The sequence below is a fragment of the Marinomonas sp. THO17 genome (assembly GCF_040436405.1).
Lineage (GTDB): Bacteria > Pseudomonadota > Gammaproteobacteria > Pseudomonadales > Marinomonadaceae > Marinomonas.
On the sequence record NZ_AP031575.1, the window covers coordinates 2,153,466 to 2,268,808 of the forward strand.

The 115,343-nt window shown below is 44.2% G+C and carries 107 protein-coding genes and 1 pseudogene (1 of these 108 only partly in view); 54 read left to right on the forward strand and 54 right to left on the reverse strand.

All coding sequences use genetic code 11. The features are described from left to right. Together purL and tadA are read right to left on the reverse strand one after the other, a co-directional pair. On the reverse strand, positions 1-292 hold the start of the coding sequence (gene purL, locus ABXS85_RS10255) for a phosphoribosylformylglycinamidine synthase (protein WP_353666432.1). The gene continues 3,608 nt to the left of window position 1, outside the view; 292 of the gene's 3,900 nt are visible here — the first part of the coding sequence; it begins with the start codon at positions 290-292; its stop codon lies beyond the left edge, outside the window. Between the two features lie 115 nt (positions 293-407). Then, complete coding sequence (tadA, locus tag ABXS85_RS10260) at positions 408-899, reverse strand: tRNA adenosine(34) deaminase TadA (protein ID WP_353666433.1); 492 nt, start codon at positions 897-899, stop codon at positions 408-410. Between the two features lie 94 nt (positions 900-993). Between tadA and ABXS85_RS10265 the strand changes: the two genes are divergently transcribed. After that, positions 994-1,410, forward strand: a complete 417-nt coding sequence (locus tag ABXS85_RS10265) for a CBS domain-containing protein (RefSeq protein WP_353666434.1) — start codon at positions 994-996, stop codon at positions 1,408-1,410. 52 nt (positions 1,411-1,462) lie between these two features. On the opposite strand, the gene ABXS85_RS10270 is transcribed toward ABXS85_RS10265, so the two are convergent. The 4 genes from ABXS85_RS10270 to ABXS85_RS10285 all read right to left on the reverse strand — a co-directional run bounded on the left by ABXS85_RS10270 (position 1,463) and on the right by ABXS85_RS10285 (position 6,808). Next, positions 1,463-1,717, reverse strand: a complete 255-nt coding sequence (locus ABXS85_RS10270; protein WP_353666435.1) for a cold shock domain-containing protein — start codon at positions 1,715-1,717, stop codon at positions 1,463-1,465. Between the two features lie 119 nt (positions 1,718-1,836). After that, the gene (locus ABXS85_RS10275; RefSeq protein ID WP_353666436.1) at positions 1,837-4,620 is read right to left on the reverse strand and encodes a valine--tRNA ligase; all 2,784 of its coding nucleotides are present in this window, start codon (positions 4,618-4,620) and stop codon (positions 1,837-1,839) included. 120 nt (positions 4,621-4,740) lie between these two features. Beyond that, on the reverse strand, positions 4,741-5,097 hold the full coding sequence (locus ABXS85_RS10280) for a hypothetical protein (RefSeq protein ID WP_353666437.1): 357 nt from the start codon (positions 5,095-5,097) through the stop codon (positions 4,741-4,743). Positions 5,098-5,347: 250 nt separating this feature from the next. Next, positions 5,348-6,808 (reverse strand): leucyl aminopeptidase, encoded by a 1,461-nt coding sequence (locus ABXS85_RS10285; RefSeq protein ID WP_353666438.1) that lies wholly within the window; start codon positions 6,806-6,808, stop codon positions 5,348-5,350. A 119-nt stretch (positions 6,809-6,927) separates the two neighbouring features. On the opposite strand from ABXS85_RS10285, the gene lptF reads away from it, so the two are divergent. Together lptF and lptG are read left to right on the forward strand one after the other, a co-directional pair. Next, entirely contained in the window at positions 6,928-8,052 is a 1,125-nt protein-coding gene (gene lptF, locus ABXS85_RS10290) for an LPS export ABC transporter permease LptF (RefSeq protein ID WP_353666439.1), read from the forward strand. Then, positions 8,049-9,110, forward strand: a complete 1,062-nt coding sequence (lptG, locus tag ABXS85_RS10295) for an LPS export ABC transporter permease LptG (protein ID WP_353666440.1) — start codon at positions 8,049-8,051, stop codon at positions 9,108-9,110. The genes lptF and lptG overlap by 4 nt, the downstream gene beginning before the upstream one ends. A 66-nt stretch (positions 9,111-9,176) precedes the next feature. On the opposite strand, the gene ABXS85_RS10300 is transcribed toward lptG, so the two are convergent. Beyond that, the gene (locus ABXS85_RS10300) at positions 9,177-10,352 is read right to left on the reverse strand and encodes an aminotransferase class I/II-fold pyridoxal phosphate-dependent enzyme (RefSeq protein WP_353666441.1); all 1,176 of its coding nucleotides are present in this window, start codon (positions 10,350-10,352) and stop codon (positions 9,177-9,179) included. A gap of 155 nt (positions 10,353-10,507) precedes the next feature. Here ABXS85_RS10300 and dksA point away from each other — a divergent pair, with 155 nt between their 5' ends. The 9 genes from dksA to ABXS85_RS10345 all read left to right on the forward strand — a co-directional run bounded on the left by dksA (position 10,508) and on the right by ABXS85_RS10345 (position 20,520). Next, positions 10,508-10,948, forward strand: coding sequence for an RNA polymerase-binding protein DksA (dksA, locus tag ABXS85_RS10305; protein WP_353666442.1), 441 nt, complete (start codon positions 10,508-10,510; stop codon positions 10,946-10,948). Positions 10,949-10,951: 3 nt separating this feature from the next. Then, positions 10,952-11,830, forward strand: a complete 879-nt coding sequence (gene gluQRS / locus ABXS85_RS10310) for a tRNA glutamyl-Q(34) synthetase GluQRS (RefSeq protein WP_353666443.1) — start codon at positions 10,952-10,954, stop codon at positions 11,828-11,830. Between the two features lie 108 nt (positions 11,831-11,938). Further along, positions 11,939-13,360 (forward strand): sigma-54 dependent transcriptional regulator, encoded by a 1,422-nt coding sequence (locus ABXS85_RS10315; RefSeq protein WP_353666444.1) that lies wholly within the window; start codon positions 11,939-11,941, stop codon positions 13,358-13,360. Positions 13,361-13,894: 534 nt separating this feature from the next. Continuing rightward, a complete protein-coding gene (gene pcnB, locus ABXS85_RS10320; protein ID WP_353666445.1) occupies positions 13,895-15,325 on the forward strand; it encodes a polynucleotide adenylyltransferase PcnB in 1,431 nt (476 codons plus the stop codon). Positions 15,326-15,340: 15 nt separating this feature from the next. Next, entirely contained in the window at positions 15,341-15,826 is a 486-nt protein-coding gene (gene folK / locus ABXS85_RS10325) for a 2-amino-4-hydroxy-6-hydroxymethyldihydropteridine diphosphokinase (protein WP_353666446.1), read from the forward strand. Between the two features lie 3 nt (positions 15,827-15,829). Further along, complete coding sequence (gene panB, locus ABXS85_RS10330) at positions 15,830-16,657, forward strand: 3-methyl-2-oxobutanoate hydroxymethyltransferase (protein ID WP_353666447.1); 828 nt, start codon at positions 15,830-15,832, stop codon at positions 16,655-16,657. Continuing rightward, positions 16,657-17,508: a pantoate--beta-alanine ligase gene (gene panC / locus ABXS85_RS10335; RefSeq protein ID WP_353666448.1), complete on the forward strand. Its 852-nt coding sequence runs from the start codon at positions 16,657-16,659 to the stop codon at positions 17,506-17,508. The genes panB and panC overlap by 1 nt, the downstream gene beginning before the upstream one ends. A gap of 64 nt (positions 17,509-17,572) precedes the next feature. After that, positions 17,573-19,219, forward strand: coding sequence for a glucose-6-phosphate isomerase (gene pgi / locus ABXS85_RS10340; protein WP_353666449.1), 1,647 nt, complete (start codon positions 17,573-17,575; stop codon positions 19,217-19,219). 230 nt (positions 19,220-19,449) lie between these two features. Next, the gene (locus ABXS85_RS10345; RefSeq protein WP_353666450.1) at positions 19,450-20,520 is read left to right on the forward strand and encodes an FUSC family protein; all 1,071 of its coding nucleotides are present in this window, start codon (positions 19,450-19,452) and stop codon (positions 20,518-20,520) included. A 73-nt stretch (positions 20,521-20,593) separates the two neighbouring features. Here the strand turns inward: ABXS85_RS10345 and ABXS85_RS10350 are convergent, their stop codons facing one another. Beyond that, on the reverse strand, positions 20,594-22,006 hold the full coding sequence (locus ABXS85_RS10350; RefSeq protein WP_353666451.1) for an aldehyde dehydrogenase family protein: 1,413 nt from the start codon (positions 22,004-22,006) through the stop codon (positions 20,594-20,596). Positions 22,007-22,812: 806 nt separating this feature from the next. On the opposite strand from ABXS85_RS10350, the gene ABXS85_RS10355 reads away from it, so the two are divergent. From ABXS85_RS10355 to ABXS85_RS10370, 4 genes are all read left to right on the forward strand, one after another. Then, positions 22,813-23,826, forward strand: a complete 1,014-nt coding sequence (locus ABXS85_RS10355) for a TRAP transporter substrate-binding protein (protein WP_353666452.1) — start codon at positions 22,813-22,815, stop codon at positions 23,824-23,826. A 15-nt stretch (positions 23,827-23,841) separates the two neighbouring features. After that, entirely contained in the window at positions 23,842-24,360 is a 519-nt protein-coding gene (locus ABXS85_RS10360) for a TRAP transporter small permease (protein WP_353666453.1), read from the forward strand. Beyond that, positions 24,357-25,673, forward strand: coding sequence for a TRAP transporter large permease (locus tag ABXS85_RS10365; protein ID WP_353666454.1), 1,317 nt, complete (start codon positions 24,357-24,359; stop codon positions 25,671-25,673). The genes ABXS85_RS10360 and ABXS85_RS10365 overlap by 4 nt, the downstream gene beginning before the upstream one ends. A gap of 91 nt (positions 25,674-25,764) precedes the next feature. Continuing rightward, positions 25,765-26,328, forward strand: a complete 564-nt coding sequence (locus ABXS85_RS10370; RefSeq protein ID WP_353666455.1) for a nuclear transport factor 2 family protein — start codon at positions 25,765-25,767, stop codon at positions 26,326-26,328. Positions 26,329-26,584: 256 nt separating this feature from the next. On the opposite strand, the gene ABXS85_RS10375 is transcribed toward ABXS85_RS10370, so the two are convergent. From ABXS85_RS10375 to ABXS85_RS10410, 8 genes are all read right to left on the reverse strand, one after another. Next, entirely contained in the window at positions 26,585-27,874 is a 1,290-nt protein-coding gene (locus ABXS85_RS10375; RefSeq protein WP_353666456.1) for an amidase, read from the reverse strand. Between the two features lie 55 nt (positions 27,875-27,929). Further along, on the reverse strand, positions 27,930-28,427 hold the full coding sequence (locus ABXS85_RS10380; protein ID WP_353666457.1) for a flavin reductase: 498 nt from the start codon (positions 28,425-28,427) through the stop codon (positions 27,930-27,932). Between the two features lie 41 nt (positions 28,428-28,468). Further along, positions 28,469-29,428: a PDR/VanB family oxidoreductase gene (locus tag ABXS85_RS10385; protein WP_353666458.1), complete on the reverse strand. Its 960-nt coding sequence runs from the start codon at positions 29,426-29,428 to the stop codon at positions 28,469-28,471. A 119-nt stretch (positions 29,429-29,547) separates the two neighbouring features. Further along, positions 29,548-30,303: an SDR family oxidoreductase gene (locus ABXS85_RS10390; protein ID WP_353666459.1), complete on the reverse strand. Its 756-nt coding sequence runs from the start codon at positions 30,301-30,303 to the stop codon at positions 29,548-29,550. Positions 30,304-30,327: 24 nt separating this feature from the next. Beyond that, positions 30,328-30,810 carry an aromatic-ring-hydroxylating dioxygenase subunit beta gene (locus ABXS85_RS10395; RefSeq protein ID WP_353666460.1) on the reverse strand — a complete coding sequence of 161 codons (483 nt, stop codon included), beginning with the start codon at positions 30,808-30,810 and terminating at the stop codon, positions 30,328-30,330. Positions 30,811-30,812: 2 nt separating this feature from the next. After that, positions 30,813-32,102 carry an aromatic ring-hydroxylating dioxygenase subunit alpha gene (locus ABXS85_RS10400; protein ID WP_353666461.1) on the reverse strand — a complete coding sequence of 430 codons (1,290 nt, stop codon included), beginning with the start codon at positions 32,100-32,102 and terminating at the stop codon, positions 30,813-30,815. A gap of 198 nt (positions 32,103-32,300) precedes the next feature. Next, complete coding sequence (locus tag ABXS85_RS10405; protein ID WP_353666462.1) at positions 32,301-32,663, reverse strand: IacB protein; 363 nt, start codon at positions 32,661-32,663, stop codon at positions 32,301-32,303. Between the two features lie 27 nt (positions 32,664-32,690). Further along, positions 32,691-33,866 carry an acyl-CoA dehydrogenase family protein gene (locus ABXS85_RS10410; protein WP_353666463.1) on the reverse strand — a complete coding sequence of 392 codons (1,176 nt, stop codon included), beginning with the start codon at positions 33,864-33,866 and terminating at the stop codon, positions 32,691-32,693. 1,674 nt (positions 33,867-35,540) lie between these two features. Here ABXS85_RS10410 and ABXS85_RS10415 point away from each other — a divergent pair. After that, positions 35,541-36,026, forward strand: a complete 486-nt coding sequence (locus ABXS85_RS10415; protein WP_353666464.1) for a MarR family winged helix-turn-helix transcriptional regulator — start codon at positions 35,541-35,543, stop codon at positions 36,024-36,026. Between the two features lie 71 nt (positions 36,027-36,097). On the opposite strand, the gene catA is transcribed toward ABXS85_RS10415, so the two are convergent. From catA to ABXS85_RS10430, 3 genes are all read right to left on the reverse strand, one after another. Further along, positions 36,098-37,030, reverse strand: coding sequence for a catechol 1,2-dioxygenase (gene catA, locus ABXS85_RS10420; protein WP_353666465.1), 933 nt, complete (start codon positions 37,028-37,030; stop codon positions 36,098-36,100). Positions 37,031-37,114: 84 nt separating this feature from the next. Beyond that, positions 37,115-37,393, reverse strand: a complete 279-nt coding sequence (catC, locus tag ABXS85_RS10425; protein ID WP_353666466.1) for a muconolactone Delta-isomerase — start codon at positions 37,391-37,393, stop codon at positions 37,115-37,117. A gap of 9 nt (positions 37,394-37,402) precedes the next feature. Beyond that, positions 37,403-38,527 carry a muconate/chloromuconate family cycloisomerase gene (locus ABXS85_RS10430; protein ID WP_353666467.1) on the reverse strand — a complete coding sequence of 375 codons (1,125 nt, stop codon included), beginning with the start codon at positions 38,525-38,527 and terminating at the stop codon, positions 37,403-37,405. 97 nt (positions 38,528-38,624) lie between these two features. Between ABXS85_RS10430 and ABXS85_RS10435 the strand changes: the two genes are divergently transcribed. Continuing rightward, positions 38,625-39,530, forward strand: coding sequence for a LysR family transcriptional regulator (locus ABXS85_RS10435; protein WP_353666468.1), 906 nt, complete (start codon positions 38,625-38,627; stop codon positions 39,528-39,530). A gap of 14 nt (positions 39,531-39,544) precedes the next feature. Here the strand turns inward: ABXS85_RS10435 and ABXS85_RS10440 are convergent, their stop codons facing one another. Continuing rightward, positions 39,545-40,324, reverse strand: coding sequence for an IclR family transcriptional regulator C-terminal domain-containing protein (locus ABXS85_RS10440; protein ID WP_353666469.1), 780 nt, complete (start codon positions 40,322-40,324; stop codon positions 39,545-39,547). Between the two features lie 241 nt (positions 40,325-40,565). Here ABXS85_RS10440 and ABXS85_RS10445 point away from each other — a divergent pair, with 241 nt between their 5' ends. From ABXS85_RS10445 to ABXS85_RS10470, 6 genes are all read left to right on the forward strand, one after another. After that, on the forward strand, positions 40,566-41,381 hold the full coding sequence (locus tag ABXS85_RS10445; RefSeq protein WP_353666470.1) for a CoA transferase subunit A: 816 nt from the start codon (positions 40,566-40,568) through the stop codon (positions 41,379-41,381). Position 41,382: 1 nt separating this feature from the next. Further along, the gene (locus ABXS85_RS10450) at positions 41,383-42,201 is read left to right on the forward strand and encodes a CoA-transferase subunit beta (protein ID WP_353666471.1); all 819 of its coding nucleotides are present in this window, start codon (positions 41,383-41,385) and stop codon (positions 42,199-42,201) included. Between the two features lie 18 nt (positions 42,202-42,219). Then, positions 42,220-43,431 (forward strand): 3-oxoadipyl-CoA thiolase, encoded by a 1,212-nt coding sequence (gene pcaF / locus ABXS85_RS10455; RefSeq protein ID WP_353666472.1) that lies wholly within the window; start codon positions 42,220-42,222, stop codon positions 43,429-43,431. Beyond that, the gene (locus ABXS85_RS10460) at positions 43,431-44,219 is read left to right on the forward strand and encodes an alpha/beta fold hydrolase (RefSeq protein WP_353666473.1); all 789 of its coding nucleotides are present in this window, start codon (positions 43,431-43,433) and stop codon (positions 44,217-44,219) included. Before pcaF ends, ABXS85_RS10460 begins: the two co-directional genes overlap by 1 nt. A gap of 141 nt (positions 44,220-44,360) precedes the next feature. Then, positions 44,361-45,194 carry a helix-turn-helix domain-containing protein gene (locus ABXS85_RS10465; RefSeq protein WP_353666474.1) on the forward strand — a complete coding sequence of 278 codons (834 nt, stop codon included), beginning with the start codon at positions 44,361-44,363 and terminating at the stop codon, positions 45,192-45,194. Positions 45,195-45,653: 459 nt separating this feature from the next. Further along, entirely contained in the window at positions 45,654-47,951 is a 2,298-nt protein-coding gene (locus tag ABXS85_RS10470) for an EAL domain-containing protein (protein ID WP_353666475.1), read from the forward strand. Between the two features lie 120 nt (positions 47,952-48,071). On the opposite strand, the gene greA is transcribed toward ABXS85_RS10470, so the two are convergent. The 6 genes from greA to ABXS85_RS10500 all read right to left on the reverse strand — a co-directional run bounded on the left by greA (position 48,072) and on the right by ABXS85_RS10500 (position 55,063). Beyond that, the gene (greA, locus tag ABXS85_RS10475) at positions 48,072-48,548 is read right to left on the reverse strand and encodes a transcription elongation factor GreA (protein ID WP_353666476.1); all 477 of its coding nucleotides are present in this window, start codon (positions 48,546-48,548) and stop codon (positions 48,072-48,074) included. After that, positions 48,548-51,763: a carbamoyl-phosphate synthase large subunit gene (carB, locus tag ABXS85_RS10480; RefSeq protein ID WP_353666477.1), complete on the reverse strand. Its 3,216-nt coding sequence runs from the start codon at positions 51,761-51,763 to the stop codon at positions 48,548-48,550. The genes greA and carB overlap by 1 nt, the downstream gene beginning before the upstream one ends. A gap of 20 nt (positions 51,764-51,783) precedes the next feature. Continuing rightward, the gene (gene carA, locus ABXS85_RS10485) at positions 51,784-52,914 is read right to left on the reverse strand and encodes a glutamine-hydrolyzing carbamoyl-phosphate synthase small subunit (RefSeq protein WP_353666478.1); all 1,131 of its coding nucleotides are present in this window, start codon (positions 52,912-52,914) and stop codon (positions 51,784-51,786) included. Positions 52,915-53,162: 248 nt separating this feature from the next. Then, entirely contained in the window at positions 53,163-53,714 is a 552-nt protein-coding gene (locus tag ABXS85_RS10490; protein ID WP_353666479.1) for a DJ-1 family glyoxalase III, read from the reverse strand. A gap of 16 nt (positions 53,715-53,730) precedes the next feature. Next, positions 53,731-54,192: a GNAT family N-acetyltransferase gene (locus tag ABXS85_RS10495; RefSeq protein WP_353666480.1), complete on the reverse strand. Its 462-nt coding sequence runs from the start codon at positions 54,190-54,192 to the stop codon at positions 53,731-53,733. A 28-nt stretch (positions 54,193-54,220) separates the two neighbouring features. Continuing rightward, positions 54,221-55,063: a hypothetical protein gene (locus ABXS85_RS10500; protein WP_353666481.1), complete on the reverse strand. Its 843-nt coding sequence runs from the start codon at positions 55,061-55,063 to the stop codon at positions 54,221-54,223. A gap of 285 nt (positions 55,064-55,348) precedes the next feature. On the opposite strand from ABXS85_RS10500, the gene ABXS85_RS10505 reads away from it, so the two are divergent. From ABXS85_RS10505 to ABXS85_RS10520, 4 genes are all read left to right on the forward strand, one after another. Then, complete coding sequence (locus ABXS85_RS10505) at positions 55,349-56,137, forward strand: transporter substrate-binding domain-containing protein (RefSeq protein ID WP_353666482.1); 789 nt, start codon at positions 55,349-55,351, stop codon at positions 56,135-56,137. 172 nt (positions 56,138-56,309) lie between these two features. After that, complete coding sequence (locus ABXS85_RS10510) at positions 56,310-57,044, forward strand: amino acid ABC transporter permease (protein ID WP_353666483.1); 735 nt, start codon at positions 56,310-56,312, stop codon at positions 57,042-57,044. 408 nt (positions 57,045-57,452) lie between these two features. Beyond that, positions 57,453-58,772: a Zn-dependent hydrolase gene (locus ABXS85_RS10515; protein ID WP_353666484.1), complete on the forward strand. Its 1,320-nt coding sequence runs from the start codon at positions 57,453-57,455 to the stop codon at positions 58,770-58,772. A 38-nt stretch (positions 58,773-58,810) separates the two neighbouring features. Next, positions 58,811-60,295, forward strand: a complete 1,485-nt coding sequence (locus ABXS85_RS10520) for an NCS1 family nucleobase:cation symporter-1 (RefSeq protein WP_353666485.1) — start codon at positions 58,811-58,813, stop codon at positions 60,293-60,295. A 136-nt stretch (positions 60,296-60,431) separates the two neighbouring features. Here the strand turns inward: ABXS85_RS10520 and ABXS85_RS10525 are convergent, their stop codons facing one another. The 5 genes from ABXS85_RS10525 to nrdR all read right to left on the reverse strand — a co-directional run bounded on the left by ABXS85_RS10525 (position 60,432) and on the right by nrdR (position 64,670). Continuing rightward, positions 60,432-60,923: a phosphatidylglycerophosphatase A gene (locus ABXS85_RS10525; RefSeq protein WP_353666486.1), complete on the reverse strand. Its 492-nt coding sequence runs from the start codon at positions 60,921-60,923 to the stop codon at positions 60,432-60,434. A gap of 47 nt (positions 60,924-60,970) precedes the next feature. Beyond that, positions 60,971-61,921 (reverse strand): thiamine-phosphate kinase, encoded by a 951-nt coding sequence (thiL, locus tag ABXS85_RS10530; protein WP_353666487.1) that lies wholly within the window; start codon positions 61,919-61,921, stop codon positions 60,971-60,973. Positions 61,922-62,269: 348 nt separating this feature from the next. After that, entirely contained in the window at positions 62,270-62,770 is a 501-nt protein-coding gene (gene nusB / locus ABXS85_RS10535; protein ID WP_353666488.1) for a transcription antitermination factor NusB, read from the reverse strand. 258 nt (positions 62,771-63,028) lie between these two features. Continuing rightward, complete coding sequence (gene ribD / locus ABXS85_RS10540) at positions 63,029-64,180, reverse strand: bifunctional diaminohydroxyphosphoribosylaminopyrimidine deaminase/5-amino-6-(5-phosphoribosylamino)uracil reductase RibD (protein WP_353666489.1); 1,152 nt, start codon at positions 64,178-64,180, stop codon at positions 63,029-63,031. Beyond that, a complete protein-coding gene (nrdR, locus tag ABXS85_RS10545) occupies positions 64,173-64,670 on the reverse strand; it encodes a transcriptional regulator NrdR (RefSeq protein WP_353666490.1) in 498 nt (165 codons plus the stop codon). Before nrdR ends, ribD begins: the two co-directional genes overlap by 8 nt. 134 nt (positions 64,671-64,804) lie before the next feature. Between nrdR and ABXS85_RS10550 the strand changes: the two genes are divergently transcribed. Then, positions 64,805-65,710 carry a DMT family transporter gene (locus ABXS85_RS10550; protein WP_353666491.1) on the forward strand — a complete coding sequence of 302 codons (906 nt, stop codon included), beginning with the start codon at positions 64,805-64,807 and terminating at the stop codon, positions 65,708-65,710. Between the two features lie 182 nt (positions 65,711-65,892). Next, a complete protein-coding gene (ettA, locus tag ABXS85_RS10555) occupies positions 65,893-67,554 on the forward strand; it encodes an energy-dependent translational throttle protein EttA (protein ID WP_353666492.1) in 1,662 nt (553 codons plus the stop codon). 325 nt (positions 67,555-67,879) lie between these two features. Here ettA and ABXS85_RS10560 read toward each other — a convergent pair whose 3' ends face one another. The 3 genes from ABXS85_RS10560 to ABXS85_RS10570 form a co-directional block, all read right to left on the reverse strand. Next, the gene (locus tag ABXS85_RS10560; protein ID WP_353666493.1) at positions 67,880-68,284 is read right to left on the reverse strand and encodes a type II toxin-antitoxin system HicB family antitoxin; all 405 of its coding nucleotides are present in this window, start codon (positions 68,282-68,284) and stop codon (positions 67,880-67,882) included. Positions 68,285-68,293: 9 nt separating this feature from the next. Next, entirely contained in the window at positions 68,294-68,482 is a 189-nt protein-coding gene (locus ABXS85_RS10565; RefSeq protein WP_353666494.1) for a type II toxin-antitoxin system HicA family toxin, read from the reverse strand. Between the two features lie 146 nt (positions 68,483-68,628). Next, complete coding sequence (locus ABXS85_RS10570) at positions 68,629-69,585, reverse strand: DMT family transporter (RefSeq protein WP_353666495.1); 957 nt, start codon at positions 69,583-69,585, stop codon at positions 68,629-68,631. Between the two features lie 122 nt (positions 69,586-69,707). Here ABXS85_RS10570 and ABXS85_RS10575 point away from each other — a divergent pair, with 122 nt between their 5' ends. Further along, complete coding sequence (locus ABXS85_RS10575; protein WP_353666496.1) at positions 69,708-70,184, forward strand: Lrp/AsnC family transcriptional regulator; 477 nt, start codon at positions 69,708-69,710, stop codon at positions 70,182-70,184. Positions 70,185-70,252: 68 nt separating this feature from the next. Here ABXS85_RS10575 and ABXS85_RS10580 read toward each other — a convergent pair whose 3' ends face one another. Further along, the gene (locus ABXS85_RS10580) at positions 70,253-71,866 is read right to left on the reverse strand and encodes a methyl-accepting chemotaxis protein (protein WP_353666497.1); all 1,614 of its coding nucleotides are present in this window, start codon (positions 71,864-71,866) and stop codon (positions 70,253-70,255) included. 396 nt (positions 71,867-72,262) lie between these two features. Between ABXS85_RS10580 and ABXS85_RS10585 the strand changes: the two genes are divergently transcribed. Then, a complete protein-coding gene (locus ABXS85_RS10585) occupies positions 72,263-73,597 on the forward strand; it encodes a DUF2868 domain-containing protein (protein WP_353666498.1) in 1,335 nt (444 codons plus the stop codon). Between the two features lie 3 nt (positions 73,598-73,600). Further along, complete coding sequence (locus ABXS85_RS10590; RefSeq protein WP_353666499.1) at positions 73,601-74,953, forward strand: DUF3482 domain-containing protein; 1,353 nt, start codon at positions 73,601-73,603, stop codon at positions 74,951-74,953. Here the strand turns inward: ABXS85_RS10590 and ABXS85_RS10595 are convergent. Together ABXS85_RS10595 and ABXS85_RS10600 are read right to left on the reverse strand one after the other, a co-directional pair. Further along, positions 74,943-75,665, reverse strand: a complete 723-nt coding sequence (locus ABXS85_RS10595; RefSeq protein WP_353666500.1) for a 1-acylglycerol-3-phosphate O-acyltransferase — start codon at positions 75,663-75,665, stop codon at positions 74,943-74,945. The genes ABXS85_RS10590 and ABXS85_RS10595 overlap by 11 nt on opposite strands. Positions 75,666-75,685: 20 nt before the next feature. After that, on the reverse strand, positions 75,686-78,010 hold the full coding sequence (locus ABXS85_RS10600) for an EAL domain-containing protein (protein ID WP_353666501.1): 2,325 nt from the start codon (positions 78,008-78,010) through the stop codon (positions 75,686-75,688). A gap of 171 nt (positions 78,011-78,181) precedes the next feature. Here ABXS85_RS10600 and ABXS85_RS10605 point away from each other — a divergent pair, with 171 nt between their 5' ends. Continuing rightward, a complete protein-coding gene (locus ABXS85_RS10605; RefSeq protein WP_353666502.1) occupies positions 78,182-79,258 on the forward strand; it encodes a PfkB family carbohydrate kinase in 1,077 nt (358 codons plus the stop codon). Then, positions 79,255-80,160 (forward strand): pseudouridine-5'-phosphate glycosidase, encoded by a 906-nt coding sequence (locus tag ABXS85_RS10610; RefSeq protein WP_353666503.1) that lies wholly within the window; start codon positions 79,255-79,257, stop codon positions 80,158-80,160. The genes ABXS85_RS10605 and ABXS85_RS10610 overlap by 4 nt, the downstream gene beginning before the upstream one ends. Positions 80,161-80,249: 89 nt before the next feature. Here the strand turns inward: ABXS85_RS10610 and rlmF are convergent, their stop codons facing one another. Together rlmF and ABXS85_RS10620 are read right to left on the reverse strand one after the other, a co-directional pair. Further along, positions 80,250-81,242, reverse strand: a complete 993-nt coding sequence (rlmF, locus tag ABXS85_RS10615) for a 23S rRNA (adenine(1618)-N(6))-methyltransferase RlmF (protein ID WP_353666504.1) — start codon at positions 81,240-81,242, stop codon at positions 80,250-80,252. A 72-nt stretch (positions 81,243-81,314) separates the two neighbouring features. After that, positions 81,315-82,244 (reverse strand): LysR family transcriptional regulator, encoded by a 930-nt coding sequence (locus tag ABXS85_RS10620; RefSeq protein WP_353666505.1) that lies wholly within the window; start codon positions 82,242-82,244, stop codon positions 81,315-81,317. A 37-nt stretch (positions 82,245-82,281) separates the two neighbouring features. Here ABXS85_RS10620 and ABXS85_RS10625 point away from each other — a divergent pair, with 37 nt between their 5' ends. Continuing rightward, positions 82,282-83,319 (forward strand): DMT family transporter, encoded by a 1,038-nt coding sequence (locus ABXS85_RS10625; protein WP_353666506.1) that lies wholly within the window; start codon positions 82,282-82,284, stop codon positions 83,317-83,319. Here ABXS85_RS10625 and ABXS85_RS10630 read toward each other — a convergent pair. The 4 genes from ABXS85_RS10630 to ABXS85_RS10645 all read right to left on the reverse strand — a co-directional run bounded on the left by ABXS85_RS10630 (position 83,309) and on the right by ABXS85_RS10645 (position 88,042). Beyond that, positions 83,309-83,653 carry a DUF6164 family protein gene (locus ABXS85_RS10630; RefSeq protein ID WP_353666507.1) on the reverse strand — a complete coding sequence of 115 codons (345 nt, stop codon included), beginning with the start codon at positions 83,651-83,653 and terminating at the stop codon, positions 83,309-83,311. The two genes, ABXS85_RS10625 and ABXS85_RS10630, sit on opposite strands and share 11 nt — an antisense overlap. Positions 83,654-83,716: 63 nt before the next feature. Further along, positions 83,717-85,273 (reverse strand): EAL domain-containing protein, encoded by a 1,557-nt coding sequence (locus ABXS85_RS10635; RefSeq protein WP_353666508.1) that lies wholly within the window; start codon positions 85,271-85,273, stop codon positions 83,717-83,719. A 204-nt stretch (positions 85,274-85,477) separates the two neighbouring features. Further along, positions 85,478-85,990 carry a hypothetical protein gene (locus ABXS85_RS10640; RefSeq protein ID WP_353666509.1) on the reverse strand — a complete coding sequence of 171 codons (513 nt, stop codon included), beginning with the start codon at positions 85,988-85,990 and terminating at the stop codon, positions 85,478-85,480. 75 nt (positions 85,991-86,065) lie between these two features. After that, positions 86,066-88,042 (reverse strand): sigma-54-dependent Fis family transcriptional regulator, encoded by a 1,977-nt coding sequence (locus ABXS85_RS10645; RefSeq protein ID WP_353666510.1) that lies wholly within the window; start codon positions 88,040-88,042, stop codon positions 86,066-86,068. Between the two features lie 365 nt (positions 88,043-88,407). On the opposite strand from ABXS85_RS10645, the gene ABXS85_RS10650 reads away from it, so the two are divergent. From ABXS85_RS10650 to ABXS85_RS10675, 6 genes are all read left to right on the forward strand, one after another. After that, complete coding sequence (locus tag ABXS85_RS10650; RefSeq protein ID WP_353666511.1) at positions 88,408-89,496, forward strand: ABC transporter ATP-binding protein; 1,089 nt, start codon at positions 88,408-88,410, stop codon at positions 89,494-89,496. A gap of 2 nt (positions 89,497-89,498) precedes the next feature. Continuing rightward, the gene (locus ABXS85_RS10655) at positions 89,499-90,632 is read left to right on the forward strand and encodes an ABC transporter ATP-binding protein (RefSeq protein ID WP_353666512.1); all 1,134 of its coding nucleotides are present in this window, start codon (positions 89,499-89,501) and stop codon (positions 90,630-90,632) included. Then, a complete protein-coding gene (locus ABXS85_RS10660; RefSeq protein ID WP_353666513.1) occupies positions 90,622-91,491 on the forward strand; it encodes a sugar ABC transporter permease in 870 nt (289 codons plus the stop codon). The genes ABXS85_RS10655 and ABXS85_RS10660 overlap by 11 nt, the downstream gene beginning before the upstream one ends. A gap of 9 nt (positions 91,492-91,500) precedes the next feature. After that, on the forward strand, positions 91,501-92,361 hold the full coding sequence (locus ABXS85_RS10665; protein WP_353666514.1) for a carbohydrate ABC transporter permease: 861 nt from the start codon (positions 91,501-91,503) through the stop codon (positions 92,359-92,361). 11 nt (positions 92,362-92,372) lie between these two features. After that, entirely contained in the window at positions 92,373-92,645 is a 273-nt protein-coding gene (locus ABXS85_RS10670; RefSeq protein WP_353666515.1) for a DUF2160 domain-containing protein, read from the forward strand. Between the two features lie 61 nt (positions 92,646-92,706). Beyond that, entirely contained in the window at positions 92,707-94,428 is a 1,722-nt protein-coding gene (locus ABXS85_RS10675; protein WP_353666516.1) for an ABC transporter substrate-binding protein, read from the forward strand. A 105-nt stretch (positions 94,429-94,533) separates the two neighbouring features. Here the strand turns inward: ABXS85_RS10675 and ABXS85_RS10680 are convergent, their stop codons facing one another. From ABXS85_RS10680 to ABXS85_RS10700, 5 genes are all read right to left on the reverse strand, one after another. Further along, positions 94,534-94,716: a hypothetical protein gene (locus ABXS85_RS10680; protein ID WP_353666517.1), complete on the reverse strand. Its 183-nt coding sequence runs from the start codon at positions 94,714-94,716 to the stop codon at positions 94,534-94,536. Between the two features lie 102 nt (positions 94,717-94,818). Beyond that, a complete protein-coding gene (locus ABXS85_RS10685) occupies positions 94,819-95,643 on the reverse strand; it encodes an alpha/beta hydrolase (RefSeq protein ID WP_353666518.1) in 825 nt (274 codons plus the stop codon). 201 nt (positions 95,644-95,844) lie between these two features. Continuing rightward, a complete protein-coding gene (locus ABXS85_RS10690) occupies positions 95,845-96,636 on the reverse strand; it encodes a class III extradiol ring-cleavage dioxygenase (protein ID WP_353666519.1) in 792 nt (263 codons plus the stop codon). A gap of 205 nt (positions 96,637-96,841) precedes the next feature. Continuing rightward, a complete protein-coding gene (locus tag ABXS85_RS10695) occupies positions 96,842-97,213 on the reverse strand; it encodes a VOC family protein (protein WP_353666520.1) in 372 nt (123 codons plus the stop codon). A gap of 180 nt (positions 97,214-97,393) precedes the next feature. Then, positions 97,394-97,840, reverse strand: a complete 447-nt coding sequence (locus ABXS85_RS10700; RefSeq protein ID WP_353666521.1) for an Rrf2 family transcriptional regulator — start codon at positions 97,838-97,840, stop codon at positions 97,394-97,396. 139 nt (positions 97,841-97,979) lie between these two features. Here ABXS85_RS10700 and ABXS85_RS10705 point away from each other — a divergent pair, with 139 nt between their 5' ends. From ABXS85_RS10705 to ABXS85_RS10715, 3 genes are all read left to right on the forward strand, one after another. Beyond that, positions 97,980-98,876, forward strand: coding sequence for an NAD(P)/FAD-dependent oxidoreductase (locus tag ABXS85_RS10705; RefSeq protein WP_353666522.1), 897 nt, complete (start codon positions 97,980-97,982; stop codon positions 98,874-98,876). A gap of 301 nt (positions 98,877-99,177) precedes the next feature. Further along, positions 99,178-100,347: an OmpA family protein gene (locus tag ABXS85_RS10710; RefSeq protein WP_353666523.1), complete on the forward strand. Its 1,170-nt coding sequence runs from the start codon at positions 99,178-99,180 to the stop codon at positions 100,345-100,347. A gap of 392 nt (positions 100,348-100,739) precedes the next feature. Continuing rightward, complete coding sequence (locus tag ABXS85_RS10715) at positions 100,740-101,279, forward strand: porin family protein (protein WP_353666524.1); 540 nt, start codon at positions 100,740-100,742, stop codon at positions 101,277-101,279. A gap of 117 nt (positions 101,280-101,396) precedes the next feature. On the opposite strand, the gene ABXS85_RS10720 is transcribed toward ABXS85_RS10715, so the two are convergent. Beyond that, entirely contained in the window at positions 101,397-102,623 is a 1,227-nt protein-coding gene (locus tag ABXS85_RS10720; RefSeq protein WP_353666525.1) for a TIGR03862 family flavoprotein, read from the reverse strand. A 67-nt stretch (positions 102,624-102,690) separates the two neighbouring features. After that, entirely contained in the window at positions 102,691-103,299 is a 609-nt protein-coding gene (locus ABXS85_RS10725) for a DUF502 domain-containing protein (protein ID WP_353666526.1), read from the reverse strand. A 325-nt stretch (positions 103,300-103,624) separates the two neighbouring features. On the opposite strand from ABXS85_RS10725, the gene ABXS85_RS10730 reads away from it, so the two are divergent. The 9 genes from ABXS85_RS10730 to ABXS85_RS10770 all read left to right on the forward strand — a co-directional run bounded on the left by ABXS85_RS10730 (position 103,625) and on the right by ABXS85_RS10770 (position 113,043). After that, entirely contained in the window at positions 103,625-104,539 is a 915-nt protein-coding gene (locus tag ABXS85_RS10730; RefSeq protein ID WP_353666527.1) for a LysR family transcriptional regulator, read from the forward strand. A 92-nt stretch (positions 104,540-104,631) separates the two neighbouring features. After that, complete coding sequence (locus ABXS85_RS10735; protein WP_353666528.1) at positions 104,632-105,432, forward strand: putative hydro-lyase; 801 nt, start codon at positions 104,632-104,634, stop codon at positions 105,430-105,432. A 96-nt stretch (positions 105,433-105,528) separates the two neighbouring features. Beyond that, positions 105,529-106,491: a TRAP transporter substrate-binding protein gene (locus ABXS85_RS10740; RefSeq protein ID WP_353666529.1), complete on the forward strand. Its 963-nt coding sequence runs from the start codon at positions 105,529-105,531 to the stop codon at positions 106,489-106,491. Positions 106,492-106,585: 94 nt separating this feature from the next. Further along, complete coding sequence (locus tag ABXS85_RS10745; protein WP_353666530.1) at positions 106,586-107,104, forward strand: TRAP transporter small permease; 519 nt, start codon at positions 106,586-106,588, stop codon at positions 107,102-107,104. Then, positions 107,104-108,411: a TRAP transporter large permease subunit gene (locus tag ABXS85_RS10750; protein ID WP_353666531.1), complete on the forward strand. Its 1,308-nt coding sequence runs from the start codon at positions 107,104-107,106 to the stop codon at positions 108,409-108,411. Before ABXS85_RS10745 ends, ABXS85_RS10750 begins: the two co-directional genes overlap by 1 nt. A 36-nt stretch (positions 108,412-108,447) precedes the next feature. Then, positions 108,448-109,206, forward strand: coding sequence for a 5-oxoprolinase subunit PxpA (locus tag ABXS85_RS10755; RefSeq protein ID WP_353666532.1), 759 nt, complete (start codon positions 108,448-108,450; stop codon positions 109,204-109,206). Further along, positions 109,203-109,916, forward strand: a complete 714-nt coding sequence (gene pxpB / locus ABXS85_RS10760; RefSeq protein ID WP_353666533.1) for a 5-oxoprolinase subunit PxpB — start codon at positions 109,203-109,205, stop codon at positions 109,914-109,916. The genes ABXS85_RS10755 and pxpB overlap by 4 nt, the downstream gene beginning before the upstream one ends. Then, a complete protein-coding gene (locus ABXS85_RS10765) occupies positions 109,906-110,829 on the forward strand; it encodes a biotin-dependent carboxyltransferase family protein (protein ID WP_353666534.1) in 924 nt (307 codons plus the stop codon). Before pxpB ends, ABXS85_RS10765 begins: the two co-directional genes overlap by 11 nt. A gap of 552 nt (positions 110,830-111,381) precedes the next feature. After that, entirely contained in the window at positions 111,382-113,043 is a 1,662-nt protein-coding gene (locus ABXS85_RS10770; RefSeq protein ID WP_353666535.1) for a hypothetical protein, read from the forward strand. Between the two features lie 354 nt (positions 113,044-113,397). Here ABXS85_RS10770 and ABXS85_RS10775 read toward each other — a convergent pair. The 4 genes and pseudogenes from ABXS85_RS10775 to ABXS85_RS10790 all read right to left on the reverse strand — a co-directional run. After that, positions 113,398-113,511 (reverse strand): annotated as a pseudogene (locus tag ABXS85_RS10775) (Type I secretion system protein TolC); the annotation flags it as partial. 85 nt (positions 113,512-113,596) lie between these two features. Beyond that, entirely contained in the window at positions 113,597-114,172 is a 576-nt protein-coding gene (locus ABXS85_RS10780) for a hypothetical protein (protein ID WP_353666536.1), read from the reverse strand. Positions 114,173-114,373: 201 nt separating this feature from the next. Then, positions 114,374-114,778: an Imm48 family immunity protein gene (imm48, locus tag ABXS85_RS10785; protein ID WP_353666537.1), complete on the reverse strand. Its 405-nt coding sequence runs from the start codon at positions 114,776-114,778 to the stop codon at positions 114,374-114,376. A 316-nt stretch (positions 114,779-115,094) separates the two neighbouring features. Then, positions 115,095-115,265, reverse strand: coding sequence for a hypothetical protein (locus ABXS85_RS10790; RefSeq protein WP_353666538.1), 171 nt, complete (start codon positions 115,263-115,265; stop codon positions 115,095-115,097). Positions 115,266-115,343: the final 78 nt, after the last annotated feature.

Consider the following 115,343-nt stretch of genomic DNA (forward strand, 5'->3'; position numbering starts at 1 on the left):
TATGAAGAATATCGGTGGCTTTAGATGACCAAGGTGAAATGGTACCCAAACGTGGCACCACCAACACACTTTGCTCAGAAGATTGAATTGCTGCGGATTTAGGCCCGTATTCCAACGCTCTTTCAAGAACCACTTGTTGTTCGCCTGTCAATGACTGGTGATCGGCCAGTTCAACAAAATGGATAAACTGTGCGTCAACATCAGTAACGGAAGGGACAGATGCAGTCATATTCGCTAATAGCTTTGCCTTACGAAACGCGGATAGCGCTGCAGAACCATGCAGGGTTAGCATGTCGGTTTTTGCCTCATTTGTAGTTGTGGGGGAAATGGTGCGGGTATTTTAAATCATTGAGGCAAATAGAGGCCAGCAGAGTCTCACTTTTATCTGCGTAATTAGAGTAAATAATTTAACAATCTGGAGATTTTGTTTGCTGTTTTAGCTTTTTCTTTTGCTCACGCCGATATTGAAAAAACTGCGTTAACTGCTCAGACGCCACTTCGGCCAGTACACCACCAGACGCCATGACTTTATGATTCAAGTATTCTGCCTGAAAAAAATCCCCCTGACTTTCCACTATGCCGCTTTTCGGCTCCGTCGCCGCATACACAACTCGTGCAATACGCGCATGAACAATCGCACCAGCACACATAGAGCAAGGTTCTAGCGTGACGTATAAAGTCGCGCCAGGTAAACGATAATTACCCATTTTCTGACAGGCATCACGAATTGCTTGAATTTCTGCATGGGCGGTAGGATCGCAATTGGAAATAGGGGAGTTGTAACCTTGGCCAATAATTTCATTCTCGAGTACAAGAATGGCACCAACTGGGATTTCATTCTCGCTGGCGGCTTGTTCAGCTTGTTTGATGGCCAACGCCATCCACTCTTCATCAGTCATCTTGATCTAGCTCAATGGCCTTTCATTGCGTTTTGCCTATTCTTAGACCAGACTCAATGAAATATTAAATTTATATAACAAGGAGATAGCTAGAATGAAAACAGTCGCAGATTTAATGGTTACTCAGCTCATCACGCTCAGCGAAAATGACTCTCTGGCTACCGCAAAAGCCATCATGCAAGACAAGAACATTCGTAACATACCCATTGTTAACGAAGAAAATGAATGTGTCGGCATGCTAACTCAACGAGAATACCTACGCCATGCATTCTATCTTGTAAGTCAGTTTGGCACCCAGCAAATTTCCAAGAAAGAGCAACAAACACCTATCGCCAATGCCATGAACAAAGACATCTTGACCATTAGCCCTGATATGGCGCTGGATACTGCAGCTGAATTTTTCATTGAAAACAAATACGGCTGCTTGCCAGTCATAGACAACAATAAATTGATCGGCATTCTCACACCAATAGATTTCGTTAAACTGGCCCATCAAATGCTTAATGAATAAAGAAAAGCTGACCACTATAACGGTATCATATCTCAATCAAATATTGATCTTATTAACTGGTAACCGCTTGTTCAGTCTTAGCGGACTGATCAGGCTGAACCTTCTCAACCAACACATCCATTGCTTGCAGGCCAAAATCGGTTTCTGTGAGTACAAAACTTACGTTCTGTCCCTTCTTCAGAGTCTTATGGCCATTACAATTAATGGATTTATAATGCACAAACACGTCGGTATCGGCTTCACGCCTAATAAAACCAATACCTTTCGCGTCGTTAAACCACTTAACTTTTCCAGTCAGTCGTTCCATATTTCGCCTCTTTTGTTATTTTTATTAAAGTAAGCGTTATGATAGCCAACAGCGGCTTATTGCATCAATAAGCCACCATCATGCTTGCAACATCAGCGATATCATCCGATGTGCACTTATTACAGTGATTCAATGCTGGCTTTTTGGTCTTCAAGTTTGCTGACCGCTAACTTAAGCTCATCACACTTCGCTCTTTCTTTTGCAACCACCGCCTCAGGCGCCTTCGCAACAAAGCTTTCGTTCGACAACTTGCCTTCAATACGCTGTAAGTCCTTGGCAGCTTTATCAATTTCTTTTTGCAAACGCGCTAACTCTGCATTTTTATCGATCAAACCAGCCATAGGTACTAGGACTTCCATATCACCCACTAAAGCCGTTGCCGACATGGGTGCTTCATCACCTTCTGACAACCAAGTAATGGATTCCAATTTAGCCAACTTTTGCAAGAAAGTCAGATTTGCTTCTAGTCGCGTTTTATCTAGCTCTGATCCATTACGGAATAACACAGACAAAGGTTTAGAAGGCGCAATGTCCATTTCACCGCGAATATTACGCACACCAATAATAACGCCTTTCAACCACTCTACATCCGCTTCTGCTTGCGTATCTTTTTTGCCTTCTTCTGCTTCTGGGTAGTGAGCCAACATAATAGTGTCACCCTCAACACCAGCTAGCGGCGCAACACGCTGCCAGATTTCTTCTGTTAGAAATGGCATCATAGGGTGCGCTAAACGCAAGAAAGTTTCCAATACTCGCACCAAAGTACGACGTGTACCCGTCAGCTGAGCCGTTGTCGCGTTTTCGTCCCATAGCACTGGCTTAGATAACTCTAAGTACCAGTCACAGTACTCATGCCACATAAACTCATATAAAGCTTGTGCAGCAAGATCATAACGGTGCGTTTCGAAGGCGCGGTTAACGGCGTCTTCCGCATGCTGTAAACGCGAAATAATCCACTTGTCTGCCAAAGACAATTCCACCTCAGTTGCTTGCTGTCCACAGTCTTGCTCTTCTGTGTTCATCAACACATAGCGAGTGGCGTTCCAAATTTTGTTACAAAAGTTGCGATAGCCTTCCAGACGATTCAAGTCAAACTTGATGTCACGACCGCCTGACGCCAAAGAACACAAAGTAAATCGTAATGCATCCGTACCGTAAGCCTGAATGCCTTCAGGGTATGTCTCGCGGGTATTCTTCTCTACCTTCTCCGCCAAACGTGGCTGCATCATGCCGTAAGTACGTTTTGCAACCAAAGATTCGATATCGATACCATTAATCAAATCCAATGGATCAATCACGTTACCTTTGGATTTCGACATTTTATCGCCACGCTCATCACGAATTAGGCCAGTAATGTAAACCGTTTTGAATGGCACTTTGTTGGTGAACTTCAAGGTCATCATAATCATGCGAGCGACCCAGAAGAAAATAATATCAAAGCCAGTTACCAATACATCAGATTCACTGAACTCCATGAAGTCTTGCGTTTCTTCTGGCCAACCTTGTGTCGCAAAAGTCCACAAGGCTGAGGAGAACCAAGTATCTAAAACGTCTTCGTCTTGCGTTAACTCAAGGTCGGCTGGCAAGCCGTATTTAGTGCGCACAGTGGTTTCATCTTTACCAACATACACCTTACCATCAGCATCATACCAAGCAGGAATTTGATGTCCCCACCATAGCTGACGAGAAATACACCAATCTTGTAAATCACGCATCCAAGCAAAGTAAGTGTTTTCCCATTGCTTAGGCACAAATTGGATATCGCCATTTTCAACCGCTTCAATCGCTGGTTTAGCAAGGGTTTCTACGGCCACATACCACTGCTGAGTTAAGTAAGGCTCGATTACTGTGTTACCACGTTCGCCGCGAGGTACTTTTAATTTGTGGTCGGCCACCTTTTCCAACAAGCTTAACGCATCAAAGTCAGCAACTACGGCTTTACGCGCTTCAAAACGATCCATACCACGATATTTCTCTGGCGCATTGTCATTAATCGCCGCATCGTCATTAAAAATATTGATCAGTGGCATATCATGACGCTGACCCACTTCGTAGTCATTAAAGTCATGAGCAGGGGTGATCTTCACACACCCAGTTCCAAATTCTTTATCCACGTATTCGTCAGCGACGATAGGAATACGACGCCCAACTAATGGCAGCTCAATCTCTTTGCCAACCAAAGAGGCAAAACGCTCATCATCAGGTGCCACCGCCACCGCCGCATCACCAAACATGGTTTCTGGACGGGTCGTTGCTACAACAATGTAATCTTTACCTTCTGGCGTTTTAATACCGTCCGCCAATGGGTAGCGGAAATACCACATAAAGCCATTTTCTTCTTCCGATATCACTTCTAGATCAGAGATCGCCGTATGCAACACTGGATCCCAGTTAACCAATCGCTGACCTCGGTAAATAATGCCTTCATCAAACAATCGAACAAACACTTCCTGAACCGCAGCCGACATACCTGGATCCATAGTGAAACGCTCTTTATCCCAAGCAACAGAATCACCTAGCACACGCATTTGATCGGAAATGGTACCGCCCGATTGTGCTTTCCACTCCCACACTTTTTCTAGGAATTTTTCGCGACCTAGATCATGACGAGTAATGTTCTGCGCTGCCAATTGGCGCTCAACAACCATCTGAGTAGCAATCCCCGCATGATCGGAACCTGGCTGCCACAAAGTACGACTGCCCTTCATACGCTCACGACGAATCATGGCATCCATTAAACTATGCTGAAACGCGTGCCCCATATGCAAACTGCCCGTCACGTTTGGCGGTGGAATCATGATAGAAAACGGTGTGCCTTCACCTTGTGGGGAGAAGTAACCTCTCTCTTCCCAACGTTTGTAAATAGGTTGTTCGATACTTTGAGGTTGGTAAGTCTTTTCCATTATGGTGTCTTAAAGCTCTTTATTATGTCGCGGTCAATTTTAATGAGGTGGAAGTATACCCTGTCATGAAGAGATAAAGAATAACAGGGAGAGTATTCAATGGTTTTCGAATAAAAATCGCTAGTCGGACTGTTTTTCGCCAAGTTCAGAAGTTTGCATCACCTGCATCACTTCAGCAATCAAATCCGGTAACCGCTTCGCCAACACAGTCGCAATGGCATGCTCTAACTCGGTTTGGTTTACTTCTGTGTGTTCAGGCACTTCCTCATCCACTAATGGAGACACACCTTGCTCAACTGCGTCTTCAACAGAATGAGTAAGATGCTCTTCTTGACTCACACCATCATCAAATGAATCTGGATCAGTCACAACATCCATCAAAATAGGAATGTCATCTTGATTACGCAGTGCCGAGATTAGCGTTTCTTCATCTGGCTCAAAAAAGTCTTCATTTTGATTCGCAGCAAGGTCTGACATAAAAAACCAATTTTTGAAATGATTAACAAAGCAAATATATTATCGAATTAGTATCACCAATTCATCTGCCCACTTTCGCACTGTCATAACAAAATGTCTAGCCTACTCATCAGGCTAGCCATACCCCAGCAAGCCAAAAAAACAAACTAATACTTTGATTCGCTTTTGGTTTTTAACGATTTTATAGAGAGAATTTTTTTCCATAAAAAAAACGGCAACACATGTCGCCGTTTTTCATCATCACCAAAGTTTAGACTTTGCTAAGCAGATAGCGTGTCAACAAGCCCACTGGGCGACCACTGGCACCTTTGTTAGCGCCACCAGTCCATGCCGTACCCGCAATATCCAGATGCGCCCATGGATAGGATTCGGTAAAACGAGACAAGAAACACGCTGCTGTTACTGAACCCGCTTCGGGCCCACCAATGTTGGCAATGTCAGCAAAGTTGCTATCTAGCTGCTGCTGATATTCTTCATCAAGTGGCATTTGCCATAATTTATCAGCAGCCATTTTACTCGCCCCCTTCAACTCTTCAGCAAGGGCATCATTGTTAGCGTACATACCAGAATTGACACTACCAAGCGCCACTATACAAGCCCCTGTCAAGGTCGCAATATCAACTACTGATTTAGGCTCAAAGCGTTCAATGTAAGTCAAGGCATCACACAACACCAAACGACCTTCCGCATCCGTGTTTAGGATCTCAACCGTCTTACCAGACATGGTTTTCACTATGTCACCCGGCTTAGTGGCATGACCACTCGGCATGTTTTCAGCCGCCGCCACAACGGCAGTGAAATTCAATTTCGGTTGCAACTCACAAATGGCTTTCATGGTGCCAAACACACTGGCGGCGCCACACATATCGTATTTCATCTCGTCCATTTTTGGACCAGGTTTCAAGGAAATACCACCGGTATCAAAGGTAATACCCTTACCCAATAATACGTGAGGCGCCTCACCTTCGTCTCCACCACGATAATGCATGACGATGAGGTAGCTAGCCTGATCACTGCCGCGCCCAACGGACAACAAACAATGCATGCCCAACTCGTCCATTTTGGTTTCATCCAGCAACTCAACGTCAATTGAGAAGTCTTCCGCTAATTGTTGTGCTTTTGACGCAAGATAGCTTGGAGTACAAACGTTGCCAGGTAAATTTCCTAACTGACGAGCAAAAGCCGAACCGCTGGCAGTGGCCGTACCTATGGCAAGAGCAGATTCATCACTGCCTTGCAATAAGAGGGTATCAACCTTAGTCGCTTTCTCGGCATCGTCTTGTTTAAAACCAATGAAGTTATAAAAACCTTCATTTAACCATTGCGCCAGCAAAGCGATCACTTCAGACTCTGAGTGCGCTTTCATTTTCAGCGCCTGACTCGCTACCGCAACTTTGGCAAATGGCAAACCTTTAATTTGCGCTGCAATAGCCGCCACCACTTTGCGCGATTGCATATCACTTAAATTTTCACCCTTACCCACACCAACCAATAGGACGGCTTGAGCAAAGTCCTGACTTAAAGCAGGTAATAACAAAGTTTGTGCTAGTGAAGCTTTAAAAACACCTGTTTCACGTAACTGATAAATCTGCCCAGCAGCATTTTCATCTACCCAAGCAGTTGACTCAGGCAAATCACCTTCACTTGGTACAAAAACGACCAACAGGTCTGCCTCTACGTTAGGCAGGCGATCAAATAACGCCATATTCATGAAAGAACCCTCAACAAAATAACTTTAAAAAAATACTGGATAATGTCCTTCTTACCACGAGATAATGGGGGCTTTAGATGTGTAATCAACTCTTGGCTTAAAAGCATTATTCATCAGAGGTGACTTTGAGACTATTCAGATACTTAGCGAAAGAAGTGCTGGTGTCAACTGCTGGCGTAACGCTAATTCTATTACTGGTAATTTTAAGTGGTCGCTTTACTAGCTATTTAGGCCGTGTGGCAGAAGGCAAGATGACCTTCGAATTTCTCTTTATTATTTTGGGCTATCACATACCCAGCTTCGTCCAAATGATCATGCCTTTGGCTTTCTTTTTGTCTTTATTGCTTGCCTTTGGTCGACTGTATATTGAAAACGAAATGTCGGTACTTTTCTCCAGCGGCATCAGCAAAGTCAAACTCGCTGGTTACACTTTAGGCATCGCATTATTGATTAGCCTATTTAGCGGCACCATAAACCTATGGCTTGCACCCGCCAGTGAATACAAGGCAGCAGAGGCATCTGAACAACAAAATCAGCTCTCCACTTTTGATTTCCTGATTCCAGGTCGCTTCGAAGGTAATGGCCAACGCACCACTTATATTGAAAGCTTTACCCCAGATGAAGGCTGGATGAATCAGATATTCATCTCTGATTTTATTCGCCAAAACGGACAAAGTATTCCGGTGCAAACCTTTGCTGCCAACGCCGAGCAGTTGCGCATCAGTTCGAAAGGAGACCAAAACTATTTAGTATTCAAAGATGGTACTCGCTACGAAGGCCAACCCGGCACAGCTGAATATCGTATTACGCAATTTGATACCTATGCTGTGCGCATGGAGAATCAAGCCAGCCCACCAATTGACGAACCCTATACGCAAAGTACACTTGCGCTTATTAAGAGCGACCGCAAGATAGATAAAATTGAGCTGCAATGGCGTATTTCTTTGATCATCATCATTCCGATTCTGGCCATTATTGGCCTCTCTTTGAGTCAGGTAAACCCACGCCAAGGGCGATTCTTTAAAATGCTGCCCGCCATTCTCATTATGATTCTTTATCTTGCCTTACTTATTTGGGGCAGAACCGGATTGGAAAAAGGCAAATTACCAATGCAATTCGGCTTGTGGTGGATTCATGGCCTATTTATGCTTTTGGCTGCCTTTTTATTTGCCCAGTACAATCAAGTCTTTCAACGCCGTAAGGCAAAATTACCAAACACTCTTGAGACTGACGACGCATTATGAAAAAAATAGATCAATACATTGCCAGTAGTGTGTTATGGGCATTTTTGATTGTTGCTCTGGTCTTACTGGGACTGGACTTTGCTCTTACTTTTATCGAACAAATAAAGAAGGTAAATGACAACTATACCGTAGCCTCTTTGCTGCAAGTGATTCTGTATCGCTTACCTGGAAAATTCGCTGAATATGTGCCCATTGCCTCTTTAATTGGCACTTTAATGGGACTGGGCACTTTGGCCGCCACGTCTGAATTAACGGTAATGCGCGCCGCTGGCATGCCTATTTGGCGCATTGGCTTTGCTGCTTGCCAACCTATCTTATTAGTATCTTTGATAGGGCTTGGCGTATCTGAGTTTGTTTCTCCCATTACTGAACAGAAAGCCAATTTGATCGAAAAATTTCAAGGGCAAAAGAGCGGTGAATTTTCACTTACTGGTGGCGTTTGGTTAAAAGCCGACAATCGATTTATCTACATAGACGCCGCAGACAACGACGGAAAACTTTATGGCGTAGAAATATTTACACCACAGGCGCAGAAGCTAGTCAGCGTTAAGAAAGCAAAAACGGCTGAACACATTTCCGATTCCTTATGGCGGCTAAACCATGTCTCGGAAACACTTTTCTTAGACAATCGCATTCAGGTTAATAATGCCGCCACTCAAGACTGGCATATCAGCATCAAACCTGAACACTTGTATCTGGCCTCTCAGGATCCAGAGACTTTGTCCCTTAGTCAGTCATTGAGTTATCAAATTTATCTACATCGTCAAAATCTAGATGCGGCTCAGTATGAATTGGAATTTTGGATCATTGCACTTAGACCCATTGCCGCCATGGCCTTGGTATTGGTTGCCCTTTCCAGTGTCTTTGGTCCATTAAGATCCTCAACCATGGGCGGCAGAATTTTCTCCGGTGTACTGATTGGTTTGGCCTTTCAAAATGCACTTAACTTATTTGGTCGCATGAGTGTTGCTGTGGACTTCCCGCCTGCTATTGGCGTCAGCATCCCAATTGCCATTTGCTTATTATCTGGCATCATCTTGATGAGAAGACGCGGTTAAGGCATCTTCTTTCTTCAGTCAGTTGATCAAGCCGTATTTGCTTATAATAAGCTGCGTTAACTTATACTAAGCTGCGTTAACTTTCATAAAGCGTCCGATGCGCGACAAGGCTTGTCGGATCTTATCTTCATCATTGGCATAAGCAAATCGTACATAATGATGCGCCTTTGCCACGCCAAAATCGGCGCCTGGTGTTAACGCCACGTGCTCTTGCTCAAGCAGCTCTAGACACCACTCCATCGCATTATCCGTAATCTCAGACACATCTACGTAAACATAAAAAGCCCCTTGGGCGGGCGCAATGACAGGCAAACCCAAGGACTTTAACCCTGCTAACAACACATTGCGTCGCTTACTAAAAATCTGCCGCCGCTGCTCACATTCTGCCAACGCATCAGTCTGAAAGGCTCGTATTGCCGCATGTTGCGACACACTTGGCGCTGAAATGAAGAAGTTTTGCGCTAATTTAGTGGCTCCTTCCACCGCCCATTCAGGCACCACCAACCAACCCAGTCGCCATCCCGTCATCGCAAAGTATTTAGAAAAACTGTTGATCACAAACAGATCATCAGACAGGGACAATGCGGTGAAGTCTTCTCCCTCATACACCAGCCCTTGATAGATTTCGTCCACCAGAAGGTGGCCACCAAGGGAAGCCACAGTTCGCCACATGGATGCCAGATATTCTTTACTCAAGACCGCCCCTGTCGGATTCGCAGGAGATGCCAGCCAAACACCTGCAGTATGATCTTGCCAAGCGTCTTTAACTTGTTGCTCAGTAAGTGAAAAATCTTGCTCTGGCATGGTTGGCAACATAGTTGGATGACCTCCCACCTGCATGACAAAATGACGATTACAAGGATAACAAGGATCTGGCATCAAGACTTCAGCGCCAGCATTTACCATCAAAGATGACATCAGCAACAAAGCCCCTGACGCACCGGGAGTAATAATAATTCGTTGCGGCGCAACCTTGACATGATAGCGAGAAGCGTAATAATCGCTAATTGCCTGTTTTAATTCAGGTAAACCGGTTGCGGCGGTGTAACCTGTTTGGTGTTGCAAAATGGCTTGCACACCTGCCGCTTCTACTGGGTTTACTGCTGAGAAATCAGGCTCTCCGACTTCTAGGTGAATAACGGGGTGGCCTTGCGCTTCTAGCGCTTTGGCTCTTGCCAGTACCGCCATAACTTGAAACGGGGAAATCTGCTCAACACGAGCGGCTAGGGTGTGCTTTTTCATCCGAGGATCTCTACCTAATTTAAAGTTTTCGTCACATTTTGTGCAAAAAAAGTGGTGAACAGCCAAATTATCTGGTAAGTTCTCGGCCGAAAAATAAACCACCTAATTTTTTATTGGTTACAGGTTACCACAACGGATACCTGCGAAGTGAGGCAATGCGTATGCCAGATATGAAGCCAGATTCATTAATGAAAGACTTCACTCCTTATGTTGCTAAGGAAGGCGAAGAATACATGAACGAGAACCAGTTGGCGCATTTTAAAAGCATCTTACTCAACTGGAAGCAAAACCTGATGGAAGAGGTTGATCGCACGGTTCACCACCTTAAAGAAGAGGCGGTTAACTATGCCGATCCGAATGACCGAGCCAGCCAAGAGGAAGAATTCAGCTTGGAACTACGTGCTCGTGATCGCGAGCGCAAACTGGTGAAAAAAATCTCTCAGACCATCGAAGCCATCGACAATGACGATTATGGTTACTGTGAAGAATGTGGCATAGAAATCGGCATTCGCCGTTTGGAAGCTCGCCCAACAGCAACCATGTGTATTGATTGCAAAACGCTTGCTGAGATCAAAGAGAAACAAATCGGCGGTTAATTCGTGGCTTCGCGCTACATAGGTCGCTTTGCCCCCTCACCAACTGGCCCACTTCATTTTGGCTCGCTAGTCAGCGCGTTAGCGAGCTATCTTGATGCCAAGCAACACTCAGGTTCATGGCTGGTTCGTATTGAAGATGTCGACGGAACACGATGTAAAAGCCAATACATAGAGCAGATACTTACCACACTGAACAGTTACCAACTCTTATCTGATGAAAGCCCCATAAAACAAAGTGATTTTACTCAAGAGTATCAAGATCACCTCAATCTATTAAAACAACAAGATCAGATTTTTCCTTGCAACTGCACTCGCCAATCATTACAAGCTTATCAAGGTCGACACCCTCACATTTGCCAAAGCAATGAGCTTAGCCCTCACTCTTGGCGACTAAAGAGCAGCAATGTTATTTATCGCTATCATGATGCCATCCAGGGCGAGTTGATATTTCAGGATGATCTAAAAGACAATTGTCCAGTCCTAAAACGTAAAGACGGTTACTTCTCCTATCAACTGGCCGTGGTGGTAGATGATCATAGACAAGAAATCAGCCATCTTGTCAGAGGGGCAGATTTAATAGAGACCACAGCGCAACAGCTGCACCTTTATGCCTTGCTCGACTGGGAAGCCCCTAAGATCAGCCACATCCCCCTAGTGGTAAATCAAGCTGGCAATAAAATAAGCAAACAAAATCATGCTAAAGCGATTCAGGATGGCGACCTTAGCACCTTACTTATTGCTTTGAGCTACCTTGGCATTGAGATTAATGCGAGCAACATAACAGAAGCACTCAATAAAGCCATTCCCCTATGGAATAAAGAAATATTGCGCGGACGAAGCACCATTACACTTGCCGACCAACATTTACACCTCATCCAATAATACCAAGTTACCAGCTTGCCATTTCCTTTAACTGGCCATAGACGACTATTCCCTCTCAACAAGTAGCATGTGTATAATCGTTACACTGGTTACAAGAGGTGACACTCAATGCACAGCATCATGATCATTTGCCCTGATAATTCATTACTTAAAGAATCAGAAAGGTGGCTTTCAAAATACGGCTTTCAAATCAACACCAGCCAATCATTTGAACAAGCCAACAAATATTACGATCTTTCTGCTTTCGATTTGATGCTGGTCGATCAACTGGCTATTGAGCAACTTAGTGACCCTGCCAACGAGATCCCCAGCACTCCAAAACACATTGTACTTGACGCAAAACCCAGCCTTAGCACAGGCGTTAATTGTATGGCTGAGGGCGCGGTTTATTATTTACCCTTGCCAACCGACACAGAGACCTTACTCAAGCATGTGGTAAACACCTTAGAGCAAAAAGATCAAGAACAAAGCTCACAACAGCTCTTCGATAATACCCCTTCAGGACCTCGTTTATTCGCTCAGCCAGACAGAGAAGAAACCCTTCCTCTAGGCACACCAGGAAGCGGCATCATAGGTCAATGTCCACCTATGCTGGAACTCTTTAGCGATATGCGCAAAGTGGCTGGAACGGATGTCACTGTATTAATACGAGGCGAGTCTGGGACAGGTAAAGAATTGGTTGCCAAAGCCCTGCACAACCTCAGCCAAAGACAAAAGCATGCCATCATCAGTGTCAACTGCGCCGCAATACCAGAAAACCTAATAGAATCAGAGCTCTTCGGCCATGAAAAAGGGGCATTTACGGGTGCCACAGCAGCCCATGACGGTCTTATTTTTGCCGCTGACAAAGGAACCTTGTTCCTCGACGAAATTGGCGAATTACCCCTTGAAGCTCAAGCTCGACTGCTTAGGGTATTACAAGAAGGTGAGATACGTAGAGTAGGGGCGACACAATCCACAAAAGTGGACATTCGCCTCATTACCGCAACCCACAGAAACCTCTTTGAAATGGTCAAAAACGGACAATTCCGTGAAGATCTATATTATCGACTTTATGTAATGGAACTGCTTTTACCACCTCTACGTGAAAGAGATAATGACATCTCTATTCTGGCCGAAGCCTTGTTGGAAAAAACCTGTCAAAAACACAACCGGCCTCCATTAGCTTATAGTCGTAGTTTTGATAAAGCCATTCGCGCGCACCATTGGCCTGGCAATGTTAGAGAGCTAGAAAATGCCATTGAACGAGCTGTCATTTTAAGCCCATTAGACAGGCTAGAAGCGGCCAATTTGAAACTGGCAAGTCAACAAAGCACCACTGACCTTTACAATAATAAAACACAAGAGGAAAAATCCGCTGCCTTACCACAAGGCACAACACTAGACGATTACTTCAAACATTTTGTTTTAACGCACCAGCACAAAATGACAGAGACACAGCTCGCACATTCTTTGGGCATCTCGCGAAAAAGCCTTTGGGAAAGAAGACAAAAACTGGCAATACCCAAAAAAGTAACAGCCGAAAGGTAACACTTGTTACTTAAATACTCAAAAAGATAGATAAAATTTGTAAAAAAAGTGTACAGAAATTTACCAAAAACTATTAAAATCAGCGCTTTAGCATTTTTGGCATAACTAATGCCTTATATATGGCACAACGATAATAAGATTGACCAAAAATAAAAATAAGTTAATCGTCGTATGTAACGTTCTTATACAATAAAAATAATAACTAAGAACACCATGGCCTCTTAAAATAAAAATAAAATCTGAGGCCATGGATGGAAAATCGCTTTGGATAATTGATCTTTTTAGATATACAAGCCTTAGGGCGATGAAAACATTGCAAAAATAAAAATAAGACCAAGTAGAACTGCAAAAGCAGCGCGGACATTGTTTTCGGAACTAGTATCTTCATGTATCCAAAGCGATTATTTTATTTCTAATTGCCTTTCCTTTTCTTAAAAACACCAACAAAATCATCTAATCAGCATTATAAATCGTGTAACTTTTCACCATCGCGTGTAAAATACCACAGTCGTTAACTTTTAAAATTGTCGTCTAATGCTCACAGGACTTAAATCTCTGGTACGTAAAGCTACTTCTGCACTTCTCTCATCACAAGAGCAGACTTATCCAATTATCATACCTCGCGATAAACACAATCTCTCTCGACAAGACTTAAGCACAAATGCATTAAAAGTATTGTACCGTCTTAACAAAGCAGGCTATGAAGCCTATCTGGTTGGCGGCTGTATACGCGATCATTTAATTGGCATTGAACCAAAAGACTTTGACGTGGTAACCAAGGCCACTCCTGAGGAAGTACAGGCTCTATTTTCTAATTCACGCCTAATTGGTCGCCGCTTCCGCTTGGTACATGTCACTTTTGGTCGAGAAATCATTGAAGTATCCACCTTCCGAGCTAACACGACACAAGAAGAAGCCCCCGAAATAGAGCAAAAGTCACTAAAAGACAAAGACTCTGCACGCTCCAGTCACGGCATCATTCTACGAGACAATGTTTACGGCAACATTGAAGAAGACGCCGAACGACGTGATTTCACCTTTAATGCCCTGTATTACAATGTGGAAGACTTCAGTATTCACGATTATTGCGGCGGCCTAGCCGACATTAAGAACAAACAAATACGCATTATCGGTGACCCTCGTCAGCGCTATCAAGAAGATCCAGTTCGCATGCTAAGGGCCATTCGTTTTGCTGGCAAATTGGGTTTTGATATCGAAGCCAACACAGTAGCCCCTATCAAAGAAATGGCCCAATTGTTAGACCACATTCCACCAGCACGCCTATTTGAAGAAGTCCTCAAATTACTGGGCAGTGGCAATGGCACTAAAACTTTCGCACTGTTACGAGAATACGGCTTATTCCGCTACCTGTTTCCTGATACCGATGCACTTTTGCAAAGCGGCTGGAAACGTCAAGACATAGACCCAGAAGCTTTTATTTTACGCGGCCTAAAAAACACCGACGAACGCATCCAAGGCGGCAAAAGTACAGCACCTTACTTTCTATACGCCATTTTATTATGGCCAAGCGTGGCATTGCGTCATGAAGAATTTATGGCTCAAGGCATGCCAGTGACACCAGCACTTCACCAAGCTGCCAATATGGTGCTGGACAACCAAGTGGCTTCAACCGCTATCCCACGTCGTTTTTCGACACCAATGAGAGAAATTTGGGACATGCAGTTACGTTTGCCGAAACGCTATGGCAAACGAGCCTTCCAACTTTTAGAACATCCAAGATTCCGTGCCGCTTTCGATTTCCTCTTGATTCGTGAACAAAGCGGTACTGAATTAGAGGGTTTAGGCGCATGGTGGGAAGCTTTCCAATTTGGCACTGAAAGCCAGCAACGCGATCTCATTAAACAGATTGATAAACGCACCAGTAACAATGAAGGCCCTAAAAAACGACGACCTCGCCGTCGCCGTAAAAGCAATGGGCCACAACATGAAAGCAGCAGCGACTAAGCAAAAGGTAACAGCATGACAACCGCCTACATTGGCCTTGGCAGCAATTTAGAAAAACCTCTTGAACAAATTCGTCGCGCCATTAAGACACTTTCTCAACACCCTAGCTTGCACAATATAAGTGTGTCGAATATTTATGGCAGCAAACCGGTGGGGCCCCAAGATCAGCCAGACTATGTTAATGCTGCTGCACGCTTTGATACTGCACTTTCTAGCATAGCTTTACTTGATCTTCTTCAAGGCATTGAACAGGATCATCAAAGAGTCCGTGAACGCCATTGGGGACCGCGCACCTTAGACCTAGATCTGTTATTGTATGGCAATGAGCAAATTGATTTACCAAGATTAACTGTGCCACACCCTTTTATGCTTGAACGTGGCTTCGTTATTCAGCCACTTCATGATCTTGCTCCTGATATTCTCTTGGCAAATGGCACAACCGTTACCGAGCAGTTACACCAACTTGATACCAGCGATTTGGTTATTATCACAGAAGAATAAAATATGTACTCAGATAACTCACAGAAAAAGCTGGCAAAGCCAGTTACCCTTTCTACCTTGAAACAAATGAAGGCAGACAAAGAGAAAATTACCTGCTTAACCTCCTACGACGCGTCCTTTACTCATGTTATGAATGTGGCTGGTGTGGAAACCATCTTGGTAGGCGACTCATTAGGCATGGTCATTCAAGGGCAAGACAGCACTTTACCTGTGACCATTGAGGACATGTGCTACCACACCGCGGCAGTAAAGCGCGGCAATACGCACGCTTTCATTTTAACGGATATGTCTTTCATGAGTTACAGCACACCAGAGCAAGCGTTAGACAATGCTGCCAAACTCATGCAAGCTGGCGCCAATATGGTAAAACTGGAAGGCGGAAGCTGGTTGGCCGATACCATTAAACTACTGAGCCAGCGTGGCATTCCTGTGTGCGCACACCTAGGATTGACCCCCCAATCGGTACACAAATTAGGCGGTTACAAGGTGCAAGGTAAAAGCCAAGATGCCGCAGAGCTTTTACTGGAAGAGTCATTGCACCTAGTGGAAGCAGGCGCTGACATTTTATTGTATGAATGCATTCCAACAGAGCTGGGCAAAATGCTAACAGAGTCAGTACCGGTTCCCACCATAGGCATTGGCGCGGGCCATCATACTGACGGCCAGGTATTGGTATTACACGACATGCTAGGCATTAATCTAGGCCACACTCCACGTTTTGTAAAAAACTTTCTAACCGATGGTCGTAATGTGACACAAGCATTTGAGGCTTATGTTAAAGAAGTAAAAGACACGAGTTTCCCAGGGCCAGAGCACGGATTTAAATCATAATGCAAACGTTTCATACCATTGCCGAATTACGCATCGCCCTTAAAACCCTTCGCCTGCAAGACAAAAGCATCGCTTTTGTACCTACCATGGGCAACTTACACGATGGTCATATGTCATTAATTCGTCGTGCAGCACAGGAAGGCGACATAGTCGTTGCTTCGATTTTTGTAAACCCAATGCAGTTCTCTGCCAACGAAGATTTAGAGCGCTACCCAAAAACCTTAGAAGAAGACAAAAAAGTATTAGCAGCTAATGGCTGTCACTATTTGTTTGCCCCAGACGCGCTGGAAATGTACCCAGATGGCAAACGCAGTCAGACTCAAATCGAAGTCATGGGCTTATCCAATATTTTATGTGGCGCTTCTCGTCCCGGCCATTTTGTAGGCGTTGCGACAGTAGTGACAAAATTATTCAACATAGTACAGCCAGATTGCGCTATTTTTGGTAATAAAGATTTTCAACAATTGAAAGTCATTGAAGACATGACACGAGATCTCAGCTCGAATGTTCGCATCATTGGTATCGACACAGCACGCAATGAAGACGGCTTAGCAATGAGTTCCCGTAATGGCTATTTAACAGAACAAGAACGAGACATTGCACCAACAATGTACAAAACCTTGCTATGGGTAAAGGAACAACTTATGGCAAACCGCGCGAGTCATGAGGAAATCTGCGAACAAGCTCAGCAGAAGCTTGAAGCGGTTGGCTTCCGTCGTGATTATTTTGAAATCCGCGCACAAGATAATTTACAAACACCAACTGAGGAAGAGAAAAGCCTGGTCATTTTGGCTGCGGCCCATCTAGGGAGCGCTCGTTTAATTGATAACTTGCGCGTAGAGCTTGGCTAAACCTTGAACGAATTGTTCAGGACACCAACACCCGATTCACTTTCATTATACGAGGGAGATTGTAATGCGTTCACCCACTGAATTCTCTGCTTGGAAAAAACTCGCAGAACATCAACAGCAAATGGCATCTGTTGATATGACATCCTTATTTGCTGCTGATCCTAAACGTGCAGAAACCTACCAAGCTTCCGCTGCTGGCTGGACACTGGACTTCGCCAAGAACCGAGCCAACAACACAACACTATCGCTATTAAAAGAATTGGCACAAGAAGCCGGCATAGAACAAGCCATTGAAGACATGTTCAGTGGCGCACATATCAACAATACGGAAGATCGTTCCGTATTACACGTTGCATTACGCGCTAGCCAAACGCAAGATTCGCTCATGGTTGATGGCGTAAATGTGCTAGCCGAAGTTCGTTCAACACTAAAACAAATGGAAAAATTTGTTTGGCAATTACAAAGTGGCCAATGGCGCGGTTATGCCAACCAGCGCATCACAGATGTCGTATCCATTGGTATTGGCGGCTCCTACCTAGGCCCCAAAGTGGTTGCTGAAGCTTTGACACCTTATGCTCAACAGCAAATCAAGGTGCATTTTGTTGCTAATATTGATGGTTCTGACATCACAGAAAAACTAAAAAAATTGAACCCTGAAACCACAGTGTTTGTGATCTCATCTAAGTCATTTGGCACACTAGAAACCCTATACAATGCCAACGCTGCGCGAGATTGGTTCTTGCGCAATGGTGGTCCTGAAGACTTAATTCATAAGCATTTTGCTGCGGTCAGTTCGAACGTGAAAAAAGCGGTTGCTTTCGGGATTGCTGAAGAAAACATTTTCCCCATGTGGGACTGGGTTGGCGGACGTTACTCTTTGTGGTCGGCAATCGGTTTACCCATTGCCATCGCCGTAGGCATGGAAAACTTTTATTCCCTATTAGACGGTGCGCACCAAATGGACGAACACTTCCGTACCGCACCATTAGAGAAAAACTTACCTGTGCTCATGGGAACCTTAGGTGTTTGGTACATCAATTTCCATAATGCGCAGACACACGCCTTGATTCCGTATGACCATTACTTACGTGCTCTACCTGCGCACATCCAACAACTAGATATGGAAAGCAACGGTAAAGCCAACCTAATTAATGGCGATGGTGTCACCACGGACACAGGACCTATTATCTGGGGTGGTGCAGGCACCAATGGTCAACACGCTTACCATCAGTTGCTTCACCAAGGCACTCGCCTTGTTCCTGTAGACTTTATTGCACCATTGACTAGCCACAATCCTGTTGCGGATCATCACGCCCAGCTATTTGCTAATTGCTTGAGTCAATCACAAGCTCTAATGGTAGGCAAAAGCTTGGAACAAGCACAAACAGAGCTACGTGATGCCGGTGCCAGCGAAGAGCAAGTCGCCGCTATTGCCCCTCACAAGGTGATTCCGGGCAATCGCCCAAGCAACACCTTACTGACTGACAAGATGACACCCGCAAGCGTTGGTGCTCTGATTGCTCTATACGAACACCGTACTTTTGTACAAGGTACCATTTGGGGAATAAACTCTTTTGACCAATGGGGCGTTGAACTGGGTAAAGTACTGGGCACAGACATTTATAACCGTTTAGTAAATGATAGCGATAATTCTGAGTTGGATACTTCTACTCAAGCCTTGATTAGCGCCTTCAAAAAAGCTCAGTCTTAAAGAAATAGCCCTCACCCAGATAATGCTCCATTTTTTATCTGGGTGAGATTTTCACTAGCCTCTGCTCTCAACCTCTGCGCCCATTCAATACCCCTATACCTCTCAACATCTAACATTGCCTTACTAATTTTACCAACACTTTTTTTCAACAAAAAGCTCAAAAGAAAACTTCATCAAATTCCCTACAGCCCATATATATGGCATAATTCTTTTATTTTTAGGATGAAATTTTGATTGAAAATTCAAATAAAAAGACGACCTATTTTAAGATAATTACCGCATTAAAGGCCGTTACGAACATCACCCCTTCTGAACGCCCACTCCATCGAGCATTCCTTTCTGCTATCGCTTGCAGCACCCCTGCATTTATAGGCATAGCTATTGATCAATTTTACCAAGGACTGATGGCTTGCATGGGCGCCCTAGTCATTCTTTATCTACCCGCCGCCGCCTTCAAAAAACAAATGTTTACCATGGCGAGTGGCTCAATATTATTTGTTATGAGCTTTACCATTGCCTCAGTCACAAGCTTTTCTGCCATTTCATCAGTGCTCATTGTTGGCTTCCTCTCCTTCGTGAATTCTATTATTTGTCGCAAAATCCACATTGGCCCTCCAGGTAGCTTTTTCCCATTTATGTTAGCTTGTGTCGCAACAGTGATCCCTTTTGACCTAACCACCCTTCCAGAACGAACCCTCTTAGTAGCCATAGGGTGTGCAATAGCCAGCTGTTTTGCGTTTGCCTATTGCCTAATATTTAGAACAAATACGTCACCCCCTAAGGTGGAGCTATCTCCATCCGAAACAAAGGTCAGCACATGGAAACTAGAGCTTTTTGAAAGCTTATTAATTATGGGGACATATGCCATTGCCCTATCTCTAAATTTAGACAATCCATATTGGGCACCCATTTCTTGTGCCGCGGTTTTACAAGGGCGTCAATTACTTTCCGTTCTTACTAGAAAAGTGCAACGTATCATTGGCACATTACTAGGACTATTAATCGCTTCCCTGATTTTTTCTTCGGAACTCGCACCAATACATATGGCCATCCTTATTATGGGATTAATCTTTGCCATTGAAGTGCTCATGTACAAAAATTACGCTCTAGGCGTCATCTTTGTCACTCCAATAACCATCTTATTCGCAGAAATTACCAGCAGCTCAATGAGTGCCGATCAACTTATCTATGCGCGTTTTCTAGATATCCTTATTGGTAGCGCTATTGGTGCTGTTGGCAGCTGGTTAATCATTCACAACTATATAAAGCTTTATAAAGATCAAGCCACAGAAAAGAGTTAACGAAACCTCTGAGCAAAAAAAAGGGTGACTGCTAGCAGCCACCCTTTCACCTTACGAGGTATACAACTCAACCTTATTTGTTAATGTGCATCACCTGAATAGAAGTGAATTCCAACAAACCCTCTTCAGCAAATTCAACACCAAAACCAGACATTTTGCAGCCACCAAATGGTACATTTGGTTGAATCTCTGCATGCGTATTCACAAACGCAGTACCACATTCAAGGCGAGATGCAATTGCTTGAGCCTCTTCAATATCAGCACTCCATGCTGAACCACATAGACCAACGTCAACACTGTTCGCCATTGCAATTGCTTCTTCCTTATCTGAGAACTTAATAACAGGAAGAGCAGGCCCAAATTGCTCCTCTTGAACTAAAGGAGCATCATTCTCGATGTTTGCAACAATTGTCGGTGGATAGAAGTGACCAACACCTGCCATTTTTTCGCCACCTGATAGAATGCTAGCACCACGCGCTTTGGCATCCTCTACCAAATCTGCAACAAGATTAAGTTGATCAGCATTTTGAACCGGGCCAAAGTTCACCCCTTCGTCCATACCATTACCAACAACTTGCTGCTTAGCGATTTCACTGAGTGCAGCACACATCTCATCATAAATGGATTCATGAACATACAAACGCTTCAAAGCACCACATGTTTGCCCCATGTTAAGGAAAGAGGTCGCAAAGATCGCCGGAGCAATCTGCTCGACGTTAGAACTTGGCATAACAATAGCAGCATCATTACCACCCAACTCAAGGGTCAAACGCTTCAGATTATCAGCAGAATTACGCATTACTGACTGACCTGTCGGCGTAGATCCTGTAAAGACAATTTTATGAATACCTGCACTACCAGTAATACCACTACCCATTCCTCGCTCCCCTGTCACGATACTAATGACACCGTCAGGAAGATGGTTATTGAGTATTTCAACTAACTTAACGGTACTCAGAGGTGTAAGACTAGATGGCTTACTGATAACCGCATTCCCAGCACGTAGCGCTGGAAGAATATGCCAAACCGCAATCATAAATGGCCAATTCCACGGTGTTATTGAAGCAACAACACCTAGTGGCTTACGGTGAGCTTCGATACGCTTTTTCTCACTATCTTCAATGATTTGCACTGGAATATCTTGGCTAGCTGCATAACGCGCCCAAGCAATACCACCCTCGACTTCACCAATCGCAAGAGGAAATGGCTTACCTTGCTCCGCAACAATCAAAGCGGCAATTTCATCACGCTTTTCTTGAATCTCATCAATCGCCGCATTGAGCATTTTTTTACGCTCTTCATGAGAAGTATATTGCCAGCTCTTGAATGCTTCGTTTGCAGCGACAACAGCTTCTTCAAGTTGATCTGAAGAAGCATTAGCGCATTTAGCAACGGTTTCAAACGTTGCTGGGTTTTTTACGTCAAAGGCACCGTTCGCTCCGTCTACCCATTGACCACCAATCAAAACCTTATAACTGTCACTCATCTTATCTTCACCCTCTATGCTTTTATTAAGTGGACTTCACACATCCAAATCTTGATTTGAAATGACTCAACCTTGATTAGAAATTAAGCCCTATCCGTTAGGCCGTATTGTAAAAAAGCGACACCTCAACATAGATCAACACCTCAAAGGCCGATAAAAGCCTATAAAAAGCGACCACAAACCACCCGTAATCGAGTGAGAGCCCAAGCAAAACACAGGTAAAATGAGTACGGGTTACCAAGCAATCAAACACAAAGGAAAAAACCACCAACAGCATAAAATTTTTCCCTTATGCAGCCACTCCCAAAGGAAATCCTACATAAAACCATCGATGTTGCTTCAAAAGATTCCCCCTTAAGAATCAGGGTTTCATCCTAATCATCCTCCTCACACCACATGACACTTTAGAAATCATTTACTTGATTAAAATCTTAAAAAAACTACCACATTTAATTTTTTAAAGTTGTTTTTCTCGCACCAATTTGACAACCGCAGTTCCTATAATATTCACGAGAAAGTATATTTAAAATTATAAAATCTTTATTTTTCATTAACTTAATATTAACGCCACAAATAAAACAGCCATCGCACCAAAAAACAACAAGGAAATAAATGGAAAAATAACATTACTTTTCAATTGATTTATCAATCCAAATTCAATATAAAAATAGACAAGTCAAATAAACCTCATGCGACTACTCACAGAATGTAACCACAAATTACATTACCGCGGATCTATTAATGGAACCCTCATTGAATATGAAATAACGAGAAAAAATGAATTAACTTCCTAGCAGGAGAAGAATATGAAAAAGCTTTTGGTCTCAATATCACTTGCTTTTGCTGTCATCACGAGCTCAGTTGCAAATGCACAAACACGCCTAACCCTGTCAACCTTTGTGCCAGCCAGTCACCCAATCATGACCGATGTCATCAAACCCTGGACAGAGAGCGTTGCCGAAGCAACCAATGGACGCGTTAAAGTTTTGATCCTCCCATCACCTCTAGGCCATCCAAAAGCTCACTATGACTTGGCGCGTGACGGCCAAGCAGACATCACATTTGGATCACCAGGTTACACTCCAGGCCGCTTCAATCTCTACAAGATGGTGGAATTTCCCTTTACTGGGGACAGCGCTGCATCCACTTCAGTTGCCTACTGGAGAGTCTATAAAGAATATCTGGAGCAAGCTGGCGAATATGAAGATGTGAAAGTCCTTACCCTATTTACTCATGGCCCAGGCCAAATTCATAACAGCAAACGAGACATCAACTCCCAAAAAGATCTCGCAGGCCTGAAAATGCGTGTCGGTGGTGGCATCATGAATGATCTAGCCTCTGAACTAGGCGCCGTCACCCTCCAGAAACCTTCTCCAAGCAGCTATGAACTCTTATCAAGTGGTGTAGCCGACGGCACACTTTTCCCACTAGAGTCTGTTGTTTCTTTTAATATTCAAGACATTGTGACCCACACCACCATTATACCTGGAGGCCTATACAACTTCGGCTTCTTTATCGTCATGAACAAAGAGCGCTTTGAAAGCCTATCAGAAGAAGATCAGGCTGCCATTGATTCTGTCTCAGGTGAAGCCCTAGCTCGAATCGCAGGTGAAATGTGGGACAGACAAGATGCAAGAGGACTCAAAGCCATGCAAGAAAATGGCAACACAATCCTTAATGCTAACGAAGACTTTATCGTTGAAATTATTCGAGCCTTTCGTCCCATGGAACAAAAATGGATAGCACAAGCAAATAAAACAGGCGTAGACGGAGAAGCCGCCCTCAACGAGTTCAGAAAACTCGCGGAAGAAATTGAGTAAGCCCTGGAGTCAAATATGAAACTTCAAAAATGGGCCGATAAATCTCTTAGTCTATATAAGCTATTTATAACTAACCCATCTAGCATTATCGCGACGTTTGCCATGTTTTTCATGATGATGCTTACTCTAGTGGACGTCATTGGGAGGTACTTTTTCTCAATGCCGATCACTGGAGGCTTTGAAATAACAGAAATGATGCTGGCACTGGTTATTTTTTTAGGCATACCCTTAGTAACATCAGAGCAAGATCACATTACTGTCGATATTATTGATGACTTCATTCCTGCCAAGGTTTTAAGCTGGCTAAAAAATATCGTTACCGCTATAGGCGCTGTCTGCTTCACTGTTTTAGCCATCATGCTCTGGCAACATGCATTCAAAATCCTTCGCTATGGAGACACCACTGCCGTACTCGAAATCCCTTACTCATGGATTTCATTTCTTATGGCCATTAGCGTGTCACTTTCCGCCCTTGCTCTTTACATCATCTTCATTGTCAAACTAAGCCAACCTCGAAACGGAGAGAACTCATGATTGAGAGTCTAGTTGGGTTTGCTTGTCTGCTACTACTTATCCTATTACGCATACCTCTTGCCATCGCAATGGGAATCGTTGGCGTTGTAGGCTTTGGCTACACACAAGTATTCATCTATGGAAACCCTCGCGGCTGGGACGCCTCATTAAACATGTTAAGCTCAGCAACCTTTGAAACAGGACTGTCGTACGGCCTTTCTGTTGTGCCGCTTTTCCTTGTAATGGGCAACATTATTACAGAAACCGGTTTTTCCAAAGGGCTTTATCGTGCAGCAAATGCTTTCTTAGGACACTTTCGAGGCGGTCTAGCACTAGCAACAGTCGTATCTTGTGGCGCCTTTTCTGCGGTATGCGGAAGCTCCATGGCGACCGCTGCAACCATGTCAAAAGTTGCCATGCCCTCCATGAGGGAATACAAGTATTCTGACAGCCTTGCAGCAGGCTCAATTGCCGCTGGTGGCACACTGGGCATCCTTATTCCACCAAGCGTCATTCTAGTCATTTACGGCCTGATGACAGAAACCGACATTGGCAAGCTTTTTATTGCAGGCCTGTTACCAGGAATGCTTGGTATTGTACTCTATATGCTGGCGGTGTATTGCACCGTTAACCTAAAACCAGAGGTAGGACCAGCAGGCCCTCGCGCCTCGCGCAAAGAACGCCTTACCTCCCTCAAAGGAGTCTGGCCCATTAACTTGATTTTCATCATTGTAATGGGCGGTATCTATCTTGGGGTTTTCACGCCAACAGAAGCCGCGGGCATTGGAGCATCAGGTGCCTTGATCGTCGCTCTGCTAACAGGAAAAATGAACCTAAAAATACTCAATCGCTCCCTTAGCAACGCAGCAAGAACCACTGCAACATTGTTTTTCTTAGTCATTGGCGCAGTGATTTTCTCCAACTTCATCAACCTTACTGGAATGCCAATACTTTTAAAGGAATGGGTATTAGCTCAAGGCTTCAGCCCATTTTTAGTGATTTTACTTATCATCGCCTTTTACGTACTACTCGGCTGTGTATTAGAAAGCATGTCAATGATCCTTTTGACAGTACCTGTTCTCTATCCAGTTGTCGAAGCACTAGGCTTTGACTTAATTTGGTTTGGCATACTGGTGGTCGTGGTAACTGAAATCAGCTTAATAACACCTCCAGTTGGTATGAATGTATTTGTTTTGAGGGGGATGATTCCAGATATCAAGCTGGCCACCATCTTTAAGGGTGTGACACCTTTTTGGATCGCAGACATTGTTCGCTTAATACTTATCGCAACCATACCCGCCATTTCATTACTTTTAATTGATCTCGTTCAATAACGAAATGAAGACTTAACCATAACCAAATCAAATCCCATGTTCATTTTTTGGTGAATTTAGTTGAACCAATACATAAATAGGAGAAATACTAATGAGCGACACCACCATAGCAGCTCTTGAAAAGCGAATAGCCATTCTGGAGGCAGAAGCTGAAGTTCGCCGCATTCAAGCTCGCTACATGTATCTTTGTGACACGCCCAATCCTGAATACGGCTGCACAAATGATGCCGAACGCATTGATAAAATCATGGAGCTATTTGCTCCTGAAGCCGTTTGGGAAGGGGTAGGTGAATATTATGATAATCAATTTGGTAAAGCCGATGGCTGGGATGCAATCAAGAAACACTTTGAAGGTTTTTGGGGTGGCAAAACAGACCCTGCCCTTATCTTAAACTGTCATTATCTTACATCTGAGCAAATTCGAGTTAGCAGTGACGGCATGACGGCTGAGGGAAATTGGGTCCATATGCAACCCTGGTTATTTTCTGATGGAAAGGCCCTTTTGAGATCCTCTCGTTTGTACAACAAATATAGAAAATGCGAAGACGGTATTTGGAGATTCACTCAAAATCGTACAGAAAATGTTTTTGTTGCTCCCCTTTCACCTGATTGGGCTTCAGATTACCCAAGCGCATCCTATCTAATGAAAGACTAGAAACAAGCTTCGTAAGGCTGACCCACTTACAGAACAGCCTTACTTCTCTAACACAAACCCCGCCATTAACGATTTAACTTCCACTTAGATAAGTGCAGAACAATTGTATCTACATATACAAAAGCCATTTTAGCCAACACATAGGCTCACAAGCAGCATAAAATGAAGAAACAGCAGAAGGCGATAATAAAAAAAGAGGGCGCAATGCGCCCTCAAAAGTAAGATCCTGGGAATGGATCTGACAACACTACAAAAATTAGGAAATAATAGACTCTACCCATTTTGCTATCTGCAACAGAGCATCGTCTTCTCTACGCTTGCCAATTAATTGAATACCCAATGGCAACCCCTGAGCATCAACTATACCTGGCAAGGTAATCACTGGAAGCCCCATAGCTTGCCACGGACGACTCATATGTGGGGAACCCGTCTTATCATGCCCAAGCGGTGCCACATCAGCGGCAGCAGGGGCAATCACAATCTCAACTTGATCAGAATGCGACCATATCCAATTGGCAGTGTCTTCGGCTGCTTGCAACGAATTTAAATAAGTCGCACGTTTCATGGACTTACCTTGCTCCATGAGCTGTTGCAATGGCTCACTCAACATTTCTGGTGATTGAGACTCAATAGCGAGGTTACGACACACCTCCCAAGCCATTATATGTCCATGATGCTCCACCATATCCTGCAACCTAGAGCCGGACTCAAGCTCAATAACATCGACACCCGCTGCCAACAACGCCTTTGTTAATCTAACAACCGCGTCTTTCATAGCAACGGAGGTTTCACCTATAAGCTCACCTTTACACACCAAGACTTGCACTGGTTTCTTTGGAGATACATCAACCTCTGAGAGTGACTGTCTAAGCAAAACCGACCGCAACAATTGAATGTCTTCAACTCTCCGGGAAAACAGGCCTAAAGAATCTAATGATTGAGCCAGAGGCTGCCCACCTCGAAGTGAGTACTCACCTCGACTACCCACATAGCCAATAGAACCGCAATACGCAGCGGGACGAATAACAGAAGCCGCCGTTTGCGATCCAAGTGCTACAGGCACCATTTCATCCGCAACAGCCGCCGCTGAACCACTTGAAGAACCTCCCGGAGTGCGCGCCAAATCTTTCGGATTTTGCGTTTTACCCGGTTTAAAATAAGCAAATTCTGTCGTAACAGTTTTACCAAGCACAATACCACCTGCTTGACGAATCAAAGCCACACAAGTCGCATCATCAACAGGCTGACGACCTTTATGAATAGGAGAACCCATTTCGGTCGGCATATCTTTGGTGTCAATAATATCCTTAACCCCAACAGGCAGCCCCTTCAACAAACTGCTTTGGTAAAAATCTCGGTTATCTTGATATTGCGCCAAATACGCCTCTCGGCTGAGCTGAAATTGCCACGCATTGACTTCCGATTCACGCGCTTCAATTTGATCAAAACACGCATTAATCATATCCTCAGCAGAATGCTCACCCTGCTCAATCGAACGCATCATTTGACTCAAACTCAAGCCATTCAATTTAACTGATGACGACATAATTTAGCTCAACTCCAAAATAGCAGAAAACACATTCATCTCACGACAAACGAACTTAGCTTGCACAAGATTCTTCATTTAACGCATGATAGGCACGATCAAAATACACCAAACCTTGACCACCATCTTTTACCACAGCATCTTTAACACGGCAGTAAAACACGGAGTGAGAACCCATCTCATGCGCCTCATGAATCTCGCAATCAAAACCGACTAGGGCTTCTTCTAAAATAGGCGAACCTGTCTTTAGAGTTGACCATTCATGTTTCGCAAAGCGTTCTTCACTGGTTAACTCACGGTTGGCAAAATCCCAAGAAACCCCTTGGTGATGGCTCTGCAGAACATTCACACTCAACACACCATTCTCAATAAAGTAGGGGTGAGCAAATGAGTTGCGATTCATGCAAACCAACAAGGTTGGCGGCTCATCAGTTACACTGGTTACCGCTGTTGCGGTAAAACCAAAACGACCTGCTTCACCGTCTGTTGTAATGACAGTAACAGCACTGCCAAGGAGCGACATACCATCACGAAATACTTTAGTGTCAACCATTTGGGATCTCCCCGATCATTCTTTTTGTTGTGTTCAATAGGTTAAATATCTAGAACTAAGCGATCAGACAATGAACGTGAACAGCACAGTGTCATTTGATCATTATCTTCTTTTTCATCTTCCGTCAGGTACACATCTCGATGTTCAGGTATACCTTCAATCACGTCACATAAACAGGTACCACACGTACCTTGCTCACACGACACCTGTACTTTTATACCCGCCGCTTTGAGAGCATCTGCAATACTTTCATCTTCTTTCACCGTGACAGTAATGCCACTTTCTTGGGCGTACACCTCAAAACCATTACCACCTTTCTCAACATCGACATTAAAGAATTCACGGTGGATGCTTTGATCTACAAAACCTGCCTCTTGAGCTGTATTAATAACCCATTCCATAAACCCTGTTGGCCCACAGACATAGACATGAGAGTCCTCACTCTTGCCACTCAACACAGCATCAAGATTAAGTCGCTTGCCGCCATGATCCGCAGTAAAGTGAAAATGCACTTTGTCCGAAAAAGGAGCTGACTTTAGTTCATCAATAAAGCCACTCGTTGCAGACGATCGACCGCAATACCAAAGTTCAAATCTTTGATTCGTTTTCGACAACTCATATGCCATTGCAATCATGGGGGTAATACCAATGCCACCACCAATTAGGATGGAATGCTTGGCGTCTGTCGTTAAAGGAAAGTGGTTACGTGGCTTACTCACCATCAACTCCGTCCCCTCGAGCAGAGTGTCATGGACAGCAACCGACCCACCTCGAGAACTCGGATCTTTCAGCACCCCTAAACGGTATACTTTATCGTTCTCTGGATCACCGCACAGTGAATACTGGCGTATAAGGCCATCACCTAAATGCAAATCAATGTGTGCACCCGCCTCAAAAGCAGGTAATGCATTACCAGCACCATCCACCAAATCTAAAGCGACTACAGCCTCAGCTTGCATCTCTCTTTTTTGGACAACTACTTTTAACAATTCGTCAGTCATGCCCTCTCCCAAATCTCTCTAGCGCTCCCTTACCCATCAAAAGCAAGGAAGCACTTATATTATTATCACCATAAGGCGTTTATTTATGACTTACTTTGGCAGGGCGATAGAGACAAGCTCTATCGCATAAACAAACCACCATTCACATCCCAAGTGGCGCCAGTCGTGAAATAAGCCTCTGGTTTTGCAAGTTGCACCACCATGTCACCAATAAAGTCAGCATCACCTAATTTACCCACTGGAATGGCACCCAATAATGTCGGCAAGTTCTCTTCTGGAACCAGCGCTTTCACCATTGGCGAATCAATTGGGCCAGGAGCAATCGCATTCACAGTCACCCCTTTGGACGCCAACTCTTTAGCAAAAATCTTTGTTAACGTGATAATGGCACCTTTAGAAGCAGCATAATGCGCACCAGTTGCTGTACCGCCATTAATACCAGCCAAAGAAGACATGTTGATGATGCGACCATAAGCCTGATTGGCAAAATAGGCCCCAATCACCTGACAACCACTGAAGGTCCCACCCAAATTAACATTCACGACACTGTTAAACTCTTCCGGTGAAATTTCCATAACAGGTGTTGCTTTAGTAATGGCCGCATTATTGACCAAGACTTCCAAGCTACCAAACACTTCAAGCGTCTTAGCAAGCGCCACTTCGAAATCAGCCTTAACACCAACATCAAGCCCAACTGCCAGCACACTTTTACCCGTTGCATCTAATTGTTTGGCCGCTTTTTGTGCTGCAATAGGATCCTTATCCGTCACGACAACTCGATAGCCAGCAATACTAAGAGATTGAGCGATATGAAAACCCAATCCTTGACCTGCCCCAGTCACTAACGCGGTTTGTGGATTTGCTGAATCAGACATCAGATTTACCTCGATAAATTGTCATTAGAAGATAAAGCTAACAGTGCGCAAATGGCCTTCAGCATGTAGCAACTTCACAACCTTACGTTGAATGCGGTAACTCTCATCCTTTGGCGTCAGTATGTACTCAATATCAGCGGGGTAAGTCACTAACTTACCGTGACGAAGTTCGTTTAGTGTCATCGCACAACGAACAACCACCTGCTCTTCACTTGCTTCTAAAACACGCACACGAGACATCATGCGTACTGTCACACCCGCTGAATCCGCAGAGATAGATTCGCCACTTTCAAGGCGAGTGACACGCATACGGCGCATATCTTTATCATCCAACGCGAGATTCAAGGTTGCTTCGTAATCCGTTTCCTTGTTGTCGGTAGGAACGATATACAAACCTGCGTCATTCCAAAGCGTGAGCCACTCTTGATACTCTTTATGATCAAGCAAATCTGCTTCATACCAAATAAAGGCAGTCACATCGTTTACTAGCTTTGTGTTTACGCCCATGATTACTTCTCCTCAACTGCTGCCATCATTTTCTTGTACTGCTGATACGCTCCACGCATACCAGTTTCGGAACACACAGCACCTGCAATATTGCCATCCGCAGTTGTAAAGGTTTTTTTCATGCCTCGATTGACCAAAATCCAACCGTCTTTACCTGACATAGAGCCCTTTTGAACTCGCTCCCATGCTTCACCATCATCCGGAGTACCAAAGCCCATTGGCCCTTGGAAATGCTCATGCAAACGCATACGTTTTTGATTGAAAACAGCAGGCGCTCCCTCACCACCCAAAGCAACGTGCTGAATCTCAGTCTCACCGACGCTTACTGGGCGCAGTACGCGGAAAAATGCCATGGAGCAAGAGACATTAGGAAATAGATTCAGGTTAAAACCTGTACCATGAGACGCACGAACCAAACGCTTAATTTGCTCTTCTGTCTGCCCTTCATCACGAAGCGCTTGAGCCAATGCTTCAAAGCGTTCTGGAATCGGCTGATCCAAATCTGCCTCTAAATCAATCAACTCAGGAATCATCACCATCACACTGTGACCATTACCAAGATCTTCAACAAAGCCTTCGCCATCTAGAAAATCAAAAATGTCCGCCGTTGCATCGTCAAGAGAACTAACAAAGGATTTATGAACAATCGGGAAATGATATGCATCTGTAGTGTTTTCTAATTGAATCTTCCAATTACCTGGAAAATTAAAACGGTGCTCACCCAACACTTTCAATGGATAACCGCCACCTTGCTTAACAAACAAATCGATCCATTTTTTCGCTTTACCCAAGAACTCTTCCAGAGGCTCTATATCGTCTTTAAAGGTTGCAAACACAAGACCTTGGTAAGATTCATGACGTAGGCTTTCTAATGGCAATTCATCTTTTTCTAATACACCTTCGTATTCTTCCAACTTAGGCACACCACGCAGACTACCGTCTAGACCATAACCCCAACCATGGTAGGGACAAGTAAAGGCTTTTGTTTTACCTTTGCGATGCTCGCAAACCGTAGCACCACGATGACGACAACGATTCAGCAATACATGAGTATTCTTTTTACGGTCACGACTCAAAATAACTGGATGACGGCCAATGTAAGATGTTTTGAAACTACCCGCATCCGGCACTTCACTTTCATGCCCAACATACACCCAAGTATTATTAAAAACCTTGTCTAGCTCTTCTTCATAAATCGCAGGATCTGAGTAAAGGTCTTTATGGACACGGCCTTCTTCCACCATATCAGCCGCTTTTAAACTTATATTCTCTAATGAAATTAATTCACTCATATATTTCTCTCTTAATTCTGTCTGGCTTAGTGACTGGCTAACCAACATCAACAGCAATTTAGAACCACATATCTAGACCAAGACAGGCCTCCCCTTCACCACAGAAAGAGTTTGCCAACACTCAACTTTTGACCAGTTGGCAATAACTTTGGCCTAACTCAAGTCGCTAAATAGGTATCTAACGTTTTGAACACCAGCTTATGCGCGTTGAACAATCAACTCTCTACCAACACGCGCTTCTACTTTTGCGTAGCGCCATAACTTGTATGGAGAATCACCCACAGGCGTCGCTCTAAACAGGTTGCAACAGGCAACAACCGTGTCGTAATCCGCAACATCTGCTAACAAGTAAGTTGTCCAAGGGTAACCATTAGATGGACCGACCATACTTTGGTCATCATCCATATTGCCAATTACTTCAACACCTTCCATATCATGAATCCCATTCCACATCTCACCAAATGCCGCCCAAACATCTAACTGTTCGTCTCTTGGCGCATCCATGAAGTTCTGGTTGATACCCATGCAAAATAAAACGCGAAGTGGCTTTTTATCACTCATAATTTTTTACTCCGTTCATCGTCACTATTAGAGATAACCTGGCAGAGGATCCTGCCCAAAGAAAATGGCACCGGCGTTTTGCCAAGTGATATCGCCCATGAAGGCATGCTGAGTCACTACCTGAGCATCATTAACAAAACGAGCGAGAGGGCTTGCCTTATAAATGCCTGTCATGCCAGATAACAATTGAACTTTACGCGCAACTTCCGCCGATACGCGTGCAATATGAGTAGAAGAAAGACGCAATAAATTCGTCTGCTCTTTAGACACAGCTTCGCCTTTCTCTAAAGATGCCCAAGCCTCATTGATAGACTCATAAAAGAAAGAACGTGCAGCGCGAAGCTCAGCTTCAGCCTTGGCAACCTCTACTTGCGTAATAGGACGTTGACCCAAATTTGGTGCACCTGTTACAGAAGCTCGACCCGCAGCCATCGCTTGCAATTCATCCAGTGCAGCACGCGCCACACCCAAACCAACAACAGCCAATACTTGAGTAGCGAAAGAAAGAGACGGGTAGCGAAACATTTTCTCGGTCAGGTTAGAAGCACCGCCACGAACAAAGGACCAGCTTTCAGGAACTGTTACACCATCCACAACAAGATCATGGCTACCCGTACCCGCCATACCTACGGTATCCCAGGTTTTATCAATAGTCGCCTTGTCTGATGACATAACAGCCATGCGTGGCAAGCCCATTTTGTCACCTTCTTTTGGAGCAATACCCACACCGACAACATCAGCGCCCATACAACCACTTGAAAACTTCCAGCGCCCCTTAACCTCATACCCTTCCTCTGTCACATCTGCGGATTGAGGAGGGAAGATCCCACCAGCAAATACTAAGTCAGGCGTATCTGCATAGAGAGTTTTTAATGTTTCTAGAGGAAGCGCCGATAGGTAAACAATCCCCATACCAAAGCTCGCTACCCATCCTGCAGAGCCATCTGCCCTAGAAATCTCTTCAATGACTTCACAGAACTGAGCAGCCGTAAGCTCATCGCCGCCTAACGAGTTAGGCACTAGAGCTCGATATACGCCAAATTTTTTAAACTTTTCAATAACGTCCTGACTAATAAAAGTTTGCCCATCAAACTCGTTAGCACGAGCACGCTCTCTAATCTCATCTAAAAACAACTCAAATTCTTTTGTACCTAAAGCATCGTAAATTGTTTCACGATGATCTGTTTTATATGCAGGTATCATTTGTTTTCTCCTAATTTATCAAATAGCGTCCCAGCGAATTACTGAAATGCTATTTCCTCCCACAGGCATAAAGGCTTCAACACTGATATATCTATGTAGCTTCAGACATAGAGCTTTGAATTAAAAACGGTTTTGTTACTTCTTAGTCTCTGCTTGCCACACATTAGGCAAACTAAAGCTGTCAATTTGACAACTTATTACGAATAAAGAATTCATCCCCGTCACATCAGGTGTGAGTGAAAGAGAATCAGACTGAGGCACTTGATTAGCCCCAAATGAGCATTTAGGCACAGAATGGATAAATACTGGCATTAGCAATTTGTGAAAAATATTATTCATATAAATCGTACTTTTTTTATTTTTATAGACAATTTCAGGTCATCTGCACATGACCTAGACTCGCACCACCTGAAAGCAAGACGCAGCAGGTGACTAGTCATTAAATTTGATATCATTTACTTTACTTGTCAACTATTTTTTATGTAAAAAATCATTAAAAAGAACAAACAAAAAGACCTTTAAAGTATACAAAAACAATTCAAATAATTGATTTAAATCAATTTATTTTAAATATTGCGACACAATAATTTTTAAAAACAAATCCATAAAACCAAATAAAAAACAACATTTTTAAAGGTGTAAAAACTTAAATTACAGCCATCAAAAGCATCAAATTCACCAAAAAAATCCTAGCGAGGTCGAACATTTTTGACATAGCTTCTTCTAGGCTAAGCAAAAAACAGTCCAAAATTAACTTGAAAAATAATTTGAAATATTAAATAAATATTACAGTTAATTTTTTAGACAGAAGAATTCCCCTACAAAGCTGAGTTTTATGACCAGGAAGCTTGGTAAGCCTCTTCGGGCGGATGTTCACAAGAGGCATGCCATTTTTTGAAAAACGCGCTTATTGGCACTAAATCAGCTCACATACCACATGCCAAAAAGCGTTTTTGCTACATTTTGGATCAAGGGACAGCAATTTGAATTTTGATTTTCATAAAGGACGCAGGGCGAGATTAGTAATAGCTTTATGTCTGCTTTGACACACTTATTAACAATAAAATTTGCGGAATATCACCACCCCCACCTACTAAAAAGCGCGAATAGCAACTAAGCTTTGTGCATCTTTTGGCTAAATAAACCAAAACCTTTAGAATTAGCAAAAGCTTATTTTAAGATGGGTAAATTCATTAAGTGATTGATGTAAACAAGCAAATATTAGCTCTACACTTGAGTTCCTGAACACTTTTTGCGTAATCTAATGACTTTTTGTCTCATTACACTGATTGTTTTAACAATATGACGCTTGTAACGCGCAACATCTGGTTGCTTATTACTCAAGCCACAATGAGTCATATTGCCTAGGGAAGGTACGAACAAGTTCACTGACTTCAGGGTGTGGATAACGCTCTTTTATTCGAGGTAAGTTTCACCGTCCAATATAAGCATATTGGCAAGCAGCTTAACAAAGAATAAAGAAAGCTTAGCTCACGCCCTTCGGGTCTTTCAGAGAAACGGCCTCTCTGTACTAAGAGTGATGAAAGGTATTAACATTCCTGCTCACTCTTACTTTGGTAAGCTGTTTCTCTGATAAGACTGAGGTTCAGAAGATGTATTCGCACCTTCCCTAATGATTACTCTCAATTCAAATTGGAAGGAATATTATTTTTCATGACCACAGAAAAGCGCTTACCTCGAAGTCAAAGGTATAACCCTGCCAGCAAGGAATTCCATAAAGAAGACTTTCCTTTTTATTGGTTAGCACGAGTGCATGGCCGCTATCAGCTTGCCATGGAAAAAGCACTTAAAAAGATTGACCTAGACATTCCTAGCTGGCGCATTCTCTTTATTCTCAAAGAAGAAGGCGTTTCAAGCATGTCACAAATTGCGGAACACGCTATCGCCAAATTACCGACTGTCACCAAGACAGTTTATCGTATGAAAAACGAAGGCTTACTCGACACACAAGTATGCGATGACGATGGTCGCGTAACACGGGTGACCTTAACAGATAAAGGCTGGGAAGCAGTTCACAATATTGAAGAAGCCACTCAGAGCATATTCAAACAAAGCTTTAAGGGTATGACCGAAGCTCAAATTAAGCGTTTAAATAAACTCTTAGAACAGCTTTTCCACAATCTTCCAGAACCCAAGTAGCAAAGAACCTAGCAAGCCACGCCCCTTCGATAAAAGGTTCGTGGCTTATTATCTAGCAACAGAAATCCTCTTTAAGCCATAGCTGCTCGAGCACGTACATGTTTGTCAGAGAACTCTTTTTTATCTGTTTTCAAAATTGAGATATTAAATTCAACATCCAAGTATTCGCCATCAAAACCATGCTCTGCTATTTTCCCTTTGTCGGATACAGTAGTTGCCTCAACCACTAATTCATCACGAGTTGCAAATGCAAAGTCGTCATAAGTGTACTTATCACCCGCTAGGTTAATCTGTGTCGTTAGGTGCTTGTAGCCGTCTTTTTTAGCGAAGAAGTGAATATGCGCAGGACGATTACCATGGCGACCCAGAAGACTTAATACCTTGTTGGTAGAACCTTCTGGCGGCACGCCATAACCGTTTGGCACTATGCTTCGAGCATAATAGTAACCCTTTTCATCAGTTACAACTTTACGGCGCAGGTTAAACTCACTCTGTGTTGTGTCAAAATAAGAATAAGCCCCTTTTGTATCAGCGTGCCATAGATCAACGACCGCGCCTGCAATAGGCTCACCCGTTTCTTCATCTATTACTTGTCCGTGCAACCACATACCTTGACCTGGTGTATTACCATCGTCCATACGAGTAACCGTTTGATCTTGTGGAGCACCTTCTACAAACAAAGGACCTTCGATAGTACGAGGCGTACCACCTAGCAAACCTATCTGCTCGTCTTTTGCGTCTTCACGAATGTCTAGGAAGTGATCAAAACCTAACCCTGGAGCCAACAACACGGCTTCCATATTGGTGCCTAATTCATTTAGGTAATTTACACCGTGCCAAAACTCTTCTGGTGTAAGGTCTAGGTCTTCAATCATTTGGAAAAGATCCGTTACGATTCGAGATACGATTTCCTTAACACGTGGGTTTCCGTCGTTATTATCAAAACCAGCAACTTTATGTAATAACGCTTGCACTGCTTCTGTTTGAATTGTTCTAACAGTCATTTCGTTTTCTCCGCTTTAGGGTGTCTAAAGACACTTTTATTATTTTGGTTAACAGTAGAGGATAAGAGCGACTAGCTACCCCTCTCACTTAATAGAAGATGGATGTTTGCACAAAGGCGTTACAGACATCTCCATAAACGGGTACAAAGGCAAACCAGTTAGAATGTCGTGCAATTCCGCATTGTCTTTCACATCAAAGATGCTGACATTTGCGTATTGCCCGACGATACGCCATAAATGCACCCAAACACCATCTTCTTGAAGTTTTTGCGCGTAGTTTTTTTCTTTTAACTTAATCGCTTCAAACTCTTCAGAAGGCATGTCTTTTGGAATATTTACCGTCATCTCAACTTTAAAAAGCATGGTTTTACCTCATTGATTTTTACGCTGATACTCAGCCAATTTGAGCTCATCTAATTCAATGCCAAGTCCTGGCAAATTTGGAACATCCACCCCATTGTTGTGATAACGCAGTGGTTGCTTGATGATGTCATCTTGTAATAACAGGGGCCCAAACATCTCACTACCCCAACGCAATGATGGCAATGTGGACCAAGCATGAATGGCTACCGCCGTTCCGATAGAACCCTCTAGTAACGTGCCGCCATATAAACCAAGGCCTGCACTTTCTGATGCAACAGCCGCATCTAACGCGGCAATGGGGCCACCAGCTTTGGCAATTTTTAGTGCAATACCACCGTTAAAACCTTGCTTAGCAAACTGAAAAACGTCTTTCGCATCAGCTACGCCTTCATCTGCAAGAATTGGGATTTGGAATTTGTTAGACAAACGCACAAGCGTATCAATATCCTGTGCTGGTGTTGGTTGTTCTACGAGATCAACCCCAGCTTCTTGTAACGCCGCCATACCTTTAACTGCCGTAGCTTCGTCCCAAGCTTGGTTTACATCCACTCGAACACTTGCACTGTTACCCAAGGCTGCTTTAATGGCTGCAACATGAGCAACATCTTCTTCTACGGGGCGCGAACCAATTTTTAATTTGAAGTCACAGTGACGACCTACAGCAATCAGCTCTTTTGCTTCTGCAATGTCTTTTTCTGTATTGCCAGACGCCAATACCCACAAGCATGGAATATGCTTGTGCACAGCACCGCCAAGCAAGCCTGAAACAGGCACGCCAAGATGCTTACCCTGCAAATCTAGAAGTGCTGTTTGTAATGCGGATTTGGCTATCATGTTACCTTTGACGGCCATATTTAAGCGCTGCATCAAGTAACGCACACTGTCTGTAGACTCACCAATTAATAGTGGTGCTAAATAGCGATCAATGTTTGTTTTGATACTTTCTGGGCTTTCTGGACCATAAGCTAGGCCACCAATGGTCGTGCCTTCACCAATTCCTTCTTGACCTTGGTCGTCTTTGAGACGAACAATCACCATGGTTTGTACTGCCATGGAAGTCATAGACAGCTTGTGAGGGCGAATAGTGGGAATATCCACTAGTAAAGTTTCAATATGTGTAATCTTCGGTGTCATTCTAAGATGCGTCCGTTATTGTTTTTTCCTACACTAGGCCTTGATTTAATCGAGTACCAATATCAAATTAGTAAATAGCAATACCTAGGAGGTATGGATGGAGTTAAGGCACTTACGATATTTTTGCGCTGTCGCGGAGGAAAAAAACCTTACGCGAGCGGCTGAAAAGCTGTATATCGCACAACCGCCACTCACTCGTCAGATCAAACAATTAGAAGAGGATATCGGCGCTCAGCTCTTTATTCGTCACGCTCGAGGGCTCACTCTTACGCCTGCGGGTGAGTACTTTTGGCAACACGCCAAAGCCATTCTTGAGAAAGCCGATGTGGCAATAGAAAACACTCGCCGCCTGTCCGAACAACAAAAAACGACGTTTGGAATTGGCTTCGTCCCTTCCGTGTTTTATGGACAACTTACCATCCTAGTTCGTGATCTACGTCAAAAAACAGAATCGGAAATTCAGTTACACGACTTGAAAACGGGTGAACAAATTGAAGCACTCAAGACGGGAAAAATTGATGTTGGCTTTGGTCGACTGTTAATCCCTGATGAACATATTGAGCAAACCGTCCTTTTTCAGGAACCCATGCTCGCCGTACTTCCAGCAGACCACCCTCTAGCACACGAGGAAACCACTTTAGAGGAATTAGCCAAGCTCCCCATGGTGGTTTATCCAAAGAATAATCCAGCGACCCCAACCTTTGCCGATATCTGCACTTCCCTCTTTACCAGCAGAGGACTAAAAATCCATGTATCTCAGCAGGTAAATGATCTACAAACAGCACTGGGGTTAGTAGCATCAGAAATGGGCTTTGCACTGGTATCGGAACAAGTGAAGCAGATTAGCCGTAAGGATGTTGCATTCGTTCCCTTAAAAGACAAATCCATTACTTGCCCTGTCATCTTTAGTCGCCGCAAAAACGAGACAGGGCCAATGCTGGACTTAACCATGAAGATTCTAGAAGAGCTTGTCGACAATCGTTTAAATGGGCGCTTTTCCTAACTTTTAAGAAGTGGCTATTTGGTATGCAAACGAATTTGTTCCGCCGCTTCTTTTAAGACTGGCAAGCATTCTTCAATTAAAGCTTTAGAGCTCACGCGTGACGCATTGGTACTTAAGTTAATGGCGCCTAATACTTCCCCGCTGTAGGTGACAGCAGGCAGAGCTAACGAGCGAAGACCTAAATCCAACTCCTGATCGACTATGCAAAATCCTTGCTCTTTGACTTGCTCAAGCATGGTTTCAAAGTGAGTAAGGTCAGTAATGCTATGTTCTGTATAAGCTTCAAGCTTAAGTGTCTTAAGAAACGCTTGTTTCTCCTTTGTCGACAACATGGCAACCAACATTCGACCCATTGAAGTGTAAGCGGCAGGTAAGCGAGTCCCAACATTAAGAGAGATCGACATAAGACGATGAGCAGCAGGAGAACGAACCACATACATAACATCTTGCTGATCCAAAATGCCTAATGACGACGACTCACCCAATCGAGCGGTAACATCACACAGGTAATGTTCAACCACATTCAAGTAATCGTTTGTTTCACCGTAAGCAGAACTTAACCCCAGAACCTTGGGGGTCAAAGTAAACTGTCGACCATCGCGATGAATGTACCCCAAAGAATGTAATGTCAGTAAAAAGCGCCTCGCTTTTGCACGATCCATTCCAGTTTGTTCAGCGACTTCGGATAGTGTCATCGCTTTGTGGGTAGAATCGAAAGCCATTAACACATCCAAACCAGCTGCTAACGCACCGACATAGTCTCGATGATCTGGAGACAACTTCTCATCACTCATTCTTCGTTTTTCCATCCGTTTATTTATTCCACCATTATTTCTGATTCAATCTTTAGCCGCCACAAGAATCGTCTTTAAACATACGCTTTTATGGCCTGATGTTGGTTTATTCTCACTGCCTCACACTTTTATTTCTAAAATTTTTATCGGGTAAAACTTGACCAACACATCCTCTATGAATTATTTTGTTCGCATTACGTATTTATGTTCGTATTACAAACAAAATAACCCAGAGGCAAAAATGACGCAATTCATGACATTAAGCGAAGCCATTGCCACGCAAGTGCAAGATGGCGATTCCCTCGCTCTAGAAGGTTTTACCCACTTAATTCCATTTGCAGCAGGACACGAAATCATTCGCCAGCAGCGAAAAGATTTGACCTTAATGCGCATGACACCAGACGTGATTTATGACCAACTTGTTGGTGCTGGCTGTGTAAAAAAATTGATTTTTTCTTGGGGTGGCAACCCAGGTGTTGGCTCGCTTCATCGCGTACGCGATGCTATTGAACAGGATTACCCTCGCCCTCTAGAAACGGTGGAACACAGTCATGCCGCTATGGCAAATGCCTATGAAGCAGGTGCTGCAGGTTTGCCAATGGCAGTATTTCGCGGTTATGTCGGCAGTGAATTACCACAAGTTAATAAAGATATTGCTTCTGTTACTTGCCCATTCACAGGTGAACAATTGGCAGCCGTGCCTGCTATCAAGCCAGATGTTGGCATTATTCATGCGCAAAAAGCAGACCGCGCGGGCAACGTACTGATCGAAGGTATCGTGGGCGTGCAAAAAGAAGTGGTATTGGCGGCGAAGCGAAGTATTGTTACGGTTGAAGAAATTGTCGATTCTCTCGAAGCCACACCGAATGCCTGCGTTCTGCCAGCATGGACGATTGATGTCGTCGCTGTTGTAAAAGGCGGAGCTCACCCTTCTTACGCACAAGGTTACTACCCAAGAGACAACAACTACTACAAGCAATGGGATGCCATTAGCCGTGATCGCGATAGCTTCAACCAATGGTTAGATTCACACGTTTTTGCCAAAGGAGACGCATAACATGACTACTTCTCAAAAGGTTCAATACACTCCTGCAGAAATGATGACGATTACCGCTGCGCGAGCGCTTACGAGCGACATGACTTGTTTTGTTGGCATAGGATTACCAAGCGAAGCCGCTAACGTGGCGCGTATGACACATGCACCTGATGTCACTCTGATTTATGAATCTGGTACGGTACAAACCAAACCAGATGTGCTGCCACTTTCGATCGGTGACGGTGAATTGTGCGAATCAGCACTAACCACTGTATCGGTTCCAGAAATGTTTCGTTATTGGTTACAAGGTGGTCATATCGACGTTGGCTTCTTGGGTACCGCACAAATTGACCGTTTTGCCAACCTAAACACAACGGTTATCGCTGCCAATCACCCAGAAGATGGGAAAAATGGTTCTCATAGTTACGCGAACCCAAAAGTACGTTTACCGGGTGGTGGCGGTGCTCCAGAAATTTCCACCAATGCCAAAGAAGTGTTTATCACGGTCAAACACTCAAAACGCACTTTCGTAAAAGAAGTGGATTTTGTAACGACAATTGGCTTTGGACGTGATGGTAAAGGCCGCGACAGCGTCCCAAATATTGGCAAGGGCCCAAGCGTTGTAATTACAGACTTATGTATTCTAAAGCCGGATCCTGCCACGAAAGAACTGGTTGTGACTAGCCTTCACCCGGGGGTTACTCGTGAGCAAGTGATTGAGGCAACAGGATGGGACATTTTGTTTGCAAAAGATCTTGCAACAACACCAGAACCATCAGAGAAAGAACTCACCGTTCTTAGAGAGTTGAAAGAACGTACTGCGAAAGCACACAGTGCTTAACCATCTGGGAGAGTTAAAATGAGTTCAGTATACATTTGTCACCCTAAACGTTCTGCCATTGGTCGTTACGGTGGTGCATTAGCCGCGATTCGTCCCGATGACTTATTAGCGCAAGTCATTCAAGCAGTGCTTGCTGAAGCAAAGCAGCTTGATCCAACGGCCATCGATGATGCAATTTTTGGTTGTGCCAACCAATCCGGAGAAGACAACCGTAATGTGGGTCGTATGGCTACCTTGCTATCCGGTATGCCAGATAGCGTTTCCGCAACAACGATTAACCGTTTATGTGGCTCTGGTATGGATGCTGTTGGCGCGGCGTTTCGTGCAATCAAAGCCGACGAAGCCGATTTAATTCTTGCTGGCGGTGTTGAGTCTATGTCTCGCGCTCCCTTCGTCATGGGCAAGCCAACCCAAGCATTTGATCGCCAACAAAAGATCGAAGATACGACAATGGGATGGCGTTTTATCAACCCAGAACTGCAGCGCTTGTATGGCACAGAAACCATGCCAGAAACCGCTGAAAATGTTGCCGAACGCTATCAGATTTCGCGCCAAGAACAAGACGCTTTTGCTCTAGGATCACAACATAAAGCCAGTCATGCGCAACGTCTTGGTCGTTTTGCTGAAGAGATTACACCAATCACCATCACACCAAAACGCGGTGAGCCTATTGTTGTCGATCAGGACGAACACATTCGTGCCAGTACGACACTAGAAGGTCTTGCGAAATTGAAAGCACCATTTCGTCAGAATGGCTCCGTCACTGCGGGGAATGCTTCAGGCATTAATGATGGCGCGGCAGCCATGCTTATTGCTAACGAAGACGCCGTGAAAAAACACCAACTAGAGCCATTAGCCAAAATTATTGGAATGGCAACAGCTGGTGTTGAGCCAAGAGTAATGGGTATTGGCCCTGTTCCAGCGGTGCAGAAACTTCTTAAACGTACAGGAATTAGTCTTGACGAGATTGATGTGATCGAGCTAAACGAAGCTTTTGCAGCTCAAGGTTTAGCCTGCATGAAAGAGCTTGGTCTTGCCATTGAAGATACGCGAATCAACCCGAATGGTGGCGCCATTGCTTTAGGCCACCCTCTCGGTATGTCGGGTGCTCGTCTGTTACAATCAGCGGCTCTTCAACTCAAGCGAACCCAAGGTCGATATGCCTTGTGCACTATGTGTATTGGTGTGGGTCAAGGCATCGCAATGTTAATCGAGCGGAGCGATATCTAATGAGCAAAAACCTATTGAATCAACTGTTTTTTAGTATCGAAGGGAATGCTAATAACCCTGCGATTGTGCTTGGTCATCCACTTGGCATGAATTTAACTGTGTGGGATCCTGTACTACCTTATTTAATCGAGAACTTTCGAGTCATTCGGTGGGATCTACCGGGACACGGCTTGAGCCCTGCGATAGACAAGACTATCACTTCATTGCATCTAGATGCACTGGTTGAACCCCTCTTAGCAGAGTGCGATTCACTCGGTATTGAGCGCTTCCATTATGTTGGTACTTCTATTGGCGGCATGATTGGTCAGCAGCTTATCAGCGAGCACAGCAACCGATTATTGAGTGCGACACTCACCAACACCGGCGCTCAGATAGGCACCAGCGAAGCATGGTTGTCTCGACAGCAAACCGTTGCGGAATCTGGTTTATCGGAACTGGCCTGCACCTTTGTTACTCGCTGGTTTAGTGAAAAAAGCGTACACCATCAACCAGAAATCAAAATTCATTGGGAAAATCAGCTTTCTCAAGTAGATGACTACAGTTATGGCTTATTGTGCGCATGGTTAGCAGAAATGGATATGACATCGGCCTTGTCTTCTTATAAAAAAGACCTTCCGATACAACTCCTAGGTGGCACCAAAGATATCGCAACCACACCAGAGCTAATGCAAATACTGGCTAATCTCCTTGAGCTAGAAAATGTCATTTTACTAGAAGAAGTTGGCCATGTGCCTTCAATAGAAAGTCCAGAAAAGCTAGGCAATGCCATAGTGAGTTTCATAAAGTAATTTGAAAACTAATTGAAGAATAGAACCAAACGCCTATCGCCCTTAATAATTCGATAGGTGTTCCATGAGTTCAACCTATTCCTTAATCAGAATAACAAAGATGTCAGGACATAATTCCATGTCATCAAATAGGTTATCTTTATGTCAAATGAAAAACGCCATCATCAACTCGTTCAGTCCAAACAACCTTGGTTTGTACTGAGTTGCAAGGATACTTATTTTATTCGCCCTTCGAAAAACAGTCTTATTTCTCATTGTTACAGCTTCAAAGCAAAATCTGACTTAACACAAAGTTACGCCATTCCAGATGGCTGTATTGATTTACTGTTTGACTGCACAGAAAGTCAAACAAAGGCTTTGGTCTGTGGCACCCCATTAAAAGCACAAGTCACACCATTCAAAGCGAATCATAAGTATTTCGGTGTGAGGTTTGCCGCCGGTTTCATTCCAGATAAAATAGCGATCGCTCCTAAGGAGCTTGTCAATCAACAATTCGAGTTACTTGAGGCAATCCCCAAAGCCTCCGCAATGATTGACATGCTTGTCAATGAATCAGACTTTATTAAACAAACCGATTTGATAGCAGAATACTTTGGCGATAGCCATGTTTCAAAAAGTTCACACGTCAGCTACCAAGCAGCACTTTATATCAGGCAGAAAAGCGGTAACGTTCGGCTCGCAGAGCTCGAATCACTGACTGGTGTAACGGCTCGAACACTGCAAAGAAAATTCAAGCAAGACTTTGGTCTGTCACCAAAATCATTTTGTCGTATTATTCGCTTTCAATCGGCTCTATTCTCAATCAACCATCATAATGATACGTGTTTTTCTGATTTAGCTTGTATTTTAGGCTTCAGCGACCAACCTCATTTTCTCAGAGAATTTAAACGCTTAATCAATGCCACTCCCGTCCAATATCACCACAATGTCAACAAAGAGTCTTATCGAAGAAGAATTCGCTACTTTCAGCCTTAATAAAGCTATTTTAAAACACAGGATGACTGCAATTTATACACAGTAGTATGACGGCATATTTCTCACCAACAGATACTTTAGAGAAGATATGAACAGAGCAAACTGCTCCTGCGCTGCCCTAGACCCATTCTGCGAATCTCAGAGAACTTACCAAGCAACAAGATAGAAGGTAAAAATAATAAGCTACCACTAAAGCAAATAACAGGTGACAAACAAAGCATTACACAAACACATCAGAAGCAAACCAAACAAAGTGGTTGCTCATAGTCTAAGCTTTTATAGTTAGCTCTCACCATAAAAGCTCAGCTTTTAAAGTGACACTATGATGCTAGAAGCTCTCTCATAATAAGACCTATGCTTCCGAGAAATGACAGTGAAGATGCCCGAAAATAGTCGCATCACATTTCTATTCCGTCACGTGTGTCGTGTATTCAATTGATCATTCTGTGCGAGGCTTGAATGACTTTACTCAAAAAAAATATCTGGGCAGCCTTCTATCTAACTGCCGTCATTTGGCTGATGTTTTTCACTGGGGCAAGTTTCGTCAGTTATCAAACTGTCCAAGAAGAGTACACATCCGAACAAAAAAAACTAATGTCACTGGCAGCTAACTCAATTCAATCCACCTTACGTCAGTATGAAGTATTACTTGACCTGATAGCGAAAGAAGTCATTGTTTACGATTTATTATCAGACAAAGAGACAATTCAAAAAATCATGGATGCCGTTGTGGAAGTTGACCAGTCCATGCTTGGCGTGGGTCTTTTTCTGCCAAATGGCAATGTCTATGTTGCTTCCTCCGGCGTCAAACTTCCTACAAATTTTAATCTACTTTCTCAGCCTGAAAATCGTGACAGCTTCGAGCAAACATTAAGAAGTAACAAGATGGTACTAGGCCGGACATATCAAAGTGAAGTATTAAAAACCATCGCGTTTCCGCTTCGCAAATCCATTTTTGATGCAGATAATAATGCTCTGTTTGTATTATCTACTGTAATCAACATCCCGAAAGGCTTCAGCTTTTTCTTAGAAAACAAAACACACCATAATCACAATGACCTCTACATTTATCGAGGCAGAGATAATTATTTTCAGTTAGTCATTTCGCAAAATCCTGTCAATCCTGACATATACAATTATCAAATTCCACAAGCCAATATTGACCAAGCTTTTCGTTCGCTAGAACAAAATGAGGGGCTGAGTATAGAAGACATCAAAGCAAACGAATTAGAAGTTATTTCCACCAGTATGCAAGCAGGGTCAAATACTCAAACCGTAAGCCGCTACTTGTCCAAATACGATTTATGGGTAGAGCTTAAATTGAATAATCGTTATGTTATGGGGTTGTTCTTCAAAGAACTCCAGATCCTCATTGGCATTTTTGCAGGCTCTTTACTGCTGATTTATTTGCTGTTCAGAGGTATTGCCAACAATGAAAAACGCATTAAAGATGCCTTAGAACATCAGGCCAATCATGATTATCTGACCGGACTCAACAATCGGTTTTATTTGGATCAACAACTGCTCTCAATGAAAAAAGGCAAACTGTATTATCTTATTTTCATCGATTTAGACAATTTCAAAGCCATTAACGATGGTTATGGTCATGAGGTAGGTGATAAGGTACTTTGCCTTGTGGCCGAAAGACTGCAATCCTTGGTCAGCCCACAAGATGTTTTGGTACGCTATAGTGGCGACGAGTTCATCATCATTGTGTTTAACAAAAATGAAAAAACTACCCACTTCTTCTGCAAAGCCATTCAAAGTAATTTGGCTTTACCGGCTACGATTGGCGATTTTCGCTTTGTATTAAGTGCCAGCATTGGAGTCGCTGCTTTTCCTGACGATGGACACAATCTGGATGAACTGAAACGCTTCGCCGATCTAGCAATGTATGAAGCAAAAAAAACACGCAATACCATCACCTTCTTTCGCGAAGATTTCAAACAAGCTTACAATTATCGCTCGCAACTGGAACAAGAGCTCAAGAAAGCCTTATTACAGAATGAAATGTACATGATGTATCAGCCACAAATGAGTTTTGATGGCAGTTCTTTTGGCGTAGAAGCTCTGGTGCGCTGGGAAAACAAATTACTAGGATCTGTACCGCCAGATAAATTCATTCCTGTTGCAGAAGCTTGTGGCCTCATGCTGCCAATCGGCGAATTTATCATCGACCAAACCTTTAAGGACATGATAGAGATTCAAAAAGAAACGAAGTTACCCGTTACTGTCTCAATCAATATTTCAGTTCGTCAATTCCAGCATAATGAATTTTTCGATAGGTTGATAGAATTGATAGAAAAGCACTCATTTATCTATATTGAACTAGTGCTTGAGGTCACAGAAAACCTCTTTATTGACGATGTCATTGGCATTCAAAATTTAATGAATAAAATTCGCGATAAAGGCATTCGCATTTCCCTAGACGATTTCGGCACAGGTTATTCTTCTCTGAGTTTATTGAATCAATTGCCAATCGATGAGCTCAAAATAGATAAGAGTTTTGTCGATGACATCACCACCAACAGCAACACTCTAGCCATGGTCGAGGGAATCATTGCCATTGCTCGAAGATTGAATATCATCACAGTGGTAGAAGGCGTGGAAACGGAAGAGCAAAGACAAATTCTGGCCGATTTACATTGTGATATTTTCCAAGGCTATCACTTCTCAAAACCATTAAAAATACATGATCTTAAAAAGTTCATCACCTCAAATACAAACCTGTTAAGTGTCACCAATCAAAAAGCATAGGAGACAGCCTTACTCTACAAAAGTAGCGCCTTTTCATTCTATGGCTCTGCTTTCTCATGCCAGCACAAAAAAACCACCCAATGTTTGGGTGGTTTTTATTATCCAATGCCTTAATACAACTTATATGTATTCGACTTTTTCGATCTCGTAGACAGCTTCGCCACTTGGTATCTTAACCGACACTTCGTCACCTTCTTGCTTACCAATAATGGCCTTGGCAATCGGTGAAGCATAAGAGATTTTCTTCTCTTTTACGTCCGCTTCATCATCACCTACGATCTGATAAGTCACCGTACCTTCTGTGTCCACATTGTATAAAGTCACTGTTGTACCAAATACCACTTTACCAGTCGCCGTCATCGACTTTACATCGATCACTTGAGAATCCGCCAGTTTGCCTTCAATCTCTTTAATGCGACCTTCTGTAAAGCCCTGCTCTTCTCGAGCAGCATGATATTCTGCGTTTTCTTTCAAGTCACCGTGCTCACGAGCTTCAGCAATGTCTGCTATCACTCGTGGACGCACAACACTTTTCAGATGGTTCAGCTCTTCTCTTAAACGAGCTTCCCCTTCAACTGTCATTGGAACTTTATTCATTATTTCCCCAAGTGCAAATCTTGTAATCTTCTGACTTTGGTTTCACCAGTTAAACCAATTGCTAAACTTGTCGCCTCAGCGCCAGCCAATGTTGTAGTGTAACAAACCTTGCGCTGTAATGCTGTACGACGTATCAAAGAAGAATCCGTGATCGCCTGTGTACCTGAAGTGGTGTTAATGATGTAATCAATTTCGCCATTTTTCATCATATCAACGATATGCGGACGACCTTCATTCACCTTATTCACCTTACGTACATCGACACCTTGTTCAGTTAGATATTTCGCCGTACCTTCAGTGCCCACTAGATCAAACCCTTGCTCTGCTAAACGACGAGCCACAGCAACCGCGCCTTCTTTGTCCATATCACGAACACTGATAAAAGCACGCCCAGACGTTGGCAACACAGTACCACCACCCAATACAGCTTTACCAAAGGCTTCAGGGAAACTGTCCCCAACCCCCATGACTTCACCTGTGGATTTCATTTCAGGACCAAGAATTGGGTCTACGCCCTGGAACTTATTGAATGGGAACACGGCTTCTTTCACGCTGTAGTAAGAAGGAATAATTTCCTCAGTGAAACCCAATTCTGTCAAGCTCTTACCCGCCATCACTAAGGCAGCGACCTGTGCCAAGGAACGACCAATACACTTAGACACGAATGGTACGGTACGTGAGGCACGTGGATTCACTTCAATAACGTAAATCTCACCATCTTGCACCGCTAACTGAGTGTTCATTAGACCCACTACACCCAATTCCAACGCCATCTTCTTAATCATGCCGCGGATTTGGTCTTGGATGTCGGCTGACAAAGAGTAAGGAGGCAAAGAACACGCTGAATCTCCAGAGTGAACACCCGCTTGCTCGATGTGCTGCATGATACCGCCAATCACCACTTGCTCACCATCAGACACACAATCTATGTCAATTTCGATGGCTGCGTTTAAAAAGTGGTCCAACAATACTGGGCTGTCATTCGAGACTTTCACCGCTGTTGTCATATAACGCGTCAATTCTTTCTCGTTATAGACGATTTCCATTGCGCGGCCACCCAATACGTAAGAAGGACGAACCACTAACGGATAACCTATCTCTGCCGCTTTAACAATAGCTTGCTCGGTTGAGCGTACCGTTGCGTTTTTCGGTTGTTTGTAACCAAGACGCTGAATCATGCTTTGGAAACGCTCACGGTCTTCAGCACGGTCAATGGCTTCTGGCGATGTACCAATAATTGGCACACCTTCGTTTTGCAAAGCGCGGGCAATCTTCAACGGCGTTTGACCACCAAACTGAACGATCACACCTTTTGGCTGCTCTGTACGTACGATTTCCAATACGTCTTCCAAAGTCACTGGCTCAAAGTACAAACGATCTGAGGTATCATAGTCAGTGGATACGGTTTCTGGGTTACAGTTCACCATGATGGTTTCGTAACCATCATCACGCAAACCTAATGCCGCATGAACACAGCAATAATCAAACTCGATGCCTTGACCGATACGATTTGGACCACCACCAAGAATGATCACCTTGTCTTTATCACTTGGTGCCGCTTCACATTCGTCTTCATACGAAGAGTACATGTAGGCCGTGTTCGTCGCGAACTCAGCCGCACAGGTATCCACACGCTTGTAAACCGGATGTACATTTAGCAAGTAACGACGCTCACGCAGAGATTTTTCAGTGACTTGTAACAAAGACGCCAAACGGGCATCAGAAAATCCTTTACGCTTGAGACGACGCATCACATCATGAGTCATATACGCCAGACCTTTGTCCGCTAGCGCCATTTCTTCTTTGATAATGTCTTCAATCTGCACCAAGAACCAAGGATCAACCCCAGTTACTGCATACAATTCATCAACCGTCATACCAGCTCGGAAAGCGTCACCTATGTACCAGATACGATCTGCGCCGGGTGATTGCAGCTCATGAGTCAATTTTTCTTTGCTGTTTTCTTCGGCCAGATCCAACTGAGGATTAAAGCCGTCAGAACCAGTTTCCAAGCCTCGCAAGGCTTTTTGCATGGACTCTTGGAAGTTACGGCCAATCGCCATGACCTCACCCACTGACTTCATCTGTGTGGTCAAACGGTCGTTAGCACTCGGGAACTTCTCAAAAGTGAAGCGTGGAATTTTCGTCACAACGTAATCAATGGCAGGCTCAAAGCTGGCTGGTGTTTGTCCACCCGTGATGTCGTTCTGCAATTCATCTAAGGTGTAACCAATCGCCAATTTGGCGGCAATTTTCGCAATCGGGAAACCCGTTGCTTTTGATGCTAAAGCCGAAGAACGCGATACACGAGGGTTCATCTCAATGACCACCAAACGCCCCGTTTTCGGATCCATACCAAATTGTACGTTCGAACCACCAGTTTCTACACCGATTTCACGCAATACTGCCAAAGAGGCATTACGCATAATTTGATATTCTTTGTCCGTCAGAGTTTGCGCAGGTGCCACGGTAATAGAGTCCCCTGTATGAACTCCCATGGCATCGAAATTCTCAATGGCACAAACGATAATACAGTTATCGTTTTTGTCACGTACCACTTCCATTTCGTACTCTTTCCAACCGATCAAAGACTCATCGATTAACAATTCGTTGGTTGGAGATAAATCCAAACCTCGAGTACAAATTTCCTCAAACTCTTCCATGTTATAAGCGATACCACCACCAGTACCACCCATAGTGAAAGAAGGACGAATAATACAAGGGAAGCCCACTTCACTTTGTACTTTCAGTGCCTCTTCCATATTGTGAGCGATACCCGCACGAGGACACTCTAGGCCGATCGACTTCATCGCTTCATCAAAACGATGACGGTCTTCCGCTTTATCGATAGCATCGGCAGTCGCGCCTATCATTTCCACACCGTATTTTGCCAATACGCCATGACGCTCAAGGTCCAAGGCACAGTTCAGTGCAGTTTGTCCGCCCATGGTTGGCAATACGGCGTCTGGGCGCTCTTTCTCAATAATTTTCTCAACGGTTTTCCATTCAATCGGCTCGATATAAGTGGCATCGGCCATCACTGGATCGGTCATGATGGTGGCTGGGTTAGAGTTCACCAAAATAACGCGGAAGCCTTCTTCACGCAGCGCTTTACAAGCTTGCGCGCCAGAATAGTCAAACTCACAGGCTTGACCGATGACAATTGGGCCGGCACCTAAAATTAAGACGCTTTTTATGTCAGTACGTTTTGGCATAATCTTTCGTTCCGCTCCTTTTAGGCTTTTGAGGCTTTGATGTTGTCAATAAATTGATCGAACAAAGGCGCAACGTCATGTGGCCCTGGGCTCGCTTCTGGGTGACCTTGGAAGCTGAATGCTTTTTTATCGGTTCGACTAATGCCCTGTAAAGAGCCATCAAACAAAGACTTGTGGGTCATTACCACATTAGCAGGCAAACTGTCTTCATCCACTGCAAAGCCGTGGTTTTGGCTGGTAATCATCACAGTGCCTTGTTTGATGTCTTGAACTGGATGGTTGGCACCGTGGTGACCAAACTTCATTTTCTTCGTCTTAGCGCCACTGGCCAATGCCAACAATTGGTGACCAAGGCAGATACCGAATACAGGAATCTCCGTTTCTAGAATTGCTTTAATAGCCGCAATCGCGTAATCGCATGGCTCTGGGTCACCAGGGCCATTCGACAGGAAAATGCCATCTGGATTCAAAGCTAAAACGTCACTTGCCGGCGTTTGGGCAGGTACGACTGTTAAGCGGCAACCACGCTCAACAAGCATACGTAAAATGTTTCGTTTCACACCGAAATCATAGGCAACAACATGAAATTCGGCGTTGTCTGGTGTCGTGTGACCTTTCACTAGATCCCAAGTAGACTCAGTCCAATGGTAAGTGTCTTGTACCGTCACTTCTTTGGCCAAATCCATTCCTTTGAGACCGGGGAAGGCACGTGCCGCGGCAATGGCTTCTTCTTCATTGATGTTTTCACCAGCCATGATACAACCCGCTTGCGCCCCTTTTTCACGGAGAATACGAGTAAGCTTACGGGTATCAATGTCGGCAATACCGACTACACCTTTACGTTCTAGGTAAGCTGATAAGGTTTCTTCTTTACGCCAACTGCTGGCCAGTAAAGGCAGGTCTCGAATAATTAAGCCCGAGCACCACACTTGATTGGATTCTTCATCTTCTGAGTTGACACCAGTATTACCAATATGTGGGTATGTCAGAGTGACCATTTGTCGAGCGTAGGAAGGATCAGTAAGAATTTCTTGATAACCAGTCATAGAGGTGTTGAATACCACCTCCGCGGTTGAGGAGCCATTCGCTCCGATCGACACGCCTTTGAATATTGTGCCGTCTTCCAGAGCTAGAATCGCTGATGTTGCCAAAGGAACCTCCCATTTAGAGCCTATCAGGTTGCAAAAAAGCGAGACAAGCCGGCGGCCCATCTCGCTTTTTCGTAATTGCGTTTTTGCCGTCTATTCATCTCTTTTGCCAAGATGAATCTCGCGTTCAAAAAATCTGCCTAATTCTACTCTTATCTGCCCAGATCGTCCACCTAAGATTGGACTGGAAAGGGCGAAAAAAAGCCTATTTTCATGCTTTTTAACTAACCCTTTGGTCAGGAATATTTTTCCTAGCAAAGTAAGCCATCGGCTACTTTTTGCGCTACCTCGTAACCTTTCAAATTGGCCAATAAGGTAAGAGCAAATACCATGGAAACTGCTGGACCTTTTGCCGTTAAAACATTGCCATCCATAACCACAGGCTCATCGGCAATGCATTCGGCTCCAATTAAGCCAGTTTCAAAGCCAGGATAACAAGTTGCTTGCTTGTCCACTACAAAACCATGTGTACCAAATACAACCGCTGGCGAAGCACAAATCGCGGCTAACAAAGCATCCTGAATATCGTGTTTCTCCAACATATCAATCAAAATTTGGCTGTCGCGCAAATGCTCAGCCCCAGGCATACCTCCGGGTAGGGCAATAGCGTCAAACATGTGTTCAGATTGCTCACTAATCAAGCAATCGGCCACCAAACCACAGCCATTCGATAAGGTCACTTTTACATCATCATGCACACTGGCGACCGTCACCCTTATGCCACCACGGCGTAACACATCAATTATGGTGATGGTTTCAATGTCTTCGCTACCATTCGCAACGGGAACCAATACTTTGGTCATGCTTTCTTCCTCAAGATTATTTGACTCTGTTTAAAGTATATAAACAAGCCGCCTCTCTGCCCGCTGCCGTCTTGTAATAATTTTGACGACGTCCAACCAGTTCAAAACCCAAGCTCTCATACAAACGTATCGCCTCCACATTGGATTCGCGTACCTCCAATAAGAACTCTTTTACCCCTTTGCTTGTCAATTCTTGCAACCAATTTAATGTCATAGCTTTGGCTAAGCCCTGACGACGCGCACTCTGATCTACCACAATTAATTCTAACTCCGATTGATCAACCGCCCGCGAGGCGGTCAGCCAAGCAGCAATGGCTTGCGGGTTTTGTGCCTCACATACCACCCAATTTAAACGCACTGCCAAAGCATCTGAAATCAATGTTTTCCCCCAAGGGTAAGGGTTTGATTGTGTGTCCAAACGCTCTAAACCTAATACGTCGGATTCAACAGCGGGACGAATCAAGTAGGTTGAATTCATAAGGGTAACGCCACATTTTATTATTGAATTAACGGGACGAAAAAAAGCTCGTTTGCATTGTCTGCCAAGCTTCCTTCCGCAACTCTGGAATTCGATGTAACTCTGACAAACTGACGATCCGCGCGGTCGGATACGATTTTAAAGGACTGTCGGCTGGTAAATCATCAATTAACTGCGCGATATTAGCGCCCGCCACGACCAACCAAACATCCGATACAAAGGATTGAGTCCAACGTTTAACAGAGGACTCTAATAACCCCAAAAGCCAATCCGTGCGCATAATAAAATGAGGGTTTTTCAATTCTCCTGGCCAACTTAAATGGTAACTTTGCCAATTATCCGCTGGATGTTTGAGCAAAGCTTGAGCCATTTTTAGAGCCAAATGTTCAATCTCTCCTTGTTGTGTAAACAAAATAGGTACATCTGAAATGATTAATAATTTTTCTGCCAGTGCAAAAGCGTAGACATTTAACTGAGTGATTTGAGTAACAGCAGTCTCAGGTTGGGGGTCAATATCCACCGCCCGTTCTTCAATGGGCTGCAAATCTTCTACTATGATCTCAGGCGCTGCATTAAGCTGTTGACGCAGATGTGAAACCGACTCCTGCTTTTCTTGCGGGGGCAATTTAACAATAGGCGTTTCAACGCGTTCAGCAAAACCTGCTCTCATATCGGGCATCTTGGCTTGCACAGCTGGCGTAGACATAGAATCAAAACTCATCTCGCCATGCGCTTGCCAAGGTTGTGCATCAAAATACACACTTCCCATAGCAGTTTGCGAACCTGATAACCAAGTCACCACACCCATTTGCGCTAAACAATGGGTTTGAAACGCTTGCCGTGCATTAAGTTCGCGAACACTGTTACTCATAAATTAATGGCAGAATAAAAAGACCGATATTGACGAATAAGTTTACAAGAATATACGCTTTTCCATGCTTAGATGCTAGAGAAGGCGGCAATAATCAAAACTCGCCTACCATGCTCCCTTTGCAGAATAGAGGAGGTGAGAACAAGGCTAAAAACCTTACCACAGCCAGAGGCCTTGCATAAGAAGCGGATTAGCATAGTGACGCTTATGGCAAATGTGTATAATTGCTCTCTTATTTAATGAGATAAATCCATCTCAATCACTTCTCTTAATAAGGTATTCATCATGCTTTCATTGCTGTCTCGTATGACATTGGCCATCAGCCTACTTGTTGCAGGCTTGACGCAAGCGGCATCTTTGCCCGATCTACAGGGTCGCACTATTCTAGCGGTGACCGAAAATGCCTACACGCCATTGAACTTTGTCGACCCAGAAACGGGCAAAGGCATTGGTTGGGAATACGATGCTATGAACGAAATCGGCAAACGTCTAAACGCCAAAATAGAGTGGCACTTAAGCAGTTGGGATGCCATGATCCAAGCGGTTAGGCAAGGCCAATATGATATTGGCATGGATGGCATCACCATTAATGCCGAACGGGCCGAGCAAATCGACTTTTCCATTCCTTACATGACGTCCCAACAATTCATGCTAGTGCGCGCCGATGAAGACAGATTCAATGACGCCAAAAGTTTTGCGGCCAACGAAGATTTATTATTTGGCGCCCAAGCTGGCACCACCAACTTTTACGTTGCCGTTTATGATGTATTGGATGGCAACGAAGATAACCCTCGTATTACTTTATTAGAAACGTTCGGCGCATCGGTACAAGCCCTTAAATCGGGTGATGTTGACAGTGTTTTAATGGACGCCACCTCTGCTCGTGGCTACATAGGTGCAAATCCTGGTGCTTTTAAAATCGTCGGAGGCCCTTTGGGAACAGAAGATTTCGGCTTTATTTTCACTCCCGGTTCTGACTTAGTGGAACCTGTGAATGCTGCATTACGCAGTATGGAAGCTGACGGTACTTTGGATGCCTTAAACAAAAAATGGTTCTTTGATTACAACCAATAAAATTGTTTATAAACCAAGTTGAAAGCGAAACCGATAATAGCTCAGCAATTATCGGTTTCTTTATTCACCAACCAGATTGATCACATAACCCCATTAAACTATGCCCTTTAAAAAGACTTTAGATCGCACACCATGGTGGCTCATTGCCACGCTCATTTTGGGCACAGTGCTTATGTGGAATATGGTTGCAGATCAAAGCTATCAAAAAATTGCAGGGGCATTAAGTAATGGCTTATTAACCACCATAGGTGTTACCTTAGTCGCGTTTCTTTTAGCCAGTATAATTGGTCTAGTGATCGCACTGGCTGGCTTTTCACGATGGCGCGTACTGCGTGAAATAGCACGCTTTTACGTGGAAATTTTTCGTGGCATTCCAGTACTAGTCTTATTATTTTATATTGCCTTTGTCGGTGCGGGTGAACTGGTTAACCTATATAACTGGATACTGCAATGGCCCATTGAAGCAGGCTGGGTCGATAAGGCTCGCACTCGTGATTTCAGCATGTTATGGCGTGCGATTTTAGCATTATCCATCAGTTACAGTGCCTTCATTGCTGAAGTGTTCCGCGCTGGTATTCAGGAAGTCAGTAAGGGTCAAATTGAAGCGGCGCAATCTCTTGGTTTGTCTAGCTGGATGCGATTTCGTCTTATTATCTTGCCGCAAGCCATGCGCAAAATTCTTCCCCCATTAGGCAATGACTTCGTTGCCATGATCAAAGATTCAGCTTTGGTTTCCGTATTGGGCGTACAAGACATTACTCAATTGGCGAAAGTTTATAGTTCATCCACATTCCAGTTCTTCGAGACCTACAATGTAGTCGCCTTTATGTATCTCGCTTTGACTCTTAGCTTGTCACTTCTCATCCGTGCCTTTGAAGCACATTTACGGCGCAATGATCATCCTTGAAGACAGGGCATTAACCTCATATCCAAGTTATAAATCATTGAGTCACTTGTTCATTAGAGTGCAAATAATGCACTAAAATTGTTCTCTCCTTGTATTATTCAGCCTATATAGTCCACACAATATCTAATGGTATTTTATCCCATTCGCTAGCCACCAAAAACCAGCTGACACAGTATCTTAAAACAAGAATCATACACAGTATTTTCGGCTAACCCCTTGTTTAATAATTGATAAATTATTTTTATTACGTCTTCTACCAAGGTGGGCTACGAGCTTTATTTGTGTACCACACATCACCAAGATCTACTCTGTTTAATAATTGGCCTACTTATTGCTGACCAAAAAGACAAGTTCGCCATTTTTTATCGATATTCACTTTTTACCTATTGGGGTTAATGGGAGACAAGCATGCAAAACTTGCGCATTAACGAGCAGCGCTTATGGGAGGCCTTGATGACCATGGGGGAGATAGGCGCCACGGCAAAAGGTGGCTGCAACCGTTTAGCGGCAAGCGACTTGGACAAACAGGCGAGAGACTTATTTGTCGCTTGGTGCAAAGCCTGCGACTGCACCGTTGAAATCGATAAAATTGGTAACATTTTTGCTCGCCGAGCAGGCCAAAATAACCATTTACCTGCGGTTGGAACAGGCAGTCATTTAGACACACAACCAACCGGAGGCAAATTTGATGGTGTATTTGGTGTACTCGCTGGCGTCGAAGTATTGCGCACCCTACATGAAAATCAGATACAAACACCAACCGCTATGGAGTTCTCCGTCTGGACCAACGAAGAAGGTTCACGTTTTCAACCTGCCATGCAAGGTTCAGGAACCTATGTTGGACGTTTTGACTTAGCAACCGAGCTGAATAAAACCGACACCAATGGCATTCGTCTCGGTGATGAACTCAAACGCATAGGCTATTTGGGCGACATGGAATTGGGTAGCCGCCATATGGGCGCTTTCTTTGAAGCGCACATTGAGCAAGGCCCCATTCTGGAAGATGAACAAAAAGCCATTGGTATTGTGCGTCTGGGACAAGGCATTCGCTGGTACAACATAGAAGTGATTGGCCGACCATCCCATTCTGGCACCACTCCTATGCATCTTCGCCAAGACGCCATGTTAGCAGCAGCTAGTATAGTAAAAGAGATTAATAACCTAACCCAAGACTATGAAAATGCGTTAGGCACAGTCGGTTATATGGATGTGTGGCCCAATTCTCGCAACACCATTCCTGGCAAAGTAAGTTTCAGTGCTGACCTACGCAACCCTGATGCCAAAGTATTGGAGACCATGCATCAAGCACTCGAAGCGATTTGTCATAAGGTTGCAAAAGAGCAAGACGTTCAGGTCATTTGCGACCACATTTGGTATTTCGAACCGGTGGAATTCAATGCGTCGGATGACGTAAAAGCCGCCACCGAACAGCTTGGCTATAGTCATATGGACATCTATGCCGGCGCAGGGCACGACGCTTGTTATATGGCGGATTTGGTGCCCACTGGCATGATTTTTACGCCTTGTTTGAATGGCATCAGCCATAACGAAGCCGAATACAGTTCACCACAAGAATGCGCAGCAGGCGCCAATGTACTCCTGCACACTATGCTGGCGGCCAGCGAACGCATTGCTCAGCAGCACGGCACAGAACACCTGTCCGCAACGACAGAGAAAACCAAGGCTGACCAAGTATCAGCCGGAACCTTGAATGAAGCACTAAACTGATAATAATGATCAACCGAAAATAGAAGAGGTGGCAAAAAATGAGCAGCAAGTCTGTTAAGCAAGGTGAGTTTTATGAGTTAGAGGTCGGTGACGACCTGCAGGAAAGCAGCGCTTATAACAACGACATTGCACCGACTAAAATCAAGGAAAGAACATGGAGTAAATGGAACATCGCTGCCCTTTGGGTTGGCATGTCCATTTGTGTTCCGACCTATACTTTAGGGGGAGTATTGACCGCCTACTTCGGTCTTTCCGTTAGCGAAGCCTTATTTACCATATTGATCGCTAATGTGATCTTGCTGGTTCCACTGACTCTTAACGCCTACCCAGGAACCAAGTTTGGTATTCCTTTCCCAGTACTCCTACGCTCTTCTTTCGGCATGGTAGGATCAAATATTCCGAGCCTGATTCGCGCCCTAGTTGCCTGTGGTTGGTTTGGCATTCAAACCATGTTTGGTGGCTTAGCCATACACCTCTTTCTATCCGCCATTTCAGATGGTTGGGCAAGCCTAGGTGGTGTCGGTGAAGTGATTGGCTTCTTTATTTTCTGGGCCTTAAACATGTACGTGGTGATTAAAGGCGCTGAGTCCATTAAATGGTTAGAAACCTTGGCGGCACCCTTATTATTGATCGTCGGCATCGGCTTAATGATTTGGGCCGGCGGTAAGGTATCTTTCACGGAAATTCTGGCAACACCGGCAAACCGCCCCGAAGACGCTGGCTTTATGGGGTACTTCCTTGGTGGTCTGACGGCTATGGTGGGCTTCTGGGCAACCTTGTCATTAAATATTCCAGATTTCAGTCGTTATGCAAAAACACAAAAAGATCAGGTGCTTGGTCAGATCATTGGTCTACCCATCACCATGTTTTTCTTTGCGGCTTTGGGTGTGGTGCTGACAGCGGCATCCGTCACTTTAGTAGGCGAAACCATTTCGGATCCTATCTCCCTGATTGGTAGAATCGACAGCCCATTCTGGGTCGCCATTGCCATGGTATTAATTGTCATTGCTACCCTATCGACGAATACTGCGGCAAACGTCGTTTCACCCACTAATGATTTCCAAAACATTGCCCCAAAAATCATTAATCACACTCGCGGTGCTTTGCTAACAGGTCTGGTTGGCATCTTACTAATGGGTTGGGAATTGCTGAAAAAAATGGGCTGGTTGGAATCGGATGTAAGTGTCGAAAGCATGTATTCTAACTGGTTGCTTGGTTACTCCAGTCTGCTCGGCCCTATTGCTGGCATCATGATTGTGGATTACTTCCTTATCAAACGTCAGCACTTAGATTTGGTTGCCTTATACACACCATCTAGCTTGTACCCAGCTTTCAATACTGCGGGCCTCATCGCTTTTGCTGTGCCTGTGGTCATTACTTTGATCGCTTTAAACGTACCTGCGATAGGTTGGTTCTATAACTACGGCTGGTTTACTGGCGCCTTCACAGGAGCTCTGGTTTATTTCATTTTAGCCAGTATGCAAACCTCACAAACCAGCCAAACGGATGCTGTAGCGTCTTAACAAACAACACCTCTAAGCCGATTTAGCTAGATAAAAAAGCTCAGCGATGATTCATCATCCTGAGCTTTTTTGCTTTATTAGGTTGTCGCTTAACCTGTTATCGATCAAAAAGTAGCTATGTATAAAGGCGAATTGTCTAAAAACGCTCAACCACAAAATGCACTATGGCTTGTAACACCACAAATGACATCAGGCCGGCCAAAATATCGTCCAGCATGATACCCAAACCACCATGCACTTTTTTATCGGCCCAAGAAATGGGCCAAGGTTTTAAGATATCGAATAAGCGGAATAATACAAAGCCCAGCAAAATATAGAGCCAGCCTGTTGGCGCCATCCACATGGTAATCCAAAAACCCACAAATTCATCCCAGACGATACCAGCATGATCGTGTACTCCCATGTCTTTGGAAGTCTTACCACAAAGGTAAACCCCCAACAGAGAAGTCACCACCAGAACAGTGAGATATTCAGCATTTGATAAATCCTGTAGCAACCAAATGAACAAAGGCACGGCAGCCAAGGTACCAAAGGTGCCTGGCGCTTTTGGAGCCGCACCCGAACCCAAACCAAATGCAAGAAAATGAATGGGATTTCGCCATACTGAGGCAGGGGCAGAATTTGCCATAATGCTTTAATCCTTACTGATTAATTATGTTTTATCGTTATTACGAGTTAAAAATGTTGCCAGCCAGCAATCTCTCCCTCGTAGCCTTGGATACGAAACCCCGAGTCGGTAATCTGTCCTATTTTACAACAAGGCAAACCTAAAGTTTGTGTGATCAAGGCAATTTCAGTGGCTTGCGAAGCGGGCGCGGTAAAGCACAGTTCATAATCATCCCCCCCCGTTAAAGCCAGTTCTAAGGCTTCGTCTGGTCGCCATTGACGTAATTCAGCAGAGATGGGGATCTGCTCTGCTTGCAATACAGCCCCCACCTTAGAGGCTGACAAAATATGCTGAATATCTTGTGCCAAACCATCGGAAATATCCATCATGGCATGCACCACTCGCTTTAGCGCCATACCGGCAATCAAGCGCGGCGCAGGGCGCCAAAAGTGCTCATAAAAATAATCAAAGCGTTGGCTAGACACCTTCGCTTCCCCATTAATGATATCAAGAGCAGCACTGGCGTCTCCCAAACACCCCGTCACATAAATATCATCGCCCACTTGTGCATTGGCTCGCAGAGGTGTCTGCTTCGTTTCCACATAACCATGTACTTGTAGGCTAATCGTTAGTGGACCTTTGGTCGTATCCCCCCCGACCAAGATCAAGCCAATCGGCTCGGCCAATTCGGCCATGCCTTCTGCTAATCCTGCTAGCCATTGGGGATCAGAATGCGGCAAGGTTAGCGCCAAGGTAAAGAATGCCGGTTTCGCTCCCATGGCAGCAAGATCACTAACACAGGTGGCGACTGCACGATAACCAATGTCAACAGGGTCTGCATCATGAGGAAAGTGACGACCTTCAACCAAGGTATCCATGGAAAACACTAAGCTTTGCCCTGACGGCACTTGCACCTGAGCACAGTCATCACCTATGCCTAACAAAATATCTTCTCGCCCCTGAATACTGGCCATCACAGAGGTTTGAAATATATTTTGAATCAACTCAAATTCTTTCATTGCTGCTGCAATTTTCCTATTTCATTCTGTTTCAGCAGCATACCTGATTGTGTGCCATAAGTCAGAATGCCAAGCGTATCTTTTATTGTTAGGGACAAGTATTGTTTGAAACAAGCTTCTGGGGCATTAAGACCCTACTTCAAGGTACAAATTTCAAGGTACAAATAACGTACTCACTGACATAGAATTTTGTCAGATCAAAACCCGACCACAGAAGATTGCGCAGAATCAAAATCTCAGCTTTGATAAAACGTATCTTGGTCACATAAAGCGAGTGCAACGAGCAGAAAAAAGCCCCTACACATACAATGTGCTAGGGGCTTTATTCAATGTAATAATAACCAAGAGTTAGCGATTGCGACGCGCTGCAATTTCTTCGCGACGAACACGCTGCGCTAATTTATCTAGAATACCATTAACGTATTTGTGGCTTTCGGTTGCGCCAAAGCCTTTTGCCAGCTCAACACTTTCGTTAATCGCCACCCGGTATGGCACATCAAGACGCTCTGATAGTTCAAAGGCTCCAATACGCAATACCGCCAACTCAATAGGGTCCAATTCCGCAAAAGCACGATCTAATAACTCTTCGTACAATGCATCCAGTTTTTTCGCACTGGCAGTCACCCCCTGCAGTAACTCACGGAAGTAAGTTTTGTCACATGAGTCCATATCCTGATCCATCACGAATTGGGTCTCGATTTCACTCACCGCAGTATGATTCATTTGCCATTGGTAAACGGCCTGTAATGCCAAACGACGCGAAGCACTGCGCATTTGTGAACGCGAAGGCTTTTTCGCCTTAGGTTGCGGTGCTGGGTTTTGCTCGTTTGTAGTTTCCACTTCGCTCATTTTTTGCCTCGGTTATCCAGACCTCGCCACCTTGTGAGTGCACACTTTCGGTCTGATTGATAGCGCCCCTCGTCAAAATGGTTAAAGAGCGCAAGAATAGTATTCATCTTGGCGGGCGATTATAGCAAGATTTACCTTGGGTTTCTCGACAAAGTTAACGAAAATTTATCGACAACTTAAGGTTTTTAATCACTCAATAAAAAAGTCTATTAAAGCAATGAGTCAGAGCATTAGCGCAAAAGTGAATCCGGCATCCACTTATTCTTCATCAAAGGCTTCCTCAAGATAAAGAGGTTGATAAATTAAACGCAGATCACCTCCCACCTGACGCACCGATTGCAGCTCTAGGTCAATGGATTCAGCCATTTCTTCTAGTGGCAATTGGAACAAGGGACGCGCGACAGACCCCAGCAACTTGGGCGCCATATAGAGAATAATTTCGTCAATTAAGCCTGCCTGCAGAAAACCACCAGCCAATTCTGCTCCCGTTTCTAACAAAACCTCATTAATGCCTGCGTCGGCCAATTGCGCCATTGCATCCACTAGATCCAAACGTCCATCGTCACCACGTTCGGCGAACTTCACCATCACGCCTTTTTGCGTTAATACAGCAAGGTTTTCCGCTTCGATTTCATCTTCTATGGCAAACAAACAAGCCTGAGAACTTGGGTATAAAATTTTTGCTTCTGGCACGATGGAAAGGGCGGTATCCATAATAACGCGCAAAGGCTGACGTACGTTTTTAGCGTCCGTTTCTTGGTCATCATGATCAATGCGCACCGTCATATTCGGATTATCCGCTAACACTGAGCCTATGCCAGTTACAATGGCGTCACTCTGGGCTCGCCACCTTTGCACATCACGTCTTGCCTCTGCTCCAGTAATCCACTGACTTTCCCCCGATGCCATGGCAGTACGACCATCCACACTCATGGCTAATTTGACTCGAACATAAGGCAAACCTTCGCGCATACGCTTGTTAAACCCCGGATTCAAGGCTTCACAATCTGCCTGCAAGACTGGGCCAATCACCTCAATACCTGCCGCTGCGAGCTTGGCCAAACCCTTTCCCGCCACTTGTGGATTTGGGTCTTGCATACCATACACTACTCGCGTAATACCCGCGTGAATCAAGGCATCGGCACAAGGTGGAGTTTTCCCTTGGTGACTGCAAGGCTCCAAGGTCACATAAGCAGTAGCGCCTTGAATCTTATCCGCAGCATTTTGTTGGGCATCTGCTAAGGCATTCACCTCAGCATGGCCTTCGCCCGCTTTCTGATGAAAGCCTTTACCTATTAGTTTATCTTGATCAACTAGGACACAACCTACTCTTGGGTTTGGGTGTGTGCTGTACAATCCTTGCTTAGCAAGCTGAACCGCCTGTGCCATCCAGTATTCATGATTATTCATTGTCAGTCTTATCTTCTGTTAGTGTCGCATCACGGTCGGTATGACTTTCCAAGCGATCAATAGCGTCACGAAATTCGCTAATGTCTTTAAAACTTCGATATACAGAAGCGAAACGCACATACGCCACTTGATCCAAACGTTGTAATTCGTCCATCACTGCCTCACCCGTCCAGCGAGACGGTAACTCACGCTCTCCCGTTGCCTGCATTTTTTCCTTGATACGGGTAATGGCGGTTTCTACCTCTTCCATACTAACAGGGCGCTTTTCTATGGCTTTGAGTATGCCATTGCGTAACTTATCATCATCAAAAGATTCGCGGCTGCCATCACTTTTAATCAGCTTCGGCATCTGCAATTCCGCCACTTCAAAAGTGGTAAAACGCTCTTGGCACTTAAGACAAGTGCGACGACGTCGCACCTGCGCACCTTCTGACACCAGTCGAGAATCGACTACTTTAGTATCCTGAGTTCCACAAAAAGGGCATCGCATAGCGCTTCCAATATCATAGTTTTGATGTAAAAATGTTTGTCCGTTAGGGTCAGCGCAAATCATACCAACCCCATTCTTATATAGCCACTAAGCAAGGCTATTTGCCCCACCAGACTAGAAAAATAAGGATAGTTATGCCGTTCGCGGAATTATCTGGACTCGTAGCCGCCCTGTGTTGGACTCTTTCCAGCTTAATGGCCCCAAAACTGATTTTACGTTTTGGCACCATGCGTTTTAACACCTTTCGAATTGTCATCGCCAGCAGCCTTTTGCTGCTCATTTGCGGCGTCACTCAACGCTTTGATTCCAGTCTTTGGCAATACGCAGACTTCATTATGCTGTCTGGATTAGTGGGCATTTTTCTGGGTGACACCATGCTATTTACTTCTGTGCATCGACTCGGGCCAAGACGCGCTGGGGTGCTCTTTGCCATGAATGCACCCATGTCCATTTTATTAGGCTGGCTGTTTCTCAACGAACACTTATCAGGATGGCAACTCTTTGCTTGCAGCCTCGTCTTAACAGGCGTGATTATTGCGATTTTATTTGGCAAACGGGAAAATGCACACGCTTGGGAACAAACCAAAGGGCATCTGGGGGTTGGCATCCTGATGGCATTAGGGGGCGCACTAGGTCAAGCCAGCGGCACCTTGCTTAGCAAACCAGCCTTACTCAGCGGAGCCGATCCTATTGCGGTTTCGGCCTTGCGAGTCACCACGGGAGCAATCGCATTAATTTTGGCTTACGGTCTCTATTATCGACATCGCCAACCCAATACCGCCCTACCTCTACAACAATTAAACATTAGAGATTACCTCGGTATAACAACCCTAGCCACTATGGGTATGGTGATTGGCATGAGCGTATTGGTATGGGGGGTGGGCAATGCCAACGTGGGCATAGTAACCACCTTGTCCGCCATTGTTCCTGTATTGATTCTACCCGGCTTATGGATGACAACCGGCCAACGCCCAGCCGTTGGCGCCTGGATAGGAGCCATATTAGTAGTGCTGGGTGCTGCCTTGATTATTCTTATGTAATCACCATTTGAGTCATGATTTTTGTCCGCAAAACACGGATTCTTGTGACTTGCTTTCTTTTTCCATTGCCACCCCATGTGCTATTCTTACGGCACTTTTTACAGTGCATCATCCGCCTGCAGATTTTACTTAACACAGGAGCGTGGTGCGTTTCTCAATCATAGGAATAAGTTGGCTAAATTATGGCTCAGTTTGTATACAGTATGAATCGCGTGGGGAAAGTCGTTCCTCCCAAACGCGAAATTCTTAAAGACATTTCTCTGTCTTTCTTCCCCGGTGCCAAAATTGGTGTATTAGGCTTAAACGGTTCAGGTAAATCGTCTTTATTGCGCATCATGGCCGGTGTCGACACCGAATATAACGGTGAAGCACGCCCTATGCCCGGCATTAAGATTGGCTACTTACCGCAAGAACCAGAACTGGACCCGAGCAAAAACGTGCGCGGCATTGTTGAAGAAGCCGTAGCCGATGTAAAAGAAGCCTTGACCCGCCTTGATGAAGTATATGCAGCTTATGCTGATCCAGATGCCGACTTTGATGCTCTGGCAAAAGAACAAGCTGAGTTGGAAAACCTCATCTCAGCAAAAGACGGCCACAATCTAGAACGCGCTTTGGAAGTGGCTGCCGATGCTTTGCGTTTACCACCTTGGGAAGCCAGTGTTGAGCACTTATCTGGTGGTGAGCGTCGTCGTGTGGCGTTATGCCGTTTGTTACTGGATAAGCCAGACATGATTCTATTGGACGAGCCAACCAACCACTTGGACGCGGAATCCGTTGCTTGGTTAGAGCGCTTCTTGAAAGATTATCCTGGCACTGTTGTGGCTATCACCCACGACCGTTACTTCCTAGATAACGCAGCAGGTTGGATTTTGGAACTTGACCGTGGTCACGGCATTCCATACGAAGGCAACTACTCTTCTTGGTTGGAACAGAAAAACGCACGTTTGGAGCAAGAAGCCAAACAACAAGCGTCTCACCAAAAAGCCATCAAGTCCGAGTTGGAATGGGTTCGCCAGAACGCCAAAGGTCGTCAGTCTAAATCCAAAGCGCGTTTAGCACGCTTTGAGGAAATGAGTTCAAAAGAATTCCAAGAACGTAACGAAACCAACGAATTGTACATTCCACCTGGCCCTCGCCTTGGTTCGAAAGTGATTGAAATCGAAGGCGTGAGCAAAAGCTTTGAGCATAAAATGCTGTTGGAAGACTTCAACATGGTGGTACCACCGGGCGCCATTGTAGGGGTTGTTGGTGGTAATGGTGCAGGTAAATCTACCCTGTTCAAAATGATTGCCGGTATCGAGCAACCTGACACAGGCACAGTGACACTGGGTGATACCGTGCAATTGGCGTATGTGGATCAGATGCGTGAACTGGACGGGGACAAAACCGTATGGGAAGAAATTTCCGACGGTCAGGACATGATCACAGTACACAACTACAAGGTTCCTTCCCGTGCTTACATTGGCCGCTTTAACTTCAAAGGGGCGGACCAGCAAAAATTTGTCAAGCACTTGTCTGGTGGTGAACGTAACCGTTTGCACCTAGCTAAGCTGCTAAAAGAAGGCGGTAACGTCTTACTGTTGGACGAACCGACCAACGACCTTGATGTGGAAACCTTACGTTCACTGGAAGACGCCTTATTGGCCTTCCCAGGTTCTGCCATAGTGATTTCCCACGACCGTTGGTTCCTTGACCGTATTGCAACGCACATCTTGGCCTACGAAGGTGACTCCAAAGCCGTCTTCTTCGAAGGTAACTACCAAGAATACGAAGCAGACTACAAGCAACGTACTGGTAACGACGCCACACCAACGCGTATCAAGTACAAAAAAATCGATGCTTAATTCTATTTCATAGGATTGGTTGGTTAACAATGAAAAGCCGCTTATCTAAGGTAAGCGGTTTTTTTACTTATGTTTAATCAAAAGTATTTCTTTCTCTAGAACAGAATCATTTCTTCTGAATCAGACAAGAGGCTAATCAGCTAAGCAATCGTTTAAACCCCTTTACGGCTCCACTAGAGAAAGCATTTTCAGTGCAACCCCTCTGGGTTTGTTTTCGCCCTGTTCCCATTATTCCAAACAATTTATCTCTGACGTTTAGGTAAAATAGACCAATTCCGTCTTCCTCTTACAAGACACAAGGGGAAGAGACTTGCTCAGCACATAACTAAACCAACTGTAGCACCTTCTTAGACGCTTCAGCCAAGAAACCTGAGCGGGATTTATATTTTGGATTGGCGGCGACGACCTTATCTATCTTAGTGATTAATAAGTGTGGCAAGGTAACGTTGATCTTCTCGCTTTTGCCAAGTAGTGGCGTGATGTCCACATTCACGATTGCCCAGACACCATTAGTGAAGTCTGGGTTGTCTTTTAACTCGGCAATTGGGCTTGCGACAGGGATATCCTCACCCTCTTCCAACATCAATTCTAAATGGCTGAAAATCGCTTCTTCCGCCATTTCCAATGCTTCATCAAATGTATCGCCTGCAGAAAAACAGCCTGGGATATCTGGCACAGTAACGCCATAACTTACGCCATTGTCAGTATGTAATACGATTGGATATTTCATGGTCGACACCTACCCATCAAGCTGTGCTTGTTTTTTGATGCTGTTAAACGTACCAAGAGGCAAGTCTTTTTTCAGGTGTGGCACTGTTACTGTGCCTCGTTTTGTTGGGTGCTTAAACTGTACGTGACTCCCTTTCGCACGAACTTGATACCAGCCATCCTCCAACAGAAGCCGAATAACCTCTCTGCTCCTTTTCATACGATCATTCCTTTGATCTTAAGAACTTAAAATATAACCCCAATAACCCCAAATTTCCAATAGGGGTAATTTGTAAAAGTAAAAAAACCCTCTTTACCAAGTTAAAGAGGGTTTTTAATGACTTGCATGATGAACCGTTTCTTAGCTTAACGCTTTTTTAATATACCACTAGCCAGTAATACACCTGTCGCCACCAAACCTAAGCCCACAATAGAGTAAGCCTCTAAGGTTTCACCCAGAATAGGAATAGCAATAATGGAGGCTAACACTGGGGTAAACGCACCGATGGCGGCCATGTTTTCAGCGCCCAGTTTTTGTACCGCATAGCCGTAAGTGAAGCCTGTCATTAAACCAACCAATAAACTTTGCACCACCAGCTGTACCGCAATCATGTCCCAAGAAGCATCAGCAAGGCCGCTGGACACCAAACCGGTTGACCAAAGCAAAAGCAAAATGACGAAAGACACAAACCCCATCAGCGCAGTAGATAACAAGGGAGGCAAACCAGCAATACGCAAACTCACAGTATAAATCGCCCAAAATATACTGGCCGCCAGCAGTAATAAATCGCCTTTCCAAGTCCCCTCTGCAGCGGTCAGCATGGACAAACTCAGTAGAACAATCACCCCAGTACCCACTAGACCCAAGCCAATTTTTCGCGCTCGTGTGACTTTTTCCTGATAAAACAGCACTGCTAATAAGGTTACAAAAAGAGGGTAGGCACCAAGAATCAACAAACCAGCGTGTGAAGCCGGTGCGTATTTCAAACCTGTGGCACTGAGAAAGAAGAAGGGAACGCCAGCTCCACAGACAATGCCAAGTAACAAAATAGGGGAAACCGCTTTTATCTTTTCTCGACCACGCCACAGAATGGGCAAAAGCAGAAGAGCCGGTGGCGTAAAACGCAATAGGCCTAAATCAAAAGGCGTTAAGGTATTGGTCACACCAGCACGCATACTGACCAACCAAGAAGACCAAATTAAAATACTGACAAAGGCCGCTAACAATCCCAATTTAAAGCCCCAACCCGTTGCGTACATCTTATAGTCAGGTTGAGAATTGGAAGCAGGTTTAGAATAGTCTTGTGTTGCAGAATGAGCCATACGCACCTCGCCAGATAATATTAAAATCTATTATCGCTACAAATCTGCGGACATGTCCTTGCTATTTCACCCAGTTATACTCTATTTTTTAGCATATATACTCATATTAAGAAGCTATAGTTATGAAATATGCCAATATAGACAAAACCGACTTAGATATACTCGCTCGCCTACAAGAAGACGGACGCCTCACTAATGTGGCGCTAGCGGATCAAATTCACCTCTCTCCGTCTCCTTGCTTAAGGCGTGTAAAACAATTGGAAGCCCAAGGTGTGATTCAAGGTTACCATGCCAGGATTGATCGTTTAAAAGCCGGATTTTCCATGACAGTATTTGTTGAGGTGAAGTTAAGAAATCATGCAGATGACTATCATCTTGATTTTGAAAGGGCGATTTTAGCAATGGAAGACGTCATCAGTGCGCATTTGGTGTCTGGCTTGGCTGATTATAAGTTAGAAGTGGTGGCAACGGATTTACAAGATTATGAAAGCATTCTCAAACGCATTCAGTCTTTGCCCCATGTAAAAGACTTGCAAAGTTACTTTGCTATTCGCTCGGTGAAAACCGCCGCACCATTGCCGCTTAAAAAGCCAAGATAATTTTGTTGCTGTCATAAAAAACCGCCTTAGCCAATATTAGCTAAAGCGGTTGATTTTTAATAACAGGCTTACACCTTAAAGCTACTCACTTGCTTATCCAAGGCTTGGTATAGCTCTGAGATATCTTGTGATTGTTTTTTAATATTGTCAGAGACAGATTGCACAGAATCTGTTTGCTCTTTCAAAGACACCATATTTTGGTTGATGTCATTCGCTACCACAGATTGCTCTTGAGTCGCTTGAGCTGTTTGCGCTGCCATGGTTTGCACTTTGGCAAAAGACTCTTGCAGATCATGGAAAGCTTTTGTCACATCGCCAAAGTTATTCACTGTGAAGTCTGCATTGTTGCGACTGTTTTGAATGGCTTTGGACGATTCCGCCACATTTACTTTCAACTGCTCGATCATGGTTTCAATTTCATTGGTACTGTCTTGCGTACGCGTGGCAAGGGTTCTCACTTCATCTGCCACCACAGCAAAACCACGACCTTGTTCACCAGCACGAGCTGCTTCAATCGCGGCGTTGAGTGCCAATAGATTGGTTTGCTCAGCAATGTTGCGAATCACTTCCAGTACAGAGGCAATACTTTCCGAGCTCTTTTGTAATTCATCAGAACGCCCCAAAGCCAATTCAATATCGGTTACCAATTCAGTTACCGCAGAATGAGATTTGTTCACTGCGGTAATACCATTTTGTGTCAGTTTACTCGAATTATTCGCTTCTTCAGCTGCTTCACGTGCCACGTTGGCCATTTGTTGGTTAGACATGTCCATTTCATGACCCGCACTCACAATGGAAGCCGAGGCACCTGCCAAAGAACCAGTGATATCTGAAGTTTGTGTTGCAGCATTATTCAGCTGACCTGTCACTTTACCAAGCGCACTGGCCTGTTGATGAATGTTCGCAATGATGCCGCGTAAGTTGTCGACAAAACGGTTAAATTCTACCGCCAAATCCCCCAACTCATCTTTGGTTTTGAATTCGATACGCTGGGTTAAATCACCGTCTCCTTCGGAAATTTCACGAATACGTTGACCAAGGTAACATACCTGATCGGTAAGAGTTTTCGGTGTTTTGTAGCTGAACCAAGCGGCTATTAATGCACCAATGAGTACCACAATAATGGCAATACGAACGGACGCTTCCAGTTCACTTTCTAAGGTCTGTTTCACTTGCTCAGCATGCTCATTAATGGCTTCTCCAGCCACATCTAGAATGTCTCGCATGGCACCAAAGGTATCATTTGATAAGGCTTCAGCCTCAGCATAACCAGCCATGTTCATATCTAATGTTACTACCGCATTAGAAGCGGCCACCCAAGCATTAAATGCTTGATCAAAGTCACCCAGTTTTTCAATCACTTCCGGCGCTATTGACATATATCCAAGGTACAAGTCAAAGCGATCTTTCACTTGTTGAATATTTTCAGTACGATCCGTTTCTTCACTTTCAGCATCGCCAAGACCCGCCACAATACGCTGCTCAGCCAATTTGGCTTGATAAGCATCACGGTCGGCATTCAACACAACGGAAATTGCCTTTTCAAAGTGATTAGTATGCTCATTTAAAGACGCTTTCAATTGGTTAATAATGAATCCTAAAGCAAACAACGCTAGGATGAATGTCACAGACATCACAATAACAGGCAAAGAAGTTTTCACCCTCACAGAATTTAAACGCATGCTCAACCTCCAGGACAAACGCGTATAACGATGTCGGCAATACTAGGTCTTTGCCATTGCGTACTTCAATGAGGATTAACAAAATCGCACACGAATACTGTAGGATTTTACTTACAACATATAAAAGGTTGCGTTAATGCACTAGAACCTTGCAATAAAAATAAGTTTATATAGAACAAGCATATACAAACTTGCGCAAGTGAAGGCATTAACTACGAAGCATCAATCAAGGTAACCATGAAAATGGACACTATGACACTTTTATAAAGCGTCGCACCTTTTATTTCGGCCTTTTGTCAACAAGTTCGCGTAGAAAAAGACTTATTCCTATCTTCCTCCCTAGGGAAGATAGGAATACTTCCTTTATAATGCTCGTATCATGAAAAAAGATTGGGTGTGACCTTGCTACCACAGGATGAAAAGCTGGCGTTAGCCGCTTACTTAGAAAAGCATTCAGAGTTTACATTGCCTGCATCCGCCAAGGATTTGGATCAAGCCTTGCAAGCACTTGATCAGAATTACCTCAACCAAAACACAACCGCAAGCCGCTATTCTGAGCAATACGCGCGCCTTAAAAATTACTTTCGTACCAGTATGTTAGTTTTATTGCTGATAAGTTTTGTCATTGGGCTATTGGTCACCCCCAGCAGTTTCCTCGTCAATGAACAAAAACACATCAATATTTATTGGCTATTACTCACCCTACTGGGATTGCCTTGCATTAATCTTTTTTTATGGCTAGCAAGTATGGTTTGGTTAACTAGTAAAGCCAGTTCAAGTAAGCGTCCTTTTTTACTTGCCACAGTATCATTCTTACACCACAAAATTAGCCAGTGGCTTGCCATTGATGTACAGGTCAGTAAAGCGTTTTGGCATTGGCAAAGCCCGCCACAAAATCAAACTTGGCTGGCAAGCAGCTTATCTCATGGTGTTTGGTTAAGTTATCTCAGCGCTGGATTATTGATGACATTACTGCTTTTACTGACCAATCAAGTGAGTTTTATTTGGGAAACCACACTGCTCAGCGACAGTCGTTTTTTATCCTTAACCCAATGGTTAAGTACACCTTTAGATTGGTTAGGATTGGATTTACCGACTCAAGCCGACATACTTTCAAGCCGAATTGATCACACACTTCAAGAGCAAGGCACACGACAGCGCTGGGCCAATTTCTTGCTGGCCAGTTTGTTCGTATACGGTCTACTACCACGACTCTTTTTGCTAATCTTGTGCATGGCGGTGTATCGTTTCAAATTACTAAATCGTAAGCCCAGCATACAAGAACAGGTCATCCTGAATCGTTATGTACAACAAGAGGCTCATAAAAAGCGTATTATTGATCCAGACCACCTTAAGCGACCACAAAATACCGACTATGAAAAACAAACCTTGCCCGTTTGTCCTATTGAAAAAAACAGCTTATGGGGTCTTTATGAATGGAGTGATGAGATTCCTGCCACTCTCAAAGAGGTCAATGCCTACCTAGTAAATGACCAAAGCCAACAACACGCATTCTTGCCACTTACTCATGGGCAAGCAACCTATCTTTTGGTTAACAATGCTCACAGCCCAGACCGTGGCACAATGCGTTTTCTAACCAATTTGGCCGCACAACAAGCCTCTGTCCAAATGGTGCTGTCGAAAAACAAGACCAGTCATTTTGATGCTGTTTGGCTTGACCTAGCCAAACAGTTACAGCTAGCCGAACCCAAATACTTACCAGAGGAATAGACAATGTCGATTAAACTCTTAGTGGTGGGTCATGCAAACACAGGGAAAACCTCTTTGATTCGCACCTTGTTGCGTCGTCATGACTTTGGAGAGGTGAAAGATCAGGCCGGCACCACACGCCATGTTGAAACAGTGACCATTAGATTGGCAGATCAGGACATCCTCCAAGTAACCGATACACCGGGGTTCGAGGATTCCATCGGTTTGTGGCAACTAAGACAACAAGCCCCTTTTCAGTCGTTTTCAGGTAGCGACTGGCTTGCTCACTTTTGTCAAAGCGACTATGCCAAAACAGAATTTGAACAAGAAACCAAGATACTTACTCAGTTATTGCAAACCGACATCATCCTGTATGTGATCGATGTTCGCCAAGCTCCCCTTGGTAAGTTTTTAAATGAATTAGATATTTTGGCCAGTGCTAACAAGCCCATAGTGCCGATTTTGAATTTCAGCGCCAGCCCAACACCTCATATCGACAACTGGCGTCGTGTTTTAGCAGAGCGTCATCTGCATACTTTGGTAAAATACGATTCTGTGGCGTTTTATTTTGAAGATGAAAAACGCTTATACCAGAGCATTCAAAGTCTTATGCCCGAAGATTATGAGCAACTAGAAGACTTTATCCAACATCGATATCAAGACGCTCAATTACGCCTGCAATCCGCCACTCGCCAACTTGCTGAACTGCTTATTAATGCCGCGAGCTATCGACTCTTAGTGAATCAATACCCACCCAATGCTCAACAACAAGACGCTTTTGAGCAAGTCATCCATCAACAAGAGCAAGGTTTTATCCAAAGCCTTTTAGGTCTTTATGAATTTCGCTCAGACGATGTGCATTTAGAGCATCTTGCTATTCAAAATACGGTCTGGCAACAAGATCTTTTTGCCAAAAGCACACTCAAAGAATGGGGGCTAGAAACCAGCAGTGGTGTTGTAACAGGAGCCGCCATTGGCGCGGGGATAGATGTAATGTCAGCGGGTCTTAGCTTGGGTACAGCTACGGGGATTGGAGCTTTATTAGGGGCAGGGTGGCAAACTGGTAAACATTACAAAGACACCATAAAAAGCAAACTGACCAAGCGCCATTACCTTTGTCTTGATGATGTCACTTTGGGACTGTTGGCATTGCGCGGAATACAAGCCGTTGTGCAATTACATAAACGTGGCCACGCAGCTCAGCAAAGCGTGCAAGTAAAGGGTGATAAGACAAGCAATATGGAAACGATTAAGCCATTGTTGAGCTATTTCCAACAGGCCAGACAACATCCACAATGGTATCTGTCAGATAATCCGTTGCAGGCAACATTAGAAAGCAAATTACAGCAAACAATAATCCATAAAATTACCCCTTAGCGGCGAGCTCAGCATCCAAGCGCTGCTGAGTTTGGTGCATTTGTTCTTCACACTGTTTCATCAGTTTAACCACATCGGTTTCGTGAAGACCCTCTGTAGAAATAGGATCCAGCATTTCCACTATGACCTTTCCATTATTCCAGCGGTTGAGTTTGACCTGATCATGAGTGCTACTACAAACGACAGGAATAACAGGCACTCCGGCTTGCACTGCCGCATGAAAAGCACCGCGTTTAAAGGGTAACCAGCCACGACCACGACTTCGTGTACCTTCTGGAAACATCCAAATTGACAAGCCGGTACGTTTCATACTGTTCACCACTTGATCTATGGTGGCGATGGCTTTTTTACGGTTGTTGCGATTAATCAAAATATTGCCGCTCACCCAATATAAAAGTCCAAAAAAAGGAATCCAACGTAAGCTGGTTTTGCCCACAGTGACCACGCCTTTTGGTACCACCACGGCCAAGGTAAAAAGATCAAAATTATTTTGATGGTTAGCCACATAAACGGCTTGTGGCACAGAATGAGCTTTATCTGATACCCGCCCAGAAATTGACAGGCCAAATAAAGGGCCAACTTTAGCGAACACTCGCCCAAGGTGATAAACACGATTCTTTGAATTCAAGGTCAGCAAACAAAATACAATTCCCAACAAGGTTACCAGTAAAACCAACACCAACAGCAGCGCCATTCGTATCAAAAGCAACATAACGGATTCCACCTTAGCAATTAAACTGATCCATTTGACTTGTTATTAAACTCCGCTCGCCATGCAAAAAATTCGACGGAAGTTAAGGGCTTAGAGTAAAAGTAGCCTTGTATCTTATCACACTGGAATTGCCTTAACAGTGTCGTACTGGCTTGGTTTTCAGCGCCCTCTGCGGTAACCACAAAACCTAGACTATGGGACAAATTAATACTGGTTCTCGCAATAGAAGCATCGTCTTCGTTGGTATCAATATGCTGAATAAAGGCTCGATCTATTTTCACCTCATTGACCGGCAAATCACGCAAATAGGCTAACGAAGACTGACCCGTACCAAAATCATCAATGGCCAAATGAATGCCCATTTTTTGTAACTCTTGCAACACACTGATAACTTTATTTCGATCCGCCATCACAGCACTTTCAGTCACTTCCATAGCCAGGGCATCAACTGGCAATTGATTCGCTTCTAAAGCAAGTGACACCTTCAGCGGTAATTCTTCATCTACCAAATCATGCGCCGATAAATTAATCGCCACGCGAATCTTGTGTCCTTGCTGCCACCATTCACTAAGTTGTGCTAGTACGGTATTCAGCACCCATTTTGTTAAGGCTTGGATACCACCTGCATGTTCCAATAAAGCAATAAATTCATCCGGCGGTATAAAACCTAATTCAGGGTGAATCCAACGAATTAACGCTTCTGCTTCATGACAATCCTGTGTTTCCACAGAAACCTTAGGCTGATAAACCAAAAATAATTGATTGTCTTCCAAAGCATGGGGTAAATCTCGAATGATGGTCAATTGGCGCTGATGACTTTCGTCTTCACCTTGCTGATAAAAAGCAAAGGCATCGCTTTCTGACTTCGCTTTTTCCGCCACTATGTCTAAACGGCGGATCGCCGTGTTCACGTTTTTAGTGGCCAGTTGCAATGGTAATACGCCAATACTGACATCAATACGAATTTCAGAGCCCTGCTCAATTTCGAACTCATCACTCATCACCTCTTTCAGATCAGAGCAATCCTGAGCAGTAATATTTTGAGAAAAAATAAGCAAAAACTTATCATCCCCTAAGCGAGCTATCATCTCTACTTGACGAGCCCATGCTTGCAGTCGATTGGCTACTTTACCCAGTAAAATATTACCCAGATCAAACCCCAACATATTATTAATGTCGCGGAAGCGGCGTATGTTCAACAGCAATAACCCACCTTCTTGTGCAGGCAAAGCACCTTGCAAATATAACTCCACCGCACCTTGGTTGTTTAAGCCTGTCAGCATGTCGTGGGAAGCCCGATAAGTCAGCTCTTCTTCACGCATTAAAATGGAATGTTGCATGGCTTTCATGGTGTTCGATAGCACCCCGAATTCACCCGTCATTTTGGGCGCAGTCAACTCAGCTTGTTGTACGCTTTTACCAATACTGGTAGCAAAATCAACCAGATGACCAATAGGACGCGTCATATTCCGTGCCAAGGCGACCCCGAGGAATAAGGCAAACGCAAGGGCACCAGCAAAAATGCCCAATAGCTGATTACGCGTAAAGTTATAGCTCTCTTTCCAAGGATCATAAGGTAAATGAATCAAACCCCATTGATTTTTCACTCCCAGATCAACAGAAAGCGTCAGATACTTTTCATCATTAGAAAAGGCGGGGGTTTGTAATATTTCGACTGGATGCTGGATTTCATCCAGTAATTTTTGCCCTTCATTGGCCGTAAGAGTTGTGCCGCCAAACAGCAAAGAACCGTCTTCAGTACCATAAACAAAGCTAATGTCTTGGCCCGTAACACCCTTAATCTCCTCAGCTAAGGACTGATCCAATAAAAACGCCATGCCAACCCATGCCACAATATTAGGAGAACGAACAGGAACCAATACCAATTGATAAGCCAAATCCCCAAAAGCAATGGTGGTGCTGATTGACGAACCACCCGAACGTCGAGCCGCCAAGACTAAATCGGAAATGGTATTGTCGGTAATTAATTCCTCTCGTGTCATGGTAATGACATTACCATTTGGTGATAACAACAAAGAAACGTCGGCATTAATACGCGCACCATGATTTTCCAAAACAGATCGTATGGTTGCAGTTTCTTTAGTCGCAACAGCCTGTTTAAAACCAAAATCTGAAGTGAGGATTTCCACGCCTTTGGTTAATTGCTCGGCACGCGCTTCCAATAACAGGTCGAAGACATTGCGAGACACGTCAATGGACTGAACACCCTGACGATAATTATCTTCTTTTAAGGACGACAACACAGCCAATGCTGTACCCAACTGTGCAAACGCCAATAACAGCAAAACAAATAAAATCAGTCGCGCCTGAAAGCTCCTGAACACAGTAAAAATCCCCTAACATCTGTCACTTGACGTAATCTTGAATAATAGGGTGTATACAAGATTAATACCATAGCCGATAAAAGACTTGCTTTAGAATTCCACATAACATAAGTTAAAAATTAAAACATTTGTTAAAAAATGATTATGGAAAAATCGTTTTAAAAAATAACTATGAAAAAACAAACGCAACGCGTTTATAACGCAATCAAGGCAGATCCTTTAGCCTCACAAAAAGCTCTGGCTGAGCGCCTTAATATGACTCGTGAATCTGTCGCCAGTCATATTATGCAACTGACTCGACAAGGTCACATTTTAGGTAAGGGTTATTTGCTGGCTCAACAAAATGCTTATGTGGTGATAGGCGGCGCTAACGTCGACATCAATGGCAACAGTGCTGTCACTTGGCTAGCAAATGACTCAAATCCCGGCTTTATCAACCAAAGTCCTGGCGGAGTAGGACGCAACATTGCTGAAAACTTAGCGCGTTTAGGCGAAAAAGTTCATTTAATTGCCCCAGTTGGATTAGATCAACGAGGTGATTGGCTAATCGAACAAACCCATGCAAGTGGTGTCGACATACATCATGTGTTGCGACATGACCATTTACCGACAGGGACCTATCTTGCTATCAGTAATGAACACGGCCAATTACAAGCAGCCATTGCTGATATGCGTATCGTAGACACATTAGAACCGCAGCGTTTAGCGTCTAAATCCTCATTATTACAAAGTGCACAAAGCATTATTGTCGACGCTAACCTATCAATAGATTGTCTTGACTGGTTGTCAAAAGAGTATTTTTCAGCACAGTTTATAGCTGATGCTGTCTCTGCCACAAAAGCGCCCAAGCTGTTACCACTGCTCAATCAATTAACCCTATTAAAAGTCAATCAAGACGAAGCGCGCGCCTTGTTGCAAAGTCAACAAACAGACCCACAAGCATTGGCACAAGAACTATTAAAACAAGGGGTAAAATCCGTATTACTCAGCCTAGGCAGTCAAGGACTACTATTCGCTGATGCTTCTGGTTGTTATCAACAAAGCTGTCATCCGACATCGCCAGTCAGCGATACCGGCGCAGGCGATGCGTTATTAGCAGGCTATCTAACCGCCTGTGAGCAATTTGAAGATATCAGTAAAAGACTTTCTTTTGCTTTGGCTTGTGCTGCCATGACACTGGAAAGCCCACATGCTAATCACCCTGAACTCAGTGTTCAGAAAGTCACCCAATGGATACAATCTCTATGAATCAATATCTTGATATTCACCCAGAAGTCGCCGAGGCCATCGCGTCTGGCAAACCTGTTGTTGCTCTAGAAAGCACCATCATTTCCCATGGTATGCCTTGGCCTCAAAACGCAGAAACCGCTAAACAGGTAGAACAAATCATTCGTGATCATGGTGCCGTTCCTGCCACCATCGCCATCATTCACGGTCGCCTAAAAGCCGGGCTCAGCAGTGAGGAAATCGATACCTTAGCAAAAGCCGGTTTGTCAGTAACCAAATGCTCCCGTCGTGATCTACCTTTTGTGGTGGCCCAAAAACAACATGGCGCAACCACAGTGGCCGCTACCATGATCATTGCAGCCATGGCAGGCATACGCATATTTGCCACAGGTGGCATTGGCGGTGTTCACCGTGGCGCGCAACAAAGTTTCGACATTTCAGCAGACTTACAAGAACTGGCTAAAACCAATGTGGCGGTGGTTTGTGCTGGTGCCAAATCCATTTTGGATCTGGCCTTAACACGGGAATACCTAGAAACCCAAGGCGTTCCTGTTCTGGGTTACCAGACAAGCAGACTGCCAGCTTTTTATACTCGTGAGAGCGATCAAACCGTCGATTACAACATGGCATCCCCAAAAGAAATTGCTCAATTCATCAAAGCCAAATGGGATATGCAATTACAGGGGGGCACTGTGATAGCAAACCCCATTCCTGAAGAATTCGCTATGGATAAAGAGTCCATCGATACAGCAATTACTCAAGCTTTAAATGAAATGGAAGAACAAGGGGTGGGCGGCAAAGAATCCACGCCTTTCCTATTAGCTCGCGTTGCTGAGCTAACGGGTGGCAACAGTCTAGCCAGTAATATCCAGTTGGTATTTAATAACGCTCGTTTGGCAGCGCAAATTGCAACTGAGTTGTAAGGGTTAAAGACAGTAATAGCAAGCTTGTCGCCTTAGGACAAAATGAGGCGACAATGGCCATCAAGGCCCCTTAGTAAGAGATTGGCAGTTTAATGCTGCCAATAAAAATCTCGCCAATAATCTATTTGATCATCGCCAAGAAAACTCCATGCGATAAATCGACTAATTTTCTGTCCTTGTGCCATTTCAATTACTTTCACTTGTTTTGCGCCAACCTTTTGCAGCTCTCGTTTCAGTCGCTCCAAATTACTGTGTCGCGCTACCAAAGAAGTAAACCAGAAGCACTGGTCCGCCACCGCTTGGCTTTCTCTAATCATACGACTGATAAAACCTACTTCACCGCCTTCACACCAGAGTTCGGCAGCCGTACCACCAAAGTTCAGTCTCTTATTGTTTGCCATACTGCCAGCAGGTTTGCCTCCTTTCAAACCTCGCCATTTACGTTGTGACTCTTGTTGCATAGCCGATTCACTGGTATGAAAAGGAGGGTTACACATGGTCAAATCAAAACGTTCATCGGCTTGCCAGACTCCGTCAAATATGTGTTCTTGATTCGCTTGTTGACGAATGCTGATCGCCTCTTTAAGGCAAGAATTGGATTTCACTATGGTTGAAGCAGTGGCAACCGCAATGGAATTAACATCCGAGCCAACAAACTGCCAACCATATTCTTGATGCCCGACTATGGGATAAACACAATTTGCGCCCACCCCCACATCCAAAACCTTGATCTCTTTACCACGAGGAATCACACCATTATTGCTGTCCGCTAATAGATCCGCTAGATAGTGGATATAATCCGCTCTGCCCGGGATCGGAGGACATAAAAAACCTTCTGGAATGTCCCAAAACGCCACGCCATAAAAGTGATTAAGCAGAGCACGATTCAGGGTTTTTACCGCTAAAGGATCAGCAAAATCCAATGACTCGTTGCCATATTTATTTAACCGGATGTAATGAGATAACTCAGGACAAGAATCTGCGAGCAAAGCAAAGTCATAACGCGCTCTATGCGGATTACGAGGATGCAATTCCAGTTTTTTATTGCCTTTGCCTTTACTTGAATGCGCTTTATGAGTCACAAAGTTGCCGTTATTTAGAGATGGGTATGGTTAAGTATAACCAAATCCACAGATTGCCTGAAGTGTCGGCATCTAGTTTGGATAAGGTATAAGAGATTGCACTACCTCTTTTGCCATTGCTCGAAACCAATCGGCTGCAGGATCACCAGAAGAACTTCTCGGCCAACACAAATAATATTTCACGTCAGGAAACTCAAAGGGCAAATCCTTCATCACCAAACCAAAGGATTGCTGGAAGCGACTGGGTAATAAACCACTGGTACTGAGCAATAAGTTGGTGCGAGATACGGTTTCTAAGGCGGCCATAAAATAGGGCGTTCGAAAAGCAAAGCGTCGCTCTTTCGCTCGGTCACCCAATAAAGAATCACTCACCACGCGCATTGGACCACCCATATTCACCAATACATGTTGAAAGCTTAAATATTCATCGAGACTTATTACATCCTGCTTAGCCAATGGGTGAGCGGCTGACATAATACAGCGGAACTTCTCACGACCAAATAAAGTGTGCTTAAAGGTATTTGGCACTTCAATGTACTCACTACACAAGTACAAGTCGCCATTATGTTCGGTTTGTCGCATTAAGCTGGTTTCTGTAATGGTAGTGGTTTGCAAAGAAGCCAAGGGCGCTTCCTGATAAAAACGTTCAGCAATGGCAGGGACATAAGCTTGAGCCTGATAATGGGTGGTCAACAAACTGAACACTCGACGACTGGTACTGGGTTCAAACTCCGGTGTCATTTGCAAACTGGCCATTTGCTCGAGCATTTGTTTGATGGGTACCTCCAACTCTAACGCTCTGTTCGTTGGCAACATGCCACTGGCAGTTCGAATGAACAAGGCATCATCAAACGCTTCTCTTAGTCTGATCAACAAGCGGCTCATAGCAGATTGGCTCAAAGACATCCTTTGAGCTGCACGACCAACATGACGCTCTTCCAATAAATACAAAAAACCCGTTAAGGCTTTTAAGTCTAATTGCAGCAAAGTGTTCGATAACATAGCAAAATCCGGTTTATGCATAATAGTTAGAAATATTATGCATTTGATAACACTAACAAGAAACGCCATCATAAAAGAATCTTCCAATTCTTCAGGGAAAGTGGCCATGCTGACTTCTCGTCAAATGTTTTTTTATGGATTGTTTTTCAGCAGTATTACCGTTTTATTTTGGGGTATGTTACCCATTGCCTTAAAACTGTCGGGGGATTTTTCCGACCCTATTACACTCACCTGGCTCAGGTTCAGTGTGGCGGGCATCATACTGGGATTATGGCAATGGCAGAAGGGCAAACTCGGTGAGTTTAAAAGCTTATCCGCAAAAGATTGGGGGCGATTGCTGGCTGCGGGCAGTTTTCTGATCATCAATTACACCAGCTTCGCATGGAGCTTATCTTACATCTTGCCAGGATCCGCACAGCTCAGCTTCCAAAGCGCGCCACTTTTTCTTGCCCTAGGTGGGCTTTTTTTCCTCAAAGAAAAAGCCAGTTGGCTACAGTGGTTGTGTTTTGTTGGCATTGGCTTAGGAATGATCACCTTTTTTCACCCAGTATTAGGTGAAAGCGAGCAGACAAACTTATTAACCGGCTTTATCATAGTGCAAATATCCGCTTCCGCTTGGTCTTGCTATGCTTTATTGCAAAAGTCACTGTTCCTAAAACTCTCGCCAAGTAATATTTTATTGGCCATTTATCTGTACGCTACTCTGGTAATGATGCCATTTTCATCACCAACTAAGCTAACCAGTCTGAACCTGGAAGACACCCTGCTCGCTGCCTTTTGCTGTTTAAACACGCTCATCGCTTACGGCGCTTTCGCGCAAGCCATGCGTTATTGGAAAACCGTGCAAGTCAGCGCTTCTGTGGCCCTTACCCCAGTCATGTCCTACATCTTAACGGAAATCATTGTGTCTGTTGGTTGGTGGCAAGAATCAATTCAAAGTTCCCATGCTGACCTGCTCAGCTTATTTGGCATGCTACTGGTGATTGTATGTGCCATAAATGTCCAAATGATCAGCGCTAAAGGACAGCTTAATTCTAAGCCGAAGGGTCTGTTTTGGCGAAAAATTAAATCATAAAAGGCAAGATAGACAGGCTCAGAATTAAGCCAATTGCCAACAGTGTAAACAGGGCTTCGATGGGGTTTTGTCGAGCGTGTTGCAAACATCCTATTAGGTAATCCAACGCGCTTGGCACTTGCATATCACGGCTGCGTGCAATTTGATCCTCACGTATCAATTGCTGCGCACGAGAAGCCTGTTCTTTATCTTTTACCCAGATGCCGGCCATGGAAATCTGCCAACGCCCCGCACTGGTTTCATAAAAATCAATTTGATGATCCGTCAATAACTGACGAATGTCATTCGCCTCTTCGTCGGGAACGTATTTTAATCGAAACACCAAGGTGGCCATGTTAGGTACTCTACGAAGCTTAATGGCTGCCAAGGGTAAGAGATGGCAACAGAGAATACAATGCTATTTTTTGTCTTGCTCTTTGCGTAACCAGTCTAGCACTTGATCCGCTGGCAAAGGACGACAGAAATAGTAACCTTGTACTCTTTCGACACCCAACTCTCGCACAGCTTCCAACTGATCTTCTCGCTCAACCCCTTCTGCCACCACTTCCATTCTTAACTCTTTGGCTAATCGGGTTACCGAGGTGAGTACTTGTCGAGTAAATTGATCATCTTTCAAACTGGCAATGAAAATTTGATCCAACTTCAAGGTGTCATATGGAAAACGACGTAAGAAGTCCAAGCCAGCATAACCCGTACCAAAATCATCCACAGATAAACGAATATCTAAGGCTTTAATGTGTTCAAAACGACTTACCATCAAGGGCAATTCAATGGAATTTAACGCCGTGGTTTCCGTCACTTCTAACCCTAAACGTCCTTTAAGCTCAGGCCATTCTGTCATGATGTCAGCCAAATTAGATGCAAAATCCTCATGAATTAAACTATGCCGGTCCACATTGACCGAGATACGAATGTCTTTCAGCAATTCTGGATTATCACGATAAAAGTTACCCACCTTGCGAATCACCATCCAGGTTAAATCATCAATCAGTCCCAAGCGTTCTGAAATTTCCACTATCGACAAAGGCGATACTTGACCATGATAAGGAGAATACCAGCGTATTAATGCTTCTAACTCATGCGTGGCGGTTTTATCCAGTGCAATAATCGGTTGAAAATAGACCTCCATTGCATCACTAAGAATCGCACGCTTAATGCATTGGGGTAATGAACGCCGATAATATAGAAAACTCCATCGCACCAGGCAAAATAACAAAAACACGAAAACACTTGATAACAGAATGTAAGGCCACAATTCTTTAAGGAGCTGCCAGTAATAGCGTTCAGGCAAATACACTGCCAGTGTCATGGCCAAATCGTCAAAGCGACGAGCCTGTTTATCTAAGATGGAACCATGAATGTCCGCTTCATTGCCAACCACCATTTGTCTGCCTAAGGTCAATTCATAGGCATAACCCGGTGGCAACCATCGATTCACAAAATTGCCCAAATTCTTAGGAGGCGCTAAACCATTCACGCCAATACCATGCTCGCCTTTATAAAAGATCAAAATAGTACTGTCGCCTAAAGTATGGGATTTCACTAAAGAAACCGTTCGACTGGTTGGGCTAGCCTCTATTCGATCAGTAATACTAGAGAAGATAGAGAAATCACGAGGGCCAAGATTGGTACAATAGACTTGGTAATTCGCATTGAACAAACCTATTTCTTTAAAGACAGGTGAGTAAAAGGTTGCCCTTCTAAGACGCTTAATGTCTGCTTCATTACAGGTTAGCTGAGCTTCTTTTGAAATATGTTTCAACTCAACAAAGATCATCTCCATTTGCTTAGTCAATGCTAGATACGCCTGATCAGAGCGCAAACTAACATCTCTTAGCAGGTAAAAGTATAAAAACAGTGCAAATAATAAAATTGAACAGATAAAAGAACCAACTGCATATAAAGCCAGTATCTGCTTACTAGAAGGGAACAGCGCCGCTAACCTTTTAAGCATTTTTCCCTCTTATAGTTTTGACGTCCATCTTGCCCAAAGCCCTTTGTAATGAAGTGTAAATCCAACGCATAATGCCATATAAGTAACAAACTACCAAACTTTAGACGACGATATACGTCCATTAACGGCGAACATCAACAACATATAATTTGGGTTTATAGCGCAAGACCATTAGCCATAAAAATACCGCTTTTGAGAACAAACTTAATGACTTGGCTCAAACGGCAATACAGGGCAGTTGACTACTATATTACTGCGTTGAATGGTCAGTAGACCCGCTTCTTCCGCTGCTAAAACGGCCTCTTCTGAGGTTAACTCATAAGCTTGCGCTGGATCCTGCCAGACCACCCAATACATTAACCAGAGGGGGGAATAATGGCGATCGGTACTTTGATATCCGAGCGGGGAAGGTGCAGACGCAAACACATTTTGCTGCTCTTTGTTTGGAAAACCGTAAACTCGCTCTAATACGGTTTTAACCTGAGGAGGTTTGGGATAACGCGGAATCGCATCACGCAATCGGGGCGCATAATTCGCTCCCATTGCTTTCGCCATATCTGCATCGGAAACATCTGTGGTGATATACGACACTTGATGGTCATCATGCCAAGCTTTAAATAGGGTTAAGCCAAGTGTCTCATTTTGCTCTTTACTGCTTGATGCACAAGCAGTTAATAACCATGCCATCAACAACCAAACACTTATACGCTTGCCCATAAAGCCTCCCAGAGAATAGCCATACCTATGACGTTAACCCTTCCTAAGCACGAATGCAAAATTCACTGTCCAGAATTATTCTGCTTTTTGCTTAGCGTATTTGTACACCGTATTGCGACTGACTCCTGCTAGTTTGGCTGTTTGCGACACATTGCCCTTATTCTCAGTTAATAAACGCGGTATTAAACGCTCAAGTGGCTCTTCTTGTGATACCTGAGCTACCTGAAGCGGCTCCATGGCGGGGACTAAATCTTCAAAGAAATCATCTGGTAAATGCCACTCTTCCAGCTCATCACCATCGGCCATCGCCATGCCCACTTTTAAAGTGTGCGCCAGCTGTCGCATATTCCCCGGCCAAGGATGCTGTTGTAACAAGATCAACATAGCATCACTCAACGCTGGGCCCGGCTCTTCCCGTCTCAAGCGGTTATGCAAATAACGAATGAGGGCGGCTTTATCTTGTCGTTGACGCAAGGATGGCAACTCAATATTCAAACCAGAAATACGATAGTACAAATCTTGGCGAAAGCGCCCCGCCTGAACTTCATCCTTAAGCTTACGGTTAGTCGCAGACACTAATTTAATGTCTACCGGATAAACCTCAGTTGAACCCAGTGGCGTCACGACTCTTTCTTGCAGCACTCGCAATAAACGAGACTGAACCGCCATGGGCATTTCACCTATTTCATCCAAAAATAAAGTGCCTTTGTGGGCGCGACGAATTAAACCAATCGAACCCTTTGTTTGCGCGCCAGTAAATGCGCCTTTTTCATAACCAAATAATTCAGATTCGACTAATTCAGCAGGTATAGCAGCACAGTTAACCGCCACTAGCATTTCTCTGGATCTTGAACTGTGATAATGCAAACTACGCACAAAAATTTCTTTTCCCGCGCCGGTTTCACCATGAATCAAAATAGGAATATCTTTTTCCATGATTTTATGTGCTTGCTTGACAAGCCGCTCTACATGACAATCCCCATGCTGCAATTCTTGCAAAGGAATAACATTGTCAGGCACCTCTATGCAGGTCTCAATATTCTTTTCATCCGCAGCGGACAATGATTTATTAACCTTTTGTTTTTTATTATGAATATTATCTGAAGGCGCCACATAATTACTGCCTTGGCGAAAATCTGGTACCCGCATGACTTGTTGTACAGGAGGAATCACTTTAACGTAAAACTGGTAGCGCCCTAAGGCAACTGACTTCAACGGCAAACTGGCAGGATGATGTTTAATTTCACGCATTTGTATATCAAACACCTGATTGATATTTAATAACGCCAAATCCTTTGCCAGCACCACTTCAGCACGACGATTTGCTGACACAATTGTGCCATTTTCATCCACTACCAAAATGCCTGACCAATGACTGTCCAAACTGGTCACATTGGTATTAAAACTGAGGATAAAGTGTTCTTGTTGGAAAGCCGAAAAGATAAGCCTATTTTCCACACTCAAAGACATGAGCTTAACCATACCTAAGGTATGATCTTGCGGCAGATAAGCATCAGAGGAAATATCCAACACACCCACCAAATCGTTCTGTGTGTTATAAATTGGGGAAGCAGAACCCACCATAAAACGATTAGCACGTAAAAAGTGTTCATCGCGTCCCACCTGAATCGCTTGCCCCGTAATCAAAGCGGTACCAATGGCATTCGTACCAACGCCCATTTCACTCCACTGGTTACCACCCACTAAACCATGATCGGACGCGCTACCGAACCTTGGCTGTCCCCAAGTATTCAGGACATGCCCTTGTCGATCCGCTAACACAATCATGCAAGCCGAGTTACTCAAGATGTTTTCGTAATAAGGCAAAACCTCATTTTCTGTGGTTTCCAGCAAGCTTTTATGCTGATCTAACACGTCATTGAGCTCCCCCTTGGGCAAGCTCGCAAAATCAGGTCGACTGCTGTGATCTAAACCAAATTGCTCACAGCGATACCAAGACGCTTGAATCTGTTCTTTGTGGGTCGTTGCAGCGACACTGTCCTTGTCACTAGAACGCATCATGCTTTGCTCTTCTTGTTCTCGATCAAGCATATCCGGCTCCATGCTCTCTGGGGCGTCAATTATTATTTTTGTTATGTCATTTCAACACCAACACACCACTGGATTTTGCTCAAAAAATGGCTGACCAAGTGTTCAAATGCTTTTTTTACTCTAAACACTTTGAACACTCCTGAACAGTCCCTAAACACACTCAAAGACAGCAAAACTAGGCACAGAAAAATATAAAACTACTAACTATCAACAACTTAAATAAATTAAGACATTTTTCAGATAATTGGCATGAGGCTTGTAATAACACTTGTAATAGCAAGTATAAATGGTCAGATGTTCGTCTTGCTGTGTGCAGATGAACATAGCTGTCACATAAAACAATAACAACAAATAAGGTTCTCTACATGTCTCTGACGCTGCAAAATGTCTCACGCATTGTTGACGGAGAAACTTGGATCGACAACGTCAACATGACACTCGAACCGGGCTCATTCAATGTTTTACTAGGACGAACTTTATCCGGTAAAACAAGCTTGATGCGACTCATGGCTGGCCTTGATAAGCCCAGCAAAGGCAAGGTGTTGATGAATGGTGTTGACGTCACTGGACTGCCAGTCCGGGAGCGCAATATTTCCATGGTCTACCAACAGTTCATCAACTACCCCAATCTGACTGTCTATGAAAACATCGCCTCTCCCTTGCGCTTAGCAAACATGAACACTGAGGAAATTGATCAAAAGGTACGAGAAACTGCAGCCATGTTGCACATTGAACCTTATCTGGACAGATTGCCTTTACAACTGTCTGGTGGTCAGCAACAACGAACCGCTATGGCCCGCGCGCTTGTGAAAGACTCCCAGATCATTCTGTTTGATGAGCCATTGGTCAATCTAGATTACAAGCTGCGCGAAGAACTCAGACAAGAATTAAGAGCCTTATTCAAAGCCCGTAATTGCATTGCCATTTACGCCACCACAGAACCCAACGAAGCCTTAGCCCTAGGCGGCAACACGGCCGTTCTAAGCCAAGGCAAATTATTGCAGATGGGGCCAACAGCTCAGGTATATCACCAACCCAAAGACATTATTACCGCCGCCATGTTTTCCGAGCCACCTATCAACCTGGTGCCGGGTCGAGTCAGTGAAGAAGAGGTCACCTTTGATGAAACGGTTCACTTCCGACTCAACAGTGATTTACGCAATCTGCCCCCTGGTCAATATCAATTTGGCGTTCGAGCATCGCATATTGGCCTAGTACCGCACTCAGATGACGATTTAGAACTTCCCGTCAAAGTCGATCTTGCTGAAATCAGCGGCTCTGAGACCTTTTTGCATGTTCATAATTCGTATTTTGATCTGGTGGTTCATCTGTCTGGCGTGCACGAATACCAAGTGGATCAGGACATTAAAGTCTACTTTCCAACGCACAAACTGTATGCCTTCGATAGTCAAGGCGAGATGGTGCATTCGCCGGCAAGAATGAGGGAGCAATAATCATGGCAGAAATCACACTGAATGCTTTAGCTCACAGCTATGGGGCTAGCTCAGATGGCGTCAAAGAATACGCCATTCGCGAAATGACTCATGTCTGGGAGCAGGGCGGTGCCTTTGCTTTGTTAGGCCCTTCAGGCTGCGGCAAATCGACCTTATTAAATATCATTTCTGGTTTGCTCGAACCTTCAGAAGGCGAAGTATTGTTTGATGGTAGCCGCGTTAACGAATTGAAACCAGAAGAAAGAAACATTGCTCAAGTTTTCCAATTCCCTGTGGTATACGACACCATGAGTGTCTACGACAATCTCGCTTTTCCGCTGCGCAATATTGGCGTACCTGAATATAAAATACGTTCTAAAGTCCATGAAGTGGCTGATATTTTAGAGCTCACCGAACAATTAAAGCGCAAAGCTAAAGGCTTATCGGCCGACCAAAAACAAAAAGTCTCTATGGGACGGGGTTTGGTACGTGATGACGTTTCCGCGATTCTATTTGATGAACCTTTGACAGTAATCGACCCACAGCTGAAATGGAAATTGCGCCGCAAACTCAAACAAATTCATGAGCAGTTCAACATCACCATGGTGTACGTTACTCATGATCAACTCGAAGCCTCGACATTCGCCGATAAAATTGCCGTTATGTACAACGGCCAGATAGTACAGTTTGGTACTCCTCGCGAATTGTTTGAAAACCCCGCGCATACTTTTGTTGGTTATTTCATTGGCAGCCCAGGCATGAATTTTTTCGATGCCGAACTGATAAAAAGTGAAAACGGCCATCATGGCATCTACTTTGGCTCACACCAAATCCATATCAATCCTGCCATATTAAAACGCTTAATCGGCATGCAAACGAAGCAACTCACATTAGGTATTCGCCCCGAATTCGTCCATGTCTGGGATGGTAAAAATGACGATGCCTTGCAAGTAGAAGTGGATTATGTGGAAGACCTTGGCACCTACAAAATCCTCTCCTTCCTATTCCAAGGAAAACTCATGAAAGCTCGCCTAAATGAGGATCAGACGGTGCCGTCATCTGGACAAGTGTATGTCAGCTTCCCAGAGCAATGGACCAAGATTTATGTGAATGATTATCTCGTTGAAGCTGAGCAGGAGGCACAAGATGCAAACTAAAGTAGAAAATAATAAAGCATGGTTTCTTGTGTTACCGGTTTTCTTAATCGTGGCTTTCTCCGCCATCATTCCACTGATGACGGTGGTAAATTATTCAGTACAAGATATTTTTGACCCCTATACCCGTTACTTTGTTGGCACTGAATGGTTCCAACAAGTCATGCAAGACAGTCGTTTGCACGAGGCATTAGTACGGCAATTTATTTTCTCTTTTACTGTCTTGGCCATCGAAATACCTTTAGGCATTATGGTGGCATTGATGATGCCAACCAAAGGTAAAGGTGCGTCTCTGGCACTAATCTTAATCGCCATCCCCTTGCTGATTCCATGGAATGTGGTGGGCACCATTTGGCAAATCTTTGGCCGTGCTGACATAGGTCTGTTCGGCACTTTTATGAGTCATATTGGCGTCGATTATAACTACGCCTCAAACCCAACCGACGCTTGGTTTACCGTGGTTTTAATGGACGTATGGCATTGGACGCCTCTGGTGGCACTGTTATGTTATTCAGGTCTACGAGCCATTCCAGAAGTTTACTATCAAGCCGCTCGCATTGACCGAGCATCACGCTGGGCAGTGTTTCGTTACATACAGCTGCCCAAGCTAACCAATGTACTCATTATTGGCGTGCTACTGCGATTCATGGATTCCTTCATGATTTATACAGAGCCCTTTGTGCTGACTGGTGGTGGCCCCGGCAGTGCAACCACTTTTTTAAGCCAATCCCTAGTGCAACAAGCTATTGGCCAGTTTGATTTAGGGCCAGCTGCCGCTTTCTCCTTGGTGTACTTCTTAATCATTCTACTGGTGTGCTGGGTCTTCTACACCACCATCATGAATATGCAAAAGGACAAGTAGAGGCTTATTATGACCAAGATCAATACGCAAGCACCTGTGCACAGTCACACTGATCGAAAAGCACAAAACGCACAATTACGTAGTCGCTTTGGCTTGATCCTTTACTTAGTACTCTTGTTGTTGCCGATTTATTGGCTCATCAACATGTCATTTAAAACCAATACCGAAATTCTCAGCGGTTTATCTCTGTTCCCTGAAAACTTCACTCTGGAAAACTACGCCAAAATCTTTGGCGACCCAACCTGGTACATGGGTTATGTGAACTCCATCCTCTATGTTTCAATGAATATGGTCATCAGCCTTTTGGTGGCTTTACCTGCAGCTTACGCCTTTAGTCGCTACAAATTCATTGGTGATAAGCACATGTTTTTTTGGCTGCTATCAAACCGTATGGCGCCACCTGCGGTATTCTTGTTACCCTTTTTCCAGCTGTATTCATCGGTTGGCCTTTTCGATACCCACATTGCCGTGGCCTTAGCCCATTGTTTATTCAACGTGCCTCTGGCGGTATGGATTTTAGAAGGTTTTATGAGTGCTGTGCCTCGTGAGATCGATGAAACCGCTTACATAGACGGTTATACCTTCCCACGTTTTTTCGTACGTATTTTTATTCCCTTAATTCGCTCAGGAATTGGTGTCACCGCCTTCTTCTGCTTCATGTTCTCTTGGGTGGAATTGCTACTGGCCAGAACCCTGACCTCGGTCGACGCTAAACCCATTGCTGCCATTATGACGCGAACCGTTTCCGCTTCTGGCATGGATTGGGGCTTACTGGCTGCGGCTGGCGTATTGACCATCATTCCAGGCATGTTGGTCATCTATTTCGTTCGTAACCATGTGGCAAAGGGTTTTGCCCTTGGTCGAGTGTAAGGAGAAAGATTATGGCTTGGATGTCTTGGACATTGCCCACTGCACTATTTTTTATCAGCATTGCCACCATTCTGGTGGGGATGACGGTATGGCAACTCGTGTCCCCTAGTATGGAACGTCGCGGTTTTCTTCCGTTGGCAACCACACGTGGAGATCGACTCTTTATTGGCCTGCTCAGCAGCGCCTTTATCCACCTCGCATTCGTTGCATTAACCGATGCGAGTATTGCGATAGCAACTGTTCTTTGCGTTATCTGGATGTTGATCCTAATGCGTTGGGGATAACAAGTTGCACCTAAGGAAAACTTGGCTAAATGCCAAATAACTAAAAATGTTGAGGTAAATCATGCGCTACAATAAGAAAAAAATTGCCCTGGCCACCTTGCCCCTTGCTGTCATGTTGCATTCCGCCAGCCTCTGGGCTGACGCCTATTCAGATGCTGCAGAAAAGTGGGTGACAGATGAGTTCACCGTATCCACTTTAACCAAGCAGCAACAACTTGACGAATTGAGTTGGTTTACTAAAGCCGCACAAAAATTCCGCGGAATGGAAATTAATGTTGCATCTGAAACACTCACCACTCATAAATATGAGTCGCAAGTCTTAACCAAAGCCTTTGAAGAGATCACTGGCATTAAGGTGAACCATGATTTGATACAAGAAGGGGATGTAGTTGAAAAACTGCAAACACAAATGCAGTCTGGTCGTAATATTTATGACGCTTATGTCAACGACTCAGACTTGATTGGTACCCACTTCCGCTACGGTAAAGTGGTGCCCATTTCCGAGATGATGGCAGGCGATGCCAAAGCCTACACTTTGCCAACCTTGGATCTGGATGATTTTATTGGTTTGTCTTTCACCACTGGCCCAGATGGCAAGCTTTATCAGTTGCCAACCCAGCAATTCGCTAATCTCTACTGGTTCCGTGCAGACTGGTTTGCCCGTGCTGATTTGAAAGCCAAATTCAAATCCATTTATGGTTACGATCTAGGGGTTCCAGTGAACTGGTCTGCCTATGAAGACATTGCCGAGTTCTTTACCGACAAGGTGAAAACCATCGATGGCGAGCCAGTATACGGTCACATGGACTATGGCAAAAAAGACCCTTCACTGGGGTGGCGTTTCACTGATGCTTGGTTCTCCATGGCTGGTGCGGGTGATAAAGGTATTCCAAACGGTTTGCCGGTCGATGAATGGGGTATTCGTGTTGAAAATTGTCATCCTGTGGGTTCCAGCGTATCACGCGGTGGCGCAACGAACGGCCCTGCGGCGGTATATGCCACCACCAAATACGTAGACTGGTTGCGCAAATATGCACCACCAGAAGCGCAAGGTATGACCTTCTCAGAATCCGGTCCAGTACCCGCTCAAGGTGGTGTGGCACAACAAATTTTTTGGTACACGGCCTTCACCGCTGACATGACAGCTAAAGGCTTACCTGTGGTTAACGCAGATGGCTCACCCAAATGGCGTATGGCACCATCGCCAGTTGGGCCTTACTGGGAAGACGGCATGAAAAAAGGTTATCAAGACGTAGGCGCTTGGACTTTCATGAATTCCACACCGGATGATAGACGTTTGGCAGCTTGGTTATATGCTCAGTTCACCACGTCAAAAACCGTTTCCTTGAAAAAAACACTCGTTGGCTTAACTCCAATTCGAGAGTCGGACATCAACTCTCCAGAGATGGCGGAGGCAGCCCCTAAATTGGGAGGTCTTGTGGAATTCTACAAAGGGCCAGCACGCAAAGAGTGGTCACCAACGGGCACCAACGTACCAGACTATCCAAAACTGGCTCAACTTTGGTGGCAGTACATCTCTCAGGCAGCCAGTGGCGAGGCTACACCACAAGAAGCATTAAATGGTTTAGCAGCAGCGCAGGACAAAGTGATGCAACGTCTTGAGCGAGCAAAAGTTCAAGACAACTGTGGTCCGAAACTCAATGCGCCTCGCGATGAAGCTTACTGGTTGGCTCAGCCGGGTTCACCTAAAGCCAAACTGGCGAATGAAAAACCGCAAGGCATCACAGTGTCTTATGATGAATTATTGCGGTCTTGGGAATAACAAAACAACAAAGGCGAAAAACAAAAGACCGGCTTAAGTGCCGGTCTTTTACTATGTGGAACGATTCTAAAAAACAGCCAAGATCAGTAATTACCGTTGGCAAGGTTAATGCAACAACCTATTCTCACTCATGACTTCTTTTAATTGATCTTGCAGGCTTTCAATACTCTCTACCATAAGGTGCTGTTTCTCTTCGGGAATCAAGGCAATATCATCTAGTGATATTTGTTCTAAGTCTTCAAGCAACTGGGTTAGATGCTTTAAACCTTTGTCTGTTTCCTGTTTCATCGCTATGCTCCTTGCAAGTTGGCTGACAACACCAATAACCTTAGCTGAGCTTTGCCAAACATGTGACCTTTTAGAGAAAAGACTTTGTAAATATTCGTAACCTTATTTTAAAAAGCGTAGGAAAAGATCATTGACCTCAATGGGCATCTCTATTTGTGGCGTATGACCACAGTTTTCCAAAATGACCAACTCACTTCCAGGGGTGTTTTGATGCGCATTTTTAGAATGTTGGTATGGCAAAACAGCGTCTTGACGACCATGCACAAAATACACTGAGCAAGAGGTACTCTTTAGTCTTTCTAAGCTAAGCTGACATAGACTTTTCTTTTGTCCAGTCCAACTCACCATTTTATTCAGGGTTCTCAAAAAGGCCTTTTGCGCACCATCTCGCATCACATTTCGATGAATAATGAGTTTAACTTCGTCAGAAAGCGCATTAGTGTGCAGAAAAATACTGTTAATTTGTTGATCAACTGCCACTTTGTTTGGACGTGCCAACAGTTTACCAATCACAGGTAAAGACATAAGTCTAAAGGGCAAAGGCGTTTGTCTTCCTAAAGTCGCTGCATTAAGCAATACCATTTTATCAACTCTATCCGGTTGCGAAGCCGACATATGAATGCAGATCGCTCCGCCCATAGAATTGCCCGCCAAATGCACCTTAGAAATGGCCAACTTATCTAAAAAAGCCCACATAAAGTCTGCATATTCAACCACATCAAAGGCTTTCTCACCTATATCAGACAAACCATGATTAGGCAGATCCAATGCGATCACACGAAAGTATGGAGAAAGGGAGGTCAACTGATATTGCCAAAGCTCCAAGGACCCACCAATTCCGTGTAGCAAAACTAATACAGGCAAATCTTTTCCTGTATCATGATAACGAACACGAATATTTCCCACTTCTAAGCTCAAACTTTTCACCGACTCACCTTATTATTGTTTTAATATCGAGAAAATTGAGCAAAGCCTGTGCCAGCCACTAAAATGCCATTCACTACAGCCATAAAAGAATATAACTTCATGATAAATAATAAAAAACCAGCTAAATGCTGGCTTTTTGTAAGACTATTTAAATCATGGATTATTACCATATGATAAAAGTCCAAAACAAAAATTTATGATTTAATCAAATCGAAAACTGGACGCTGTGACACCGCCGAACACGTTTTTATCGTGATACACACAACTCACTTGGCCTTCTTCGGCTGCCCCTAAGGCCACCATTAAGGGAATAAAGTGATCTTCTCTTGGGTGGCTGACTCGAGCATACGGCGCTTTCTCCCATGCAATTAAACCTTCATTTCTTTGCTCTGGCGTGGGAGCCATCAAGGTCTTTTGCAACCAAGCATCAAACTGCGCTGAAGGCTCTTTCGCTTGTGCTCCAAAGAGACGTAAGTTGTGATAACTCAAGCCACTGCCAACAATCAATACTCCCTCTTCACGGAGTGGGCGCAAGGCTCGACCAATCGCCAAATGCTCAGCTGGATCTAGGTTATTTTTCAAAGACAACTGAACCAGTGGCATGTCCTTATTGGGATACATTATCTCCATAGGCGCAAAAGCACCGTGATCATAGCCCTTCTTCTCATCTAAGTCGGTGGGAAAGCCTGCTTGGATCAATAAGTCTGCCGCTCTTTTGGCTACCTCAGGTGAACCGGGCGATGCGTATTTAACGCTGTAAGTATGCTCTGGAAAACCATAATAATCGTATTCCATACTAGGAGCAGCACTGGATTGTACGGCAAGTTTTTTCTTTTCCCAATGTCCTGAAATCATCAAAATGGCTTTCGGCTTTTCCGGTAACTGCTCTGGCAAAGCCGCTAATGATTCTTCTAATGTCGCTAACATAGAACGCAATTCAGGCATGTAAGGCCAAGGGCCGCCACCATGCGAAATAAAATAAGTAGGTAACATAAACAACACCTCGTAAATTGGTTGAACTGGTTGCAACTCACTTGGAGTTGACCAATAAAATTGCTCACAGTCTAGGCCTGAGCAGCCAGCTGATCAATATGCGCTCAGTTAATCCATCATTTCCAAATACGAAATAATTTAATGAAAAAATCAATTTTTACTTCTTTTCAGTACAAAAACCAGCTCATAGGCGGGCTTTTCACCCTTATTTCTCGTAACAGAACACCCTTAACCTATGACCATCAGGATCTAATGCCGTGAAGCTGGCACCAAAATCCATCAAACTTATATCTTGTATAACTTCCAGTCCCAACTCAGTCCATTTGCGGTAATAAATTTGTAGGGTGATTAGATTGCTGACTTCAAACGCTATTTCCATACTTGTTTGTGTCACTTTATCGGCTTTCGGCTCCACATCAGACCAAGCCCATAAACCAAATTTAGTACCTGACTCACTGACAAATAGCGCAAAATTATCTTGCAGCTCTACAGGATCTCGCTCGAAAAGCGGACGATAAAAAGCCACGCTTGCTGCTACATCATCCACATAAAAAATCGGAAAATTTGAGAGCTCCACGCGCTTCTCCTTGATTAAAATCGCACACCAACAGGCCCACGTTATAGCCTATAATGGTTATTCCCTACGCTAAACAGCACAAATGTCAGTTTATGTTAGCGGTCGTTAAGCTAAAACAGCGCACCGGAATGTGTCCCAAAGCGAATACACGACGACAACACGCGAGTAACACAGCCTATATTAAGCTTCATTTTGGTTTGGTGTGAGGTAGGGGGAGCCCGTAAAATCTTTCGCTAATACATCTAACGTCACCTCACCAAACCGTTGCAGCAATAAAGCTTCCGCTTCTTGTAACGCATCATTGATCGCACTATTCACTGCCTTTTCAATCTGGCATGCAGTGTGTTCGTCGGATAAACCTATGGTAAATACCGAGCTGTCTCCAATGGCATAATGAATATCTAGCAAGCTAATTTCATGCAAGGCTTTGGCTAATGACCACCCCCCACCATGACCTTTCACTGATGTCACATACCCCTTATCTCGAAGTCCCGCCATAGTACGTCTAACCACTACGGGATTGGTATTGAGCATCTTAGCGATGCGTTCAGACGTGGCTGGCTCGCCTAGATGATCCATGTGAATCAACACATGTAACATGCGTGATAAGCGACTGTCTTTTCTCATTACTGGCCTCATTTGATTGTCATCAGGTGCATTCTAACGCAGTTTTTCATGAAACATTAAAAGTTTCATGTGTTGACCAAACTGCATCACGTAACTTATGATGTTTCTTGATAATTATTACCACGTTGAGGATTCCAAAATGTTGCAAGATGTCATTATTATTGGCGGTAACTTTGCCGGTATTTCTGCGGCCATGCAGTTAGCAAGGGCACAACGTCATGTCACCTTGATCGACTCTGGTGAGCCGCGTAACCGTTTCGCCCGTCAGTCACACGGTTTCTTAGGTCAAGATGGGGTTTCCCCAAAACAAATTCAGCAAGATGCACAACGCCAGTTACTCAAATATTCGACTGTAACCTTTGTTCAAGGCAAAGCCATCAATGCCAAAAAAAGTGCAGAGATGTTTTCCGTGACACTGGATAACAATCAAGAGATATCCGCTAAAAAGCTCATCCTAGCGACGGGCTTAAAGGATGAAATACCCACTATTCCGGGGTTGCGAGAACGCTGGGGGACCACCGTGGCTCACTGTCCCTATTGCCATGGTTACGAGTTTCGAAATCGTCCTTTGGCTGTCATTGCCACTGGCCCACATTCAATTCATCAAGCAGGATTACTTGCCGATTGGGGGCCAACGACTTACTTCACTCAAGGGGAGTTCGCTCCAGATGCAGAACAAGCAAGTTTTTTGGAAAAGCGAGGTGTAAGAATTGAAGCATCTAGAGTAGTTGAAGTACTTGGTCGTGCCCCTAACATCACGAGTCTGTATTTAGAGGATGGAAGGACAGTACGAATTGAGGCTGTGTTCGTCGCGCCTAAAAGCCAAATAGTCAGCCCCATTGCTGATCAACTGGGTTGTGCTTTGGTTGAAGCGCCAATGGGACAGATACTACAAACCGATGACATGAAACAAACCAGTGTCGCTGGGGTATTTACCGCCGGAGATATCGTTAACCCCATGCAAAATGCCACCTTCGCATCTGCATCGGGAGTCATGGCTGGGGTGGGCGCCCACTTTGCCCTGGTTCACGAGTAACTCCACTCAAATAGGCTCGATTAGGGATTTTTTGCCAATCGGGCCGCATTTCCAATGCAAAAGTCCTGTAATTAATTCTCTGCTTTCTAGCTGTTTATTGACTCAAGATTTGTACCATACGTGTTGATAATGCTTGTTAGGTAAATTCTCCGTCATTATAGCGAAAGCCCACGTAATTCAAGGCCTTAACTAGTATTTTAGGGTGACTTTTCTGGGTTCAAAAAGCCGCTTATTCTGAAAAAAACACAAGGCTTGCTGTGATAAGCACCTAATAACTCAGATACTTTTTAGGAGATAAATAATGTCTTTTACTTTTGCTAAACGCACCATGATCAGCAGCCTAGTCGCTGCTGCATCCTTTTCATCAGCTGCATTCGCACAACCACAATCTGGCTTTACTCTCACTCCCAGCATTGGTCATTACGATATGGACAAGGACCGTGATGAAGAAAATGATACCGCTTACTCGCTAGGTTTTGGCTACCAATTCGACAATCCTTGGGCTGTGGAATTTGTTTACCTCAATGCCGACACCAAATCCGCTCAAACCGGCAACAAAGTAGATCTAGACCAATATCGCTTGGATGCTTTGTATCACTTACCAAATGTCTCTCGCTACAAGCTCATACCTTACTTGGCTGCAGGGGTTGGCACCACAGACTTCAGTTCCAACCCTGACAATAACCTGGACATCAATGCCGGCGGAGGTTTGAAATACGCCCTGACAGATACGCTGGCCTTGCGGGCTGATTTCCGCCTAGTTAACGACGTAGAAGATCATCATCTGGATAGGGTCTCAACGCTTGGTTTACAAATGACATTCGGCGGTAACAACAGCACTTTAGCCAGCCACACCTTACCTTTTCAACCTATCGAGACTGAACAAGAAGTCCCCCAAGCAGCAGAAAATGTGGTGGCTACGTCACCTATCACAGAGCCAAAAAGCATCAGCGAAGTAGAAACGCAAGCCAATACTCAACCAAGTCAATTAGTGGAAACAGACCCTATAGACACAACAAGTCTAGACAATTCGGAGCAAATGGATCCCTTACCTCTGCCTCCTATTACGGTCGACGGTAAAGAACCCAGTTTGTCTGAACAAGCAGCCATTGTTGCCGCGCAGCCACCCGTTAAACTGAATATTCAATTTGCCAGCAATCAAACGAGAGTTCAGCAAAAGTTCTATCCAGAAGTTGAAAAATTAGCCACTTTTATGACGGATAATCCCAATACCACAGTGGTCATTGAAGGACACACCGATGATACTGGCGCCGCCAGCTATAACCAAAAAGTATCGGAGGAGCGTGCCAATGCCATTGCGGATGTCTTGGTAGAAGTGTTCGGCATTGATGAGAATCGCGTTAGTGCCATAGGCTATGGTGAGGACAAACCATTGTTCGATAATGATTCTGCCGAACATCGTCAAGCAAACCGTCGTGTTGTTGCGGTGCTTTCCGACAATCAGGCCTAGTTATCAAGATTCAAGCCTCCCAATCATTGCCAAAAAGCAAACTGCATTCCGGCACGCCCAATCTTTGATTGGGCTTTTTTTGCAATAACCAGCACGGTTCAGCTTAGCGTACTACGCTCTAAAAAGGCCTTAAATGCCGCAAAGTAATGCAAAAGTAGTGTAATTTAAATCTGATTAGCTACACCTTAGCAGCAAACTTGCTCCCCATTTAGCTAAATAAATCCCTCGCCAAGTAAAGCCAATGTCAGGAATACACAAACAGGGTTCAGCCCTTTATTTTCAAGGATTTCCCACTCACTTTATTTCTCTATCAAAGGGCGTAATCTGAAATCTGAAGCGGATCACTCGGCACCAATGAGTGTTGTTAATTTCCATATATTAGGAGTATTAAGATGGCAATTTCATTTACAAAACGAATTCTTTTCAGTGGCATCCTAGTCGCCTCAACTTTAGCACCTATGGCTTATGCTGAGCCAAACAAGCCAGGCTTCACCCTGACACCCAGTATAGGCTATTACAATACAGACAATGATCGTGCGGCTGACAAGGATGCTTCATATGGCATCAGTCTCGGTTACCAATTTAATAATCCGTTAGCGATCGAAGCGACCTATCTGCACTCAGACGGTAAAAGACACGGTCAAGATAACGACCTAGACCAATATCGAGTGGACGGCCTTTATAACCTACCTGAATTCACGCAAACAAATTTAACACCCTATTTAGCAGCAGGGGTTGGTGTGACGGATGTGAGTGATAAAGATTCCGGTACCAACACCTTAATCAATGCCGGTGGTGGTGTAAAATACGCTCTGAATCAAGATGTTAGCCTACGCACCGACTTCCGCTTAGTAAAAGACATTGAGCACAGTTACTTGGATAACATTGCCTCAATTGGCGTGCAATACGCCTTTGGCAAACCCAGCATGTAGCACAGCAACTCAACAAGCAAAGAATAAATGCTTAAGTCCTAGCGACAAGCTTAATGGCTTAATATCAAAACGCCCAGTCATGCTGGGCATTTCTTTATACACTAAACGAAAGCGGTATCAGGCTTTTGCCGCTAACCAACGACACACACCCTGTCCCGCTAAACGACCTGTTGCAAAACAAGCTGTTAATAAATAACCGCCCGTTGGTGCTTCCCAATCCAACATTTCACCAGCGCAAAACACACCGGGCATTTTACTTAACATCAAGTCGTCATTAAGACTCTCTTCACACACGCCGCCGGCACTGGAAATCACTTCTTCTATGGCTTTGGTTTGGTAGAAAGAAACAGGGGAATGTTTGATCGCATGGGCCAAGGACTCAGGGCTAGATAAGACTGCTTTAGCAAACAACTCGTGCAACAAGGCCACTTTGACACCGCTTAAGCCCGTAGTGCGTTTTAAGTATTTACTAAGGGATTCTTTCGCCTTTTTAGAGGACAATTTTGCCACCAGCTGAGGCTCACTCACATCGGGTAACAAATCAATGGACAAACTGGCTTCACCTTGCGCTTCAATGGCGTCCCGCAGGTATTTTGAAAAAGCGTATATTAAGCTGCCTTCCATACCGTCTTGGGTGACAATGCATTCGCCTTTTTTGTGGACAATTTGGCCGTTAGCAAGCGGCATGGAAAAAGCCACTCCTTTAAGTGGACTGCCCGCAAACTTGCTGCTTAAGTGCTCGCTCCAGCGACTGTAAAAGCCACAGTTGGTACTGCGCAAAAGCGACAGGCCAACCCCTTTATCAGCCAGAACCGACTGCCAAGCACCGTCTGACCCCAGTTGGGGCCAACTGGCTCCACCCATGGCAAGGACAATCGCATCCGCATCCGCCGTCACAGTTTCCCCTTGATGATCAAAGGTAGCGCATGTTGAATTTAGGGAGAGCATTTTATGACGCATATGGAACTCCACCCCGGCTTCGCGCAGACGCGACAGCCAATGTCGTAACAAGGGCGCAGCTTTCATATCGGTTGGAAAGACACGACCAGAACTGCCCACAAAGGTGTCTATCCCTAGACCATGAATCCAATCCCTTAAGGCTTGATTATCAAATTGACGAATCGCACTCGATAACCAGTCGGCCTTGTCATAGTAACGCTGAATAAAATCATCATAGGCTTCCGAGTGTGTAATGTTCATGCCACCCACACCCGCCAATAGGAATTTTCGACAGGCGCTTGGCTTGGCATCGTACACGACCACTTGATGGCCTGCCGCAGCCATTATTTCTGCTGCCATTAAACCCGCAGGGCCAGCTCCGATCACCATGACTTGGTTTGCCATTGTCTGTTAGTGCTCACTCAGTTTCATAAAGGAGGGCATGATAAAGAAGTTTTCGGCAATCACCAAATCAGTCACTTTTTTGACTCTGGATACCTGCCGTGAGCGTCAAACGCATGGCTTCTTCTACGCCAATGTCCAATTCCGTTAAACGCTCTCGCTCTATGTATAAAGTAATCCCACCGATTTGATAACTCAGTGGTACATACACGCCGACCAACTCTTGATCGGGAAAAAGTTGTTTTCCCGTTTGTTCACCAGTAATAAAGCCTATCACTTGCGCCCCATTCCATTCTAAAGACACCACGCTTTTCATGTCTTTCTTTTCGGATAGGTTAAATACCATCATGACGTCTTTAAAAGCACCGTAAATGGATTTCACCAAGGGAATGCGCTCTAGCAGGTTATGACTCAGCTTAACCAAGTAACGAATGCCGTACAGATTGACTAACAAACCCACCGCCACTAAGGTCGCCAAGCTTATTGCCAAACCGACACCAGGAAAATAGTAATCTTCAGGTAGGAGTAACAGAATCAGTGGCTTAGCCAATGACTCGCCGGTCGATAACAACCAGTAAATAAGATACAGGGTTAAGCCAATTGGCAAGACTGCCACCAAGCCCTTTAACAACAAAGACACCAATTTATTCATATTCACATTATCCGTTTCATTGTCCATCTATAAAGACACATCAAATTTGACCTAGCTAATTAGTGTGTACTAACTCCTCAAAATCAAACCCTGTGAAGAATTTAAGAAGAATTTAATTCGTTTCATAGCTCAACAAATAGCCCCATATTCATCGAGTAGTGAATAATAACAGGGAGACGTCTCATGACGAGTAAAATAGGCCGCCCAAATGGGGATCAAAAAGATACACGCCAAGCGCTCATAAACGCGGTACGACAAAGCTTCAAGCAAAAAGCTTTGCAAAAGTCGTATCACCTATATACTTGCTACAGAATAAATTTAAATATGATTTGCCGTAGTACTGGAGCCAGCCTTGAATTACAAACGCCTCGAAACCTTTGTTTGGGTCGCCACTTTAGGTAATTTTCGTAAAGCAGCAGAACGCTTACATACCACCCAACCGGCCATTTCTGCCCGCATCTCTGGCTTGGAAGAAGAGCTTGGCGTGAAATTGTTCGAACGGGAAGGTGGGTCCAGCCCCATTATTTTGACGCCAAAAGGCAAAGAACTACTGCCCTATATAGAAAAAATCCTCTTTCAATCAGAGCAGCTTCGCAAACGCGCTGAGGCAGACTCGGCTTATTCTGGGGTGCTGCGTTTGGGCGTTTCCGAAACCATAGTCAACACTTGGTTACCTGATTTCTTAGCACGCTTGCACAACAAATCGCCCAATTTAAACGTGGAATTAACCGTAGACATCACCACGGTTCTAGCCGCTGGCGTGAAAGATCGAACCTTGGATTTGGGCTTGTTAATGGGACCTATTTCAGAACCCAGTATCGTCAATCATGACTTGTGTACCTTCGCGCTTTCTTGGGTTTGCAGTCCTCAATTGGCCTTACCAGAGCGTTTGCTTTACCTCGAAGAACTCACTCCTTGGCCTATCATTACCTACGCCAAATCCACCAAACCCTATGCAGAAATTGTACAAAAGTTTCGCAGTTTAGAAGGCAACCCGGCACACTTTTATGCTTCCACCTCACTGGCCGCCATCCGCAGCCTAGCCATAGATGCTGTTGGTATCGCCACTTTACCAGACATCATGATTGGCAAGGAATTAGAAGACAATGTATTGCGCAAGATACACACCATATGGACGCCGCATGATCTGAAATTCACCGCTTCTTACTCGGATGAACCTTTCAACCCTTTGGCGGAAATGGCCGTCGATTTGGCCATAGAAGCCGCACAAAAATACGAAAACACCCTGCTTGATAAAATAAATTGATCAAATAACCCAAAAAAACACAATTAGACTTTTCACTGTGAGGGACACTACTCTAGAAAAAAACAAAATGTGCAAAAATAAGGAACTCTCCTATGACCCCATCGGCTAAGCCACTAGCGCAACAAGCGTATGAATTGCGTCAAGCCATTCGCAATCAAACGCATACTGGACCTACCAGTGGTCTTGCAACTGGCGTTATGCAAGGCAACATTGTGATCTTACCAGCTGATTGGGCAAGTGATTTTCTCTTATTTTGTCAAAAAAACCCGGTGGCTTGTCCGCTGATCGGTGTGTCTGAAGTGGGCGACTATCGTTTACCCGAATTGGGCAAAGACATCGATATGCGTCACGATGTGCCCGAATACTATGTTTATCGCGATGGCGCCAAAGTCGAAAGCCGCGCCGACATTACCGACTTATGGCGTGATGATTTGGTGGTATTTGTATTAGGCTGCTCTTTCTCATTTGAAAATGCCTTATCGCAAGCTGGTCTAACCCCGCGCAACATTACCGAAAACGTCAATGTTTCCATGTTTGAAACCAGTATTCCAACAACACCTGCTGGTCGTTTTTTTGGCAATACTGTGGTCACCATGCGTCCTTACACCCCAAAAGACGCTATTCGTGCCATTCAAATCACCACGCGTTTTCCTAAAGCTCATGGCGCACCATTGCATTTTGGCACTCCAGAAGACATTGGCATTGAGGATCTGAGCAAACCCAATTTCGGTGATCCAGTCTCAGTAAAAAATGGTGAAGTACCGGTTTTTTGGGCCTGCGGCGTTACGCCTCAAGTGGCGATTCGCAATGCCAAACCGCCATTTTGTATCACCCATGCCCCCGGCAAAATGCTGGTAACGGATTTGCTCGATACTGACTTGGCAGTGCTCTAACCCTATTACTTTTCGCTGCTTTTCTCTCCCAGGTGAGGTGGCGTTTTTATAACACAATCAAAACAACACTAACCTTCAACGAAAGGATAAGGAACAATGAAAAAACTCACAACCGCTCTGGTTCTAGGCAGTATACTGTCTACCTCCGCTTTCGCCACTAAATGGCACATGCCAACCCCTTACGGTGACGGCAACTTACCCACACAAATCGCGTATGGATTTGCAGAAGAAATCAAAGATAAAACCGGTGGCGATTTAGAAATTAATGTTCACTCAGGTGGCTCTTTGGTTCAACACACGGAAATTCCTCGTGCGGTAAAAACGGGCCAAGTACAATTAGGCGAAGTTTTCATCGGTATTTTGGGTAACGAACACCCAGTGTTCAAACACGACAACATTCCCTTCTTAGCAACCTCTTTCGAAGACGCTAAGAAATTATGGGAGGCCGCCAAACCTCAAGTAGATGAGCAACTGGATAAAAGCGGCTTAAAAATGCTGTACGCAGTTGCTTGGCCAGCACAAAGCCTCTATACCAAAATGCCAGTGACTAAGCTAAGTGATTTAGCAGGTTCTAAAATGCGTGCTTACAGTCCGTCTACCTCGCGTTTGGCCGACCTAATGGGCACCACGCCGACTACTATTCAAGTACCCGACATTCCGCAAGCCTTCAGTACAGGTATCATTCAAGCCATGATCACCTCCCCTTCTACTGGTGTGGATAGTCAAGCTTGGGATTACGTAAACTACTACACAGATATAAAAGCTTGGATTCCTAAGAACATTGTCGTCGTCAATAAGCGTGCCTTTCGTCGTCTTGATAAAGACACTCAAAATGCCATCTTAACAGCGGCGAAAAACGCCGAAGCCCTAGGTTGGGAAAAAGTCGCTGAACGAGCTGCGAATGACAAAGCTAAGTTGATTGAAAATGGTATGCAAGTAAGCGATCCTTCACCAGAATTGCTAAGCGAACTACAAGTCATTGGTAATACTATGATAGAGGAATGGAAAGCCGAAGCGCCAAAAGAAGTTGGCGAGATCTTAACCCGTTACCAAAACTAAGCGTTTTCTTGAAGGTCGTCTCAAAGCTGTATTTGACCTTCCCACACCGTCTAGTTTCCACTAGACGGTGTCTTTTCTATCAAAAGTGAACACTATGAACCAAATAAAAGAAAAACTGTATCTTTGTTCCGGCTTGCTGGCTGGGTTCTGTATCCTTCTCATTACCTTGTTGCTGCTAGCACAAATTGTCGGGCGTTTATTCGGTTTCATTGTGCCGTCAGCCGAAGATTTTGCCGGTTATGCTTTAGCCGCATCAACCTTTCTGGGTTTGGCCTACACCTTTAAAGAAGGCGGCCATATTCGTGTAACTTTAGTGATTCAGCGTTTTTCCCCTGTTTCACGTCAATGGCAAGAAGGCATTATTCTCGCCTTATCACTTGCTCTAATCAGTTTCTTATCTTATTCGTGTACTTTTATGGTGTACGAATCTTATATCTATGATGAAGTCTCTTATGGCTATGTTCCCGTACCATTATGGATTCCTCAAATTCCCGTTGCTGTGGGCGCCATCGCCTTAAACTTGGCTATTTTGGATGCCTTTATCTGTGTCTTAAAGGGCAACACCCCCAGCTACAGTGAGCATGAAGACGCTCTAGAACTGGAGGAAATCTAATGGACATGATGTGGATTGCTATTCTATTAGCCTTTGCTCTGTTGGCCCTATTGTCATTAGGTGTTTGGGTGTCTTTCACCTTGATCACCATTGGCGGTTTAGGACTGATTTTGTCGGAAAATTATCAAGTTGATCTGTTGTTTGCCACCTCAAGTTGGGGAGCCAGTACGGCGTGGTCACTCACCGCTCTCCCTCTCTTTATTTGGATGGGAGAAGTACTGTTCCGCACCCGCTTGTCAGAAGATTTGTTCAAGGGCTTGTCTCCTTGGTTAAACGGTGTGCCGGGCAAACTCTTACACGTGAATATTTTAAGCTGCGGTATTTTCGCCGCCGTATCTGGCTCCTCTGCCGCAACTGCGGCTACCATAGGTCGTATGACCCTGCCGGAATTGCGTAAACAAGGCTACAGCGAGCGCATGGCAATTGGCACCTTAGCCGGCTCAGGCACCTTAGGCCTCTTGATTCCGCCTTCCATTATTTTGATTGTTTATGGCGTCGCGGCAGAAGTCTCCATTGCCCGCTTATTCATTGCTGGTGCACTACCAGGCTTGTTGCTGGTCAGTTTGTTCATGGGCTTTACCATGGTATGGGGCTATTTACACAAGGACGAGCTACCACAGAAAAGTCAGCAAGACACCAGCTGGTCAATGCGCATCAAAGCATTGCGTAAACTCATGCCCGTAGTGGGTCTGATTGGTTTCGTATTGGGTTCCATTTATGGTGGTATCACCACGCCAACGGAAGCAGCGGCATTAGGCGTTACTGGAGCACTTATTCTGGCAGCCATAACAGGCTCATTAAGTCGCAACAGCTTTATCGACAGCTTACTTGGTGCGGTTAAAAGCTCTTGTATGATTTGTTTCATCTTGGTTGGCGCGCACTTTTTAACGCTAGCCATGGGCTTTTTAGGCATTCCAAAAGCCTTGGCCCTGTGGATAGGTGGCCTGTCATTGTCACCCATGGAACTCATTTTATACCTCACCGTATTGTTCGTAGTGTTGGGTTGTTTCCTCGATGGTATTTCCGTAGTAGTACTGACTGTTGCCGTCATTATGCCGATGGTAGAAGCGGCTCATATTGATTTACTCTGGTTTGGTATCTTCATCGTACTTGTGGTGGAAATGTCACAGATAACACCCCCTGTTGGTTTCAACTTATTTGTCATACAAGCCTTAACCGGAAAAAACATTCTGTATGTGGCCAAAGCGGCTCTGCCTTTCTTCCTATTGATTGGTGTGGCAATTGGCTTAATCAGTGTGTTTCCAGAAATTGTTACCTATCTACCAGCGACCATGTCACAAAACTAATGGACTCGCGGTAGTGAATGTAAGGACTACTTAAAAATGAAATTAAATTGCGACATGGGCGAAGCCTTCGGTGCTTGGAAAATGGGCGAAGACACGCACATCATGCCCTTTGTGGATCAGGCCAATGTGGCCTGCGGCTTCCACGCTTCAGACCCACTGACTATGAGCAAAACCGTAGCACTGGCCAAACAACATGGGGTAACCCTAGGCGCCCACCCGGCCTATCCAGATTTAGTAGGGTTTGGGCGTCGCAATATGGACGTTGCACCCGCCGAGTTAAAAGCGCTGATACAATATCAAATCGGTGCTTTACAAGGTATTTGCCAAGCTCATGAGGTCAAACTCAGCTATGTAAAACCTCATGGTGCTTTGTACAACCAAATGATGGCCGACTTTACGATTTTAGAAACCGTGATGCAGGCTGTGAGTGAACTAGACTCATCTCTGACTCTGATGGTGATGGCGATTCCTGAGGCGGAACAAGTCAAACAGTTAGCTCAAAAATACGCCTTGAATGTCTGGTTTGAGGCCTTTGCTGACCGTTTGTACACAGACGAAGGTCGTCTCACGCCACGTAAATTGCCGAATGCCGTTCACGCCAGCTTCGAACTCATCGAACAACAAGTAGTGCAATTATGTGAAACCGGCACCCTAACCACAGCATCTGGCAAAAGCTTGGCCATTCACGCCGACACCATTTGCGTGCATGGTGACGGAGCCCATGCCGTGGATGCGGTAAAACGCATTCGTAAACTGGTCAATGCCACTCAACAAAACAACACGACAACATCATGAGCCAAACCGTTTCCCCCTTATTACCTGACATGGACATGGTCAGTGATAATGCCTGTCTACTGACCTTTAGCCAGACCATCTGCGAAGCCATTTCGGATCGCATCGCCCAAGTCAGTCATAAATTAAGCAAGTTGCCCGGCATCATTGATTTGGTTCCTTCTTATACCACCTTATTGGTAGTATTCGATGGTGACCATTTTGACCGTTTTGCCATTTGCAAAGCCATTCGTCAGCTCATCCTTCAGCTAGACCCCAAGGATGCCTTACTGGCTGATGTGCGCGACATCATTATTCCCGTGTACTATGGTGACGATGTTGGGCCAGATTTGGCCGAAGTCGCCGCCCACTGTGGTATGACCAATGAGCAAGTCATCCAATGTCACAGTGCGCAAACCTATCGAGCATTCGCCATAGGTTTTACACCCGGCTTTGCTTTTCTTGGCAATACACCAGAACAACTGCACATTGCCCGTAAAACCACCCCCCGTTTAAAAGTACCCATTGGCAGTGTGGCCATTGCGGAAAACCAAACCGCAGTCTACCCCAGCGTCACCCCAGGTGGTTGGCAAGTCATAGGTCGTACACCGATCAAATTAGTCGATTGGGGCAGCGAGAACCTCGCTCTGATTGCTATGGGCGACAAGATACGATTTGAACCCATTTCCCGTGAAGAATTTTTAGCACAAGGGGGCAAGCTAGATGGCTTTTAAAGTAATCAAACCCGGCATGCTCACCTTATTACAGGATCTGGGTCGTTATGGACATCAAGCCATAGGCGTCACCACTGGCGGCCCCATGGATGAATTGGCCTTTCGTTGGGCGAATGCCTTGTTAGACAATGACGACAATGCCCAGCAATTGGAAATTACCTTTGGCTTACTGAGTTTAGAAGCTCAAGCCAATACCAGCATTGCCTTAACTGGTGCCGACTTGGGTGCCACGTTAAATGGCAAAAGCCTGACACCCTGGCAAAGCTATGCGGTGAAGAAGGGCGATGTATTGAATTTTCAGCAACCCATTTGGGGGTTACGCGCTTACTTGGCGGTAAAAGGGGGCTTTCAATGTGAAACCACCCTCGGCAGCGTGGCGACCGTAATGCGTGAGAAGATTGGTGGCTTAACCGGCCAAGGTGATAAGCTACAAAAAGACGATATCTTGCCTTTTCAAGCAAGTGATCAACACCAGCAAAGAGCCGTACCACGCGCCGCCATTCCGGATTACAGCCAATCCGACATTCCGCTGGTGCTGGGATATCAGTATCTTAGCTTTTCGGATTTACAAAGAGCGCACTTCTTCTCCAGTGATTACAAAGTCTCTCAAAACAGTGACCGCATGGGTTACCGATTAGAGGGCAATGCCATACAGGGCAACGCCAAAGGTATCATTTCAGAAGGTATTGCTTATGGCTCAGTGCAGATCCCCAAAGATGGTCAACCCATAGTATTACTTCGCGACCGACAAACCATTGGTGGTTACCCCAAAATGGGCTGCATAACACGCTTTGGTGGAGCTTTACTGGCACAGAAGAAGCCCGGCGATGTGATCCAATTTACCCCCATCTCAATCGATCAAGCCGAACAAGAAAGACACCTGCAAATGGCCCGTTTACAGCAATGGCGTTAAGCCATTCCAAGCAATCTATCTTAGCGGGTGTTAGCCTTCTCAGTTGACACCTGCTAAGACTTTACCGGCTCGATGTTTAAAGGAAACTAAAGGAGGGAACCTTAAAAGACCTCAAATAGCTCTCTAACCCATTGAAATATATATAAATTAAAATAAATAGCAAATTATGACTAACGAAAAAGCATGCCTGACCATGCGATCAGGGCAATGTTAAGCGCCCGTGATCAGAATTTACTAAAACGACTTGAGTTCAGCTTTTTTGCACCCGATTCTTTGAACCACTGTTTTCATCGGCTTGTGTCTAAAAATAGCTTTTTTATAAGAAAAATAACAGGTTACTTAATGCTTAAAGTACCATTTTATAGGGACGGTCAATTTAATTCACAAAAGTGTGTTTTATTTGAAATAAATATGTTCTATTTTAGTTGTGGGTAGATTTGTATAGACATGCAAAAAGTATAGACATGGAAAATTCATTTTTTGCTTCTATATAAAAAAACAGCTTCCTATCAAATACACACATTATTAACCATGGATCATGGAGAAAACAGGATGTTTATATCAACTAAACAACAATCAACCACCAAACACCCTAGGTGTTTAAAAAACCGACTCATCAATTTTATCTTGACTGCGATACTAGTAAGTTTTTCCAGTCTAACCAATGCCACAACGCTAACTGTTGAACAAATTATCGATGCTAGTAGCATTTTTAAATTCGATGAAAACCACAGTATGTTCACCAGCACCGCGGCACCGGACGAGCTTTCAACAACCAATGGAAATACCGAGTCAACACTTGGAGCACAAAGGCTGAAAGCGTTTAAATATGCTCTTGGCATCATAGCGTCAGAATTACGCATCAATCAAACCATTGACATAGTCTTCTACGATAGCGATACAAACTGTGACTACTATGCAACCGCCTCCTATGCGTACAGCTATCAAAATGGCAAGAATCAAATTGCCAATACTCTTTACCCTTCGTCATTGGCTAACCAACTATTGCAAACCGATACTTCAAATAACAGTGCGGACATCTGGATTAGAATCAATCCAAAATACTTAAATGGCTCATGTAATAAAAAATTCAACTATGGCTTATATAGCAACGAAAAGAACGTCAATGCCATCGACTTTGTTCAGCTAATCATGCATGAAATGACACATGGAATGGGCTTTGAGAAAAGACCTTCCAATGATAGTAATCCTTTTATTTATGAACGTATGTTGTGGGTCAAAGATAAACAGGATTATTATTCAAATCTTAACAATGATCAGCGTACCGAAGCTCAGAAGGTTGTTTCTAACATAGTTTTTAATGGTCGTATAACTCGCCAGCAAGCCTCAAATATATTAGACACAAGTGTTAAGTTGGTGCCACAAACAACTCAGGAGAGTAACATCCCTAAAATTGACAGCAATGTGGTCACCACTGGAGCACTCCCAGAGAGCGGCATTGTTGGACAAATTAATATTGTCAATTTTGATACTTGTGCCATTAGCGGAAACCTTGGAGGCAAAATAGTCCTACTTCCCGATGGCTGTGCTCGTAAAGAATTTGGTTACGATGGCACCCAATATGACACTATTATTAAAGCTCAGAATCAAGGTGCATCAGCTATTATTACAAGTGCTGCAGAAACCTTCCGTGTTTCTGCATTTACTGATATTACTATCCCCGTCGTTACCATGCCTTTGTCAGACTATAAGAACTTACAATCTGCCATCGAGCTTTTACCGAGTGATACTACGTATAGCTTAGAGAAACAAGCCAACAAATTAATGGGAACCGATGAGTCCGGCAGACCCTTCGTCCATACCGGATTGAACTTAGGATCAGCTTCTATACTACTCCATTGGAAACCCAGTGTTTCCCCTAAGCCGGTTAATAATCGCACCGTTAGAAATATCATGGAACCTAATACCGTGAATGGTTTAGAGTACGCTCAACGATCTATTCGCTCGACTATACCAGCTTTAATCGACATGGGCTGGGCTGTTCATAGCTGTGGTAATGGCGTCGTTGAGGAATTTGAAGAATGCGATAGCGGCAATATTAATGGCACCGCGTCTTGTGCACAAAACTGTACCTTGCCAGGCTATTGTGGCGATGGCGTAGTAAATAGTGCTACGGAAGAATGTGATGATGGTAAGAATAATAATGACAATACCGTCAATGCTTGCTCATCTATGTGTACTGTTAACAAGTAATCATTTTTAATCCATCTAAAAATAAAAGCAGAAAAATCCATCAGATTTTTCTGCTTTTACCTCTCCTATCCGCTTTCCATTAGAATTTAATCAAAAAGATAAGAACAAGCCCACTCAATGCATTTCAACTCAGTAACAGCAGTGCGCAAAGCTTGCACCAGATACTCTTCTCCACACAAACACGCCCTACGAACATAGGAACTCTCTGCAAAGGAAAGTACAGTGACAACAATGCATATCTTATAAACTAATATACTTACTTCTGACTCTTGGCATGACAAAACCTCTTTTCCATAAGAAATATTCTCTATAAAGAAAAATCGTCAAATTATGTTGGATGCCCTACTGAATTCGCTTACCGCTAACGGAATCTTCACCACAAAGAAAGGCTCGACGAACACATCGAGAAATGCAGTGATAGTAAGGGGGGCTGTCTAAACTGATTTGTTGATTTCGGGCTCTAGGCATTTGGAAACTGTATAATTTTTAGCCAGTCAACTAAGTTATGCCTGTCCTCTATTATTCACTGCTTCTTAGAATAAAACAAAGTTGCTTAGCTATGCTTTTCCGCAAAACTAAGCTTCTTTTTCTCTGCTTCAGTAATTATGCTTTCAACAGGTTTATAAAGAGAAACCACCTTTGCATAGTCTTTATCTTGCCACGCCATTTGGGCTTCTCGTCTAACACCTTCTAACTTCATTTTCAGCTCATACTGATTGCATTCTTCTTCTCGGAGATTAGATAAACGCTTAAAGCTAAACTTGTTATCCAACAAATAATCTTTTGCATTTAATGAAACTAGAGCAGCCAACTTAGTTATACATGATTCGAGAGCATCTGAATCCGAAGCTTGCAAAGCGCGATAGCCTCTTCCCTCCGCCGCTCTTTCTGTTCGCAGAACTTCACCTAAATTGAATGGCCTTTCCTCTCCGTTAAACAAAACCTTCAACTGTCCAATTTCGACATCTAACTCATACGACCTATTTGCATCATAATGAACAGTTAAAAACACGTCATCATTTTCGAATCGAACTTGAAAGCCATCTTCTTTTACTACTGAAAAGCCATATTCAGAAATTAAGAAATTGAAGCTCTTTCGAACCAGCGAACCAAAAATTCCAGAGTCCATAAAATTTTCCACGCAAAGCATTTATAAACCTCTTGTTACGAACCAGGAGGGTGATATGCCCCCGTGGACAACTAAGTTATGCCTGTCCTGTATTATTATTATCGCTATTATCGCTGTTGCCTTTCAAGTAGAATTGTCAGATCAAGTCGAGACTAATAGAGCTAAGAAGTAAAAAGTCATTGGAAGAACGGAGACTTCAAGTTACCCGTTTTGTACTTCTTTAAAGATCTCTTCTATGTTTTCCTTTAATAGTGAAGACTGTTTTTGTTCCCACTGATAGTGGCCTTTTATCCCACGATGAATGACAGCGTTAATAACACTGTGAACCGATTTATCTGATGCTGCTTCAATTAAGAGTGAGGAGAATTCACCGGCTTGTTCAGGACTATATTTAAATGCATCATGTAACATTGATATTGCCAATCCATGAACCTCTGCTGGAGTTACCCCCTTAATTTGACCATCGGCATAGACCATACCAAAAGCAAATGCCGCCAATAATTGCCGTTGTAACTCTGATGTTTCCTCAAACTTAATTCCTATTACCGAAAATATATAACTTACCATATTGGCATTTTGTTCGCGGTTACCTTCTAAATCACCCATAACATTAACGCTTCGACTCTAAATAATAACAAGAACGCCATCAGGGTAAGCACCATTCCAACCACATGGATAATGCCCCGCTTCATAGACACTTAAACAATAATGGCGATACAAGACACCCAATTAAAGGGAAGACTAGCAAGCTATCCGCCTCATTTCTATTTGTTATTGAAAAACTCATGGAAACTCGTATCAGTGAAATATTTCTAAGTAGACTGAGCGGTTTTGATTTGGAAAACGCGTTTTTCAGGCGAGTTGGTATGTCGTATATACATTATACGTCTACTCTGAGGACATTTGATTTCAAGTATTGCTTCTAGGCCAGTAACTGACAGCATTTTTGATTTGGTCTCGACCTCGGTTGGGCATTTTTATAACCTTGTAAACTCTCTTTTTTACCTACTACGCTATGAGTATTTTGTTCGAATTTCGTAGCAATGGTTAACCAGTTTTGATGGGAAATATTCAGACGCTTAAGAATCGGCATTAAGTTTCTCCTCTGCAAAGGAAAGTACAGTGACAACAATGCGTATCTTATAAACAAATGTGCTGACTTCTGACTCTT

What these genes read in the sequence shown, in the direction of transcription:
- tadA (WP_353666433.1), bottom strand. Translation starts at nt 899, where the DNA reads ATGACTGATGAAGAGTGGATGGCGTTGGCCATCAAACAAGCTGAACAA.
- ABXS85_RS10265 (WP_353666434.1), top strand. Translation starts at nt 994, where the DNA reads ATGAAAACAGTCGCAGATTTAATGGTTACTCAGCTCATCACGCTCAGC.
- ABXS85_RS10270 (WP_353666435.1), bottom strand. Translation starts at nt 1,717, where the DNA reads ATGGAACGACTGACTGGAAAAGTTAAGTGGTTTAACGACGCGAAAGGT.
- ABXS85_RS10275 (WP_353666436.1), bottom strand. Translation starts at nt 4,620, where the DNA reads ATGGAAAAGACTTACCAACCTCAAAGTATCGAACAACCTATTTACAAA.
- ABXS85_RS10280 (WP_353666437.1), bottom strand. Translation starts at nt 5,097, where the DNA reads ATGTCAGACCTTGCTGCGAATCAAAATGAAGACTTTTTTGAGCCAGAT.
- ABXS85_RS10285 (WP_353666438.1), bottom strand. Translation starts at nt 6,808, where the DNA reads ATGAATATGGCGTTATTTGATCGCCTGCCTAACGTAGAGGCAGACCTG.
- lptG (WP_353666440.1), top strand. Translation starts at nt 8,049, where the DNA reads ATGAAAAAAATAGATCAATACATTGCCAGTAGTGTGTTATGGGCATTT.
- ABXS85_RS10300 (WP_353666441.1), bottom strand. Translation starts at nt 10,352, where the DNA reads ATGAAAAAGCACACCCTAGCCGCTCGTGTTGAGCAGATTTCCCCGTTT.
- dksA (WP_353666442.1), top strand. Translation starts at nt 10,508, where the DNA reads ATGCGTATGCCAGATATGAAGCCAGATTCATTAATGAAAGACTTCACT.
- ABXS85_RS10315 (WP_353666444.1), top strand. Translation starts at nt 11,939, where the DNA reads ATGCACAGCATCATGATCATTTGCCCTGATAATTCATTACTTAAAGAA.
- pcnB (WP_353666445.1), top strand. Translation starts at nt 13,895, where the DNA reads ATGCTCACAGGACTTAAATCTCTGGTACGTAAAGCTACTTCTGCACTT.
- folK (WP_353666446.1), top strand. Translation starts at nt 15,341, where the DNA reads ATGACAACCGCCTACATTGGCCTTGGCAGCAATTTAGAAAAACCTCTT.
- panB (WP_353666447.1), top strand. Translation starts at nt 15,830, where the DNA reads ATGTACTCAGATAACTCACAGAAAAAGCTGGCAAAGCCAGTTACCCTT.
- panC (WP_353666448.1), top strand. Translation starts at nt 16,657, where the DNA reads ATGCAAACGTTTCATACCATTGCCGAATTACGCATCGCCCTTAAAACC.
- pgi (WP_353666449.1), top strand. Translation starts at nt 17,573, where the DNA reads ATGCGTTCACCCACTGAATTCTCTGCTTGGAAAAAACTCGCAGAACAT.
- ABXS85_RS10350 (WP_353666451.1), bottom strand. Translation starts at nt 22,006, where the DNA reads ATGAGTGACAGTTATAAGGTTTTGATTGGTGGTCAATGGGTAGACGGA.
- ABXS85_RS10355 (WP_353666452.1), top strand. Translation starts at nt 22,813, where the DNA reads ATGAAAAAGCTTTTGGTCTCAATATCACTTGCTTTTGCTGTCATCACG.
- ABXS85_RS10360 (WP_353666453.1), top strand. Translation starts at nt 23,842, where the DNA reads ATGAAACTTCAAAAATGGGCCGATAAATCTCTTAGTCTATATAAGCTA.
- ABXS85_RS10365 (WP_353666454.1), top strand. Translation starts at nt 24,357, where the DNA reads ATGATTGAGAGTCTAGTTGGGTTTGCTTGTCTGCTACTACTTATCCTA.
- ABXS85_RS10370 (WP_353666455.1), top strand. Translation starts at nt 25,765, where the DNA reads ATGAGCGACACCACCATAGCAGCTCTTGAAAAGCGAATAGCCATTCTG.
- ABXS85_RS10375 (WP_353666456.1), bottom strand. Translation starts at nt 27,874, where the DNA reads ATGTCGTCATCAGTTAAATTGAATGGCTTGAGTTTGAGTCAAATGATG.
- ABXS85_RS10380 (WP_353666457.1), bottom strand. Translation starts at nt 28,427, where the DNA reads ATGGTTGACACTAAAGTATTTCGTGATGGTATGTCGCTCCTTGGCAGT.
- ABXS85_RS10385 (WP_353666458.1), bottom strand. Translation starts at nt 29,428, where the DNA reads ATGACTGACGAATTGTTAAAAGTAGTTGTCCAAAAAAGAGAGATGCAA.
- ABXS85_RS10390 (WP_353666459.1), bottom strand. Translation starts at nt 30,303, where the DNA reads ATGTCTGATTCAGCAAATCCACAAACCGCGTTAGTGACTGGGGCAGGT.
- ABXS85_RS10395 (WP_353666460.1), bottom strand. Translation starts at nt 30,810, where the DNA reads ATGGGCGTAAACACAAAGCTAGTAAACGATGTGACTGCCTTTATTTGG.
- ABXS85_RS10400 (WP_353666461.1), bottom strand. Translation starts at nt 32,102, where the DNA reads ATGAGTGAATTAATTTCATTAGAGAATATAAGTTTAAAAGCGGCTGAT.
- ABXS85_RS10405 (WP_353666462.1), bottom strand. Translation starts at nt 32,663, where the DNA reads ATGAGTGATAAAAAGCCACTTCGCGTTTTATTTTGCATGGGTATCAAC.
- ABXS85_RS10410 (WP_353666463.1), bottom strand. Translation starts at nt 33,866, where the DNA reads ATGATACCTGCATATAAAACAGATCATCGTGAAACAATTTACGATGCT.
- ABXS85_RS10415 (WP_353666464.1), top strand. Translation starts at nt 35,541, where the DNA reads ATGACCACAGAAAAGCGCTTACCTCGAAGTCAAAGGTATAACCCTGCC.
- catA (WP_353666465.1), bottom strand. Translation starts at nt 37,030, where the DNA reads ATGACTGTTAGAACAATTCAAACAGAAGCAGTGCAAGCGTTATTACAT.
- catC (WP_353666466.1), bottom strand. Translation starts at nt 37,393, where the DNA reads ATGCTTTTTAAAGTTGAGATGACGGTAAATATTCCAAAAGACATGCCT.
- ABXS85_RS10430 (WP_353666467.1), bottom strand. Translation starts at nt 38,527, where the DNA reads ATGACACCGAAGATTACACATATTGAAACTTTACTAGTGGATATTCCC.
- ABXS85_RS10435 (WP_353666468.1), top strand. Translation starts at nt 38,625, where the DNA reads ATGGAGTTAAGGCACTTACGATATTTTTGCGCTGTCGCGGAGGAAAAA.
- ABXS85_RS10440 (WP_353666469.1), bottom strand. Translation starts at nt 40,324, where the DNA reads ATGAGTGATGAGAAGTTGTCTCCAGATCATCGAGACTATGTCGGTGCG.
- ABXS85_RS10445 (WP_353666470.1), top strand. Translation starts at nt 40,566, where the DNA reads ATGACGCAATTCATGACATTAAGCGAAGCCATTGCCACGCAAGTGCAA.
- ABXS85_RS10450 (WP_353666471.1), top strand. Translation starts at nt 41,383, where the DNA reads ATGACTACTTCTCAAAAGGTTCAATACACTCCTGCAGAAATGATGACG.
- pcaF (WP_353666472.1), top strand. Translation starts at nt 42,220, where the DNA reads ATGAGTTCAGTATACATTTGTCACCCTAAACGTTCTGCCATTGGTCGT.
- ABXS85_RS10460 (WP_353666473.1), top strand. Translation starts at nt 43,431, where the DNA reads ATGAGCAAAAACCTATTGAATCAACTGTTTTTTAGTATCGAAGGGAAT.
- ABXS85_RS10465 (WP_353666474.1), top strand. Translation starts at nt 44,361, where the DNA reads ATGTCAAATGAAAAACGCCATCATCAACTCGTTCAGTCCAAACAACCT.
- ABXS85_RS10470 (WP_353666475.1), top strand. Translation starts at nt 45,654, where the DNA reads ATGACTTTACTCAAAAAAAATATCTGGGCAGCCTTCTATCTAACTGCC.
- greA (WP_353666476.1), bottom strand. Translation starts at nt 48,548, where the DNA reads ATGAATAAAGTTCCAATGACAGTTGAAGGGGAAGCTCGTTTAAGAGAA.
- carB (WP_353666477.1), bottom strand. Translation starts at nt 51,763, where the DNA reads ATGCCAAAACGTACTGACATAAAAAGCGTCTTAATTTTAGGTGCCGGC.
- ABXS85_RS10490 (WP_353666479.1), bottom strand. Translation starts at nt 53,714, where the DNA reads ATGACCAAAGTATTGGTTCCCGTTGCGAATGGTAGCGAAGACATTGAA.
- ABXS85_RS10495 (WP_353666480.1), bottom strand. Translation starts at nt 54,192, where the DNA reads ATGAATTCAACCTACTTGATTCGTCCCGCTGTTGAATCCGACGTATTA.
- ABXS85_RS10500 (WP_353666481.1), bottom strand. Translation starts at nt 55,063, where the DNA reads ATGAGTAACAGTGTTCGCGAACTTAATGCACGGCAAGCGTTTCAAACC.
- ABXS85_RS10505 (WP_353666482.1), top strand. Translation starts at nt 55,349, where the DNA reads ATGCTTTCATTGCTGTCTCGTATGACATTGGCCATCAGCCTACTTGTT.
- ABXS85_RS10510 (WP_353666483.1), top strand. Translation starts at nt 56,310, where the DNA reads ATGTGGAATATGGTTGCAGATCAAAGCTATCAAAAAATTGCAGGGGCA.
- ABXS85_RS10515 (WP_353666484.1), top strand. Translation starts at nt 57,453, where the DNA reads ATGCAAAACTTGCGCATTAACGAGCAGCGCTTATGGGAGGCCTTGATG.
- ABXS85_RS10520 (WP_353666485.1), top strand. Translation starts at nt 58,811, where the DNA reads ATGAGCAGCAAGTCTGTTAAGCAAGGTGAGTTTTATGAGTTAGAGGTC.
- ABXS85_RS10525 (WP_353666486.1), bottom strand. Translation starts at nt 60,923, where the DNA reads ATGGCAAATTCTGCCCCTGCCTCAGTATGGCGAAATCCCATTCATTTT.
- thiL (WP_353666487.1), bottom strand. Translation starts at nt 61,921, where the DNA reads ATGAAAGAATTTGAGTTGATTCAAAATATATTTCAAACCTCTGTGATG.
- nusB (WP_353666488.1), bottom strand. Translation starts at nt 62,770, where the DNA reads ATGAGCGAAGTGGAAACTACAAACGAGCAAAACCCAGCACCGCAACCT.
- ribD (WP_353666489.1), bottom strand. Translation starts at nt 64,180, where the DNA reads ATGAATAATCATGAATACTGGATGGCACAGGCGGTTCAGCTTGCTAAG.
- nrdR (WP_353666490.1), bottom strand. Translation starts at nt 64,670, where the DNA reads ATGCGATGCCCTTTTTGTGGAACTCAGGATACTAAAGTAGTCGATTCT.
- ABXS85_RS10550 (WP_353666491.1), top strand. Translation starts at nt 64,805, where the DNA reads ATGCCGTTCGCGGAATTATCTGGACTCGTAGCCGCCCTGTGTTGGACT.
- ettA (WP_353666492.1), top strand. Translation starts at nt 65,893, where the DNA reads ATGGCTCAGTTTGTATACAGTATGAATCGCGTGGGGAAAGTCGTTCCT.
- ABXS85_RS10560 (WP_353666493.1), bottom strand. Translation starts at nt 68,284, where the DNA reads ATGAAATATCCAATCGTATTACATACTGACAATGGCGTAAGTTATGGC.
- ABXS85_RS10565 (WP_353666494.1), bottom strand. Translation starts at nt 68,482, where the DNA reads ATGAAAAGGAGCAGAGAGGTTATTCGGCTTCTGTTGGAGGATGGCTGG.
- ABXS85_RS10570 (WP_353666495.1), bottom strand. Translation starts at nt 69,585, where the DNA reads ATGGCTCATTCTGCAACACAAGACTATTCTAAACCTGCTTCCAATTCT.
- ABXS85_RS10575 (WP_353666496.1), top strand. Translation starts at nt 69,708, where the DNA reads ATGAAATATGCCAATATAGACAAAACCGACTTAGATATACTCGCTCGC.
- ABXS85_RS10580 (WP_353666497.1), bottom strand. Translation starts at nt 71,866, where the DNA reads ATGCGTTTAAATTCTGTGAGGGTGAAAACTTCTTTGCCTGTTATTGTG.
- ABXS85_RS10590 (WP_353666499.1), top strand. Translation starts at nt 73,601, where the DNA reads ATGTCGATTAAACTCTTAGTGGTGGGTCATGCAAACACAGGGAAAACC.
- ABXS85_RS10595 (WP_353666500.1), bottom strand. Translation starts at nt 75,665, where the DNA reads ATGTTGCTTTTGATACGAATGGCGCTGCTGTTGGTGTTGGTTTTACTG.
- ABXS85_RS10605 (WP_353666502.1), top strand. Translation starts at nt 78,182, where the DNA reads ATGAAAAAACAAACGCAACGCGTTTATAACGCAATCAAGGCAGATCCT.
- ABXS85_RS10610 (WP_353666503.1), top strand. Translation starts at nt 79,255, where the DNA reads ATGAATCAATATCTTGATATTCACCCAGAAGTCGCCGAGGCCATCGCG.
- ABXS85_RS10620 (WP_353666505.1), bottom strand. Translation starts at nt 82,244, where the DNA reads ATGTTATCGAACACTTTGCTGCAATTAGACTTAAAAGCCTTAACGGGT.
- ABXS85_RS10625 (WP_353666506.1), top strand. Translation starts at nt 82,282, where the DNA reads ATGCATTTGATAACACTAACAAGAAACGCCATCATAAAAGAATCTTCC.
- ABXS85_RS10630 (WP_353666507.1), bottom strand. Translation starts at nt 83,653, where the DNA reads ATGGCCACCTTGGTGTTTCGATTAAAATACGTTCCCGACGAAGAGGCG.
- ABXS85_RS10635 (WP_353666508.1), bottom strand. Translation starts at nt 85,273, where the DNA reads ATGCTTAAAAGGTTAGCGGCGCTGTTCCCTTCTAGTAAGCAGATACTG.
- ABXS85_RS10640 (WP_353666509.1), bottom strand. Translation starts at nt 85,990, where the DNA reads ATGGGCAAGCGTATAAGTGTTTGGTTGTTGATGGCATGGTTATTAACT.
- ABXS85_RS10645 (WP_353666510.1), bottom strand. Translation starts at nt 88,042, where the DNA reads ATGCTTGATCGAGAACAAGAAGAGCAAAGCATGATGCGTTCTAGTGAC.
- ABXS85_RS10650 (WP_353666511.1), top strand. Translation starts at nt 88,408, where the DNA reads ATGTCTCTGACGCTGCAAAATGTCTCACGCATTGTTGACGGAGAAACT.
- ABXS85_RS10655 (WP_353666512.1), top strand. Translation starts at nt 89,499, where the DNA reads ATGGCAGAAATCACACTGAATGCTTTAGCTCACAGCTATGGGGCTAGC.
- ABXS85_RS10660 (WP_353666513.1), top strand. Translation starts at nt 90,622, where the DNA reads ATGCAAACTAAAGTAGAAAATAATAAAGCATGGTTTCTTGTGTTACCG.
- ABXS85_RS10665 (WP_353666514.1), top strand. Translation starts at nt 91,501, where the DNA reads ATGACCAAGATCAATACGCAAGCACCTGTGCACAGTCACACTGATCGA.
- ABXS85_RS10670 (WP_353666515.1), top strand. Translation starts at nt 92,373, where the DNA reads ATGGCTTGGATGTCTTGGACATTGCCCACTGCACTATTTTTTATCAGC.
- ABXS85_RS10675 (WP_353666516.1), top strand. Translation starts at nt 92,707, where the DNA reads ATGCGCTACAATAAGAAAAAAATTGCCCTGGCCACCTTGCCCCTTGCT.
- ABXS85_RS10680 (WP_353666517.1), bottom strand. Translation starts at nt 94,716, where the DNA reads ATGAAACAGGAAACAGACAAAGGTTTAAAGCATCTAACCCAGTTGCTT.
- ABXS85_RS10690 (WP_353666519.1), bottom strand. Translation starts at nt 96,636, where the DNA reads ATGTTACCTACTTATTTTATTTCGCATGGTGGCGGCCCTTGGCCTTAC.
- ABXS85_RS10700 (WP_353666521.1), bottom strand. Translation starts at nt 97,840, where the DNA reads ATGAGAAAAGACAGTCGCTTATCACGCATGTTACATGTGTTGATTCAC.
- ABXS85_RS10705 (WP_353666522.1), top strand. Translation starts at nt 97,980, where the DNA reads ATGTTGCAAGATGTCATTATTATTGGCGGTAACTTTGCCGGTATTTCT.
- ABXS85_RS10710 (WP_353666523.1), top strand. Translation starts at nt 99,178, where the DNA reads ATGTCTTTTACTTTTGCTAAACGCACCATGATCAGCAGCCTAGTCGCT.
- ABXS85_RS10715 (WP_353666524.1), top strand. Translation starts at nt 100,740, where the DNA reads ATGGCAATTTCATTTACAAAACGAATTCTTTTCAGTGGCATCCTAGTC.
- ABXS85_RS10720 (WP_353666525.1), bottom strand. Translation starts at nt 102,623, where the DNA reads ATGGCAAACCAAGTCATGGTGATCGGAGCTGGCCCTGCGGGTTTAATG.
- ABXS85_RS10725 (WP_353666526.1), bottom strand. Translation starts at nt 103,299, where the DNA reads ATGGACAATGAAACGGATAATGTGAATATGAATAAATTGGTGTCTTTG.
- ABXS85_RS10735 (WP_353666528.1), top strand. Translation starts at nt 104,632, where the DNA reads ATGACCCCATCGGCTAAGCCACTAGCGCAACAAGCGTATGAATTGCGT.
- ABXS85_RS10740 (WP_353666529.1), top strand. Translation starts at nt 105,529, where the DNA reads ATGAAAAAACTCACAACCGCTCTGGTTCTAGGCAGTATACTGTCTACC.
- ABXS85_RS10745 (WP_353666530.1), top strand. Translation starts at nt 106,586, where the DNA reads ATGAACCAAATAAAAGAAAAACTGTATCTTTGTTCCGGCTTGCTGGCT.
- ABXS85_RS10750 (WP_353666531.1), top strand. Translation starts at nt 107,104, where the DNA reads ATGGACATGATGTGGATTGCTATTCTATTAGCCTTTGCTCTGTTGGCC.
- ABXS85_RS10755 (WP_353666532.1), top strand. Translation starts at nt 108,448, where the DNA reads ATGAAATTAAATTGCGACATGGGCGAAGCCTTCGGTGCTTGGAAAATG.
- pxpB (WP_353666533.1), top strand. Translation starts at nt 109,203, where the DNA reads ATGAGCCAAACCGTTTCCCCCTTATTACCTGACATGGACATGGTCAGT.
- ABXS85_RS10765 (WP_353666534.1), top strand. Translation starts at nt 109,906, where the DNA reads ATGGCTTTTAAAGTAATCAAACCCGGCATGCTCACCTTATTACAGGAT.
- ABXS85_RS10770 (WP_353666535.1), top strand. Translation starts at nt 111,382, where the DNA reads ATGTTTATATCAACTAAACAACAATCAACCACCAAACACCCTAGGTGT.
- ABXS85_RS10780 (WP_353666536.1), bottom strand. Translation starts at nt 114,172, where the DNA reads ATGGACTCTGGAATTTTTGGTTCGCTGGTTCGAAAGAGCTTCAATTTC.
- imm48 (WP_353666537.1), bottom strand. Translation starts at nt 114,778, where the DNA reads ATGGGTGATTTAGAAGGTAACCGCGAACAAAATGCCAATATGGTAAGT.
- ABXS85_RS10790 (WP_353666538.1), bottom strand. Translation starts at nt 115,265, where the DNA reads ATGCCGATTCTTAAGCGTCTGAATATTTCCCATCAAAACTGGTTAACC.